This window comes from Paraburkholderia sp. CHISQ3, assembly GCF_030464945.1.
In the GTDB taxonomy this organism is placed as follows: domain Bacteria; phylum Pseudomonadota; class Gammaproteobacteria; order Burkholderiales; family Burkholderiaceae; genus Paraburkholderia; species Paraburkholderia megapolitana.
In genome coordinates this window covers 1-113,563 of sequence record NZ_JALPRG010000001.1, presented here as the reverse complement: position 1 = coordinate 113,563, position 113,563 = coordinate 1, and the positions used below count along the sequence as shown (strand labels likewise).

Genomic DNA, 113,563 nt, shown 5'->3' with positions numbered 1-113,563 from the left:
GTGCGGCACGATAACTTTCTCGTTATGAAATTTCGACTCGAACATCGCGGGTGTCCGGTCATAACTTTGCGGCGCGATATGCAGCACCAGATGATGGCCGTAGAAGTTGAAGTCGATGAAGTTGTCGGTAGAGCGTCCTTCGTGTCCGCCCAGCACGTCGCGATAGAACTGTCGTGATGCTTCGAGATCGGTGACGGGTATGGCGAGATGGAACTGCGTGTGAATCTGTTTCATGTGAGGGCTCCGCAGTAGAAGATCTAGGAAAGCGCGACGCTGTCCGCTGCGCCGACTGGCGCGGCTTGCAGCTGGAAGTTGCAGGAGGGCGCAACTCGCGTGCGTTTGACGTCGGTGGAGCGAATGGACGCAAAAATGTTGCTCCAGAAAAGTCCCCACGAGGTCATGCTCTCCTGGTAACCACGACCAAGGTCCGTCACCGCGTCGCCGCCTTGCTGAATGATTTCCTCGTTGATGAGCTGACGCGTCCGGAGCCGGTGTTCGATATCGTGCTCGCCGATATGCAGGTCCCAGAACTTCCAGTCGATGGACGCGCGGTTCTGCTGGACATACGGATTCTTGATGACGTGTTCGTACAGCTTCGCCAGATAGATCTGGCACACGCATTCGCCGCCCATCCCGCGCAATCCGACCGCATAGGCGTTGCTCGTGTTGTTGCTGACGAGTTTTGTCCGGGTTCCGTCGAGCATGTCGATGTTGTCGGCGAGCGCCAGCGTATCCAGTTCTTCGTTCTGGCTGCACAGGCTTCTCAGAAAGTCGTCGTAGAGCCGCGGATGCGCGCCGGCAGGATCGCCGCGCCCCAGTTCGTCGAACAGGACGTCGGCCATGAAGCTGCGCAGCTTGCCGTCTTTCAGGCGCGCAACCAGGATCGCGATATCCGGAATGTAGTAGACGGTGAAGTAGCGGTACTGGATGAGGATGGCGTTGAGTTGCTCGGGGCTGGCGGTTTCGACGAATGAAAAAAGCTCGCTTGCACGTTCGACAGTCTGTTCCTGCAGGGTGTCCGCCATGCGCCAGAACTGATCCGCATTCTCGGAGCTCCAGCTGATATCGGTTTTATGCACAGTAAATACCTCGCTTCTGATTCCATGCGCGCGGACTTACATTTATTTTCTTGGTAGCGGGCATGGGAGCGTTGTTTGACACAATACGCATCGACGAATCGATACGCTGACAGGGGAAATTAAAATTTGAATTGGAATTGATTGTTCGTTGAGGATTCTCCTTGCCGGTTGATTGAGGGGTGAGAACTTATAAACGGCCAGGGAAAAGAGGAGCAACCAAGGGAAATACGTTGCGCAGCGTGAATCACGCGCTGGGTCGAGCCCACGTGCGAAGGTTGGCGGTACCGTGCGGAACCTTTACGTCTCCTTGTTTTTTGATTGAGGCGATCACGACAGGTGAAGCGGTTTTATGATTCACGCATAAGACCGTTTTAATCGCGTCGACTGATTGCCGCAGTATAGTAATCGTCGAGAGGATTGTTAATTTTAATTTGAACGATGACTGATTGTGTGCGCAAATCAGATCGCTGCATCGCCTTTTTAATGTGGGTAAGTTAATCCGTGAGGCATATTCGGCGGCTACATCGAGTGCCGTGAATAAGCGGCGAGTCGCGGTGATAGCGTGGCATCGTGTGACGCCGGACGATGGTCCTGTTACCGCCGCCGCTCCTCGATCATCCCCTCGATCAACGTCGCTAGTTCATCGGCGGCCGGGTCGCAGATCCCCGACGAGCGATGCAGTTCGAGATCGGCCGGCGGCAGTGGCGGCAATCCTTCGTCTTCGCCAAGCACGCGCCAGTTCGGCGGCAACGTGCAGCGATCGATGATCGTCACCGCGGCACCATGATTCACGGCGATCTTGATGCCGGTCGGGCTCTGGCTCGTATAGACCACGTGACACGGACGATCGAGCGCGGCCAGTGCCTCTAGACCGCGCTGCCGGTAGCAGCAGGTCTCGGGAAACAACGCAAGCGGCACCGGCGCCGTTTTATCCAGCGCGAAGTCCCGATGCGCGGCCCACACCACGTCTTCGCTGCCGAGATGCCGGCCGCCCGTTTGCGTGCCGTGCCGTACGACGAGCGCCAGATCCAGTTCGCCTGCCTGCAGGCGTTCGAGCAGTTCGAGCGACATCCGGCAATGAATATGCGGTCGCACGTCCGGCCGCAGCGCGTAAAACTTCTTCAGCAGATCGGGTAGCCACAATTCCGCATAGTCCTCAGGTAGTCCAAAGCGGATCACGCCGTCGCGTCGGCCCCGATTCAGTGCGGCGATGGCGTCGTTTTGCACCTGAATAATGCGCCGCGCGTGAATCAGGAAATTCTCCCCATCGCGCGATAACGACAGGCGCCGGCTGTTGCGCAGAAACACGTGCGTCTCGAGCCGCTCTTCAAGCGTGCGAATGCGCAGGCTGATAGTGGACTGCGTGCGATGAAGCTGTTTCGCGGCGGCCGTAAAGCCGCCGCTGTCGACCACTGCAACGAATGCGCGCAGCAGTTCGGGGTCGAGCGCACTGAGCCGTGACCAATCGGGTTCGCTCATCGCAGCCATCGGAATTACTCGCTTTCCAGAAGAAATTGGCGAACAAAAGATGAAGCGTCATTAACGGATCGCGATTCGCGATACCTCACACCCTTCATCGATCCGCCATCCATACCGGAACCGGGAGCTAATATCGTGCCAGTCAGTCCTGCCCTTGCCGATGCCGAATGCAGCGATCTCGGCGATATCGTCGACGCCGAGCGTTTTCCGTTGCACGAACCGGACGGTCCGCGCATGCGCGAGCTGATCGAGAGTTGTCGTGCGCGTCTTGCTGAAACGGGTAGCGCCGTGTTGCACGGTTTTCTGCGTCCGGCAGCACTCGCCCAGGCGCGCGACGAAGGTCTCGCACTCGCCCACAAGACCTACTTTTCGAGCCGCCGCGTCAACGCGTATTTCACCGCCGACGATCCTTCGCTCCCGGAAGGCGATCCGCGACGCGTCTTCATGGACCGCACCAGCGGCTTCGTCACACGCGATGTGATTCCCGCCGACGCGATCATTCATCGCATCTATGTCGCACACGCGATGAAGCGTTTCGTTGCTGCATGTCTTGGCGAAGCGCGCATCTGGGAATACGCGGATCCGTATGCGGGGCTCGTACAGAACGTGATGCCGCCGGGCACTCAACAGCCGTGGCACTACGACACGAACGAATTCATCGTGTCGATGATGACGCAGCAGCCGGAGGCCGGCGGCGGTTTCGAATATTGCCCGGGCATCCGCTCGCCGGAGGGAGAGAACTACGGCGAAGTCGGACGTATCGTGCGCGGCGAGACGCGTGCACCGATCAACGTGATCACGCTGCAGCCGGGCGACCTGCAACTGTTCAAGGGACGGTTCTCGCTGCATCGCGTGACGCAGGTGGAGGGTTCGATCGAACGTCATACGGCCATCTTCGCGTACTCGAAGAAGCCAGGCGTGATCGGACGGCTTGAGCGCACCCGCCAGCTCTACGGACGCGTTTCCGAAATGCATCTCGAAGCCGAGCAACGGCTTGTGCGTGCGGACGACCTGGTCGACTGACCTTCACCTTATTAAATAAACCCCCCGCAGACACCATGACCATACTTCGCCCAACTCATCTTCCCGAAGACTGCGAACCGACTGCAGAGGAGATCGCGCAGATCCAGCGCGATCGGCTCGCTGCAGTGCGCCGCGAACTAAAGAAGCGCGACCTGACCGCAGCCGTGTTGTTCGATCCCACTCACATGCGCTATGCGACAGGCTCGCGCAACATGCAGGTCTACTCGATGCGCAATCCGGCGCGCTATGTGTTCGTGCCGGCCGAAGGCAAGGTCGTGCTGTTCGAGTATGCCGGCTGCGATTTTCTGGCCGACGGTCTCGACACCGTCGACGAAGTGCGGCCAGCGACTGCGATTTCCTACTACTTCTGCGACGACATGCTTGGTCGCGTGACCGAGCGCTGGGCCGACGAAATCGATGAACTGGTGCGGCAATCGGGCGGCGGTAAACGTCTTGCAATCGAAAGCGCGACCTCGGCGGCGGCATTCGCGCTGCAGGCACGCGGCTACCAGATCTCCGACGCCCAGGAGCCGCTGGAACGCGCGCGTGCGATCAAGGTACCCAACGAGATCAAGATGATCCGCTCGTCGCTGCGCGCAGCCGAAGAGGGCGTGCGCAAACTCGAGGCGGCACTGGTGCCGGGTATCAGCGAGAACGAGCTGTGGTCGCATCTGCACAAACACATCATCGAGACCGACGGCGACTACGTCGAAACACGTTTGATCAGTTCGGGCCCGCGGACCAACCCGTGGTTCCAGGAAAGCAGCCCACGCAAGATTCAGGCGGGGGAACTCGTCGGTCTCGATACCGATGTGGTGGGACGCTTCGGCTACTACGCCGACTTCTCACGCACGTTCCTGTGCGGCGACGGACCGGCGACAGCCGCGCAGAAGAACCTGTATCGCCTCGCCTACGAGCAGGTGCATTCGAACATGGAGAACGTACGCGCCGGCACGACGTTTCAGGAGTTCATTGCGAAAGCGTGGAAGATCCCCGGGCCGTATCAGGCGCGTCGTTACTTTGCACTCGCACACGGCGTCGGCATGACCGGCGAATATCCGTACATCGTGCATCGCGAGGACAACGAGGCGAAAGGCTATGACGGTGTGATCGAACCGGGCATGACGCTGTGCATCGAGAGCTACATCGGTCACGAAGACGGTGGCGAAGGCGTGAAGCTCGAAGAGCAGGTGTATGTGCGCGACGACGGCCGCGTCGAGTTGTTGTCCGACTATCCGTTCGAAGCGCGTCTGCTTGCTTAACGGCACGCGCGAGCACGTTCCTTTCCTGGAAATCATCATGACCACACTGTTCAGGCGAGCGCTGCTCGCACTGTATCTGCTCGCCATACCGGTTGCGGGTTCGTTTGCCGCTGACCGCACGATATCGATCGGCGTTAACAACTGGGCGGAGAACATCGCCGTCGCGAATCTGTGGAAGGTACTGCTTACACAGAAGGGCTATACGGTGAATCTGCAGTCGGGCGACAAGGCGATCATCTACAGCGGTGTTGCGCAACGCAAACTCGATCTCACCTTCGAGGTCTGGCTGCCTTCCGCCGATGCCGCACCATACGACAGCGTGAAGACGCGTGTGGAGAAGATCGGCCCGTGGTTCGACAAGGCACAGCTCGGGCTCGCGGTGCCGGACTACGTGAAGATCGATAGCGTCGATCAGTTGAACGCGAGCAGCAGTCAGTTTCTCCATGACGGCAAACCGACGATCTTCGGCATCGAACCCGGCAGCGGCTTGATGAAGCTCACCGCAAAAGCGAAGGTCGACTATGCGCTCGATTACGCGGTGCTGCCTTCGTCGGAAGCTGCGATGTTGCTTGCGCTGCAGCGTGCCGGGAAGCGCCAGGAGCCGATCGTCGTTACGCTGTGGAATCCGCACTGGGTGTGGGCGAAGGAGAAGCTGCATTACCTGAAGGACCCGAAGGGGACGTTCGGTACACCGGACGCGATCTATGCGATTGCTGCGTCGAACCTGAGTGCTACGTGGCCGGACGTGTCGCGCTGGTTGCATCAATGGAAGATGGACGACCAGACGCTTGGCGATCTGATGAACGAGATTCGCAGCGCCGGCGATACGCAGCCGGAGAAGGGGGCTGCGTTGTGGGTCGCGAAGAATCCGGGGGTGGTCGGGCAGTGGTTGAAGTAGGTGGGGGAGGTATCAGCGGTGCGGGTCTGCATCGCCAGGGCAATTGTGCAACAGGCTGCTGCACAATTGCGGGCGCGGGCCAAGCCTGCGCCCGCGTCGACATCAGTCAATCAGGCGCTCTTCTCCGCCTCCCCCGGAAACGGTAACACATGAATCCGCTTCCCCGTAGCCGCAAAAATCGCATTCGCCACCGCAGGCCCAACCGGCGCAACCCCGGGCTCCCCGACACCAGTCGGCGCTTCACCCGACTGCACGATATGCACCTCGACCTTCGGCATCTCCGACATCCGCAGCACCTGGTAGGTGTCGAAGTTATTCTGCTCGACCCGACCGTCCTTCAACGTAATCGCACTGTGCAGCGCGGCGCCCAGGCCGAAGCCGATACCACCTTCCATCTGCGCGGTAATGATGTCGGGATTGATCGGCGTGCCGCAATCCACCGCACAGACAACGCGCTCCACTTTCACGTTGCCGTCCTTGTCGACGGAGACTTCCGCGACCTGGGCGACGAACGTCTTGAACGCTTCGGCCACTGCAATGCCGCGGCCACGTCCTTGCGGTAGCGGCGTAGCCGGATTCCAACCGGCTTTCTGCGCCGCGAGTTCAAGCACGGCCCGCATACGTGGTTCTTCCGCAAGCAGATCGCGGCGAAACACGAACGGATCCTTGCCTGCGGCGTGCGCGGCTTCATCGATGAACGCTTCCACTGCGAACGCCGTGTGCGAGCTGCCAACCACGCGCCACCACAACACCGGCACGCCGGTTTGCGTGGTCGTCAGTTCGACGGACACATTCGGAATCGCATAGGCGATGTTCGCAGCACCTTCGACGGACGTTGCGTCGATCCCGTCCTTGATCATGCCGTCGGCGAATGGTGTACCGGCGATGATCGACTGCCCGACGATCCTGTGCCGCCAGCCCACCAGCTTGCCGTCGGCGCTCAGTCCGGCGTCGAGCTTGTGGAAATACATCGGCCGATAGAGACCGCCGTGGATATCGTCCTCGCGCGTCCATTGCAGCTTGACCGGCGTGCCGTTTGCACCGAGCGCTTTCGCGATCGATACAGCCTCGACGATGTAGTCCGACCAGACGTTCGCGCGTCGTCCGAAACTTCCGCCGGCATACAGCGTGTGTATCTTCACCTGCTGCGGGTCGAGCCCCGCCGTGCGTGCGGCGTTGCCCTGGTCGACGGTCTGGAACTGGTCGCCGGCCCAGATCTCGCAGCTGTCCGCGGTGAGCTTGACGACGGCATCGAGCGGTTCCATCGGTGCATGCGCGAGGTAGGGGAACGAGTAGGTGGCCGAGACCTTCTTCGCCGCGCCCGCCAGCGCCTGCGTCGCATCGCCGACTTTCTTCGCGGATGCGCCTGGCTTCTCGGCGAGCTGCCGGTACTCGCTCATGATCGCGTCGGAACTGCGCTTCTCGGCCTTCGTATCGTCCCACTCGACCTTCAGCGCATCGCGGCCCTGTTTCGCCGCCCAGAAGCCCTTCGCAACCACCGCGACACCGCCCGGCACCTGCACGACCGAAACGACACCAGGCACGGCCTTCGCCGCCGATGCATCGAACGATTTAACCGTCGCACCGAATAGCGGCGGCCGTTGCAGCAGCGCGACCAGCATGCCGGGAAACGTTACGTCGAGTGTGAACTGCGCGGTGCCGTTGGTTTTCGGCGGCACGTCGACGCGTGGTAGCTGCTGGCCGATCAGACGAAAATCCTGCGGCGACTTGAGTGTGACCTTGTCCGGCACCGGCAAACGCGCGGCGGCCGACGCAAGCGAGCCATACGTCGCTGTGCGGTTACTGGCGGTGTGATGAACGCTGCCGTCGCGCGTCGTCAGTTCGGCGGCAGGTACCTGCCATTGCGCAGCCGCAGCGGACACCAGCATCGCACGCGCTTTCGCGCCGGCTTCACGCATCTGCATCCACGAGTTGGCCATCGCCGAGCTGCCGCCTGTGCCCTGGATCGTGCCGAACGCGAGATTCGCGTAGCGTTTCGCATCGGCGGGGGCGCTTTCGACGCGCACGTCCTGCCAGTTCGCATCGAGTTCTTCGGCGAGGATCGTCGCGAGGCCGGTGTACGCACCCTGGCCCATTTCGACGTGCTTGGCGATGATCGTGATGCTGTTGTCGGGCGCCACACGCACGAACGCATTCGGTACGAACTCCGCATTCGGCAGCGTGGCGGCGAGTGCGCGGCGACCGGTGCCCACCCACTCGAAGCCAACGATCAAACCCACTGCGGCGACAGTGCCGGTTGCTTTCAGAAAAGTCCGGCGGGACGGGCGCACCACATCCTTGAGATCGAGATCGGTCGTCATGGCTCAGACCTTCAAGGTAGCGGCGGCTTCGTGGATGGCCGCACGAATGCGGTTATAGGTCGCACAGCGGCACAGGTTGCCGCTCATCGCGCTGTCGATATCGGCGTCGGTCGGTGTCGCATTGCGTTCGAGCAAAGCGGTCGCGGACATGATCTGTCCGGACTGACAGTACCCGCACTGCGGCACCTGCAGCTTGACCCACGCGGCCTGGATCGCTTTGGCGGGCGCGCTGGTAATGCCTTCAATCGTCGTGATGCGCTTGCCGGCCACCGCGGCGAGCGGCAGCACGCACGAACGCGTGGCTTCGCCCTCCAGATGGACTGTGCACGCGCCGCATTGCGCCATGCCGCAGCCGAACTTCGTGCCGTGCAGGCCGGCGTCCTCGCGGATCGCCCAGAGTAGTGGGGTGGTGGGATCGGCATCGAGCGTGATGTTCTTGCCGTTCAGGACAAACGATGTGGACATGAACTCTCTCCGTGGGGGAAAGCCCGGACTTGGCGCCGGGTGTACGCGGGAGTGTGAAGGACGGCGCGCCGTTGTGCTTACACAATCCTGCAAAAATATTGAACAATGCTGCAAATCCGGCGGGCGGATGCGGGTGGTCCGCTGGGGATTCAGTATGCTCAATGTCCTCAACCGATTTCAAAGCGTATGGAACAGAATGCCTCGTGGTTCGATGCCTCGGCATCGCGCGAAACGGCCCGCCGCGAACTGGCCGCGCTCATCGGTCGCTTCGCGCCCTGCGACGGCGGCCATCAGACGGCGATTCCCTCGCTGTCGTTCTACCGTTGTTCGGCGCCCGTCGATCTCGGCTGCGGCGTTTCGCACTCGGCATTCGTGTTTGCAGCCCAGGGCGCCAAGCGGGTCGTGGTCGCGGGGCACGCGTATCAGTACGATCACCTGCATTGCCTCGTGACGTCCGTCGACCTGCCGACGATGTCGCAAGTGACCCGGGCGTCCGCCGCCGAGCCCTATCTGTGCATGAAGCTTGCACTCGATCCACAACGCATCGTCGAGCTGGCGGCGCAGTTGCATCTGCCGGAGCCGGAGGCCGTGCCGGCGGAAGAGGGGATCGCGGTAGGTCCGCTGTCGACCCCCGTTTTCGATACCGCGCTGCGGCTCGCCCGATTGCTCGATACTCCTGGCGACATCCCGATCCTCGCGCCGCTCATCGAGAAGGAATTGCTCTACCGGTTGATGACGAGCGAGATGGGGACGCGCTTGCGACACGTGGCCGTGACCGGCAGCCAGACATACCGGATCGCGCGGGCAATCGAATGGATCCAGCATCACTACACCGAGCCGCTACGGGTGGAGACGCTCGCGCAGCAGGTCAACATGAGCGTGTCGTCGCTGCATCATCACTTCAAGAACGTCACGACGTTGAGCCCGCTGCAGTATCAGAAGCAACTTCGGCTGCATGAGGCGCGGCGGTTGTTGCTCAGGCACAGCGGGGATGTCCGCTCGGTGGCGATCAGGGTGGGTTACGACAGTCCTTCGCAGTTCAGCCGCGAATACAGCCGGCTGTTCGGGGCGCCGCCGCTGCGGGATGTCGCGCAATTCAGGCGCGGGAACGGGCCGGCGATGAGCGAGGCGAGTGAGACGACTGAGGTGCGCGAGGCCATCCAGGACGATTCCGTCGACGGAAAGACTGGGGGTATTCCCTCATATTCCGTGTTAACCCTCGATCATTGAAGCCCCCGGCTGTCCTCTCTATGATGAGTCAAACGGTTTGGTAGAACGTTTTACAAAACATAGGAGACACCGTCATGCAGGTCACCCGTCGCCGTTTTATCCAGAGCGCGACAGCCGCGGCCGCGGCGCTATCGGTGCCGGCGATCGGCCGCGCGAGCGCGCCCATCGCGCTGCGCTTCTCATCGACGATGACGGCCGACGGTAACTCCGCGCACTACATCTGGTACCAGCGCTTCGCCGAGAACCTGAAGAAGAGCGTCGGCGAGCAGATCCGCGTCGACTTCTTCGCGAACGGGCAACTGGGCAAGGAAGCCGACGTCGTGCAGCAGGTCAGGCTCGGTTCAATCGACATGATGATTACGGGCAGTTCGATCTGGGCGACCGCGTTGCCCGAACTCGCACTGCTCGATCTCGGCTTTCTGTTCGGCGACTACGCACACGTTGCTCGCGCGGTGGACGGTGGCGTGGCCGGCGTCTACGACAATCTGTTGCAAACGCGCACCGGTTGTTCGGTGATCGGCTGGGGCTCGCACTTCAACGGTCGTAGCGTGTACACGAAGCCCGCGATCAAGAATCTCGCGCAGCTAAAGAACGTCAAGCTGCGCGTGCTGCCGACTCAGGCGTTTGTCGAAACCTTCAAGCTGATGGGCGCGATCCCGACGCCGATTGCGTTCAACGAGGTCTACACGGCGGTGCAGACCGGCGTGGTGGAGGGCTTCGAACACGACGCGGCGAGCGTGCTGTCGAACAAGTTGAACGAGGTTGTGAAGAATAGCTGGCAGACCAACCATCTGTTCAGTCCGTGCATCGTCGTGATCGGTAAGCGCGGTCTCGCGAAAATTCCCACGCCGCTGCAACAACCGTTTCGCGCTGCTGCCAGCGAGGCGAGCCTGTATCAGCGCAAGGAAGCCGTCACCAAGGGCGCCGACGCGCTCGCGACGCTGCAAAAGCAGGGCATGACTTTCTACCCGATGGCGACCGCGGAGCGCGACACCGTGCGCAAGATGATGCGCGATCAGTTGTGGGTGCCGTTCACGCGCACGTATCCGGTGACCGCGCCGGTGCTGGCCGCGATCGACAAGACTCGCGCATAACCACGGGAGTCGGGACATGAACGAATCACTGAGTCAGATGCGTGGCGTTGGTCTGCGTGATGAAGCGAGCGAGGCAAGCGGCACGCACGGCGCAACGTCGGGCACGTGGAGTTTCGGCACAGGCGGTTTCGTAGGCCGGACACTGGCCACGCTGTGCGTTCTGGTCGAGCGACTGTGCGCGGTGGTGCTCGCACTCGACGTGCTAGTCGTCTTCGTCTCGGTGATCCTGCGTTACTTCGTTCATCACCCGGTCGACTGGGCCGAGGAAATCGCGGGCGATCTGATGGTGATGCTGGTGTTTCTCGGCGGGGCGACTGTGCTTGCGCGCGGCCAGCATGTGCATATCGATTTCTTTCGCGGTTTGCTACCCGCTGCGTGGCGGCCAGTGGCCACGCAGACCGGCGGCTGGATCGTCGCCGGAACCGCGGGAGGGCTTGCGTGGTCGGCGTGGCAACTGCTCGGCGATGCGGCAAACGTCACCACACCGATGGGCCTGCCGCAATGGATCGGCGTGTTGCCGGTGCTGCTGGGCGCACTGTTGATGACGGCCGTCGGCATCGCCAACGCCGTGCGCGGTGCAACCCGAGGCACATGGTTCACGCTAGCCGGCTGCTGCGCGATCGTCGCTGCGGTCTACGCCTGGAACACGCTGTTCGACGCGTACGCAATTGCGCCGTGGGTACTGCTGCTCGCAGGCTTTGCCGGCAGCCTCGCGGTCGGTGTACCGATCGCCTTCGTGCTTGCTCTCGCCGCACTGCTGTTCTTCATCAGCGAACCCAGCCTGCCGATGATCATCTATTCGCAGCAGGTGATGGCCGGCATCGACCACTTCGTGCTGCTCGCCATTCCGTTCTTCGTGCTGGCCGGTCTGCTGATGGAAGCGAACGGCATGTCGGCGCGCTTGATCGAATTGCTGGTGCGCATCTTCGGCCGCGTGCGCGGTTCGATGAACCTGATTGCGATTCTTGCCACCGCGTTCTTCTCCGGTGTGTCGGGTTCGAAGCTCGCCGACATCGCGGCGGTCGGCGGGATCGTCGTGCCGGCGGTGCGGCGCACGCGTCAGGACGCAAACGAGACGGCGGCGGTACTCGCGGCATCGGCGGTGATGGCTGAAACAATTCCGCCGTGCATCAACATGATCATCATCGGTTTCGTCGCGAACATCTCGATCGGCGGACTGTTTCTCGCGGGCATCGTGCCTGCCATCGTGATGGCGCTCGCGCTGTCGACGATGGTCGTGATCTTCGGCAAGAAGATCGATCCGCGGACGGCGTTTCCTGCGCGTACGCCGTTGCTGCGGTTACTTGGCGGCGCGCTGGTCGCACTCGTGATGGTCGTGATGATCGGCAAGGGCGTGACCTCGGGTGTTGCTACTTCGACCGAGGTATCGGCGTTTGCGGTGGTGTATGCGCTTGTCGTAGGTGGCCTTGCGTTTCGCGAACTCACGGTGCGCTCCGTTGCGCGTTTGTTTGTGCGTGCTTCATCGATGGCGGCGGGGATTCTCTTTATCGTCGCGGCTGCATCTGGCGTCGCGTATGCGCTGACCGTCATGCAGATCCCCGCGCTGCTGTCGGCCACCATGCTGACGCTCGCGCACGACTACGGCAGCGTCGCGTTTCTCGGTGTGTCGGTGCTGATCATGATCGTGTTCGGCGCGGTGCTCGAAGGTGCGCCCGCGTTGATTATCTTCGGGCCGCTGCTGGTGCCGATCGCCGTACAACTCGGCATCAATCCGCTGCACTTCGGCACGATTGCGGTCACGGCGATGGGGCTCGGCCTGTTCGCCCCACCGTTCGGCCTCGGGCTTTTCGCCACCTGCGCGATGACCGGTACGCGCGGTGAAGACGTGGCGCGCCACATGCTCAAATACCTCGCGTTATTGGCTGTGATGCTCGCGCTACTGGTGCTGGTGCCGTCGATTTCGCTGTGGCTGCCACGGCATTTCAACATGGCCTGATCTGGAAACTTCATACGCAAAGAGACAGACAACCTATGGCAACCGACAGGACCACGGCAACGATTCACGATGTCGCCGCGCTCGCCGGCGTATCGACGAGTTCGGTATCGAACGTGCTCAACGGCCGTACCGACAAACTGAGCGCCCAGACTTGGTCGCGTGTCGAAGACGCGATCCGTACACTGTCGTTCAGCCCGAACCGCGTGGCGCGCCAGCTGAAAACCGGCCACACACCGATGCTCGGGTTATTGGTGCCCTCCACGGCCAATCCGATGTACGGCCAGCTCGCGCTGAACATCGAAGCGGCTGCGCAACGGCGCTTCAACTACCGGCTGCTGCTCGGCAACACGCATCGCGACAAGCAGCAGGAAGCGCGCATGTTCGACGATCTGCTGTCGTTTGGTGTGCGCGCGGTGATCGTGATTTCGTCGCTCGACGACGAGCGTCACCTCGAAAAAGCGGTGTCGCGCGGCCTCGCCGTCGTTAGCTATGACCGCGGCGCGGGCGGCGATACGCATTCGCGCGTCGATCACATGTCGCCCGACAACTATCAGGCTGGCTATCTCGCCGCCGATCACCTGATCAGCCACGGTCACCGCCAGCTCGCGTTTCTGCTGCCGCATGGCAAGACCGTTAGCCGTGGCGAGAAGATCGAGGGCTTTCGCGAACGTGTGTCCTTGTGCCCGGGCGCGTCCTATTCGGCGAGCGTGGTCGAAGGGCAGGTGTCGGAAGCGTTCGGCGACTCCGAACTGGCGGATCTCGGCTTCGCGATGGCGAGCCAGGTCGCCGCGCTGCGACCGATGCCGACCGGCATCGTGACCGTCAACGACATGCTCGCAATCGGCCTGATGTCGGGCCTGACGCGACTCGGGCTGCGCGTGCCGGAAGACGTCTCGGTGATCGGCATGGATGGCCTGCAGGTGTCGGGGTTCGTTAATCCTGGGCTGACGTCGGTGGCGATGCCGCTCGCGGAAATGGCCGATGCGATGGTCGAGCGGGCGATTCAGCGCTCGACCAACCCGGATCTGCCGCCATCCGATTTTCTCTTCCAACCCGTTCTGATCGCGCGCCAGTCGGTTGCTGCGCCCGCTCGCGCCAGAAAGACTGCCACTACGCTATGACCCGGATCTATCTGACGCATACCCCCGATGCGTTGAAAAACTACTACGGTGCCCGCGCGCTTGCGCAACTGCGTGCGCTCGGCGACGTGACGCTCAACCCGCACGGACGCCTGCTCACGCTCGACGAATTCGTCGACGTCGCGGCCGGCCACGACATCGTTGTCGCAAGCCGCGACGCGGCAGCGCCCGCGGCATTCTTCGAGCGGTTGCCGGACCTCGTCGCGATCTGTCGTGTCGCCGTGGATATCCGCAACATCGATGTCGAGGCGGCGAGCCGTCACGGCGTGCTCGTTACGCGCGCGACGCCGGGATTCGATACGTCGGTGGCGGAGTGGATCGTCGGTGCGATGATCGATCTGAGCCGCGGGCTTAGTGCATCGGCGGCAGCCTACTGGCAGCAGCGCACACCCGCGATTGCGATGGGACGCGAGTTGCGGGCCTCGACGCTCGGCATCGTGGGCTATGGTTTTATCGGGCGACGTCTTGCGCGGCTCGCGCGAGCGCTCGATATGTCGGTGCGTGTCTACGATCCGCACGCGACGATCGACGACACGGATGTCGAAGCGGCTTCGTTCGACGATGTGCTCGCGCATAGCGATTACGTCGTCTGCCTCGCGCCCGCGGTGCCCGAGACCGCGAATCTGTTTGGCCGCGCTGCGTTTGCGCGGATGCGGCCTGACGCGTTCTTCATCAATGCGTCGCGTGGTGAACTTGTCGATGACGATGCGCTGATCGACGCATTGGATCGAGGCGTTATCAAGGGCGCTGCCATCGATGTCGGCCGCGCGACCGACCAGATGCCGGCCGCCACGCTCGCGGCTCATCCGAAAGTCGTAGCGACACCGCACGTCGGCGGCCTCACGCCACCCGCAATCGAACATCAAGCCATGGATACCGTCGAACAGGTCCGCGCGCTCGTCGAGGGCCGGCTGCCTGCGCACTCGGTCAATGCGGAGCACGCGACGCGACTCGCGCGCCTGCCTGGCTTTTCTAACACTGCGCAGGGAGCGCGCCAATGAGCACGACGTCTTCGAACCCGATGGCCGGCGCGTGCGACTGTCACGTGCATATCTACGAACTCGAACGCTACCCGCTTGCGGGGACGGCGACGTTTGCTCCACCGCAAGCTTCGTGGACACAGTACGCGGCGGTACAGCGCAGTCTCGGTCTCACGCGCGCGGTTCTGGTCCAGCCGACGGGGTACGGGTTCGACAATCGCTGCCTGCTCGAAGCGCTCACGCTTGCCGATGGCGCCGCGCGCGGCATCGTCGTGATTCGTCCCGATACACCTGCAGCGGAACTGCGGGCAATGCACGATGCCGGCGTACGTGGTGTGCGTTTCATGATGATTCCGGGCGCGGGCGGCCTGCTCGGGTGGAGCGATCTCGAAGGACTTGCCGCGCGGATTGCAGAGTTCGACTGGGTCGTTAACCTGCAACTCGACGGGCGCGAGCTGCCGGACTATGCGGCGAAACTGCGCACACTGCCGTGCAGATTGTCGCTCGATCACACCGGCAAATTTCTCGAACCGGTCACACCGGAACATGCAGCGTTTCGCAGCCTGCTTGAGTTACTCGATGCCGGCAACACGTGGGTGAAGATCTCGGCGCCGTATGAGACGTCGCGCGTCGGTCCACCGCATTACGACGACGTCAGCGCGCTGGCGCAGGCGCTTGCGGCCGCGCATCCCGAGCGTTGCCTGTGGGCGAGCAACTGGCCGCATCCGAACCGTAAGCCCGTCCCCGACGACCGCGCGATGCTCGACCTGCTGTCGCGATGGGCGCCCGATCCAGCGGTGCGGCGGACCATACTCGTCGACAATCCGGCATCGCTATACGGATTCGATACGATCTGATCCGCGCAAAAACTCGCTGTTTTGCGGCGCCCACCGCGGCATGACGATGTGCAGCGCACCATCGACGCGCCCGGCACAATCGGCGATCATACGCGGCGGCCCGCGGCGACCCTGCGGCGCGCAGACTACCCTTATCCAGACGCAGGCCCGCTCACAGGCGGCCCGTCTAGGCACGGAGAACATCATGTCGAAAGTGCGCGTTATGAGCTTCGCGGTTTCCATCGATGGTTACGGCGCCGGGCCGAACCAGGATCTGCAGAATCCACTGGGTGTACGTGGTCCCGAGTTGATGGCGTGGTTCTTTCAGACGCGCGTCTGGCGCAAGATGCAGGGTCTCGACGGTGGAGAAACCGGCATCGATAACGAACTGGCCGAGCAGAGCATGTCCGGCATGGGAGCGTGGATACTCGGGCGCAATATGTTCGGACCCGTTCGCGGCCCGTGGCCCGACGAAAGCTGGAAAGGCTGGTGGGGCGACGAGCCGCCGTATCACACGCCGACTTTCGTGCTGACACATCACGCGCGAGCACCGCTCACGATGCTGGGCGGCACGGAGTTTCGCTTCGTTACCGAAGGAATTCACGCGGCGCTGGAGCAGGCGCGCGCAGCGGCGGGCGAGCGCGATATCCGCATCGGCGGCGGGGCGTCGGTGATCCGGCAGTATCTGCTTGCCGGTCTCATCGACGAAATGCATCTGGCTGTGCAGCCGGTTTTGTTGGGCTCCGGCGAAAGCCTGCTCGGCGGTATCGATATGCATGCGCTCGGTTACGAGTGCAAACGTCACGTTGCGGGTGAACGTGCGATGCATGTGTTTATCGGCAGGCGTGCGTGAATGGGATGATAAGCAGGATCATAAGCAGGGCGATCTAAGCGAGCACATGAGCGGGCACATGAGCGGGCACATGAGCGCGGCACTTGAATTGTGCGCCGCCGCGAAACTAGCCAACGACGCTTCCCACCCACGGCTACACGCGCTGCCGACAGACCACGCCCGTACCGCTCCACCATTTCGCACCCACTTCAGCCCGTCATACGCCTGTTTCATTCACGCACTCAAAGCAGGCCCCGGCGTCCTCCACCGATTCGTCGCTGTTTGGAGCCCCGCTCCTGGAGCGATCGCTTGGCCCGGCCCGCGCAGCGCTATATAAATTTGAAGATCGGAACAGACCGGGCGACGCTGCAGTGCAACCTGCGGAGTACGCCGGGCGGGACGGAAACAAGGAGGGAGACGTTATGGCATCGACGCAAGCGGCACCGGCTCGTTGGGTTGACGGTAAGCGCTACCTGTGGCTTCTCGGCGCCCTGACCATCACGTTGCCGCTGCACGCGGCGCACCTCGCGCTACTGACCGGCTGGCACATCTTCTGGTGGTTCGGTCCGATCTTCGTGTTCGGCATCATCCCGGTGCTCGACTATCTGATCGGCGACGACCCCAGCAATCCTCCCGATGAAGTCGTCCCCACACTAGAGCGCGAGCGCTACTACCGGCGCATCGTCTACCTCGCGACATTGATCGAGTACATCTCGTTCTTCGGGGCCGTGTGGGTCGTCGGCACGCATGCGCTGACCTGGTACGACTACCTTGGTTTTGCGCTGTCGCTCGGTGCGGCCACCGGCGTGTCGATCAATACCGCGCACGAACTCGGCCACAAAACCGATCCGTTCGAGCGCTGGCTCGCGAAGATCACGCTCGCGCCGGTTGCATACGGCCACTTCTTCGTCGAACACAACCGCGGTCATCATGTGCGCGTCGCAACGCCGCCCGATCCAGCCAGCGCGCGCTACGGCGAATCGTTCTGGGGGTTCTTGCCGCGCACGGTGCTCGGTAGCATCGGCTCGGCGTGGCGGCTCGAAAAGCATCGCCTCGAGCGTCTCGGCAAGTCGCCGTGGAGCTGGCGCAACGAGGTGCTGCATTCATGGGCGATGACCGTGGTGCTGTGGGGCGCGATGATCGCGGTGTTCGGCAAACACGTGATTCCGTTTCTGCTGATCCAGGCTGCGTACGGCGCGTCGTTGCTCGAAGTGGTCAACTATCTGGAGCACTACGGGCTCGGTCGCAAGCGTCTTGCGAGCGGGCGCTACGAGCGCTGTATGCCCGAGCACTCGTGGAACAGCAACCGCATCGTGACGAACCTGTTCCTGTATCAGTTGCAGCGTCACGCCGATCATCACGCGAATCCGACGCGCTCGTATCAGGCGCTGCGCCACTTCGACGGTGCGCCGCAACTGCCGTCAGGCTACGCGACGATGATCATGTTCGCGTACGTGCCGCCGCTGTGGTTCAAGGTGATGAACCCGCGCGTCGTCGCGCACTATCACGGCAACATGGAGCAGTCGAATATCAAGCCGTCGATTCGCGAACGTGTGATCGCGCAGTTTGCGCAACCGGCGGGGCAGGGGTGACGACTACGCAAACCCCTGCGGATTCTGCTCCTGCCAGCGCCAGTGATCCGCGCACATCCGCTCGATCCCGAACGCCGCCCGCCAGCCGATAATCCGCTCCGCCGCCGCCGGGTCCGCATAGCACTGCGCAACATCGCCCGGCCGCCGCGCAGCGATCTCGTACGGCACCGGCCGCCCCGACGCTTTCTCGAACGCGCGCACCACGTCGAGCACGCTATACCCCTGGCCCGTACCGAGATTCACGACGAAGCTCGCATCGCGCGCAACCAGCGCATCGAGCGCCAGAAGGTGCCCGCGCGCGAGATCGACCACGTGAATGTAGTCACGCACGCCGGTACCATCCGGCGTGTCGTAGTCGCCGCCGAACACGCGTAGCTTCGCGAGCTTGCCGACCGCGACCTGCGCGACATACGGCATCAGGTTGTTCGGCACGCCCGACGGATCCTCGCCAATCAGGCCGCTTTCGTGCGCACCGACCGGGTTGAAATAGCGCAGCGTCGCGATGCGCCAGCTCGCATCCGATACTTCGAGATCGCGCAGGATCTGCTCGGCGATCAGCTTCGACTGTCCATACGGATTGGTGGCCGATAGCGGGAACGATTCATCGATCGGCGAGCTTTGCGGCACGCCATACACGGTCGCCGACGAACTGAACACAAACTGCCTGACGTTGCGCTCGTTCATGACGGCAAGCAGCACGAGCAGACTGTCGATGTTGTTACGGTAGTACTCGACCGGTTTCGCAACCGATTCCCCCACGGCCTTCAGCGCCGCAAAGTGAATCGCACCGGTAATTGGATGTTTATCGAAGATCGCACGGAGCGCGGTTTCGTCGCGCGCATCGGTTTCGTAGAACGCGACCTGTTTGCCGGTAATCCGTTCGACGCGTGCAAGCGACTCGCGATTGCTGTTCACGAGATTGTCGACCACCACGACGTCAAAACCGCCGTTCAACAACTCGACGCACGTGTGCGAGCCGATAAAACCCGCGCCGCCCGTCACCAGAATCGTGCCCTTCGTGGCCATGCTGTGCTCCATTAGAGTGAGACGCCCGTCAAGTTTCGAATCAGGTCTGTATATCGATCGACGACGGCCCGCTCGTCGAATTCCGCCGCGACTTTCTGCCGGCCGCGTTCGCCCATCTCGCGGCGCGCGGCGCCGCTCATGTCCAGCATCTGTGCCAGTTTTTCTGCCAGGCTCGCTGCGCTCTTTGCTTCGCACAGCAATCCGTTGATTCCGTCCGCTACCACTTCGCGACAACCGGGTACGTCAGTTGCGACGATCGGGCGGCCCATTGCCGCGGCTTCCATCAGCGTACGCGGCACGCCTTCGCGATACGACGGCAGCACGACGCAATCGGCGGCGGCGATGAACGGGCGCACGTCGTGCGCTTCACCGCCGTACTCGATGACGCCCTCGCGCTCCCAGGCAGCCACTTCTTCACGCGAGATCGCGCTCGGGTTGTCGACGCCAACCGGTCCGAGCAACTGGAAGCGCGCATTCGGATAGCGTGCGCGTAGTTGCCGCGCGGCGTCGACATATTCTCCTACGCCTTTATCCCACAGCAAACGGCCAATTAATATGAACGTGACCTGATTGCTTTCGGGCAGCGGCGTCGGCGCGAACTGTTCGAGATCGACGCCTTCGCCATGCAGCAGGCGTGCCCGCTCCGGGTGCACGAGCAGATGCTGATCGGTAAACGCGGCCATGTCGTCGCGATTCAAAAACCAGATTTCGCGAGGAAAGCGGAACGCGAAGCGGTACAGCTTCTTCGCAATCTGCGCAGTGCGGCTCGACTGGATAAAAACATAACCGAGCCCCGTCGTGACCGCGACCGACGCAACGCCCGCGAGCTTCGCCGCAATCGATCCGTAGATATTCGGCTTGATCGTGTAGTGAAACACGACATGCGGCCGGATCGCGCGATAGTGGCGATACAGCGCCCACAGCGTGCGCAGGTCGTCGCGCGGATTCGTACCCTTCGATGCAACCGGCAGATCGACGCAGCGGCAGCCCATCTGCGCGAGCGGTTCGAACGTGCGGTCGCGCGGCGCGATCACGGTGACCTCGACGCCGCGGGCGACGAGCGTGCGGATCAGCCCCTGACGATACGTATAGATGGCCCACGCCGTATTGCAGACGAGGCTGATGCGCAGTGCGGAACCGACAGGAGTGGGTGCGGGGCTGGATTTCATGCAGGGCGACGAAGCCGGGTATCTAAAAGAATGGGAGAGCGATGAACGGGAACGTGATTCACGACTCACGCGACCCTTGCGAGGCGCCCGCGCGCGGCGCGAACAGCATGCGTTTCACCCACTGCAACGTCCGGTAAGGCGTAACGAAATGCAGCAGATTCTTCGCGAGACCGAGCCAGTCGTACGGATTGAGTGCGTTGAAGTAGTGCATCTGCAGCCGCAACGTTGACGCGATCTGCCGACGCCGCTTCGTCGCGCTGATACCGCCTTCGTTCAGCTCGTAGTACAGGCCCAGTTCCGGCAGATTCGCGCAGTCGTAGCGTTCCATCAGCCGCAGGAACAGATCGAGGTCTTCCGCGGCGGGGTAGGCCGCGCGATAGTTACCGACGGCTTGTACTGCGTCGATACGCAGCATCATCGAAGGATGCACGAAGCAGCCGCGCAAAAAACGGATGCGGCGGATTCCAGCTGGTGTGGCGGGCGGCGTCAGCATGAAAAGCGGCGCGCCGGTACGCGTCACCACCTGCGCCCACATGCCGAGCCCTGCCACTTCGGGATGCGTGTCGAGATACTTGCGTTGCTTCGCGAGACGACCAGGCACAGTGAGATCGCCCGCGTCGATGCGCGCCGCGTAGCGGTAGCCGCGCGCGGCCAGCGCATCGATACCCGCCTGCAACGCACGTTCGATGCCGACGTTCTGCGGCATGCGCAGAACGTCGATTGAGAGATTCGACAGCGTTGGGGCGACGATCGGTGGCGTACTGCCGTCGTCGACAATCAGCACGTGCACCAGTGCGTCCTCGCTGAACGACGCGAGCGTGTGCTCGACGTCCGCGTGGCCGTTGTACGCGGGCATTAGCACGGCGACGTCGTCTAGTGCGCCGGAAGGAGACGAGGAAGGCATCATGTGCGCAGCTTGAAGCGAATGTAATAGAGGTTCACGCTGGCAGCCGCAAGATAACCGGCAGCGAGCCCAACCAGCGCGCCATACGCGCCAAGCCGCGGAATCGCGAGCAGGTTCACGACGAACGCCACCGCCAGCGCGAGCAGCCACTTCGACAGCAGCACGAACTTCGCCTGGTACTTCAGCACGATCAGGTTGCCGATCGCCTCGATGCCCGCGGGCACGGACAGCCATACGGCCCAGCGGAAAATATCGATCGCGCCTTCATACGCGGGCCCGAACACCCGACGGATGATGAAACCCGCGAGCAGGTCCAGCACCAGTGCGCCGCCGATCATCAGCACCGCGGTCATACCGGTGAGCCTCCACATGTTGCGCTTAAGCTGCACCGCGTCCTGCACGCGATAGACGAAGGCAGGCGCGATAGTCTGCGCGAGCATCAACGCGAGCGTGATCCAGTTTTCGTTGAGCTGCTGCGCGGCCGAATAGCGACCGAGATCGGCGAACGAAATCGTGCGTTCGAGCATCAACCGGTCGAGCTTCAGAAACAGGTACATGCAGATCAGGCCAATCCAGAACACGGTGCCCGCCGTCGCGAAGTGGCGGAATAGCGACCGGTCGACGCGCCATCCGAGCGAGCCGTGGCGGCGCACGTAATACAGCACGAGCACGATACCGATCGTCGCCGCTTCGAGTGCCCATAGCCAACCGAAGCGTGCGGGACTCGCCGCTGCACGCACCAGTACGAACACCAGGCCCGCTTTCAGCACCGCTGTCGTCATGCTCGTGAGCAACTGCGGCTTGCTGTAAGTCATGCTCTGCAGCCACGCGTTGACCACACCGACGAGCGGTTCGCGAAACAGCATCGTCAGCGCGAGACCCGCGAGCATTGCGCCGACGAGCGGATCGGTGAAGCCCGCGGCGATACCGGCCCACGTCAGCAGTAACGCCCCCGCCGACACCGTCACGCGCAACGCGAACGCGCTGCCCAGCACGGTGCCCAGCTGTTCCTGCGGACGGTGCACGATGGTCGGCACGAGAATTTCGGCGCCGCATACCCACGTGATCGGCGATAGCACGAGCAGCAGCGTGTTCGCGTATTGCCATTTGCCGAACACGTCGGGCCCGAAGTAACGCGCGAGCATCCCGCTGATCGCGATCGCGACGACGATCTGCGTAACCCGCTCGAGCCCGAGCCAGACGATGTTGGCGAGGGCCCGCGCGACGTCCGGATTCGCGAAGCGCCTCACGGCCGGCATCCGGTGCCTGGCCTGCCGCTGGGCTGCTTTGCGCCGGTCCAGGAACAGGCCCGCCTTGCCATGACCGATGGCAACGTTATGAGTGGAGCGCGTCCAGGCATTAGAATAGGCACCTGCATGGCGTAATCTGAAAACCGCAATTATAAGGTTGGATAGAGGTAGACCTCCGATCGCTTCCGGCAAACGCACCACGCGGTGTCTACCGACACCGCCGGCCGCGCCGGTCAAAATTTCCTTTGCACGCAAGTGAGCCTATCCATGATCTCCCAGTCCATTTTCAAGGCGTATGACATCCGCGGTGTGATCGGCAAGACGCTCGACGCCGACACAGCCCGTTCGATTGGTCGTGCATTCGGCAGCGAAGTGCGCGCGCAGGGCGGCGATGCCGTTGTCGTCGCGCGTGACGGCCGGTTGTCCGGGCCTGAGCTGATCGCCGCGTTGTCCGATGGCCTGCGCTCTGCGGGCGTCGATGTGGTGAACGTCGGCATGGTGCCGACGCCGGTCGGTTATTTCGCCGCGAGCGTGCCGCTCGCACTGGCCGGTGGCGAACGCCGCATCGATTCGTGCATTGTCGTGACGGGCAGCCACAATCCGCCCGACTACAACGGCTTCAAGATGGTGTTGCGCGGAGCAGCCATCTACGGCGAGCAGATTCAGGCGCTGTATCAGCGCATCGTCGACGATCGCTTCGAAACCGGCAGCGGCAGCTACGCCGATTACGACATCGCGGATGTGTATCTGGCGCGCATCGTCGGCGACATCAAGCCCGCGCGGCCGATCAAGATTGTCGTGGACACCGGCAACGGTGTCGCCGGTGGTCTCGCTCCGAAACTCTTCAAGGCGCTCGGTTGTGAACTCGTCGAGCTGTTCACCGAGATCGACGGTACGTTCCCGAATCACCATCCGGACCCGGCGCACCCGGAGAATCTTCAGGACGTGATCAAGGCGTTGAAGGAAACCGATGCGGAAATCGGCTTCGCGTTCGATGGCGACGGCGATCGTCTCGGCGTCGTGACGAAGGACGGGCAGATCATCTATCCGGATCGCCAGTTGATGCTGTTTGCCGAAGAAGTTTTATCGCGCAACAAGGGCGCGCAAATTATTTATGACGTGAAGTGCACGCGCAATCTCGCGAAGTGGGTGCGCGACAAGGGCGGTGTGCCGCTGATGTGGAAAACCGGCCACTCGCTCGTGAAAGCGAAGCTGCGCGAAACCGGCGCTCCGCTCGCCGGTGAAATGAGCGGCCACGTGTTCTTCAAGGATCGTTGGTACGGTTTCGACGACGGCCTGTACACGGGCGCACGGCTACTCGAAATTCTCTCGAAGGTGAACGATCCGAGCGCACTGCTGAACAGCCTGCCGAACTCGCATTCCACACCTGAATTGCAACTGAAGCTCGAAGAAGGCGAAAACTTCGAGCTGATCGCGCGTTTGCAAAAGAGCGCGACGTTCACCGGCGCCGATGAAGTCGTGAAGATCGACGGTCTGCGCGTCGAGTATCCGGACGGTTTCGGTCTCGCGCGTTCGTCGAACACGACGCCGGTCGTCGTGATGCGCTTCGAAGCCGATAACGACGCGGCACTTTCGCGCATTCAGGAGGACTTCCGCCGCGTGATTCTCGCGGAAAAACCGGATGCAAAGCTGCCATTTTGATGGCAATAACCGCGGTGGTACCGGGCGTTAAGGTACCGGTCGCGGTTCGACGCGGCGCGGGGGGCACCCCCGGCGCCGCGTTTTTTATGCGTTTTATGCAAGGCTGGTGTCCGCAGCGCGCTAAAATTGCGTCCTTTCAACGCATCTTCGGGCCGGATTGCCGGCGTTCCACTCTTGAGCGTGCAAAAGATACTGATCGTAAGGGTGTCGTCGCTCGGCGACGTCGTGCATAACATGCCCGTCATCGCCGACATTCGCCGGCGGCATCCCGATGCGCAGATCGACTGGCTGGTCGAAGAGAGCTTCGTCTCGCTGGTGCAGCTCGTCGACGGCGTGCACCGCGCGATTCCGGTGTCGCTGCGGCGCTGGCGCAAACGGCTGTTTTCGCCGGCTAACTGGCGCGAGATCCGCGCGTTCCGGCGTGCGCTCGCTGCCGAGCACTACGATCTCGTGATCGACTGCCAGGGGCTCATCAAGACCGCGTGGGTCGCGGGCATGGCGCGCGGCCCGGTGGTCGGCCTCGGCAACCGCACCGATGGCGCGGGCTACGAATGGCCGGTGCGCTTCTTTTACAGCAAGCGCGTGCCGATCGCGCCGCGTACGCACGTGGTCGAGCGGACCCGGCAACTGGTTGCGGCCGCACTCGGCGACCCGCCACCCCAACCCACCGACGATATCGATTTCGGCATCGACACACGCCGCGCCGCGCTCGCGCTGAGCGAGGCCGGGCTGAACCTGCCGGTGCCATACGTCGTATTCGTCCACGCAACGTCGCGCGCCGACAAGCAATGGCCCGACGCCGCGTGGATCGAACTGGGCCAGGCGCTGATACGACGCGGCGCATCGATCGTGCTGCCGTGGGGCAGCGACGCCGAACGCGCGACGAGCGAACGGCTCGCTAAAGAGTTCGGCGCGGCTGCAATCGTGCCGCTGCGACTGTCGCTGCCGGCGGTGGTCGGATTGATCGACGGCGCGGCTGCAACGGTCGGCGTCGACACCGGCCTCGTGCACATTGCCGCCGCACTGAAGCGGCCGACGGTCGAGTTGTACAATTTCGCCACCGCGTGGCGCACCGGCGGCTACTGGTCGCCGAATGTCGTCAATCTCGGCACCGCGGGCCAGCCGCCGACGCTCGATCAGGTGAAGGCGACGCTGTCGGGCTTCGGCCTGCTGTGAGCGACATTCCGGGCGTTAGCGCCGCATGCAACCGCTGCACCCGTTTTCAAGGGCGACCATGAACGAATCCCAGATCATCGAAGTGGCAACCGGCGACTGGCATGGACACAACCTGTCCGTGCCGCGCGAGACGCTGCTGGCCGGCGTCGAACGCGGCAAGGTGCTGTACTTTCCAAATCTGTCCTTCGCGATCGAAGGCGGCGAGCAGGCGTTGCTCGATCCCGCGCTGGCCGATCCGAAGCGCAAGAACATCAGCCTCGAACCGAACGGCGGCGCGCTGCATGGCGTGCTGGGCGACGCGGTGACGCAATCGGCGGTGCGCGCGTTGATCGCGCGTTATCAGATCAATGCGCGCACGCTCGTCGATGGGCTATTCCCTGAATACGACGGCAAGTTGCGCGTTGCGCCGACCAGTTTGCGCTTGCATCAGGTCGAAACGCGGCAGACGTCGTGGCGCAAGGACGATAGCCGCCTGCATGTCGATGCATTTCCTTCGCGGCCGAATTACGGCGAGCGCATCTTGCGCGTCTTCACCAACGTGAACCCGCAGGGCGCGCCGCGTGTGTGGCGTGTCGGCGAGCCGTTCGAAGATATGGCGCAGCGTTTCCTGCCGCGCATCAAGCCGCAGATGCCGGGCTCCGCGTGGCTGCTGAAGCTGCTGCACGTTACCAAATCGCGTCGTAGCGAATACGATCATCTGATGCTGAATCTGCACGACGGCATGAAGGCCGACCTCGATTATCAGAAAGTCTCGCCGCAAGAGACCATGCCGTTTCCGCCGGGTTGCGTGTGGGTCTGCTTCTCGGATCAGACTTCGCATGCGGTGATGTCCGGTCAGTTCATGCTCGAACAAACCTTCTTCCTGCCGGTCAAGGCGATGGCGCAGCCCGAGTGCGCACCGCTTGGCATACTCGAACGTCTGCAGGGCAGGGCTCTCGTTTGAGCGCCGCCGCTCGCGCGAGCCGCGCTTCTTCTGTCTTCGGTCTTCTGTCTGCATGCCTCCGCCCGGAGCGCACATGCTGAGGCCGATCTATAACGCGCTGTGGTGGATCGTTGCGCCGCTTGCGGTGCTGCGTCTGCTGATTCGCTCGCGTCGCGAGCGCGGTTATCGCGAGCATATCGGTGAGCGCTTTGGCTATGCGCCTGGACGTTTGCCGGAAGACGATGCGCCGTTGATCTGGGTGCATGCGGTATCGGTGGGCGAGACGCGCGCCGCGCAACCGCTGATCGATGCATTGCTGCAAGCACGCCCCGACGCGCGCATCCTTCTCACGCACATGACACCGAGTGGCCGCGCTACCGGCGAACAGATCTTCGGCGACCGAGTGCTGCGTAGCTTTCTACCGTACGACATGCCCGGTGCGATCCGGCGCTTCCTGCGCGCGTGGCGTCCCTCACTCGGCCTCGTGATGGAGACCGAGGTGTGGCCTGCGCTGATCGATGAGTGCCGGCGTGCCGATGTGCCGCTCGTGCTGACCAATGCGCGTATGTCCGCCCGCTCGTATCGGCGCGCGGCGAAGTTTGGTCGTGCGACGCGCGAGGTGTTCGGCGGTTTTTCTCGCGTGCTTGCGCAGAGCCCGTCGGATGCGGAGCGGCTCACCGCGCTCGGTGCGCGCAACGTCGCGGTGCTCGGCAATCTGAAGTTCGATATGGCGGCGCCGCCGGAACTCGCGGTGCGCGGCCGCGCATGGCGTGCGGCGATCGGCACACGGCCGGTGTGGGTCGCGGCCAGCACGCGTGAAGGCGAAGAGGAGCTGGTGTTGCAGGCATTTGCCGCGCTCGCGGTGGAAGACGCATTGCTGATTCTCGTGCCGCGTCATCCGCAGCGCTTCGATGAAGTGGCGGCGCTGGTCGCGAAGAAGGGGTTGCGCTGCGAGCGTCGCTCGGCGTGGGCGCCGGACAGCGCGGTGGTGGCCGGACGTACGCCGGACCACCTGCTGCCGGCCGATGTGACGGTGCTGCTCGGCGACTCGATGGGCGAGCTGGCTGCTTACTATGCGGCGTCGGATCTCGCGTTTATCGGTGGAAGCCTGCTGCCGCTCGGCGGGCAGAATCTGATCGAAGCGTGTGCGGTGGGTGTGCCGGTACTGATTGGGCCGCACGTGTTCAACTTCACGCAAGCTACCGCGGATGCAGTGGCAGTCGGTGCGGCCGTGCAGGTGCAGGACCCCGCCGATCTGGCACGCGTGTTGCGCGAGCTGTTCGTCGACCGGCCGCGCCGTACGGCGATGGGTGCGGCGGCATCGGCGTTCGCCGCGCGCCATCGTGGCGCGACTGCGCGCACGGTCGATGTGCTGACGACGCTGCTGCCGGAATGAATCCGGCTCGATCGGTGCTCGGTGCGAGCCCGATCGATGCAGGCCAACGTGCGCTACAGCGCGACAGGTTCGCGATTCAGCGCGCCTTCAATATCGTTTTCCCAAGCCGACCGCGGCAACTCGAATACGAGTTCCACAATATTCGAATCGGGGTCCCGAAGATGCACGCTATACGTCACGCCGCGTTTAATCTTGCGTGAAAGTGCGATGTCGTTCGCTGTCAGAAATTCAATCTGTCTGGTCCAGGCGTCTAGTGTCGGGTATTCGATAGCGAAATGATCGAGGGTACTGCCGCCATGGTGGTCCCAGTCCTCTGCCTGCTGTTCCAGCGCGAGATCGTGGTGGTGCAATTTCTGGTCACGCCTGCCGCTGTAAAACCGGGTTGGAGGTAGGCCACCGGGGTCCGGCCGGCTGGATGACCCTACGTGCACAAAGCCGAGCAGGTCGGCATAAAAGCGATGGGACGCTTCGATATCCCTGACCGCCAGCACGATGTGATTGATGCCGCACGGGGTTTGCGGCCGCTGATCCGAACGGGTTTCGCTAGTCATGATTTCCGGCATACCTCTGCTCCATGAGTGCAACTGAATGTTGAACGGTTATCTATGCGTCGAGCGTAACCGGTAGTCGCAAGCGATGAAATCAATCGATTCAGGCCCTGGTGGTCACGTATACTTACCAGCCATGACGCGGATGCCCCTCAATCTCCTGCCAGCTTTCGTTGCCGTGGCCGAGCTACAAAACGTGCGAGCCGCGGCCGAAAGGCTGCATCTGACGCACAGTGCCTTGAGCCAGCAGATCGCTGCGCTGGAGGCCCGGCTTGGGTTTCAGTTATTCGATAGACATGCGCGCCGCCTGGTGTTGAACCCGGCGGGCGAGGCACTGCTGAAAAAGGTCGTGCCCGCGCTGGACATCATTCACGAGGGGATCGCGGACGCGACCAAAGCATCGTCCGCAGCCGAGACGCATTTGCGGATCGCGATGTCGCCCACTTTCGCAAATCGCTGGTTTTTGCCGCGCATCGAGCGTTGGCGTAGCCGATATCCGCGCATTACGCTTGATATCGATGCGAGCCAGCGCGCAGTCGATATCGCGCGGGAAGGCTTTCATGCGGGTATCCGCAACGCTGCCGGACCGTGGCCCGGTTTGACCGGCGAGCCGTTGTATGACGAACCCACGAGGCTGGTAGTCGTAGCCTCGCCTGAAACAGCCGCTCTTCTGGCGCAACAGCCAGCAGATGCGCTCACGCAAGCTGCCTTGCTCGGTGATCGTGAGTTATGGCAGTGCTGGTTTTCGGCCGCGGGACTGATTGCGCAGCCGGAGCCGGTCATGGCATTCAACGACATCGGGCTGATGCTGCAGGCCGCCGAACAGGGCCTGGGGCTCGCGATCGCCCGAGTGCTCTATGTCAGCGATGCACTCGATGCGGGTCGGCTCGTGAAGATATCGTCTGTTTCGATTACGCACGAACTTGCTTTGCCGCACAGCATGGTCTACCCGGCCAACCTTGAAGATTGGTCTGCGCTGCAGGCATTCCGGGAATGGCTCAAGGCCGAACTTCGCGAGACCTTGCAGCAACCCATGTAAGGCCCGGAGGTTCATCCTCGCGTGCACTCATTGTGAACTGAGCAACCCCTTCTTCTCGATAAACGCAACCACCTGAGCGAGCCCGTCGAGCGACTTCAGATTGCTCATCACGAACGGCCGCTCGCCGCGCATCTTCTTCGCATCCGATGCCATGATGTCGAGATTCGCGCCGACCATCGGTGCGAGATCGGTCTTGTTGATCACGAGCAGATCCGACTTGGTGATGCCCGGGCCGCCCTTGCGCGGAATCTTCTCGCCGCCCGCGACGTCGATCACGTAGATCGTCAGATCGGACAGTTCCGGGCTGAAGGTCGCCGCGAGATTGTCGCCACCCGATTCGATAAACACGATGTCCGCATCGGGGAAACGCGTGAGCATGCGGTCGACGGCTTCGAGATTGATCGATGCGTCTTCGCGGATCGCCGTGTGCGGGCAACCGCCTGTCTCGACGCCCATAATTCGCTCGGCGGGCAGTGCACCGGCTACCGTCAGCAGACGTTGGTCTTCTTTTGTGTAGATGTCGTTGGTGATCGCGACGAGGTCGTAGCGCTCGCGCATCGCTTTGCACAGCATTTCCAGCAGAGTCGTTTTTCCAGAACCGACCGGACCGCCGACACCCACGCGCAGCGGAGGTAGTTTCTTCGTGCGACGTGCGGCATGAGGAGTGTGAGGCGCGTGAACTGCGTGAGGCGTATTCATATTCGATGAACCTGCAATGCTTAAGAACGGAAGAGCCGCGAATACTGCGACTCGTGGCGCGCCGAGAGGATACCGAGCTGCGGCGCGAACGTATTGATGTCGTTGGGCGTGGTGGCGAGTGCGCGTGCGACGGCGTCGTCGATCGCCTCGCGCAGCGCGACGATGATCCGCTGCCCGGCGACCTGGCCGAGCGGCACGGCCTTCAGCGCGGCGGCGGCCTGATTCTCGACCCAGCTGAACGCATAAGCAGCGAGCGTTGCATCGGGCGCCGCGTTTTGCGTGAATGCCGCGTATGCAAACGCGGTGGGCTGTGCGATGGGTATCAACCGATCGAGCGTCGCGCGGCGCGCAGCGTCGCCCCATTCGAGCGATGTGCAGAGCTGCCGCAACGACCAGCCTATCTGCTCGGTCTCGCGACGCAGTTCCGCCGATTCGCGGCTCGCAAGGAAGTCGCTGTTGGCGACAGCGAGTCCGGCTTCGTCATGCGTGCGCCAGCGTTCCATCTGATGCGCGAGGAACGGCAATTCACCGCGCGCGAGCACGTCGCGTAGCCCGCTCGCGATCCAGTCGCGCGCAGTGTCGGCATCGACTACGTGTTGTGCTTCGATCGCTGCTTCGAGTCCCTGTGAATAACTGAAAGCGCCGATCGGCAGTGCGGGCGACGCGAGATGCAGCAGCGCAGTGAGTTCAGCGATGCGCATGGTGCGAGTGGTGGCTGTGGCTATGCCCAGGACCGTCGCCGTGCGCATGATCGTGGCAATGGTCGTGATCGTGGTCGTCCGCGACGGCGTGGTCGCGCGGATGATCGTGACCATGATCATGCCCGTGATGCTCGCCGTACACCTGCTGTGCAAGTGCGTAATCTTCGGCGAAGCTCTCGTCGTGCCCATGCCGATGACCGCCGCCGTAGGCGCCGGCTTCCGGTTGAAACGGCAGCGTCGCATGTTCGACCCGCGCGCCGAGCCGTAACAGCATGTCTTCGAGTACCGGATCGGCTTCGAGCGTCAGTGCATCGATGGCGACTTCGACCGGCGTATGACGATTGCCGAGGTGATAGGCGGCGCGCGTCAGCGTGAGGCGATCCGGCGCGGTGATGCGCAGCACCGCCTGCGGCGCAGCGATGACACGCACGAGCCCGCCGTCCTGAGCAACCAGCACATCACCATCGCGCAAAATCGTGCCACGCGGCAGCAGCACCGCCGCCTCGTCACCGTTATCCAGCGTCGCCGCCAGCCGGCTCTTGCAGCGTTCGTCGTAGGCGAGCGTCAGCGTCGGCGCGCGCTGCACGAGCACAGCGGCGAGCTTGACGTGTGGATCGATGCGTTTATCGAGCGTTCTCATATCAGAAGAGGAAATAACGTTGTGCCATCGGCAGCACGGTAGCGGGCTCGCAAGTCAGCAACTGGCCGTCCGCGATGACCTGGTAGGTTTCCGGATCGACGCTGATCGACGGCTGCCACGCATTGTGGATCATATGCGCCTTTGTCACCGAACGACAGTTGAGCACCGGCACGATCCGCTTTGCGAGCCCGTAGCGACCTGCGATGTCCGCAGCGGCGGCCATCTGCGACACGAAGGTCAGCGACGTGCGCGCGAGCGCACCGCCGCGCGTCGCGAACATCTCGCGGTAGTGCACCGGCTGCGGCGTTGGAATCGATGCATTCGGGTCGCCCATCTGCGCGAGCGCGATCATCCCGCCTTTGAGGATCAACGCCGGTTTGATGCCGAAGAACGCCGGCTCCCAGAACACGAGGTCGGCCCACTTGCCCGGTTCGATCGAACCGACTTCGTGTGCGATGCCGTGCGTGATCGCCGGATTGATCGTGTACTTCGCGACGTAGCGTTTTGCGCGGAAGTTGTCGTTTCTCGAAGAGTCTTCGGGCAGCGCGCCGCGTTGCACCTTCATCTTGTGCGCGGTCTGCCACGTGCGGATGATCACCTCGCCGACGCGGCCCATCGCCTGCGAATCCGAAGAAAGCATAGATAGCGCGCCGAGATCGTGCAGGATGTCCTCGGCGGCGATCGTCTCGCGGCGGATGCGCGATTCGGCAAACGCGATGTCTTCCGCAATCGATGGGTCGAGGTGATGGCAGACCATCAGCATGTCGAGATGTTCGTCGAGCGTGTTGACGGTGTACGGACGTGTCGGATTCGTCGACGACGGCAGCACGTTCGGCTCGCCGCACACCTTGATGATGTCCGGCGCGTGGCCGCCGCCCGCGCCCTCGGTGTGATACGTGTGGATCGTGCGGCCCTTGAACGCGGCAACCGTGGCCTCGACGAAACCCGCTTCGTTGAGTGTGTCGGTGTGGATGGCGACTTGGGTATCGGTGGCTTCGGCAACCGACAGACAGTTGTCGATCGCGGCCGGCGTTGTGCCCCAGTCCTCATGGAGTTTCAGGCCGATCGCACCGGCGGCGATCTGCTCTTCGGCGGGTTCGGGCAGGCTCACGTTGCCCTTGCCGAGAAAGCCGAGATTCATCGGATAACCGTCGGCGGCCTGCAGCATGCGTTCGAGATGCCAGGGCCCAGGTGTGCAGGTCGTCGCGTTGGTACCGGTAGCCGGCCCGGTACCACCACCGATCATCGTCGTCACACCGCTCGCGAGCGCCTCGTCGATCTGCTGCGGGCTGATGAAGTGGATGTGCGTATCGATGCCGCCCGCGGTGACGATCTTCCCTTCGCCAGCAATCACCTCGGTAGCCGCGCCGATCGCAATCGTCACGCCGGGCTGGATGTCCGGGTTACCCGCTTTGCCGATCCCGACCACCCGACCGCCCTTGATACCGATATCCGCCTTCACGATGCCCCAGTGATCGAGTATCACCGCGTTCGTGATGACGGTATCGACGACGTCGGCGGCGACGCGTTGCGACTGACCCATGCCGTCGCGAATCACTTTGCCGCCACCAAACTTCACTTCCTCGCCGTAGATCGTGTAGTCGCGCTCGATTTCGATCAGCAGTTCGGTGTCGGCGAGGCGGACGCGGTCGCCCGTTGTGGGGCCGAACATTTCCGCGTATGCGCGGCGGCCGATGCGTAATGTCATGGTGTGAGTCCGGAGAAAAGCATGAAGATTCGACGGCGTGGAGCGAGCGGAGCGTCACCGCCTCACAGCTTGCCCATCACCTTGCCGTTGAAACCATAGACGACGCGCTCGCCAGCGAGCGCAACGAGTTCGACGGTTCGTGCCTGGCCTGGCTCGAAGCGCACGGCGGTACCGGCTGCGATATTCAGCCGGAAGCCGCGCGCGGCTGCGCGATCGAATGCGAGCGCCGGGTTGACCTCGTAGAAGTGATAGTGCGAGCCGACCTGCACGGGCCGGTCGCCGGTGTTCGACACCGTGACGCTGATGGTTGCGCGCCCAACGTTCAGTTCGTGTTCGCCATCGTCGATGAGCAGTTCGCCGGGAATCATGAGGCGCTCCTTTACGGAATCGGGTGATGGACCGTGACGAGCTTTGTGCCGTCGGGGAACGTGGCTTCGACCTGGATGTCGGGGATCATCTCGGGGATGCCTTCCATGACGTCGTCGCGCGTGAGCAGCGTGGTGCCGTAGTGCATCACCTCCGCGACGGTTTTGCCGTCGCGCGCGGCTTCCATCAGCGCCGCCGAAATGAACGCGACGGCTTCCGGGTAATTGAGCTTCAAGCCGCGCGCGCGGCGCCGCTCGGCGAGCAGGGCGGCGGTGAAGATCAGCAGTTTGTCTTTTTCGCGAGGGGTTAGCTTCATCGGGTCGGGTCAGTCGCAATCTGCGCGGGGAATGGAGGGTGTGCTGAAGATAGCAAGCTGGCTTAACGGGACGCTTACAGGTCGGCAGGCAACGCGGCGCCGAACCACTTCTTCGACATCGTGTTCAGTGTGCCGTCCTGCTTGGCCTGCGCGATCGCTGCATCGACTTTTTGCCGCAGACGCGGCTCGTTCTTGTTCAGACCCACGAAGCACGGCGAATTCTTGATCACGAACTTGGGCTCGGGGCGACGCGGTGGATTCTTCGCGAGGATCGCGGCGGCGACGATGTTGCCTGCGGCGATCAGTTGAACCTGACCGGACACGAACGCGGCGATGGTCGCGTTGTTGTCCTCGAAGCGCTTGATCGTGGCGTTCGGTGCCATTTGCGTTAGAGCGATTTCTTCGAGTGCACCGCGGGTTGCGCCGACGGTCTTGCCGGTCAGATCGGCGGGGCTGGCGACTTTTACGTCGGCGGGGCCGAACACACCCTGGTAGTACGGCGCGTAGGCGGTCGAAAAATCGATGACCTTCTCGCGCTCGGGCGTTTTGCCGAGCGACGAGATGACCAGATCGACCTTGTTGGTCTGCAGATACGGAATGCGGTTTGCGCTATTCACCGGTACGAGTTCGAGCTTCACGTTCAATGACTTCGCGAGTAGCGCGGCCGTGTCGATGTCGTAGCCTTGCGGTTTGAGATCGGGGCCGACTGCGCCGAACGGCGGATAGTCTTCGGGCACGGCGACTTTCAGTACACCGGCTTTCGCGATCGAGTCGAGCGCATCGGCGTGGGCGGCGGGTGCGGTGAACGTGGTGAACGCGAAGAGCGGAGCGAGCAGGAGTGAAGCAAGCGAGGCGCGGCGAGTATGGTGTGTCCGGCGGTTGGACGGTTGATTCGGGTTCATCGACGGGAGGTCTCCAGCGGGCGGATCGCCTGCCGTCGGATGCGGCAGATGCGTGGGGCTGTATTGAGCAAGGCGTATGCCAAGCGAAAGGCGTTGTGGCTCAGCGTTATCGGGTGGGGCGCTGCGAGTGACGTGCACCGCTCGGATGCGTGATGACGGTGTGGAATGCACTACGACGGTGCGTTTTGAGGGCTTGGTCCGACGATGGCCCGGGCTACCTTTCGCGGATCGGGTCGAGGGGGTGTTGGCGGATTACGTTAAGGGTTGCTTCAAACGGGTCGGGCGGTCTGGAAGACCCGATCACGTCGACCACAGCCTCAGCGGCACGGCCTCGACGCCATGCACGACAGGCCGTAGTCGCAACCAGCATTGCGTGAGTGCTTGCTGAAGCGGCTCCATCGATCGCGCGGCTACGCGCACCAGCAGTACGTTCGCGCATACGCAAGTTGCGGCCGCGCGAATCGTATCGTCGAAGGGCAGCGTGGCGGTGAGCGATTCGGCGAGCGCATCATCGCAAGCCGGGCCGATTGCCCACAGCGTGCCGTACGCGGGAAAGCCATCGAGACCTTGAGGCGCGGTGCGCAGCGTATCGGCAGCGGTGACACGCGCGCGTTCGAGCCAGAGCGTCTCGCCATTGGGGCCGACGATGCGCGCATCGCTGCGCAACGTGCCGGCGGACCAGTGCTCCCCCGCAGCCTGCCTGCCCAACTGCATTGCATCCCAACCGATCGCGGTGGCGTTCTCGGCAAGCGTGAGCGTGAAGCCGAGTTCTGCGTGCGCGTGTTCGAACACGATGTTGTTCTGCGGCAGCCAGTCCAGTTTCGCGCCGGCGCCGACGCGGATATCGATGTGCTGCTGCGCGACGCGTCCGTTCGACTTGTACCACTTGGTCGCACCGGGCGTCGCGAGCACGGCGTGGGTACCGGCGGCAAGCGCGATATCGATGTCGAGCCGATCGCCGCCGGCCACTCCGCCTGGCGGATGAACGATCACTGCATGACAAACCTCATCGCCTTCGGGATAGAGCGGCCGTTGCACGCGCAACGGACCGCGATGCAACCGATGCGTCAGTGCCGTGCGTGCCTGCTGCAACGTGAAACCGAGTTCGAGCCGCGCGTGCCATTCGGCGTGCGGGACGGAGTGCGCGGGGTGCAGCGTGGCGTGAGATTCGTGCAGCGACATACGGATCGAGGGGGGCGGGACGCAACGATGCGCCGAGAATAGCACGCGTGTGGACTGGCGACGGCTGGCGGGGAAAGGAGTGTGTCGTGTCCGAACGCGTGCGGCGACCTAACACCAGCGACTCAACTTCAGCGACTCAACCTCGGCGACTCAACCTCGGCGATGCAAGATCAGCGATACAAGATCAGCGGAGCCTCCGCATCGCGATGAGACTCAAACTGCGATGAGTTCGCGCACCCCGTCGGCGTCCATATTTTTCCCTTCCCCGCCTGCGACGATTTCACCGCGACTCATAACCCAGTATTGATCGGCGATAGCTTTAGCGAAGTCGTAGTACTGCTCGACGAGGAGGACGGTGAGTCCCATTTCCTCGACGAGTTGTCGCAGGGTGCGCCCGATATCCTGGATGATGGACGGCTGAATACCTTCGGTGGGTTCATCGAGAATGAGCAATTTCGGCTCGCTCATCAGAGCCCGCCCGATGGCGAGTTGCTGTTGCTGCCCGCCGGACAGATCGCCGCCGCGTCGCGAGCGCATGTCTTTGAGCACGGGAAAGAGCTCATAGATACGCTCGGGAATTTTCGAGGGTGCTTTACGACTAGCGGCCCCGACGAGCAGATTCTCTTCAACGGTAAGCCGCGGAAAGATGTCGCGTCCCTGCGGCACATAGGCAAGACCCTGCGACACGCGGGCATGTGGCGGCAACTTGGCGAGCGGCGCACCGCGCCAGGCGATCGACCCGCTGCGGGCGTTGACGACACCCATGAGACAGCGCAGCAGAGTGGTCTTCCCGACGCCATTGCGCCCGAGCAACACAGTCAGCTTGCCATCGGGAACGGAGAGCTTCACATCGCGAAGAATGTGGCTCCCACCGTAGTATTGATTCAGACCTTCGACTTCAAGCATGACAGTCCTTTACACAAGCGAAAACCAGACACCGAACCAAAGACGAGCGGGGCAACGACGACAAACCAACAGCGACAAACCAACAGCGACAAACCAACAGCGACAAACCAACAGCGACAAACCAGCAAGAGCAGAGCTTCAAAGCTACTGAACGACCCAACCGCGACACACGCAGTGTGGAGTGGGATGAATGACGGCCTTGTCACTATGGTTAAAGGTGCGAGGGATGATCTCGTCTCGGACCACTACCGTATCTGTGCGAGAGTGACACTTAGGCGCGGGCCACGAGAGCCACACACGGAAAGGACTAGATAACGTTTCGAGCGGCTTTCTTTGCCTTCTTTCTTTGCCGCGGCAAAGAAAGAAGGTGCCGCCCCGCACAGGGGCAACGCCTGCGCCGCGAGGCGCTAACGAAGAGCCGCCTGCACAGGCAAAAGAGAGCCGCTAACGAAGAGCCGCCGGCCAGGGAAAAAAACCAACCGCTAAACAAAAAAAGCCGCCGCCAGCCAAGGCAAAAACAATCACCTCCCCAAATACGACTCAATCACAGATTCATCCCTCTTAACACTATCAAGCGTCCCATCAGCAAGAACCCGCCCTTCGGCCATAACAGTAACCCGCCCGGTGTCACCGGCAAGAGCAGCAACAAACTCCATATCATGCTCAACAACCATCATGGAGCAGGACCCACGCAAACGATTCAACAACGCAGCCAGCTCCATAGTCTCATCGTCAGTCATCCCAGCCGCAGGCTCATCAAGCAACAACAAAGCAGGCCGCTGCATAAGCAACATGCCAATTTCAAGCCGCTGCTTCTGCCCATGCGACAACTCACCGGCCAACCGAAGTGCCTCACTCTCCAACCGAATCACAGCAAGCGTCTCCTCAATAAGAGCCTGCGCCGACCGATCAAGCCGCGCGCGCAAGGAAGCCCACCACCCCTTATCCGTCTTCATAGCCAGCTCGAGATTCTCCCAAACCGGATGCTGCTCGAACACAGTCGGCTTCTGAAACTTCCGCCCAATCCCGGCGCGTGCGATAGAAGGCTCATTCATCCGCGTCAGATCGATCGTCTGCCCAAGAAAAACCTTGCCGGAATCCGGCGAAGTCTTCCCGGTAATCACATCCATCATCGTGGTTTTACCCGCGCCATTCGGCCCGATGATGCAACGCAGTTCCCCCACATCGATCGACAGCGACAACGCATTGAGCGCACGAAATCCATCGAAACTAACAGTCACATCCTCGAGATACAGAATCGTGCCGTGCGACACATCGATCTCACCGGGCACGACCGCGTGACCCATGCCGGCCACGCCACTCAACGACCGCTCGGCGGGTTCTTCCGGCAACGCGAGACCAACCACCAACGGGTCCTGAATCATGAGCGGTTCCTCCTGCGTGTCGCGAGTTCGATCAGCCCCATGATGCCGTTCGGCAGCAACAGTGGCACCAGCACGAAGATCAGACCCAGAAAGAACAACCAGTACTCAGGAAAATTCGCCGTAAAAAAGCTTTTCGCACCGTTCACTGCAAACGCACCGATGATCGGCCCGATCAACGTACCGCGCCCGCCCACCGCAACCCAGATCGCCATTTCGATCGAGTTGCCCGGCGACATCTCGCCAGGATTGATGATGCCGACCTGCGGCACATACAGCGCACCAGCGATGCCACACAGCACCGCCGACGCCGTCCACACAAACAGCTTGTAGGCGAGCGGGCTATAGCCGAGAAACATCAGGCGCGTTTCGCCGTCGCGCACCGCGGTGACGACACGCCCGAGCTTCGACGTAACGACCGCGCGCGCGCCAAGAAACGCGAGCACGAGTACGGCAAAGGTGATCAGCAGCAGCGCCGTGCGCGTGCCCGGATGAGTGATCGGAAAACCGCCGATGCGCTTGAAGTCGGTGAAGCCGTTGTTGCCACCAAAGCCCGTTTCGTTGCGATAAAAAAGCAGCATCGCAGCGAACGTAAGCGCCTGCGTGATGATCGACAGATACACACCCTTCACACGCGAGCGGAACGTAAAGAAGCCGAACACCCACGCGACCACGGCAGGCACCGCGACCACCAGCAGCAGCGCATACCAGAGATGTTCGGTGCCTTGCCAGTACCACGGCAGCGCATGCCAGTCGAGGAACACCATGAAGTCCGGCAGGTCGCTGCCGTATTTGCCTTCATGCCCGATCGCACGCATCAGATACATACCAATTGCATAACCGCCGAGCGCAAAAAACAGCGCGTGACCAAGACTCAGAATGCCGCAATAACCCCACACGAGATCGAGCGCGAGCGCCGCAATCGCGTAGCACATGAACTTGCCGGCAAGCGTCATCGCATACGCCGACAGATGGAACGCACTCGATTCAGGCAGTACGAGCGCGGCGAACGGCACACCGAACCCGATGACGATAATCAGCGCGATCAATGCAAGCCACGCGCGACGCGACAGCAGCGCGGGACGCGGTGGCAAGCCGAGCGCGAAGCCGCTCTGCACCGCACGAGCAGCGGCTGCCACCGGTGGCGCAGCAGATGGCGACGAAGAGGAAGCCGAGGTAGAGACAGCAGTCATCTCAAGCCTCCGCGCTGCGGCCCTTCAGGGCGAACATGCCTTGAGGACGCTTCTGGATAAACAGCACGATCAGCACGAGCACCGCGATCTTCGCGAGCACGGCGCCCCAGAACGGTTCGATTGCCTTGCTGACGAGCCCGAGCCCGAACCCGCCGAGCACAGTACCGGCCAGTTGTCCGACACCGCCCAGCACGACCGCCATGAACGAATCGATGATGTAGCTCTGGCCGAGGTCGGGGCCGACATTGCCGATCTGCGAGAGCGCGCAGCCGCCGAGCCCGGCGATGCCCGCGCCGAACGCAAACGCATACGAATCGACACGCGCGGTCTTCACGCCGACGCAGGCGGCCATGCGCCGGTTTTGCGTGACCGCGCGCACGAACAACCCAAGTCGTGTCTTTGTCAGCACAGCCCACGCAATGCCGACAACGATCATCGAGAAAGCCAGAATGGCGAGGCGGTTGTACGGCAGGATCAGATTAGGCAGCACGGTGACGCCGCCGCTCATCCATGACGGGTTGACGACCTGCACGTTCTGCGCGCCGAAGATCATGCGCGTCGCCTGGATCAGGATCAGGCTCACGCCGAAGGTCGTGAGCAGTGTTTCGAGCGGCCGGCCGTACAGATGTTTCAACACGAGTCGTTCCAGCACGATGCCGACAACCGCAGCGGCAACGAACGAAGCAGGCACCGCGAACAGCGGATACCAGTCGAACGCGCCCGGCGCGTGGTGCTGGATAAAGTTCTGCACCGCATAGGTCGCGTAGGCGCCGATCATCAGGAATTCGCCGTGTGCCATGTTGATCACGCCGATCAGGCCATACGTGATCGCAAGCCCGAGAGCTGCGAGCAGCAACACGCTGCCGAGCGACAGCCCCGCGAACAACGTACCGGCGATCTCGCTGCGGCGCTGGATCGAATCGAGTGCATCGATGCCTTGCTGAGCAACTGCACGAATACCCGCATCGCTCTCCGCAAAACTGCCGTCAGGCTTCTTCGCCACGAGCGGTCGCAGCAGTTCGTACATGTCGAGATCATGGCGCGCGGCGACGAGCTTCACCGCTTCGAGCCGTGTCGCGACATCGGGATTGTGCAGGGCGGTCATCGCCCACAGCGTGTCGAGACGCTTCTTCAGCGTCGGATCGGTTTCCTTCGCGCGGGCCGCGTCGATCAGCGGCTTCATCGCGGGGTCGGGGTTTTTCAGCAGTGCGCCGATCGCGGCGCGGCGTGCTTCGACATCAGATGAGTCGAGTTGCAGGCCCGACAGTGCGCCCGTTACCTTCGAGCGCAGCAGGTTGTTCAGCGTGACCGGTTGTGCATCGCCGGCGGCGACGGTCTTACCGGTCGCGGCATCGTGTGCGGTGTCGCCATCGAGGATCAGCACTTCGCCGCCGTCGGTGGCGAGCGCGGTGTCTTCGGACAGCGCTTTCAACAGTGCCAGCGACGCTGCATCGTGAGTGGCGATCAGCTTGTCGATCGCGGCGGACTTCGCGTCGAAGTCGTCGGCGGCGAGCGGTGCGACATCGGCTGGCGTTAGCGCGAATGCGGCGAGCGGCGCGCTGGCGAGAACCGCTATTAGGACGGTACCGACGGATCGGCGCAGCAGCCCTGAAAAAGGAAACGCCATAGTGGCCTTCGGAAATAAAACTGCACTGCAGTCGGTACGGCATCGCTTCACGAGCCGATGCCGTACCGTCGGTTCACTTACGCAACACGCGAGCGCCGCAGGAACGCGGGAATCGAACTGACGACATCCGGCTTGCCCGCATTGCCCGCGATATACGGACTCCACGGTTGCGCACGGATCGTCGTCTTGGTGCGCCACACGACATTGAACTGCCCATCGGCGCGCACTTCGCCGATCATCACCGGCTTGTGCAGATGGTGGTTACCGTCCATCTCAAGCGTGAAGCCCGACGGCGCTGCAACCTTCTGACCGATCATCGCGACGCGCACCTTGTCGACGTCGGTGCTCTTCGCTTTTTCGACGGCCTGCTTCCACATATGAATGCCGACCCAAGTCGCTTCCATCGGATCGTTGGTGACGCGCTTCGTACCGCCCGGCAGATTCTGCGACTTGACCCAGTCGGCCCATTGCTTCTTGAACTTCTCGTTGGTCGGATTGCGCAGCGACATGAAGTAGTTCCATGCGGCGAGGTTGCCGACCAGCGGCTTCGTATCGATGCCGCGCAGTTCCTCTTCGCCAACCGAGAACGCGACGACCGGCACATCGGTTGCCTTTAAGCCCTGGTTGCCGAGTTCCTTATAGAACGGCACGTTCGAATCGCCGTTCACCGTCGAGATCACAGCCGTCTTGCCGCCTTGCGAGAACGTCTTGATGTTCGCGACGATGGTCTGATAGTCGCTGTGGCCGAACGGCGTGTAGACCTCCTGGATGTCCGCGTCCTGAACGCCTTTCGACTTCAGGAACGCACGCAGGATCTTGTTCGTGGTGCGCGGATACACATAGTCGGTGCCGAGCAGGAAGAAGCGCTTGGCGCCGCCGCCTTCGGCGCTCATCAGGTATTCGGTGGCGGGAATCGCCTGCTGGTTCGGCGCCGCGCCGGTATAGAACACGTTGCGCGACATCTCTTCGCCTTCGTACTGCACCGGGTAGAACAGCAGGCCGTTCAGTTCCTCGAACACCGGCAGCACCGACTTGCGCGACACTGAGGTCCAGCAGCCGAACACGACCGCGCACTTGTCCTGGGTGATCAACTGACGTGCCTTCTCGGCGAACAGCGGCCAGTTCGATGCGGGGTCGACGACAACCGGTTCGATCTGGCGTCCGAGCACGCCGCCGCTCGCGTTGATCTCGGCGATGGTCATCAACGCCGTGTCTTTCAGCGACGTCTCCGAGATCGCCATCGTGCCCGACAGGGAGTGCAGGATGCCGACCTTGATCGGGCCGCTACCCGACTGCGCACGCGCGAACGGGCTTTGACCCGCGAGCGCAAGTGCGCCGCTCATGGAGCCGAGCTTCAGCAGACTACGACGTTTCATGTATTTCCCCTTGCCATGGATGGTTGAGTGTTATGGACGTCAGCGACGACCGCGACGGCGGCGGCATGCGTGAAATGTGTGGCGCCGCATGGCTTGCCGGACCGTTACTGCAAGGCATATGCCAGCGTGAGTGGATGGGGTTCAGACGTGCGAGTCGTGCGGCGACGCGGCTGTGCACGGCGCGGTTCGATGCGCGCTGGGCGCGAAACTGGTGCAGCGGAGATTGCGCCGCTTCGTTGCGGCGCGGTGCGCACCGCAACGAAGCGCGTATCGATCGCGATGAATGGCTGCGGTGCATCGCCGCCGCCCCGTTGTGCACGCGCGTGCGTCTGCCTACACTGGAAGACCGACTCTCGACCTTCGCCACTTCAAGGAGAATGAAACATGACCGAGCGTTCCACGCCTTCCGCCAGCACCCCCGATCTGTCCGCATTCTGGATGCCGTTCACCGCCAACCGACAGTTCAAGAGCGCGCCGCGCCTGCTCGTGAGCGCGAAGGGGATGTACTACACGTCGCACGACGGACGGCGGATTCTCGACGGCACGGCGGGGTTGTGGTGCGTCAACGCGGGGCACTGTCGCGACGAGATCGTCGCCGCCGTGCAGGCGCAGGCCGCGGAGATGGACTTCGCACCGACGTTCCAGATGGGCCACCCGAAGGCATTCGAGGCCGCGACGAAGATCGCGAAGCACACGCCCGGCGACCTGAAGCACATCTTCTTCGTGAACTCCGGGTCGGAGGCCGTCGATACCGCGCTGAAAATCGCGCTCGCCTATCACCGTTCGCGTGGCGAAGGCCAGCGCACACGCTTTATCGGACGTGAGCGCGGGTATCACGGGGTGGGTTTCGGCGGGATTTCGGTCGGCGGGATTGCGCCGAACCGGAAGACGTTTTCAGGTGGCTTGCTGCCCGCGGTCGATCATCTACCGCATACGCTGAATATCAAGGAGGCGGCGTTCTCGAAAGGGCAGCCCGCGTGGGGCGCGCATCTGGCGGATGAACTCGAGCGCATCGTCACGCTGCACGATGCATCGACGATCGCTGCGGTGATCGTCGAGCCGGTGGCCGGTTCGACCGGCGTGCTGATTCCGCCGCAGGGCTACCTGCAGCGACTACGCGAGATCTGCACGAAGCACGGCATTCTGCTGATCTTCGATGAAGTGATCACGGGTTGGGGGCGACTCGGTACGCCGTTCGCCGCGCAGTATTTCGGCGTCACGCCCGATCTGCTGACGATGGCCAAGGGCACCAACAATGCCGCGGCACCGCTAGGTGCGGTTGCCGCGAGCGCGCGGATTCACGATTCGATTGTCGATGGGGCGCCCGCGGGCATCGAGTTGTTTCACGGCTATACGTATTCGGGGCACCCGATCGCAGCCGCCGCGGCCTGCGCCACGATCGATCTCTACGAACGCGAGGGGTTATTCGAACGCGCGGCACGCATGGCGCCGGTCTTTGAGCAGGCTATTCATCGGCTGCGCGGCGAGCGTCATGTGATCGACGTGCGCAACCTTGGGCTGGTGGGTGGCGTGGAACTCGCACCGCGCGATGGCGCGCCCGGCGCACGGGCGGCTGAAGTGTTCCTGCGCTGCTACCAGAAGGGTGTGCTGACGCGCTATACCGGCGACATCCTGGCGTTCTCGCCGCCGCTCATCGTCGAGGAAGGGCAGATCGACGAAATCTTCCGCACGGTTGCGGAGGTGTTGCGCGAGACGGAATGAATTAGTACGTCGGAACCGAGGAGTCGACCTGACGCGACCACGCGTCGATGCCGCCCTGCAGATTGAACACGTGCTGGTAGCCGCGCGATTCGAGGAACATCGCGACTTGCGCGCTACGTGCGCCGTGATGGCACACGCAGACGATCTGCGCATCGTCTTCGAGTTCTTCGCTGCGGGCGGGAATCTCGCGCATCGGAATCGACACGCTGCCCGCGATTTGCGCCGTCGTGACTTCCCACGGCTCGCGCACATCCAGCAGGACAGGTGCGGCACGCGACTTGTCGGCGAGCCATTCGGCGAGAGCGGGGGCGGTCAGGTTTTGCATCGATTGATCCGGAGCGGAGAAGGAACGGGCAGAGTGGTGAGATGTGCCGGCCGCGCGATGTCGGACATACGACGCGCGGCCGGCCAAGCCAGATTCGGCTTTAGAACTTGAAGCGCGGTGGCTGCACCGCGTTGGTCAGCGGCTCGACATAGGTTTCGAACACGTCGGCAACGCGGTACTGCTTCTCGTCGATACGCGTGATGATCTGTGCCTTCATCACCGGCGCCGTGCCGACGAATGCGGCCAGACGACCACCTACCTTCAGTTGTTCGAGAATTTCTTGCGGCAGCACCGGCAGACCGCCCGACACGCAGATCACGTCATACGGAGCCGCCGAGGCCCAGCCCAGCGCGCCGTCGCCGGTGGCGACTTCGGCGTTGAGCACACCGTTCGCGGCAAGGTTCTGCTTCGCGAGCTCGGCGAGTTCCGGTTCGATGTCGATGGTCAACACGTGCTGCGCGCGATGCGCGAGCAGTGCGGCCATGTAGCCCGAACCCGCACCGATTTCTAGCACGCTTTCGTGTTTCTTCACCGCGAGTTCCTGCAGCACGCGCGCTTCGACGCGCGGCGCCAGCATGTGCTGACCGGCCGGCAGCGGCACTTCGAAGTCGACAAAGGCGAGATCGCGATGAATGGCGGGAACGAAGTTCTCGCGCTTGACGATCGACAGCAGGTTCAACACGTCCTGGTCGAGCACTTCCCAGGGGCGGATCTGCTGTTCGATCATGTTGAAACGCGCTTGCTCGATATTCATGGTGGGTTCGGCGGTTTTAGGTTGAATGCGGCCCGATCTGGAGGGGCGGCGTGTGGCGGGCGCGGCGGTCTGGCTGGATGGAGCCGGGAAAGCCGGTGGACAGTGGCGCGCAACGGCAGGATTGTACCAAACCGGGCGGACGCCTTGTCGGGTTGCCGACACACGGCCTCGGTGTTTATACCTAGGCGATGGTACTTGCGGAGCACGTGCCGGCCAGGCAAAAATGTAATCGATTACATTTTGGAGTACCGCAGTGGCGACTTCGTCGCGTCTATCGCGCTCCTCGCGTTCAATCTCTTCGGTCGAGGCCTTACGCTCCGGAAAAGCGGATCTGTCCACCGCTGCACCCGAATTCGGCCGCCATTCCATTGCCGGCGTTGCGGAGCAGGCGGGCGTGTCGGTCGCGACAGTGTCGCGCGTACTCAACGGCCACGACAACGTGCGCCCGGCAACACGCGACCGCGTTCTCGCCGCGATCAAGGCGAGCGGCTATCGCGTCAATGAACTCGCGCGCAACCTGCGTACCGCCGAAAGCCACCTGCTGCTCACGATGGTGCCCGACATCGGCAATCCGTTCTATGCGGAGATATTGCGCGGCATCGACAGTGTGGCGCATGAGCATGGTTACTTCATGCTGTTGTGCGACACCGGTGCGGACCTCGGGCGTGAGCGCAGTTACTTCGACCTGCTGCGGCAACATCGCGCGGACGGCGCGATCTGTCTCGATCCGGCTGCGATCCATCAGGCGCTCGCGGAAGACTCGGACACGCTGCCGTGGGTCGCGTGCTGCGAATTCGATACGTCGGTTGGTGTGCCGTACGTCGGTATCGATAACTACACCGCCGCCGGCGACGCGGTGCGACACCTGCTCGCGCGCGGCCATCGGCGTATCGGGCTGATCAATTCCGCCGACAGCTATCTGTATGCGCAGCACCGCGAGCTCGGCTACCTCGGTGCGCTGTGCGCGGCGGGCATCGCGCCCGACCCGCGCTGGCGCATGACCGTTACGAATCTCGACTATGCGGCGGGCGGCGCGGCGGCGGCCGCGTTGATGCAACTGGCCGATCCGCCGGACGCGGTGTTCGCGGTGTCGGACACGCTCGCGATCGGCGTGATCGCCGGGTTGCGCGAAGCAGGCTGGCGCGTGCCCGATGACATCGCGGTGGTCGGCTTCGACGATATCTCGCTGGCCGCGCAGGTCGACCCACCGCTTACGACGATTGCCCAGCCGATGCGCGAACTCGGCGAAACCGCCGCGCGTCTGCTGTTGCAGCGGCTCGCGAATCCGCACGCAAGTGTGCCAGGCGTGCTGCTGCCGCACCGGCTCGTCGTGCGCAAGAGTGCGTGAAACAGATGAGGCCTGAAAGATGAGCCACGAGCGATGAGCGTCGCCGTACGCTTCGACGACATCCGCAAGGACTTCGGTCCGGTGCGGGTATTGCACGGCGTGAGTTTCGATCTCGCGCCGGGTCGCATCTATGGCCTGCTCGGCGAGAACGGCGCGGGCAAGTCGACGCTGATGAAGATCCTTGCTGGTTATGAAACGGCGAGCGCGGGTGCGTTGTTTATCGACGGCCATGCACAGCAGTTCGACGGATCACGCGCTGCGGAAGCCGCGGGGATTGTGCTGATCCACCAGGAGTTCAACCTCGCCGAGCATCTGAGCATCGCGCAGAACATCTACCTCGGTCACGAGAAGCGGCGCGGCTGGTTCGTCGACGATGCGGCGATGCGTGCCGGTGCCGAACAGTTCCTCGCGCAGGTCGGTCTCGCGCGCGACCCCGATACGAAAGTGCGCGACCTGATCGTCGCGGAAAAACAGCTGGTCGAAATTGCTAAAGCGCTGTCGCGGCGCGCGCGTCTCCTGATCATGGACGAACCGACCGCGACGCTAACGCCTGCCGAAACGGGCCGGCTCTTCGCGCTGATGGCGAAGTTGAAGGCCGACGGCGTGACGCTCGTGTACATCTCGCACAAACTCGACGAGGTCGAGCGCATCACCGACGAAGTCATCGTGATGCGCGACGGCCGCTTCGTCGCGCGCAGCGAAACGGCGGGGCTTGCACGCCAGCAGATGGCGAATCTGATGGTCGGGCGCGAGGTGTCGGACATGTTTCCCGACAAGCTCGCCGTTCCCGCTGATGCGCCGCTTGCGTTGAAGGTGGATGGCCTGAGCGTGCCGGGCTGGGTCGATAACCTCAGCTTCGAGGTGCGCGCCGGCGAAGTGCTCGGCTTTGCAGGTCTCGTCGGTGCGGGTCGCACCGAAGCATTCGAAGCGCTGATCGGACTGCGCCGACGCAGCGCGGGTCGTATCGAACTGGCAGGGCGCGCGGCGGACCTGAAGAATCCGCGCGATGCGATGCGCCGCGGCCTCACGTACCTGAGCGAGGACCGCAAGGGCAAGGGGCTGCATGTGAACCTGAACCTGCAGGACAATCTCACGCTGATGACACTCGAGCGTTACGCGCATCCGCTGATCGACCTGAAAGCGGCGCGCAAGACGTTGCTGGATGCGCTCGATGAATTCGGCATTCGTACCGGCGACCCAGGCAGCCGCGCACGCATGCTGTCCGGTGGCAACCAGCAAAAGCTCGCGCTCGCCAAGTTCCTGCAACCTAATCCGAACGTGATCGTGCTCGACGAACCGACGCGCGGCGTCGACGTCGGTGCGAAGCGCGACATCTATTTTCTGATTCACCGGCTCGCGTCGCAGGGGCGCGCGGTGATCGTCATCTCGTCCGAACTGATCGAACTGATCGGGCTCTGCCATCGCGTCGCCGTGATGCGCGCGGGCACGCTGCAGACGACGCTCGGTCTCGACCATCTCACCGAAGAGGAATTGATCGCTCATGCGACCGGCACCCACTGAAGCCGCACCGTCCGGCCGCGCATGGCGGCTCGCGCGGCGTTTGCACGGCCTTGGGCCGTTAGCGGGTCTCATCTTGCTGTGCGTCGCGGGCACGCTGCTCAATCGCGACTTCGCGACGCTCGACAATATGATGAACGTGCTTACGCGCACGTCGTTCATCGGCATCATCGCGGTCGGCATGACGTTCGTGATCATCTCGGGCGGCATCGATCTGTCGGTGGGATCGATGGCGGCGCTGATCGCGGGCAGCATGATCTGGCTGATGAACGCTCTGGCCGGTCATGCGCTTGCGCCGCTCGCGATCGTTCTGATCGGCATCGTGTGTGCACTGGTGCTCGGTGCGTTGTTCGGCTGCGCGCATGGCTTGCTGATCACGAAAGGGCGGATCGAACCGTTCATCGTCACGCTCGGTACGCTCGGCATTTTTCGCGCGGTGTTGACGTGGCTCGCTGATGGCGGTGCATTGACACTCGATAACTCGTTGTCCGATCTGTACGGCCCTGTGTATTACGCGAGCCTGTTTGGCGTTCCGGTGCCGATCTGGGTGTTCCTCGTCGTTGCGGCTGGCGGCGCGCTGATTTTGAATCGCACCGCGTTTGGCCGGCACGTGCAGGCGATCGGTTCGAACGAACAGGTGGCGCGCTATGCGGCGATCAACGTCGATGCGGTGAAGATCGTGACCTACGTACTGCTCGGCATCTGCGTCGGTGTGGCTACCGTGCTGTACGTGCCGCGACTCGGTTCCGCAACGCCGACCACAGGCCTGTTGTGGGAACTCGAAGCTATCGCTGCGGTGGTGGTCGGCGGAACAGCGCTGAAGGGCGGTGAAGGACGCGTGGTCGGGACTGTGATCGGCGCGGTGCTGCTGTCGGTGATCGCGAACATTCTTAACCTGACCAGCATCATCAGTGTGTATCTGAATGCAGCGGTGCAGGGGGCGGTGATTATCGTCGTCGCGTTCCTGCAGCGCGGGCGGCGCTAGCACGTGAGTAGATTCGTCCGTCTGGTGTCATGCAGGTGACGGGTAGGCCGGCGAGAAGACAGAACAACGATAACGCAACAGAAGTAACGCAACAGCACGACGATATTCAACATGATGGGTCGTTTAACAATCAACGGGGCGCGAGACGCCTACGACAGGAGAGTCAACATGAAGCAGGTCATTCGGGCGGTTGGCGTGGGTATGCTGGCGTTGGGGTTGCTGGGTATCGCGGGCGGCGCGCAGGCAGAAGAGAAAGTCACGCTGGGCGTCGCGATCCCAACCGCGGATCACGGCTTCACGGGCGGGATCGTGTGGTGGGCGAACAAGGCGAAGAGCGATCTCGAGAAAGCGCATCCGGATCTGAAGGTCATCGTGAAGACCGCGGCAGGCTCGCCGGAGCAGGCGAACCAGTTGCAGGATCTCGTCACCGTGAACAAGATCAATGCGCTCGTGATCTTCCCGTTCGAATCGGCGTCGCTCACGCAGCCGGTCGCGCAGGTGAAGAAGAAGGGCGTGTACGTGACGGTGGTCGACCGTGGGTTGACCGACACGAGCGCACAGGATGCCTACGTGGCCGGCGACAACACCGCGTTTGGCAAGCTGCCCGCCGAGTATCTGGCGAAGACGCTCAACGGTAAGGGCGACGTGGTCGTGCTGCGCGGTATTCCGACGACGCTCGACAACGAACGTTACGGCGCATTCGAGGCCGTGCTGAAGAACTACCCGAACATGAAGATTCTCGACGCGAAGTACGCGAACTGGAATCGCGACGACGCGTTCAAGGTCACGCAGGATTACCTGACGCGCTTCAAGCACATCGACGCCGTCTGGGCCGCCGACGACGACATGGCGATCGGCGTACTGAAAGCCATCGACCAGGCAAAGCGTACCGATATCAAGGAAGTATTCGGCGGTGCGGGCTCGAAGGTGATGGTGAAGAAGCTGATCGATGGCGACCCGCTGATTCACGCCGACGTGTCGTATTCGCCGAAGTTCATCTACGACGCGATCAAGCTGACCGCTGAAGCGCGACTGAAGGGCGAGAAGCTGCCGTCGACGACGATCATTCCGTCGGTGCTGATCACCAAAGAGAACGCGCAGCAGTTCTACTTCCCGGATTCGCCGTTCTGAACGAAATATGGGTCGACCGATGCGGCGTGTGCCGCATCCATTCCTCGGGGGCGCACCATGAAAACAATCAAAGGGCCGGCGATCTTTCTCGCGCAGTTCATGGGCGACGCGATGCCGTTCGACAGTCTCGCGCATCTGGCGGGCTGGGCCGCGGGTCTCGGCTACAAGGGCATCCAGGTGCCCGCCGATCCGCGTCTCGTCGACCTCGAACTGGCCGCGACGAGCCAGACGTATTGCGACGACATACGCGCGGTGGTCGACAACGAAGGCATCGTGATCACCGAGCTGTCGACGCATCTGCAGGGGCAACTCGTCGCGGTGCATCCCGCTTACGACACGCTATTCGATGGCTTTGCGCCGAAGAGCGTCGGCGGCAATCCAGCGGCGCGCACCGAGTGGGCGATTCGCGAACTGAAGTTTGCCGCGAAGGCGTCGCAACGGCTCGGGCTGTGTACGCACGTGACGTTTTCCGGGGCGCTGGCGTGGCCGTATCTGTACCCGTGGCCGCAGCGGCCGGCGGGGCTTGTCGAAGCCGCGTTCGATGAACTCGCGCGCCGCTGGACGCCGATTCTCGATGCGTTCGAGGACGCAGGCGTCGACGTCTGCTACGAGCTGCATCCGGGCGAAGACCTGCACGACGGCGTGACGTTCGAGCGTTTTCTCGATGCGGTGAAACAGCACCCGCGCGCCAACATCCTGTACGACCCGAGTCACTTCGTCTTGCAGCAGCTCGACTACCTTGCGTTTATCGATCTCTACCATCCGCGTATCAAGGCGTTTCATGTGAAAGACGCGGAGTTCCGGCCGAACGGACGCCAGGGTGTGTATGGCGGGTATAGCGACTGGGTCGAACGCGCGGGCAGGTTCCGTTCGCTCGGCGACGGGCAGATCGATTTCGGCGCGATCTTTTCGAAGCTCGCGCAGTACGATTTTCCGGGCTGGGCGGTGCTTGAGTGGGAATGTGCGTTGAAGCATCCGCAGGATGGTGCGCGTGAAGGTGCCGAATTTATCCGGCGGCACATTATTCGTGTTGCCGAGCGTGCGTTCGATGATTTCGCGGGTAGTGGCGTCGATGCGCAGCAAGTCAAACAACTGCTAGGTCTTTGAACCGGGCAACAAGGGGACGACATGACGCGCAGGCTACGGCTTGGTATGGTAGGTGGCGGACAGGGCGCGTTCATCGGCGCGGTGCATCGGATTGCCGCGCGCATCGACGACCGGTTCGAACTGGTGGCGGGCGCGCTGTCGTCGGATCCGCAACGCGCGCAGAGCAGCGCCGCGGAAGCGGGCATCGCACGCAGTTATACGGACTGGCGCGAGATGGCACGCGCCGAGGCAGCACGCGACGACGGTATCGATGTCGTCGCTATCGTCACGCCGAATCATCTGCATGCGCCGGTAGCGACCGCGTTTCTCGAAGCGGGCATTCACGTGATCTGCGACAAGCCGCTGGCTATCTCGCTCGCAGAGGGCGAAGCGCTGGCCGCGCTCGCGCGCAGCAAACAGCGCTTGTTTGCATTGACGCATACGTATTCGGGCTATCCGCTCGTGCGTCATGCACGTGAGCTGATCGAAGCTGGCGAACTTGGTACCGTGCGCATCGTGCAGGTGGAGTACGCGCAGGACTGGCTCGCCGAACCGATTGAGGCGACGGGTGCGAATCGGCAGGCAGTGTGGCGCACAGACCCGAGCCTCGCGGGGCCGGCCGGGTGCCTCGGTGACATCGGCACGCATGCGTACCACCTTGCGGCGTTCGTCACGGGTATGACACCCTCCACGCTCGCCGCCGAACTGCATACGTTCGTGCCCGGCCGTCGTATCGACGATCACGTACAGGCGATGCTGCGCTATGCGGATGGCGCACGCGGCATGTTGTGGGCGAGCCAGGTGGCGAGCGGTGCGGAGAACGCGCTGCGTTTGCGTGTGTATGGAACGAAGGCGAATCTTGCGTTCGATCAGGAGCAGCCGAACGACTTGTGGTTCACGCCGCTTGGCGGCGCGGCGCAGCGCCTGACGCGTGCGCGGGTGAAAAGCGCGGCGGCCGCGCATGCGACACGCGTGCCGGCGGGGCACCCCGAGGGGTATCTCGAAGCGTTCGCGCAGTTGTATAAGGACGCTGCGCTGCAGATCGAGGCGATCGATAGCGGGCTACCCGTGCCCGCCGAGAGCCGTTTGTTGACCACAGTCGACGATGGCGTGGCGGGATTGAAGTTTATCGACGCGGTGATCTCGAGTCACGGTGCCGGCGGGGCTTGGGTGGCGGTTTAAATTCAGCGAGGAGTATCGATGGACAGAAGAACGTTGATCTCAGGAAGCCTGGCCGGTGCTGCTATCGCGGTCATGACACCGCTGCATGCGCAATCCACGCAATCCGTACAGAATGTCGCGACGCGCTTCGCAGGAACCTTGAGCGCGCACGACATCGATGCGTTCGCCGCGCTCTTCTCCGAGCACTACATCAACCATCAGCTCAGTGCCGCGGCGACGCCGCCCGCCGGCGTCCCCAACAAAACCGCAACGGTGAATTTTTTCCGCGCGCGGTTGACGGGGCTGCCCGATCTGCACGTCAGCATCGAGACGACGGTGATCGAGGGGGACAAGTGCGCCGCAAGCTTTGTCTACGAAGGCACGCACGAGGGAATCTTCTTTGGCGTTGCGCCCACCGGCAAGAAACTCCGATTCACGTCGTGCGATATCTTTCGCGTGGCCGATGGGTTGATCGTCGAGCACTGGGGGATGGGTGACATCGCGGGAGTTCTGGCGCAGCTCAAGGGCTGAGCGCGAGGGCAGGCTGCAGCGTTAGGCGATCGAAGCAACGAACGCCTACTTCCTGCTCTTCCTGATCTGCTCTTCAAAAGCGATATCGAGCTTGCTCGCCTTACGCGGCTTCGCAGGCCCGACCCCATCGACGAACTTCACGAAATCGTCGAGCGGCAACGGTTCGCAAAGCCGTACCTCACCGCCGCTCGAACGGTCCACCAGAAAAAAGACGCCACCCGCGAGACTGATGGCCGCGTATTGCGGATTGCCGCTGCGGGTTTTTAACCGCTCGACGGCATGAATGGCTCGGGTAGTGCGCATAGGAACACCGGAAGTACGGAAGAGAGACGGCTACTTTAACAACTTTGCCAGCAACAACTCACTGGCTCAGATACGTGAACTTGCCGTTGCGAATCACACCCATCACGCTCGCCCGCTGATCGAGCCCGACGTGATCCTTTGCGCTGGTACTGACTACACCATTCGGCACGACCAGTTCATGTGCATGCTCCAGCTCGTCGCGTAGCGCAACACGAAACGCCACCGTACCCGGCTGCGCCGTTTTCAGTGCGCGCGCAACCGCATCCTGTAGCCGCGGATACACACCCGCCGCATCGCCGGCGAACTGCGTGACCGAGCCTGGTCCGTACTGCGCCTCATAGGCATCGACGAAAGCGAGCGCTGCCTTCTTCGCCGGATGATCGGCCGGCAGCGTCCGCGCGACCACGACCGGCTGCGTCGGAAATAGCGTGCCCTCGACATCCTTACCGCCGAGCTTGATGAATTCCGGTGTCGCAATGCCATGCGTCTGATAGATCGGCCCCTTGAAGCCACGCTCGATCAACGTGCGCTCCGGCAACACTGTCGGCGTGCCCGCCCCGGCGATCAGCACCGCATCGGGCTTAGCCGCGAGCAGTTTGAGCACCTGCCCGGTGACGCTTGCATCGGTCCGGTTGAAACGCTCGGTGGCGACCACCTGGATGTGGCGCAGCGTTGCAAACTTCGTGAACTCGTTGAGCCAGCTATCGCCGTAGCTGTCCGCGAAGCCGATGAAGCCCACCGTCTTCACGTTGTGATTGGCCATATAGCGCGTCATCACGTCGGCCATTGCGCTGTCGGTCTGCGCCATCTTGAACGCCCACACGCGCTTGCCTTCCTGCGGCTCGACGACACTGGCTGAGCCGATCAGCGTGATCATCGGCGTCTGGTTTTCGGCGACTGGATCGAGCGCGGCCATCGCGGCCGGCGTGATGTTCGGCCCGACGATCACATCGACATGATCTTCGTTGATCAGCTTGCGGATGTTCTTCACGGCGGTGCCGGGGTCCGAACCGTCGTCGAGGATGATGTACTGCGCGTTCTGGCCGGCAATCGTCTTTGGCCACATCAGCATCGCGTTCTTGCTCGTAATGCCGATCGTTGCGGCCGGGCCGGTGCTCGACAGGTCGATGCCGACTTTCAGGTCCGCGTGCGCGGCACCAGCGATCAGCAGGGCGCCGAGCGCGATGGCGCGGCGCAGGTTCTTCTTGGGGTCCATCGAGGGTCTCCGTGGCGAGAAATGCGATGTGGTCCGGGCGGCGCTTGTGTAGCGCTTCATCTGGTGTTCAGGGTCACGCGCTCAAAGCTCGTACGTTTCGTGTTCGCCTTTCAGCGCCTGTTCGATCAGCTTGCGGTTCAGCCCCGGCGACAGCAGCTCGACAAGCGTATACACATAGCTGCGCAGATACGCGCCATGCTTGAGCGCCACACGCGTCACATTGCTGCCGAACAGATGGCCGACCGGCATCGCCCGCAGATGCCTATCGCGCTCCGCGTTGAACGCGATGTCGGCCATGATCCCAACCCCGAGGCCCAGTTCGACGTAAGTCTTGATCACGTCGGCATCGATGGCTTCGAGCACGATGTCCGGCTGCAGCCCGCGCAGCCGGAACGCCTCGTTGATCTTGGTGCGGCCGGCGAACGCGTTATCGTAGGTGATCAGCGGGTACTGTGTCAGATCGTCGAGCGACAGCAGCTTGCGGTCGAGCAGCGGGTGGTCCGGCTGCATCACGGCCACGTGGTGCCACTGGAAGCACGGCAGCGAGACCAGTTCCTTATAGTTAGCGATGGCCTCGGTGGCGATGGCGAGGTCGGCCTGGTCGTGGATCACCATCTCGGCGACCTGGGTCGGGCTACCTTGCAGAATTGAAAGGTGCACCTTGGGGTAACGCTTCTTGAACTCGGCGATCGCGGTCGGCAGCGAGTAGCGCGCCTGGGTGTGGGTGGCGGCGATCACGAGGTTGCCCTGGTCCTGCGCCGCGAAGTCTTTACCGACGCGCTTGAGGCTTTCCACCTCAAGCAGGATGCGTTCGACCGACTCGAGGATGATCCGGCCCGGTTCGGTCAGCGAGCGCACGCGTTTGCCGTGTCGGGTGAAGATCTCGACGCCCAGCTCGTCTTCCAGCTCGATGATGGCCTTCGAGACGCCCGGCTGGCTTGTATACAGTGCCTTCGCGGCCTCGGTGAGGTTGAAGTTCTGCCGCACGGCCTCGCGGACGAAGCGGAACTGGTGCAGGTTCATTTATAACCCCTACGCATATAAAAAGAATTTTTTAGTCGTTTGAAATATATAGCGAGTTTATTACGATTACCCCAACTTTTCCAATATGGTTATCTGTTTTTGTCATTAGCAAATGAGTGATCGCTCTGAACGATCGCCCGCGCGCGAGGCCAATCAGATATCCAGACGCGGCGTAACCGGAACGCCGCGTGTCACGAGAACTGGGGTCCCCGAATGTATCAATACGATCAGTACGACCAGACCATCGTCGACGAACGCGTCGCGCAGTACCGCGACCAGGTTCGCCGCCGCCTGTCCGGCGAATTGAGCGAAGACGAGTTTCGCCCGCTGCGTCTGCAGAACGGCCTGTACATGCAGCGTCACGCGTACATGCATCGCATCGCGATTCCGTACGGCAACCTGCGCAGCGACCAGATGCGCATGCTTGGCCAGATCGCGCGCGAGCACGACCGTGGCTATGGCCATTTCTCGACACGCTCGAACATCCAGTACAACTGGATCAAGCTCGAAGAAACGCCCGATCTGCTCGCGAAGCTCGCGTCGGTGCAGATGCACGGCATCCAGACGTCGGGCAACTGTATCCGCAACATCACCGCCGACCAGTTCGCGGGCGTCGCGCCCGACGAGGTCGTCGATCCGCTCCCGTGGGCTGAGATCTTGCGCCAATGGTCGACGTTCCACCCGGAATTCGCGTGGTTGCCGCGCAAGTTCAAGATCGCCGTGTCGGGTTCGAAAGAAGACCGCGCGGCCGTGCAGATTCATGACCTCGGCGTCTATCTGAAGAAGAACGCGGACGGCGAAGTGGTCGCGAGCATTCTGGCTGGCGGCGGCATGGGCCGTACGCCGATCATCGGTGCGATCATCCGCGAGGATCTGCCCTGGCAGCATCTGCTTACGTACTGCGAAGCCGTGCTGCGCGTGTACAACCGCTACGGCCGGCGCGACAACATGTACAAGGCGCGCATCAAGATTCTCGTGAAGGCGCTGAGCCCGGAGAAGTTCTCGCAGCAGGTCGAGGAAGAGTGGCAGCACCTGAAGGACGGTCCTTCCACGCTCACGCAGGCTGAAGTCGAGCGCGTGTCGCAGTACTTCGCGCCGCCGCAATACGACAAGCTGCCGGACACCGATGCAACCTTCGAAAAGCATCTGCTCGAGAACCGCGCGTTTGCGCGCTGGGTCGAGCGTAACGTGCGGCCGCACAAGGTGTCGGGCTACGCGGCAGTGACGCTGTCGCTGAAGCCGACCACGATCGCTCCCGGCGACGCCACCGATACGCAGATGGAAGCAGTCGCCGACTGGGCCGATCAGTACTCGCTTGGCGAAATTCGTGTGTCGCACGAACAGAACCTGATTCTCGCGAACGTGAAGAAGCGCGATCTGTTCGAACTGTGGGAAAAGGCCAAGACGCAAGGTTTCGCGACCGCGAATATCGGCTTGCTGACCGACATCATCGCGTGTCCGGGCGGCGATTTCTGCTCGCTCGCGAATGCGAAGTCGATTCCGATTGCGCTCGCCATTCAAGAACGTTTCAACGATCTCGACTTTGTGTACGACCTCGGCGACATATCGCTGAACATCTCGGGTTGCATCAACGCGTGCGGTCACCATCACGTCGGCAACATCGGCGTGCTCGGCGTCGATAAGGACGGCTCCGAGTGGTACCAGGTGACGCTCGGCGGCGAGCAGGGCACGGGCGCGACCGGTGCGCATCTTGGCCGTGTGATCGGCCCGTCGTTCTCGGCGGAAGAGATGCCGGACGTGGTGTCGAAGGTAATCGACACGTTCGTGGAACATCGCCTCGACGGCGAACGTTTCATCGATACGTATCAGCGCATCGGCCTCGCACCGTTCAAGGAACGCGTGTACGCATCGCGTCAACCGGCTCACGCGTAACCCGAGACAAAAGGAATACAGGCAGATGGCTTCGATTATCAAGAACCGCTCGATTGTCTCCGACGACTGGACCATCGTGCGTGCAGCTGAAGACGGCACGTTGCCCGCGCTCGACGCGTTGCCGGCCGGCAAGATCGTGGTGCCGCTCGTGCTGTGGCAGGCCTCGCGCGAGGCGCTGAGCGCGACGCGCAGCGCAACCGAACTCGGCGTGTGGCTCGCGCCGGACAGCGAACCCGCCGACATCGCTAGCGATTTCGACAAGGTCGCGTTGCTCGCCGTCGACTTCCCCGTGTTTAACGATGGCCGCGGCTACAGCATCGGGCGGCTGCTGCGCGAGCGCTACGGATACAAAGGCGAACTGCGCGCGATCGGCGCCGTGCTGCGCGATCAGTTGAGGTTCATGTTCCGCTGCGGCTTCGACGCATACGCAGTGCGCGAGGACAAGGACATTCACGACGCGCTGAAAGCTTTCGACGAATTCACCGTGCAGTACCAGGGCGCGTTCGACAATCCGCTACCGCTGTTCCGGCGGCGCGATGCGGCAGCTTCAAAGGCGGCCGTATGAGCACCGAGCACCCGTCCATCACGCCGGAACTTGCAGCGAAAATCGAGCGGCTCGACACGCTGCTCGATTCGATCGCGGCACGTCATACCAACGTGAAGCTCGCCAGCAGCCTCGCCGCCGAAGACATGCTGCTCACGCACGCGATCCTCTCGCGCGGCGTGGCGATCGGTGTGTTCTCGCTGAACACCGGTCGTCTGCACGCGGAAACGCTGGGCATGATCGATCGTGTGCGCGAACGCTACGGTTACGAGATCGAGCAGTTTCATCCGCAGCAGGATGCCATCGACGAATACGTTGCGCAGAACGGCCTCAACGCGTTCTACGAAAGCATCGATCTGCGCAAGCGCTGCTGCGAGATCCGCAAGGTCGAGCCGCTCAATCGCGCGCTGTCGGATGTGAGCGCGTGGGTGACGGGGCAGCGCCGCGAGCAGTCGGTGACGCGCGCGGAACTACACGAAGAGGAACACGACGGCGCGCGCAACATCGCCAAGTTCAATCCGCTCGCGGACTGGACCGAGGTCGATGTGTGGGCGTATCTGCAGGCATTCGACGTGCCGGTCAATCCGCTGCATGCGCGCGGCTATCCGAGCATCGGCTGCGAGCCCTGTACCCGCGCGATTCGTCCCGGCGAAGATAGCCGGGCGGGGCGCTGGTGGTGGGAGTCGCGCGATACGAAGGAATGCGGGCTGCACATCACGACGATTCCGATTGCGGTGAGCACCGAATCCGCATCCGCGTAATATCGCCCTGTTCGCCGCCGATCCGGCCAGATTACAGATTATTTCCGCGCCGCGGGTGACCCCCGCTGTGCGAACCGACGAAGGACCTGAACATGAGCACGACGCTCGATTCCACTGTGAACGCTCCGCTTGCCAATACCGCGAACCGGATGGATCACCTCGACTGGCTCGAAGCCGAGTCGATTCACATCCTGCGCGAACTGGTCGCCGAATGCAGCAAGCCCGCGCTGCTGTTTTCGGGCGGCAAGGACTCGGTGGTTGTGCTGCATCTCGCGTTGAAGGCCTTCGGTCTCGGTGCGAACCGCAAGACGTCGCTGCCGTTTCCGCTCGTGCATATCGACACCGGTCACAACTACGCTGAAGTGATCGACTTCCGCGATCGCCGTGCAGAGGAAATCGGTGCGGAACTGGTGGTAGGTCACGTCGAAGATTCGATCAAACGCGGCACTGTGCGTCTGCGCCGCGAAACCGATTCGCGCAATGCCGCGCAGGCTGTCACGCTGCTCGAGACGATCGCGCAGCACGGCTATACCGCGATGATCGGCGGTGCGCGCCGCGACGAAGAAAAGGCGCGGGCGAAAGAGCGCATCTTCTCGTTCCGCGACGAATTCGGCCAGTGGGACCCGAAGGCGCAACGCCCCGAACTGTGGAGCCTCTTCAACGCACGCCTGCATCAAGGCGAACACCTGCGCGTGTTCCCGATCTCGAACTGGACCGAACTCGATGTGTGGCAATACATCGCGCGTGAGCAGCTCGAACTGCCGTCGATTTACTACGCGCATCAGCGTGAAATCGTGCGTCGCAATGGTCTGCTCGTGCCGGTCACGCCGCTCACGCCGATCCGCGCGGGCGAGACTAGCGAGAACGCCCTGGTGCGTTTCCGCACGGTCGGCGATATCAGCTGCACATGCCCGGTGGAAAGCGATGCCGACGATCTCGAGAAGATCATCGCCGAAACGGCCGTGACGGAAATCACGGAGCGCGGCGCGACGCGGATGGACGACCAGACGTCGGAAGCCGCGATGGAACAGCGTAAGAAGCAGGGTTATTTTTAAGGCACACAGCAATCATGAGCATTCATCAACCAGAAGACCTCGGCGTGCTGCGTTTCATCACTGCGGGCAGTGTCGACGACGGGAAAAGCACGCTGATCGGCCGTCTGCTGTACGACAGCAAGGCTGTGTTGTCGGATCAACTGTCGGCGTTGTCGCGCGCGAAAAACAAGCGCACCGTCGGCGACGAGATCGACCTGTCGCTGCTGACTGACGGCCTTGAAGCCGAGCGCGAACAGGGCATCACGATCGATGTCGCGTATCGCTACTTCGCGACCGCCAAGCGCAAGTTCATCATCGCCGATACGCCGGGCCACGAGCAGTACACGCGCAACATGGTGACAGGCGCATCGACCGCTCATGCGGCGATCATTCTCGTCGACGCGACGCGCGTCACGTTCGAGAACGGCGTCGCGCAACTGCTGCCGCAGACCAAGCGCCACAGCGCGCTCGTCAAGCTGCTCGGTCTACAACACGCGATCGTCGCGATCAACAAGATGGATCTGGTCGACTACAGCGAAGCGCGTTTCAACGAGATCCGCGATGCGTATGTCGAACTCGCGCGTCATCTGGGTCTTGCCGATGTGCGTTTCGTGCCGGTGTCGGCGCTGAAGGGCGACAACATCGTCACGGCCAGCGAACGCATGCCGTGGTACGCAGGCGAGCCGCTGCTCGACGTGCTCGAAGCCTTGCCCGTCGAACAGCCGACCGGCCAGGCGCTGCGCTTTCCGGTGCAGTGGGTGGCGCGCCAGGACGGCAGCCAGGCTGACGATTTCCGCGGCTATATGGGCCGTGTCGAGTCTGGCGAAGTGAAGCTCGGCGATACGATCGTCGTGCTGCCTGCAAACCGCGAAGCGACGGTGAGCGAAATCATTGCGCCGGTGCCGGGCGGTACCTCGCAGGTGGACCGCGCGTTTGCCGGACAGACGGTGACGATCCGTCTCGCGGAAGATGTCGATGTGTCGCGCGGCGATACGTTCGTGCTGCGGGACTACGCAGTGGCAGGCGCGACTGGCGCGGCACTCGAAGCCGTACCCGAGCCCGCAAAGAAGCTCGAAGCCGACCTCTGCTGGTTCGACGAAGTGCCGCTGTCGACGCAGCGCAAGTACCTGCTGAAGCAGACCACCAACACGGTGTTCGCGCGCATCGGCGCAATCCGCGAAGTACTCGATGTGCATACGCTGTCGCATGCCGTCGATCGCCACGATCTCGCGATGAACGACATCGGCCGCGTGACGGTAACGCTGCAGAAGCCGCTCGTCTGCGACGTGTACGATACGCATCCGGGCACCGGCGCATTCGTGCTGATCGACGAAGCGACGCATCACACGGTTGCAGCCGGCATGATTCGTGCGTTTTCGGCGTAGACGCTGTGCGGCAGTGGGCCGCGTGGTCAGCCAACAGTGCGGATCAAGCGGATTAACCGCACGTACGTGGGATTAGGATAAATGGGTAAGGTGTATCTGATCGGTGCAGGACCAGGCGCTGCGGACCTCATCACGGTGCGCGGCGCACGGCTCATGGGCATCGCGGATGTCGTGCTGCATGACGCGCTCGTCGAACCGGCGATGCTCGATCATGCGCCGGCGCATGCGCGCAGGATCGCGGTCGGCAAGCGTTGCGGTCAGCGCTCGACGGCGCAGCACTTCATCAACAAGCAGATCGTCGATGCAGCGCTCGAGCATGACGTCGTCGTTCGTCTGAAGGGCGGCGATCCGATGCTGTTCGGTCGTGCCGACGAGGAGATGCGTGCGCTCGAAGCCGCGGGCATCGAATACGAAGTGGTGCCGGGCATCACGGCGGCGCTCGCGGGCGCTGCGACGCTGCAGCGTTCGCTGACACTGCGCGGCGTGTCGCGCAGTGTAGCGCTTGCCACCCACAGTCGCGCGCCCGATAGTGCGGCGATTCGCGAACACGTCAATGCAGATTCGCTGGTGTTCTACATGGGCCGCGACAGCGCACCGGAAATCGCCCAGGAACTGATCGACGCCGGCCGTCCTGCTGCAACCCCGGTCGCGATCGTCGAAGCATGCAGCACGTCGCGTGAACGCTCGCTCACGCTGACGCTCGCAGCACTCGCAGCCGGCGATGCACAGTCGTGGCTCGATCCGGCCCAACCGAGCCTGCTGATGATCGGCGCAGCATTCGGCGAGCGCGACGCACAGCAAGCCGAGCCGGAACAGAACGGCGATTTGCTGAACGCCGCCTGAAGCTACGAAAATTGAATCGCATGAAAAAAAACGCGCCGGCAGGCGCGTTTTGCTTTGTATCGATTGAAACGATTGCTGCAGTCGCTTCAGCTACCTACCGGCAATCTGCCGCAAGCAGTAGTCTGCCACCGCATCGAGCACACCGTCATCTTCGCCGGCAGCGGTCGCGCAATGTATCGTCACGCCCGGATGCGCAGCGCGACACGCATCGACGATAACCGGCAGATCGCGCCGCACGTGACCGCCCTGGCCGAAGAAAACCGGCACGACGCTGATCGTCGTGCAGCCAGCGGCAGCTTGTGCGGCAATCGCTGCGGGCAGGTCGGGCGTCATCAGTTCGAGGAAGGCCAGCGAAACCGGACCAGCATTACCGTGTCGGGCTCGCAGCTTCCCGGCCAGCCGCTCGAACGGCTCTGCCCAGCGCGGATCGCGCGCGCCGTGACCAAACAATACGATGCCGTGCGCGCTCATCGCTTCGCTCCTAATGCCGGTCGACCCACTTCAACCCGACGAGACCGAGCACCAGATAGATCAACCCCGGTGTCGCCGCTGTGAGCGGCGCGGGCCACGTGTTCAGCGTACCGATGTGCGAGAACAGCGTGTTGAAGAGCTGGAAGCTCATCCCGAGCATGATCCCGCCGAACACCTTCACGCCGACCACACCCGCCCGCGTATGCAGATAGGCGAACGGCAGCGACAGCACCAGCATCACGAATACCGCGAACGGGTAGAGCAACTTGCGCCACAGCGCGATCTCGTAGCGCTGCGAATCCTGATGGTTCTCGGTCAGATGCTGGATATAGCGGAACAGGTTGAACATCGACATCCGTTCCGGCGATACCAGCAGCACCGACAGGATTTGCGGCGTCAGTTCCGAGCGCAGCGAGTATTCCGGCACTGTGACCTGCTCCGCGCGGTACACCGGGTTCAGCGCGTCGGCGGGTTTGGCGCCGGAGCCTGTTGGCGGGGGAACGTCGATCAGTTGTGTATCGGTCACGTCCTTCAGCAGCCAGTGGCCGGGCGGCTGATACTTGCCGCTCTTCGCAATGCGCACGTTGGAGAGCCGGAATTTTGCATCGAACTCGTAGATGCGCACGTCGCTGATCGTCGCGTCCGGCTGCAGCTTGCCGACGTTGACGAAACGCGTCACCTGCTCGCCGTCCGCGCGCGCAGTGAGTGTGTCCTTCACCCACACGCCCGATTCGAAGTTGCTCGATACCGATGACCCGAGCGCTTCGAGGCGCACGCGCTCCGACAGCTGGTCGGTGTACGGACCGACCACTTCGCCGATCAGGTAGGTGACGATCACGAGCGGAATGCCGATCTTCAGCAGCGAGCGCAATGCCTGGTTGGTCGCGAGACCGGAGACGCGAAAGATCGTGTACTCGGAGTTCGCGGCCATCTGCGCGAACACATAGATCGAGCTGATCAGTGCCGCGACCGGAATGATTTCGTAGAAACGCGAGGGCGTCTGCAGCGCGACGCGCAGCACCGCATACGTAAACTTGTAGTTGCCGTGTCCAACCGAATTCAGTTCGTTGATCAGGTCGAAGAAGAAAAACAGGCCCGAGAACGCGAACAGGATGAAGACGAAGGTGAGATAGATCTGGCGCGCGAAGTACCGTTCATAGATCCGCATCGATCACGCTCCCTGTGACGAACGGCGGAACATCGCCCACGTGAACAGCGGCCGGTTGCGCACGCGCATCCAGAAGATGAACACGACGATCGCGGCGACCACGATATGCAACCCGATCAGCCCGACGACGAACGACATCTTGCCTTGTTCGATCCACGACTGGATGACGTTGAGCAGGTTCGAGTAGGTCAGGTAGATCAGCACGGCCATCACGAGGTTGATCGTGCGACCGCGGCGCGGGTTCTGGTGGGCGAGCGGAATGGCGAGCAGCATCAGGTTGATCGCGATGAGCGGCAGACCGATGCGCCACGCGAGTTCGGCGAGGTTGTCGCGGGTCGGGTCGCGTATCAGATCGAGGGTGGGGGTGCCTGTTGTACTCGGCGTGCTCACGACCGGCTGGCTCTCGATCTTCACACCGTAGCGGTCGAATTCCATGATGCGGAAGTCCGGATGGCCCGGCTCGCCGTCATAGCGCCGACCATTCTCGAGCACGACGAAACGGTCGCCGTTCTTATGCGTTTCCGTGTGGCCTGTCTTCGAGACGACCACGTTGACCTTGCCGCCTTCGGTGCTTGTGACAAACACGTTCTCGACGCGCGCCTGGTCCGGTGTCATCTTCTCGATGAAGAACACGCGGTGACTAACCGCCGATTCGCGGAACTGGCCCGGCGCAAGCAGCGAGACTTCGTCGCGTTGCTGGAAGCGCGCACGGATCAGCTTGTTCTGCTGGTTCGACCAAGGCCAGCCGACGAAAACGAAGAACATGATAAGGATGATGATCGGCGTGGCGAACACGCCCACCGGCTTGATGAACTGGGTGAGGCTCACGCCGGACGCGAGCCACACCACCATTTCGGAGTCGCGGTACCAGCGCGTGAGGACGAACAGGATCGACACGAACAGGGTCGCGACGAGCATGATCGCCAGGTAGCCGATCACAGTGAGGCCGATCAGGACCAGTACGTCGCGCGGATCGATTTCGCCCGAGGCCGCGAAGCCGACGATGCGGATCATCATCGTCGTCAGTACGAGCGTGAGCAGAACCATGAACACGGCACCAGCCGTATACGCGAGTTCGCGCTGGAGGGAGCGTTCGAAGATCATTGTTGATGACGAGAAGGCGTGCTCCAGATGGTACCCGTTGCACCATCCTTGCAGCCGCCGCGGGAAAAATAGCGGATAATTGCGGCTTTCATCCTAAGCCCAGATTTTATCCGAGGACAAGCGCGATGGACTTTAGCATAAAAGCCTGTGATTGGAGCAAAGGCTCGTCAACCGGGTTCCCGACCGGCAAATCGGATTGCATCGTGATCGGTGTGTTCGAATCGCAGACGCTGTCGGGCGCGGCGCTGGAAATCGATGCGGCCACCAAAGGCCTGCTGACACGCATCATCAAGGCCGGCGACATGGACGGCAAGAGCGGTACCACACTGGTTCTGCACGAAGTATCCGGCATCGGCGCATCCCGTGTGCTGCTGGTCGGTCTCGGCAAGCAGGACAAATTCACCCAGAAAGCGTACGGCGATGCAGCACGCGCCGCATGGCGCGCAATTCTCGGCACGAAGATCGTTCAGGTCGCCTTCACGCTGGCTCAGTTGCCGGTGCTCGAGCGCTCGGCCGACTGGGCCGTGCGCGCCGCGATCCTTGCGCTGCGCGAACAGACGTACCGCTTCACGCAGATGAAGAGCAAGCCCGACCACAGCACGCGCGCGCTGAAGCGCGTCGTGTTCAGCGTCGATACCGTCGACGAAAAGGCTGCGAAGGTTGCTGCGAAGCAGGGCGCCGCGCTCGCCAACGGCATGGACCTCACGCGCGATCTCGGCAATCTGCCGGGCAACGTGTGTACGCCGACCTATCTGGCGAACACCGCGAAGAAGCTCGGTAAGGACTGGAAGCTGAAGGTCGACGTACTCGGCCAGAAGCAGCTCGAAGCGCTGAAGATGGGCTCGTTCCTGTCGGTCACGCGTGGCTCCGTCGAACCGCCCCAGTTCATCGTGATGCAGTACCAGGGCGGTGCCGCGAAGGCCGCGCCGATCGTACTGGTCGGCAAGGGCATCACGTTCGACACCGGCGGCATTTCGCTGAAGCCCGGCGAAAGCATGGACGAGATGAAGTACGACATGTGCGGCGCGGGCTCGGTGTTCGGCACGCTGCGCGCGGTCGCCGAAATGGGCCTGAAGATCAACGTGGTCGGCATCATCCCGACCTGCGAGAACATGCCCGCCGGCAACGCCACGAAGCCGGGCGACATCGTTACCAGCATGGCCGGTCTCACGATCGAAGTGCTGAATACCGATGCCGAAGGCCGTCTGATCCTGTGCGACGCGCTGACCTACGCCGAACGTTTCAAGCCGGCGGCGGTGATCGACATCGCAACGCTGACCGGCGCTTGCGTGATCGCGCTTGGTCATCACAACAGCGGCTTGTTCTCGAAGGACGATGCGCTCGCGGGCGAACTGCTCGATGCCTCGAAGGAAGCGTCGGACCCGGCATGGCGCCTGCCGCTCGACGAGGAGTACCACGAACAGCTGAAGTCGAATTTCGCGGATCTCGCGAACATCGGCGGCCGTCCGGGCGGCAGTATCACCGCCGCGTGCTTCCTGTCGCGCTTTACCGAAGCGTATCCGTGGGCCCACCTGGATATCGCCGGTACGGCCTGGAAGAGCGGTGCAGCGAAGGGCGCGACGGGACGGCCGGTGCCGCTTCTCACGCAGTTCCTGATCGACCGCTCGGCTTAATGAAGCAGCGCAACAGCGGGGCGCCTGCCCCGCGGTGGAGCGGGCCATGACGCGGATCGACTTTCATACGAACGTCGGCGACGCGCTGCTGTATGCGTGCCGCCTCGTACGCAAGGCGTATCAGGCCGGCCAGCCGACGGTGGTGCTGGCCGAACCGCCGCGTCTGCGCGCATTCGACGAGCAACTGTGGACGTTTTCACCGCTCGATTTCGTGCCGCACTGCATGGCCGGCGCGGCCGTGGTTGCGCAGACACCGATCGTGCTGACCTCGAACCTCGACGATGCACCGCATCATCAGGTGCTGCTGAATCTGGGGGCGGAGGTGCCGGCGCAGTTTGCGCGCTTCGAGCGCTTGCTGGAGATCGTCGGCAATGCGCCCGACGAACTCGCGGCGGGCCGCGAGCGCTACCGCTTCTACCGCGACCGCGGCTATGCTCTGAACAATCACAAGCAGGGCGGTTGAGTTCCGGTCCGCACATCGTGCGCCGGTCATGCCGGGCAGCCTGAAGCTGGGCCGCCGGCTCACTCGATCTTTCGACGGAGTGCTCTCGTGTCCGATCTTGACGACCATTCGATCCCGCTTCTGACCGACATTCTGGTGCCGGGCAACCCCGCACATGCACGGGCGCCGCAATGGGCGCCGGCCGGACATGCGCCATTCGAGGCCGGCGGCGGGTTTACTACCGAATCGGCGATCGGCCCGCTCAGCGGCGGTGCTACGTCCACTGCGGCGCCGGACGCACCGGTGGCGAGCTTCGTGCCGCCGCCGTCTATGGCGCCCGCGCTGGTCGCCGCCGATCTGCGCGATTCTCACGATCCCCACGGTTACGACCCCGAGGCGCTGGCCGAGCGGCTGCGTGGCCGGTTCGCGAGCTATCTGACTGGCGAAGGGCGCAGCGTGATCGAGACGCGTTGCCGCGATGCGCTGCAGGATCACTCCACCTGGCTCGTGAACCAGATCACGCGCGAAGTGGCGCTTGCGCTCGAAACGGAGCTGACCGGCTGGGTACGCGATGCGGTCAGGGACGAGATGGCGCGACGCGGCGCGGACCACCGCTGAGCGGCTGCCTGCCAAACCGTACTGCGCCACCATACTGGCGAAGGTTATTTCAGCGTCAGGATCCAGCCAGCGAGGCTCGCCGCCTGATCGGGCGTGAGTTGCGTATTGGCCGGCATCGGCACCGGGCCCCAGACGCCCGTGCTGCCTTCAAGGATCTTGTGGGCGAGATAGCTTGCCGCATCGCCACGGTCCGCATATTTTGCGGCCACGTCATGCAGTGCCGGTCCCATGAACGGGCGCTTCACCGAATGACAGCTCATGCAGTTCTGCTGCTGGGCGAGCGCGAGACCGCTGGCCGGTTCCGCATGCGCGGCACCTGCGGTCGCGATTGCGAGGGCAGCCGCCAGAGCGAGTGCCACATACATCGTTGATCTCATTCTGGTTTCTGCCGGTACGGGTGCCCGGTTGGGCGGGTGGTGTGGTGGACGCATTATAAGCAGAGGGGCGCACGGATAACCGTGCGCCCCTCTGCGTTTACGGCACCTGCCTCGCGCCCTTTAACCGGTCACGGCGCCCTTGTGAGCCGGCAGCGCGAGCGCCGCGTACTTCGCCATCACGCCGCGCGTGTAGCGCGGCTTCGGTTGCTGCCATGCGGCGCGGCGGCGTGCGAGTTCGGCGTCGTCGATGTTCAGTTGCAGCAGCAACTGGTGCGCATCGATCGTGATCGAATCGCCTTCCTCGACGAGCGCGATCGTGCCGCCGACAAACGCTTCCGGCGCGACGTGGCCGACCACCATGCCCCATGTGCCGCCGGAGAAGCGCCCGTCGGTGATCAGACCGACCGTTTCGCCGAGCCCCTTGCCGATGATCGCCGAGGTCGGCGCGAGCATTTCCGGCATGCCGGGGCCGCCTTTCGGGCCGAGGTAGCGCAGCACGACGACATCGCCGGCCTTGATCTGGTCCGCGAGAATCGCGGCGAGCGCACTCTGTTCGTCCTCGAATACACGTGCCGGACCCGTGATGACCGGGTTCTTCAGGCCCGTGATCTTCGCCACGGCGCCGTCGGTGGCCAGATTGCCCTTCAGGATGGCGAGGTGGCCTTCCTTGTAGAGCGCCTTGTCGATCGGGAAGATCACCTGCTGGTCCGCGCGCGGCACCGACGGCACGTCCTTCAGCGCTTCGGCCATCGTCTGGCCCGTGATCGTCATGCAGTCGCCGTGCAGCAGGCCCGCGTCGAGCAGCAGCTTGAGCACCTGCGGAATGCCGCCGGCCTTGTGCAGATCGGTGGCGACGTACTGGCCCGACGGCTTCAGGTTGCAGAGCACCGGCACGCGGCGGCGGATGCGTTCGAAGTCGTCGATGGTCCATTCGATTTCGGCGGTGTGCGCGATCGCGAGATAGTGCAGCACGGCGTTCGTCGAACCGCCCGTTGCCATGATCAGCGCGACCGCGTTTTCGATCGATTTCTTCGTGATGATGTCGCGCGGCTTCAGGTCGTTCTTCACCGCCTCGACGAGCACGCGGGCCGATTCGGCTGCGGAATGCACCTTTTCTTCGTCCGGATTGGCCATCGTCGACGAATACAGCAGCGACATGCCGAGCGCCTCGAACGACGAACTCATCGTGTTCGCCGTGTACATGCCGCCGCACGAACCCGACGACGGGCACGCGTTTTTCTCGATGCCTTCGAAATCCTCGTCGCTCATGCGCCCGGCCGTGAACTCGCCGACCGCTTCGAACGACGACACGATCGTCAGATCCTTGCCCTTCCAGTTGCCCGGACGGATCGTGCCGCCGTACACATAGATGCCGGGCACGTTCAGGCGGGCCAGCGCCATCATGCCGCCGGGCATGTTCTTGTCGCAGCCGCCGATCACGACCACGCCATCCATCCACTGGCCCTGCACGCAGGTCTCGATGCAGTCCGAGATCACTTCGCGCGAGACGAGCGAGTACTTCATGCCTTCGGTGCCCATCGACATCCCGTCGGAGATAGTCGGTGTGCCGAAGATCTGCGGATTCGCGTCGGCGTCGCGGATCGCGCCGACCGCCGCGTCGGCGAGACGCTGTAGTCCCGAGTTGCACGGCGTGATGGTCGAATGGCCGTTGGCGATACCGATCATCGGCTTGTCGAAGTCTTCCTTCTGATAGCCGAGCGCGTAATACATCGAGCGGTTCGGCGACCGCGCGACGCCTTGCGTGATGTTCTTCGAACGACGGTTGTACGGCATGGGGAGCTCCATCCAGTTTGTTTTGATCGGTACCCACGAGGCATGGGCGCCGGTGTTCCGCGCAAGAATGCGATGTTCGTAGATGCGTGTCTAATATATTATTAGCGATCTAATAGGTCGTAAAAAATATCGATGTTATTTGCCACCCCCGTTGTCACCCCCGCTGTTACTCCTGACCTGCGGCAGTTGCGCTATTTCATCGCCGTCGCCGAGGAGAAACACTTCGGCCGGGCCGCCGCGCGTCTGTCGATGACGCAGCCGCCGCTGTCTCAGGCGATCCGCGCACTCGAAGAAACGCTCGGCGTCGAGCTGTTCGCCCGCACCAAGCGCTCCGTCGAGCTTACGCCGGTGGGCGCCGATCTGCTGCCCGAAGTGCGCCGGCTACTGGCCGCCGCCGAGAGCCTGCGGCCGTTCGCACAGAGTCTCGCGCGAGGCGAGGCGGGGGTGCTGTCGCTCGCGTTCGTCTCGACCGCCGATTATGGTCTGCTACCGCCGTTGCTGCGCGATTTCGGCGCGCGCCATCCGCGCGTGCGGTTGCAGCTGACCGAAGCGACCAGTGACGTGCAGATCGAGGAACTGGTCGCCGGCCGCATCGATGCGGGGCTCGTCATCGCGCCGCTGCCGCCGCGCCACGCCGCGCAACTATCGTGGCTGCCGATCGTACGCGAGCCGCTGGTCATTGCGATGTCATCGGCGCTGGCGGCGCGTCTCGACGAAACCGCGGGCCGCCTGTCCGCGCCCGATGCGAGTGCCGATGCCGTCGATACAGGATGGCATCCGCAGCCGGTCAGCCTCACCGAAGTCGCCGATGAGCCGCTCGTCGTCTTCCCGCGTCGTTTGGCGCCAGGCTTTTATGACATCATTATGGATTGCTACGGCGTGGCCGGCCTCGCGCCGCGTATCGGCCAGGAGGCGATCCAGATGCAGACGATCGTGAGCCTTGTTTCGGCGGGCATGGGCGTCGCATTGGTGCCGCAGTCACTGCGTAACCTGCGGCGCACCGGCGTTGTGTACCGGCCGCTGCGCGAATCGGTGCCGGCGATCGAAACAGGACTGGTATGGCGTACGGCTGAAGTCAGCCCGGTGCTTGCCGGTTTCATCGAGATCGTGCGGGCCCATGCGGCGGCGGCAGCTCATCCGGTCGCGTAACGGCATAACGGCATAACGGCGTAATGGCATAGCGCGGCAAAACCCAGACAGCACTCCGAAGAACCCGAACCTCCACCACCACACGATGCTCATTCACCCGAATTTCGATCCTGTCGCCATCCATCTAGGGCCGCTCGCCGTGCGCTGGTACGGCCTGATGTACCTCGTCGCGTTCATTGCGGCGATCGTCGTAGGACGGTTGCGCCTGCGCCTGCCGTATGTGGCCGCGCAAGGCTGGACCGCGAAGGACATCGACGACATGCTGTTCTACGGCGTGCTCGGCACGATACTCGGCGGCCGGCTCGGTTATGTGCTGTTCTACAAGGCGAGCTGGTACTTCGCACATCCGCTCGACATCTTCAAGGTGTGGGAAGGCGGCATGTCGTTCCACGGCGGCTTTCTCGGCGTGCTGTTCGCGATGATGCTGTTCGCGTATCAGCGCAAGCGCACGTGGATGCAGGTCACCGATTTCGTCGCGCCGATGGTGCCGACCGGTCTGGCCGCGGGCCGCCTCGGTAACTTCATCAATGGCGAGCTGTGGGGCCGTGTGACCGATCCGTCCGCGCCGTGGGCAATGTTGTTTCCGGGCGCCGCCAACGAAGACGCCGCATGGCTGGCCGCTCATCCGGCGAAGGCTGCGCAGTGGCATCTCGGCGAGGTGTTTGCGCAGTACCACATGCTGCCGCGTCATCCGTCCGAGCTGTATGAGATCGCGCTCGAAGGTATCGCGCTGTTTCTCGTGCTGTGGTTCTTCGCGCGCAAGCCGCGGCCGGTTGGCGCGATTTCCGCGGTGTTTCTGATCGGCTACGGCCTCGCACGTTTCACCATCGAATTCGCCCGCGAGCCGGACGACTTTCTCGGGCTGCTCGCACTGGGGCTGTCGATGGGGCAGTGGCTGTCGCTGCCGATGATCATCGCCGGTGTTGCGATGCTGGTTTGGGCTTATCGGCGCGGCGGCCGGGCGGCGTCGCAGGCGGTTGGGGCGCGCTGAGGGGGCGGCCTGAAAGTTAAAAGTCCCTGTCTTGCATGCAAGACAGGGACTTCGGTCACGCGACGCCACGGCATACCGTGGCGTTTTTCGTCACACACGCGGTTGTGAACGCCGTGTGCGCGACCGGTGACATCACTTCATCTGCACCGACCCCGACACATTCACCGTAACCGTCGACGTCCCAGCCTCGATCGGCACCGGCGCGGAATCGGATTTTGCCTCGAAGCTCGCGGCGCGGGCCATCATCATCATCGGGCGCGGCATCACGCCGTTGCGGCCGATATTGACTTCACGGATCGTATAGCTGCTATAGCCGAACGCCTGCGCTGAGGCGGTAGCCTGCTGGCGGAACGAGGCGATCGCTTCGCCGGCAAGCTTCTGTTCGGCTGCGCGCTGCGCTTCCGGCGACAACGAGAACTGCACCTCGCCGACCTGCATGTTCGATGCAATCTGGCCCGCGAGCTTGGACGCGGCGGCGAAATCGTGCGATTCGAGGATGATCTCCGTGCGGCCGCGCCAGCCGGAGATATGGCCGTTGCGATCGGTCGACGGGCTGATCGAGAACGAGCCCGTGCGCGCCGTCACGCCACTGACGCCTTTCGCCTGACGCAGCGCGGCATCGGCATGCTGGTTCAGCGTGTTGGTGAGCGACGCCGGGTCGCTCGCTTCCTGCTCGTAAAACAGCGTGATGTTCACCACGTCCTGCGGCACATCGGCGCTGGCCTGCGCGTTCAGCGACAACACGCCCGACGGCTGATACGGCGCGACGCCCTGGGCTTGCGCGACGGACGGTACGAGCGACAGCATGAGCGGGGCGGCCGAAGCCAGGGCAAGCGCGAACGCGATGGTAGTTTTTCTGGTCATTGTGTGACTCCTTGCGTGAACAGGGTATGTGCGCAACCGGCTGGTCGCCGCTGCGCACGCTCGCGTGGCGCTTCATGCCCGTGACGGAGACGCGGTCCGGCACGCTGAATGGCACGACGCTTGCGAGTCACTTAGGTGCGAATTCGTACCGACAGGTTCCCGTCATCCGGTAGTTTCGTCATTCAGTTTCGTCGCTCGAGACGGCGGCACGGCCTTACATCAGCCGCTTGAGAATGAAACGCCATTCCTCGCTCGTCACCGGTGTGATCGACAGGCGGTTGCCTTTTGCGAGGACACGCATCTGCGCGAGTTCCGGGTGCTCGCGCAGCGCGGCAAGTGGCACCAACGGGGTCTTCTTCTTGAACACCACGTCGACGAGCACCCAGCGCGGTTCTTCCTGCTTCGACTTGGGATCGTAGTACGGGCTCTTCGGATCAAACTGGGTCGGGTCCGGGTAAGCCGTCGACGACACTTCCGCCAGCCCGGCAATACCGGGTTCCGGGCAGCTCGAGTGATAGAAGAGCACGCCGTCGCCGAGCTGCATCGTGTCGCGCATGAAGTTGCGCGCCTGATAGTTGCGCACGCCCGTCCACGGCAGCGTGTGCTTTGGCGCGTGGGCGAGATCGTCGATGCTTGCTTCGTCCGGTTCGGACTTCATTAGCCAGTAGCGCATATGAATCGAAGGAACGTGAGGGTGGATGGGAGAACCACAACGACAACGACAGCGACCGGACAAACCGCGGCGCAAAGAAAAACGGCACCGGACGAGTGTCCGATGCCGTTCGAATAAGTCCCCGCCATAGCCGCTAGGCCGGCATCCTGAACCGGAGATTCAGAATTGGTCGCAGTTAGCAGCACTTCGGGTACATCAGACAGAGTGACGCGCACACCCGTGCTGCAAATTTCCACAACCGTGCACATGGCATTGGTTCAAGGAATATATGACCTTGGCAAACCAGGCAGGGAAGCTAACAACTGGGCCGGTATGTTCCACCAACCCACTAAACCGTTTGAATCGAGATGCTTGCCAGACTCGGACTACGCTGTGACTACTGCACGCCGTACTGGCCAATGACTGTATCGAGCTGCTCGTTCATCTGGTGCATTGTACGCCGGATTTCTTCGGCGGGAAACGATTCTCCATGACGCACGCTGGCTTGCAGCTTCAGCAGTTCCGATGCGAGCGACAGCGCGGCCATCACCGCAATGCGATCCATGCCGCGCACATTGCTGTGCGTGCGGATTTTTGACATTTCCGCATCGACCCGCGCAACCGCTTCGAGCAACGCAGCTTCGGTTTCCGGCGAGCAGGCGAGACGATAGGTCTGGCCGAGAATCGCGACTTCGATCTGCTTCGTGGTCATGCATTTTCTCCGTGGCGGGCCGCATCGCTGCGGGTCTCTTCTTCCTCGTGCTGCGCGGAGGCGAGCAGATCGAGTTGACTGTCCTGCTCGGATTGACCTTTGGCACGCGGCAGTTTTTCGAGGATCGCGTTGAGCCTGACCTGCGCGTCGTCGATCTTTGCCGACAGCGCGTCGCGTTCGGCTTGCAGCGCGTTGCGCTCTTCGCGCATGTGTTCGAGTTCGGCGCGCGTTGCGTCGCAATCCGAGCGGGCCTGCGCGAGCTGCTCTTCGAGCGCCTGGCGTGCCGCGTAGTGACGCTGGCTGACCGCGATCAGCCGGCCGATGTTCTGTGAGAGTGTTTCGAGTTCGGTGAGCATGTGCTGCGTCCTCTTAAGACGGGACATTTTAGCGCGGAATGCCGCGGGTTCCGATAATTGTCTCGTTTCGAGACGTAACAGTCGTGCTTTTTACAGGTTTTTCGCGGGGTTTTGTCATGTTGTTTGCCGATGTCCGGCGGTTTTTCAGTCGCCGCGGCACCCGACGCACGACCGCAATTGCCGTTTCTTGACGCGACATCGTACGCGCTCCTACACTTGCGGCACTTTGGCGCCCACGCGTTTTTTTCGCATCGTGCGTAGTTAAACGGGAAACAGGAGGAGTTTTCGAAACCTGTTCGACAAGGACTATGAACTCGCCTCTATCTACAACACATCGCGGCGCGGCGTCCGTCACACGAATCTCGCGAGTCTCTCGATTGGCGGGCGGCAGCAGCTCGGTATGCGCTGCGAGCCCTACGCCGTCGATTAGTCCGTTCACCTCCATCATGCTGCACGGATGAACCGCATCGCGACGCGAACCGTTCGACGCATGAGCGCACAACGCGCGGCCGTCATCTGGGCCGTGCTCGCCGCATGCACGGCAGCCGTGTTCGTCGCGTCGCTGTCGCTCGGCAGCGTATCTGTGCCGCCTGCCCGTGTCTTCGCCGCATTGCTGCCTGCGCACGTCGTGCCCGCCGATCTCGGCGTCGAGATCGTGCGCTCGCTGCGGCTGCCGCGCGCGCTTGCCGGGTTCTCGTGCGGCGCGCTGCTCGCGCTCGGCGGTGCGCTGTTGCAGGTGCTGCTGCGCAATCCGCTTGCCGAGCCGTATGTGCTTGGCGTGTCCGGCGGCGCTGCGAGTTTCGCATTGCTGGCGATGAGCGCCGGCTGTGCAGTATGGCTCGTCGATGCAAGTGCATTCGCGGGCGCGTTTGCATCGATCCTGCTTGTGCTCGGTCTCGCCCGTCGCGAACTGTGGCGCGGCGAACCGCAGGACACATCGCCGCGTCTGCTGCTGACCGGTGCCGTGGTCGCGGCGGGCTGGGGCGCGGCGATCACGCTGCTGCTCACCGTCGCGCCGGACAACCGTCTGCGCGGCATGCTGTTCTGGCTGACCGGCGATCTGAACGGCGGCGGCATGCCGTGGACCGCGCTCGCCGCACTCGTCGTCGTACTCCTCGCGATCGTGCCCGCCGCGCCGCAACTTAACGTATTGCTGCGCGGCGACGCGGCCGCGCAGGCGCTCGGCGTTGCCGTCGTGCCGCTGCGCCTGCGCACCTATCTGGTCGCATCGCTTGCCGCGGCTGCTGCCGTGACGACGGGCGGCACGATCGGCTTCGTCGGTCTGGTGGTACCGCATATGGTGCGGCTCGCGTTCGGCAACGATCAGCGGATGTTGCTGCCCGCCGCAGCGTTAGGCGGCGGTCTCGCGGTGATGGGCGCCGACCTGGTCGCGCGCACGGTGATTGCGCCTGCGCAACTGCCGGTCGGTGTGATCACCGCGCTGATCGGCGTGCCGGTGTTTCTCTGGATGCTGTTGCACAGGCGGCGCGGATGACCGGCCACGACACGACATCCAGGAATGCACCGCAGGCAGCGACGCTTGCGATGCAACACGTGACGCTGCGCGCCGGCGAGCGCGTGCTACTCGACGACGTCACGCAGACCTTCGGCCCCGGCGAGCTGTGGTGCATCGCCGGGCCGAACGGTGCAGGCAAGACGACGTTGCTGTCGGTGCTGGCCGGTTTACTGCCGCCCGCTGCCGGGCACGTCGAGATCGATGGCGTTTCGCTCGATCGCTGGGCCGCCGTACCGCTCGCGCAGCGACGCGCGCTGATGCCGCAGAGCCTGCACGACGCGTTCAGCGCGAGCGTGCTCGATATCGTGATGCTGAATCGCTTTCCGCACCTGGCCGGCTGGGGCTGGGAACGCTCGGACGATCTTGCCGCCGCACACTCGGCACTCGCGATGCTCGGCCTCACCGCACTCGCGTCACGCGACGTGCTGTCTTTGTCGGGCGGTGAACGGCAACGGGTGTCGCTTGCCGCCGTGCTGTGCCAGAATGCGCCCCTGCTGCTGCTCGACGAGCCGCTTGCGCATCTCGACCTGCATCATCAGATCGAGTGTCTCGATGTGCTGACAGCGTGGGCGCGCGCGGCCGGGCGCACGGTCGTGTTCTCGTGCCACGACCTGAACCTCGCGCGCCGTTATGCGACGCATGCGTTGCTGCTCGACGGCAATGGCCATGCGCAGGCCGGTGCGGCGCGCGATGTGCTGACGCCCGAACTGGCGAGCCGCGCGTTCGGCTACCCGCTGATATTGATTCGCGAAGGGGAGCACGAAGCGCTGATCCCCGCGGTACAGTCCCGTTATTCGTCCGACAACGCCCGGCCCTCATCGCGGTGATCGGCGCAGACGGTTTTTCTTTCAACCGGACAACATGATCTTTTCACCTCTTGTCTTGCCCGTCGTCGAGCCGCTCGATTCCTCTTTGCGCGACGATCTTCAACGGATCATCGATGCCAAGACCAAGCCGCCCGGCAGTCTGGGCCGCCTGGAGACGCTCGCGCGGCAGATCGGGCTGATCCAGCAGACCACGCAGCCGAGCGTGACCCGCGCGACCATGATCGTCTTCGCGGGCGACCACGGCATTGCTGCCGAGGGCGTGAGCCCCTATCCGCAGGAGGTGACCGCACAGATGGTCGCGAACTTCCTCGCGGGCGGCGCCGCGATCAATGCGCTGAGCCGCGTTGCCGACCTGACGCTCGAGATCGTCAACGCCGGTATCGCAACACCGTTGCCCGACAGCGAAGGGCTCGTCAATATTCCAGTCGCATACGGCACGCGCAACTTCATGCACGAACCCGCGATGACGCGCGACCAGGTCATCGCGGCAGTGCAGGCCGGCATCGAGCGCGTGCGGCACCACGCGGCGCTCGGCACCAACGTGATCGGCTTCGGCGAGATGGGGATTGCGAATACGTCGTCGGCTGCGTGTCTGATGAGCCGGCTGTGCGGCGTATCGATCGACGAGTGTGTCGGTCGCGGAACCGGGCTCGATAACGCCGGACTCGCGAAAAAGCGCAACGTGCTCGCATCGGCGCTTGCGCTTTATCCGGCGTCGATCCATCCACTCGATGTGCTCGCCACGTTCGGCGGTTTCGAGATCGCGATGATGGCGGGCGCATACATGGCCGCGGCGGAAGCGCGCATGGTGACGCTCGTCGACGGCTTCATCGCGACGGCCGCGCTGCTGGTAGCCGATGCGCTGGTGCCGGGCGTGCGCGAGTATTGCGTGTTCGCGCATGCGTCGAACGAAGCGGGGCACCGGCGCATGCTCGATCACTTCGGCGCGATGCCGCTGCTCGCGCTCGATATGCGGCTCGGCGAGGGCACGGGCGCCGCGGTCGCGGTGCCGCTGCTGCGTGCAGCTGTCGCGATCGTCAACGAGATGGCGAGCTTCGAGTCGGCCGGTGTTGCCACCCGCCGGCCCTGAACGCAGCGCTTATCCGAGGCAGGCGTCGATGCATCCGTTGACCGAACTGCGTTACTTCTTCACCGCACTCGGCTACTTCACGCGCGTGCCGGTGCCGCGTTGGGTCGGCTACGAGCCGCATTATCTGAATGCGGCGGCGCGCTATTTTCCGCTTGTTGGTGCGATGGTGGGGGCGCTTGGCGCGCTCGTGTATCTGGCGGCACTGCATCTGTTTCCCGTAGGCGTGGCGGTGCTGCTGTCGATGGTCGCGACGCTCGTCGTCACCGGTGCGTTTCATGAGGACGGGCTGGCGGACTGCTGCGATGGGTTCGGCGGCGGCTATACCCGCGACGATGTGTTGCGCATCATGCAGGACTCGCGTATCGGCGCATTCGGTGCGATCGGTCTCGTGCTTGCGCTCGCGCTGAAATGGCAGACGCTCGCGGCGTTGCCGCCGGCACGCGCCGCGTGGCTGATGATCGCCGCGCACGCGGCGAGCCGCGCCGGTGCGATCAGCTATCTGACGACGCTCGATTACGTACGCGCAGAAGGCAAGGCAAAACCGGTGGCGCAGCGCATGGGCGTGGCGGCTTTCGGCGTGGCTGCCGTGTTCGGTTTGCCATGGCTGTTATGGCCGGACTGGCGCTGCGGCCTTGCGATGCTCGCGGTGCTCGTCGTGCTGCGCGTTTTAATCGGTCGCTACTGGGTACGGCGCATCGGCGGTTATACCGGCGACTGCCTCGGCTTCGCGCAGCAGATCTTCGAACTGGCAATCTATCTGACGGGGCTCGCATGGATCTCGTCCTGATCCGTCATGCGGCCGTTTCCGTTGCTGCGGGCGTGTGCTACGGCCGCACCGACGTGCCGCTCGCGCATGAGCCGGCAATTGCATCGGCAGCCGCTGTCGCGCGTCTGGCTGCGCTGCGCGCGCCGCATCCTCGCGCACTATTCACGAGTCCGCTGACGCGTTGCGCGAGCATCGCGACTTCGCTTGCCGGGCATTTCGACTGCGCCTGCCGTATCGATACGCGTCTCGAAGAGATGAACTTCGGCGCGTGGGAAATGCAGCGCTGGGATGCGATCGAACGCGCGCAACTCGATGCATGGGCCGCCGATTTCGATCATGCGCGGCCGCACGGTGGCGAGAGCGTCGCGCAGTTCGCGGCGCGCGTCGGAGCGTGGCTCGATGACGCGGTAGCTGCGTGCGAAGCGTCGTCGGTTGCCTATGTCGTGACGCACGCCGGCGTCATGCGTGTCGCTACGGCGCTTGCGCTGGAACTGCCGGTCGAGCGCTGCGTGCAGTGGGCGCTTGAGATGGCCGCCGTCGTCTGGCTGCGGCGCGACGAAGCGAACGGGCGCTGGACGCTAGTGCGCTGGAACGCGTAAGCGTTCAGCGCTTGCGGTAGGTATCGGCGTTGCTCAGACGTTGTTATTGCACGCTGCCGGCCGCTCCAGCCGGTCGACGCGAGCGCGCCGTGTCGAGATCCTCGCACAGCTGCGCAGCACCCTGCGCGATACGCGGTGCGGGCCGGTTGATCAGATCGCCGTCGATCGCAAACAGGTTGTTGCGCGCAACCGCTGTCAGCGCCGGCCACGCGCGCCATGTGTCGAGTTGCGACAACGGATGGTCCGGAGCAGTCGCCCCTTGCGACGCCGTGACGATTGCCTCAGGATTCGCCGCGAGCACCGCTTCCGTCGATACGGTCGGCACCAGCGGTTCGAGCTGCGCGAATACATTGCGCCCGCCGCACAGCGCGATCACGTCGCTGATCATGTGCGTACCGTTGAGCGTCATCAGCGGTTTGTCCCACACCTGGTAGAACACACTCACCGGCGGCCGCGTTGCGTAACGCGTGCGTAACTGCGCAATGCGCTGGCGGAATGCAGTTGCGGCTGCATCGGCGGTTTGCTGTGTGTCGAGCAGCACGCCGAGTTTTGTCAACGTGCTCGCGATGTCGTCGAGATGTTTGGGCTCGCTGAAAAAGAGCGGGATGTGCAGCTCGCGCAGCCGCTCGAGTTGAGCTTGTGCATTACCGTGCCGCCATACGACGATCAGGTCCGGCTTCAGCGCGACGATGCGTTCGAGGTCGAGCGCCTTGTTGTCGCCGACGCGTGGCAGTTGCTTCGCTTCGGGCGGGTAGTCGCTGTAGGTGACCGCACCAACGAGCTTCGCGCCGCCGCCCGCGGCATAGAGCAGCTCGGTGACGTGCGGCGCGAGACTGATCACGCGTTGTGCGGGCGCTGCGAGCGTGACGGTTGCGCCGCTGTCGTCGGTAACGGCGATGGCTGCGTGCGCAGCGCGGCTGAATGGCAGCAAGGTCGCGCAGGCAAGAGTGAATACGGCGGCGAGGCGAACGGAGCGGATCATTGCGATGAATGTAGGGAGCAGGGTGGTTGCGGTGCGCTCAACTGTGTCGCGGGCGGCGCGTGATTCAACGGTTGTGCAGCGCATCGATTGCTTCGATGCTCTCCTGCAATGCTTGCTCGAAACGCTGCCAGTCCGCGGGTGTGGCCGGCAGGCCGAAGCGCAGGCTGGCCGGTTGCGTGAACAAGCGTGTCCAGATACCACGCTCGGCGAGCGCACGATGCAACGCAGCGGCACGCACGTCGTCGGTCCATGCGAAGAGCGGAGTGGCTTGCGATACCAGACGATGCGCATGCAGTAGATCGACGAGCCGTGTGCTGTCCGCGGCGAGGCGGTTGCGCATCTGCTGTTGCCATGCGCGATCGGCGAACGCTGCGCTTACGGCGTGACGAGCGGGACCGCTGACCGTCCATGCGCCGAGCACGTCGCGCAATGCGCGAAGCTGCGCCGGCACAGCCAGCACGAAGCCCGCGCGTACGCCCGCGAGGCCGAAGAACTTGCCGGGGGAACGCAGCACGACGAGACCGGGCAGCGCGACGCGATCGGCCAGCGATGCGCGCGGCGCGATATCCGGCATCGCATCGGCGAACGCTTCGTCGACGATCAGCGTGCCGCCGCGTGCCGACAACTGCGCGTGCCAGCGCAGAAGTTTTTTCGCATCGAGATACGCGGCGGTCGGGTTGTTCGGATTGACGACGACCGCGTGGGTGAGCACATCGGGCAGGTTCTCGCACGCTACGTCGAGTGCGCTCACGGCGTAGCCTGCGCGTGCGAACGCCGGCGCGTATTCGCTATACGTGAGCGGCGCGATACCGACGGTTGCGCGCGTCGACGACTCGGGTCGCGATGCGGGCGATGAAGCAGGTAGCGCAGGCAACGCAGACAACAACGCAGGCAACGCGCGGATCGCCGCCTGGCTGCCGGCCACCGGCAACACATGCTCCGCATCCGGTGCGCCGTAATAGCGCGCGGCGCATTCGGCGAAATCGTCACCTTCGTCGGGCAGACGTCGCCATGTATCGGGCGGCACGGGCGGTACGGGATAGCCGTGCGGATTGATACCCGTCGACAGATCGAGCCATGACGCGTACGGAATGCCGTACAGGCGCGCAGCCTCGTGCAGATTGCCGCCGTGTATCACCGCGCCCGGCACGGTAGCTGGGCTCGAAGTAGCAACGCTGATCTCGCTATGCATGAAACGGCACACTCAGTAGCGCCAGCACGATCAACACAGCCAGCCAAAGCGTGACCGTGCGCTCAACCAGTTGCAGCGCGGCCGGAACATGCCTGGCCGCGGCTGGCTCGCCGGCGCCGAGCGTCGGACGTTGCTCGAGCGCGCCGTGATACACAGCCGCCCCACCGATCCGCACATTCAGGCTCCCCGCGCCCGCCGCCATCACAGGCCCCGCGTTCGGGCTGTCCCAGCGCCGCGCCTGATCGCGCCAGCAGCGCCACGCGGTGCGCGTGTCGCCGAGCAGCGCATAGCTCGTGGCCGTCAGGCGCGCGGGAATCCAGTTGAGCACATCGTCGATGCGCGCCGCGGCCCAGCCGTAGCGCAGATAGCGCGGCGTGCGGTAGCCCCACATCGCATCGAGCGTATTGGCGAGACGGAACGCGAGCGCACCGGGGCCGCCCGCAATCGCGAACCAGAACAACGCGCCGAAGATCGCATCGTTGCCGTTTTCGAGCGCCGATTCGACAGCGGCGCGCGCGAGCGCGGCTTCGTCGGCGGTTGCGGTTTCGCGCGACACGATGCGCGAGGTCAGCACGCGCGCCTGCGCCAGATCGCGCCGCGCAAGCGCGGCGGCAATCGGCGCGATGTGGTCGTGCAGGCTGCGCGCGCCGAGCGCGAACCACAGCAGCGCGACATGGACCGTACACGCGAGCGGCAACGGCAACACCGCGACGAGCCACGCGGCGATAGCCACCGGCGGCGCGACTGCGAGCAGCCAGCCGAGCAGCCCCGCGAGCCGGCCGCGCCGGCCGGTGTTCAGACGCGCTTCGAGCGCGCCAGCGAGCTTGCCGAAACCGACCAGCGGATGAGCGGTGCGCGGCTCGCCGGTCCAGCGGTCGATGGCGACGGCAAGCGTCGCGAGCGCGGCGGTCAGCGGGAGGGACAGCATGATCATGGGCGCGCGGTCTTCAATACGAGCGGCAGGCCCGCGACCATCATCGTGACTTCGCTACTCAGCGCAGCGATCCGTTGATTGAGCCGGCCGAGTTCGTCCACATAGAGACGCGTCGCCGCGCCGAGCGGCACGACGCCAAGGCCGATCTCGTTGCTCACGATGATGATCTTGCCTGCCGCGTGGGCGAGCGCGTGTTCGAAGGCGATGAAACGTTGCGCGCTGTCGTCGGGGGCGGGCGTACCGTCGGGTGGACACAGCAGGTTGGCGAGCCACAGCGTCAGGCAATCGATCAGGATGCATTGCCCGGGCGCATCGGTGGCGGCGACGGCGCCGGCCAGATCGAGTGGCGCTTCGAGCAGACGCCAGTGCGCAGGACGGCGCTCGCGATGATGCGCGACCCGCTCGGCGAATTCGGCATCGGCGATGCGTGCGGTGGCGATGTAGGTAACCGGACGGGCGCTGTCGCTCGCGAGTTGTTCGGCGTGCGCGCTCTTGCCCGAGCGGGCGCCGCCGAGCACGAAGGTAAGGTCGGGGGAAATCATCGCGTGATTGTACCGGCTTGGGTTCGCGTTCAGCCTCGTCGTGGGCTCGTGCGATGGGATAATGCGCGGTCTTTCCTGTCCGCCTCATTACCACCTGGTCCACCCCGTGACTGCGCTATCCGACTCCCTTCCGCCCGCCGGTTTGACCGTGCCAACCGTGCCAAGTGGCACGCTGATGATCCAGGGCACGACCTCCGATGCCGGCAAGAGCACGCTCGTCGCGGGTCTGTGCCGGCTCGCCCGTCGCGCGGGTGCGAAGGTCGCGCCGTTCAAGCCGCAGAACATGGCACTGAACAGCGCGGTGACGGTGGACGGCGGCGAGATCGGTCGTGCGCAGGCATTGCAGGCAGTCGCCGCGGGCATCGACGCGCACACCGATCTGAACCCGGTGCTGCTCAAGCCGACCAGCGACCGCGGCGCGCAGGTGATCATCCACGGTAAGGCGCGCATGAATCTCGATGCGCGCGCGTATCACGACTACAAGCCGGTCGCGTTCGATGCGGTGCTCGCGTCGTATCGGCGTCTGCAGGCGCGCTTCGAAACGATTTTCGTCGAAGGCGCGGGCAGTCCCGCCGAGATCAATCTGCGTGATCGCGATATCGCGAACATGGGTTTTGCGGAAGCGGTCGATTGTCCGGTGGTACTGGTGGCTGATATCGACCGCGGCGGGGTGTTCGCGCATCTGACGGGAACGCTTGCCTGCCTGTCGGCCAGCGAACGGGCAAGAGTGCAGGGCTTCGTGATCAATCGTTTTCGCGGCGATATCGGGCTGCTGCAACCGGGGCTCGACTGGCTCGAAGCGCAGACCGGCAAGCCGGTGTTCGGCGTGCTGCCGTATCTGCATGGCCTGACACTCGATGCCGAGGACATGCTGCCGCGCGAATTGCGGGCCGCGCACGCGGGCGCGGGCATGGGCACGGCAAACGGCGTGCTGCGCGTTGTCGTACCGGTGTTGCCGCACATCAGCAATCACACCGATTTCGACGCGTTGCGCGCGCATCCGCAGGTCGATTTCCACTATGTACGCAGCGGCAGCCCGCCGCCGCCCGCCGATCTGATCGTGCTGCCCGGCTCGAAGAACGTGCAGGGCGATCTCGCGTTCCTGCGCGCGCAGGGGTGGGACGCGGTGTTGCAACGGCATCTGCGCTATGGCGGCAAGGTGATCGGTATCTGCGGTGGCATGCAGATGCTGGGGCGCGAAGTGGCCGATCCGCATGGTGTCGAGGGGGCGCCGGGTACGGTGGCCGGGCTCGGCTGGCTCGATTTTTCGACGACGCTGACACGCGAGAAAACGCTCGCCAACGTAACCGGCACGCTCGCGCTGCCGGGCGCGCCGGCTGCGGCCGGCTACGAGATCCACATGGGCGAGACGCAGGGGCCGGCGCTCGCCACGCCGGCATTGCACCTCGCGAGCGTTGCCGGGCCGCGTCCCGACGGCGCGCGTTCTGCCGACGACCAGATTCTCGCCACCTATGTCCACGGCCTGTTCGACACGCCGGCCGCCTGCGCGGCGTTGCTCGCGTGGGCGGGTCTCGGCGCCGCCGAGGAAATCGACTACCCGGCGCTGCGGGAAGCTTCGCTGGACCGGCTCGCCGACACGCTGGACGAGCATCTGGACCTGCCCAGGTTATTCGCGGCGATGCGTGAGCCGACGAATCGGTGAATCGATTAAATCCTGTCAGGAAATAATCTAAGCTCCAGAGCCGGTTTTTCCACCTCACAGGCTCGAATATAGTGCGACCCAACGACGGCACTGCTTGCCGTCCGTTCAACCCATCAAGGAGTCGCCATGCATTCGAACCGTTCCGCTGATGCGGCCGCGCTGCTGCTGCGCGTGGCGCTAGGCGTGCTGTATCTCGCCCACAGCCTGCAAAAGATCTTTGTGTTCACGCTGCCGGGCACCGCGCAGTTTTTCGTCTCTCTGGGCCTGCCGGGCTGGCTGGGCTACGTGACGGCGTTCGTCGAGTTGTTCGGCGGCATCGCCTTGTTGCTTGGTGTTCAGGTGCGCTGGGTCGCGCTGGTGCTGCTGCCGTTCATGCTGGGCGCGATGTCCGCCCACCTGCACAACGGCTGGGGCTTCGCATCGCCGAACGGCGGCTGGGAATATCCGGCGTTCTGGGCGGTGACGCTGGTGGTGCAGTCGTTGCTGGGCAACGGTCTTGGGGCCGTCGGCGCGGTGAAGGCGACGCGTCCCGCCGTCGCCTGAAGTTGCTGGGTCAGCGTGCTGAAGGGGCGGGTGGCCAAGGCTGCCCGCCCCGAATCCGCTTTCCAGGTTCGCTTCCTGGATGCGGCGCTACGGGTACTTCGCAAGGCGCCTCGCCACTCCCTCTTCAATACAACACCATCTGCGTGCAGCGAAACAGCGCAATGGTCTTGCCGTTCGGGTCCAACACCGTCGCATCCCAGACCTGCGTGGTGCGCCCAATATGGACTCCCTTGGCCACCGCCCGGATCGTGCCTTCCCGCGCGGTGCCGAGGAAATTGCTCTTCAGTTCGATGGTCGTGAAACTCTGAGCTTTCTCCGGCAGGTGCGCGAGGCACGCATAGCCGCAGGCGGTATCGGCGAGGGCGACCACGGTCGCCGCGTGCAGGAAGCCGTTCGGCGCCAGCAGGTCGGGGCGTACCGTCAGTTCGGCGCTCAATGAACCTTCTTCAAGCGAAATAGCCCGAAAACCGATCAGCTCGGGGAGCGTGCCGCGCTGGCGTTCCTGCATGCGCTCGAGGGTGTATTCGGGGCGAAGCTTCGTCATGGTCTGGTGTCCTCGTAGAAAGAAATGCACACCGAATGGTCGTTCTTGTTTCGGTGCGGCGGGTTTTGCCGATATTATCAACGGCTGGATCGACTTTTGACGGCAAGAAACGGCAAACCGGCTGGCTGCGCCAGCCATCTTCCGGGGGCATTCATGACGGTAATCGTGGTGGCGAATCCGAAGGGCGGCGTGGGCAAGAGCACGCTGTCGACCAATCTGGCAGGCTATTTCGCCGCCGCGGGCGAGTGGGTTGCGCTCGCGGATCTGGACAAACAGCATTCAGCGCATGCGTGGCTCGAGCTGCGGCCCGCCACGCTCCCGCCGATCGAAATCTGGGAGGTCGACCCCGAGGCGCCGGCCAAACCGCCCAAGGGCCTCGAGCACGCGATCATCGATACGCCTGCCGGCTTGCACGGCAACCGGCTCGGCGTTGCGCTCGATCTGGCCGACAAGGTCATCGTGCCGCTGCAGCCGTCGTTGTTCGATATTCTCGCCACCCAGGAATTTCTCGAACACCTCGCGAAAGAAAAAGCCATCCGGAAGGGCCGCATCGAGGTCGGTGTGGTCGGGATGCGCGTCGATGCGCGCACGCGCTCGGCGGATCAGTTGCATCGTTTTGTCGAGGGACTGAAGCTGCCGGTGCTCGGCTTTGTGCGCGATACGCAGAACTATGTACAGCTGGCGGCGCACGGCCTCACGCTGTGGGACGTGGCGAAGAGCCGGGTCGAGAAGGACCTGGAGCAGTGGCAATCGATCATCGATTGGGCCAGCAAGAAAACCTGACGCTGCCACGCGCGGCACGGTGAAGCGTTCGGGCCACGATCGGCCCGACGCGCAAGGTCATCAGGTCCAGGTTTGCGTCGGCACGTGGTCGCGACTGCCCTTGATCCGGTTGTCGCCATCGACGAATACCAGGTCCGGTTTCCATCCCGCCTTCAGCTCGGCCTCGTCGACCGTGGCAAATGCCGCGATGATGACGAGGTCGCCGAGTTGCGCCCGGCGCGCCGCCGACCCATTCAGCGAAATCATGCCGCTGCCGCGCTCGCCCTTGATCGCGTAGGTCGAAAAACGCTCGCCGTTATTGATGTTCCAGATGTCGATGCGTTCGTTTTCGACGATGTTCGCGGCTTCGAGCAGGTTCTCGTCGATCGCGCACGAGCCTTCGTAGTGCAGTTCGCAGTGCGTGACGACGGCGCGATGGATCTTCGACTTCAGCATGTGGCGTTGCATGGACTGGCGTTCCGTAAGCAAGTAGTCGCGGCCCGGGCGCATGGGGTGCATGCGGCGCGCCGGGCCGGCGGGAGGTTCAGGCGGGTTTTAGATTTCGAGGTTGTCGATCAGGCGCGTCGCACCGAGCTTCGCGGCGGCGAGTACGACGAGCGGCGCATCGGTTTCATGCGCGGCAGGTGCCTGCAGGTTCACGCGTTTGCGCACGGCGATGTAATCGGGCTGCCAGCCGCGCGCGGCGAGCGTGGCCATCGCCTGCTGCTCGATCTTCGCGAAGTCGCGCTCGCCGGCCAGCACCGCGGTGCGCACACCGTTCAGCGCGATGGCCAGTTGCGGCGCTTCGGCGCGCTCGGTGGGCTGCAGATAGCGGTTGCGCGAACTGAGCGCGAGTCCGTCGGCGTCGCGCACGGTTTCCGCGGCAATGATGTCGGTTGGGAGCGCAAACTGGTGGCACATCTGTCGCACGATCATCAACTGCTGGTAATCCTTCTTGCCGAACACCGCGACGCGCGGCTGCACGCACGACATCAGCTTCATCACCACCGTGCACACACCCTGGAAGAAGCCGGGCCGGAATTCGCCTTCGAGAATATCGCCAAGATCCTGCGGCGGATGCACGCGATATTGCTGCGGCTCCGGATACAGATCGCGCTCGGTCGGCGCGAACAGCACGTAGACGTTTTCCTTCTGCAGCTTCTCGACGTCCTCTTCGAACGTGCGCGGGTATTTGTCGAAGTCCTCGTTCGGGCCGAATTGCAGCCGGTTGACGAAGATGCTCGCGACAACCGGGTCGCCGTGCTGGCGCGCAAGACGCATCAGCGAAAGATGGCCTTCGTGCAGGTTACCCATCGTCGGGACGAACGCAGTGCGGTTCTGGCCGCGCAACTGGTCGCGCAATTCGTGGATCGAGCTGATGATTTTCATGATCGGCGGTGCACTCCTCGCACGGGGCGGGGTGGCGGGTCTCCGTAGTTATGCCGGCAGATACGCGAGGCGCACGTAGATCGGCGCAAACGGTTCGGCCTGGGTGATCTCGATCAGCGATTCGCGCGACAGCTCCAGCATCGCGATGAAGTTCACCACGACCACCGGCACACCGCGCGATGTGTCGAACAGATCCGAGAATTCCATGAAGCGCGCATTCTGCAGCCGGCGCAGGATCGTGCTCATGTGCTCGCGCACCGACAGTTCCTCGCGCGAGATGCGGTGATGCTGGACGAGCTTCGCCCGCTTGATCACATCCGCCCATGCCATGCGCAGATCGTCGCTGTTCACGTCCGGAAAGCGCGGCGTCATGCTCTGCTCGATGTACACCTCGGCGCGCAGGAAGTCGCGGCCGAGCTGCGGCAACTGGTCGAGACGCTGCGCCGCGAGCTTCATCTGCTCGTACTCGAGCAGACGGCGCACGAGTTCGGCGCGCGGATCTTCCGCTTCCTCGCCGCTATCGGCCTTTCTGACCGGCAGCAGCATGCGCGACTTGATCTCGATCAGCATCGCGGCCATCAGCAGGTATTCGGATGCCAGTTCGAGGTTCGACTCGCGCAGCTGTTCGACGTAACCGAGGTACTGCACGGTGACGTCGGCCATCGGGATGTCGAGCACGTTGAAGTTCTGCTTGCGGATCAGGTACAGCAGCAGATCGAGCGGGCCTTCGAACGTTTCGAGAAAGACCTCGAGCGCATCCGGCGGGATATACAGGTCTTGCGGGAGCTTGAAGAGCGGTTCGCCGTACAGGCGCGCGAACGCGATACCGTCGACGGTATCGGGTGTCGTATCGGTTACGGGCGCAGCGAGCGCGGCGTCGGACTGATCCTGCGCCGGGCGGGCCTCGTCGGCGGTCGTCACGCTCAGAAGTTCTGGTAGTAGACGTAAGGCGTTTGTTCTACGCGCGAGGCTTGCTGGTGCGCGCGTTCGTCGAGATCGACCGGCTGTTTGTCCCACAGCAGCGAACGGCCACGGCGCTGTTCCGCTTCGAGTGCGGGCTTTTGTTCTTTGAGCTGGTTCAGAAACTGGGTGATGTCCGATTGATACATGGCTCGACGTCCGTGAAAGAGGGGGGCGGCAGCGGGGCGGGAGGTCTGCCCGGCGGCTTTTCGCGCGGTGTGGCGGAATTTTACAGCATGCGAAAGCGCGCGGTCGAATTTGCGGAACATCGGCCGGGGGCGCGCGTCCAAGGCGAGCAGCGCACGCAGGTCAGCGGAGGCCAGGCCCTGCCGATGTGGTCAAATAGCGAGCTTCGGCCACGCTCGCAGCGCCGAATTAACCATTCATATCAACCACGGCCTGGGAGGTCCTGTTTGGCGGGGTGTCCGATCGAACCGTCGTACGTGCACCGCCCTGGCTGGGGGCCCGGTCACGGCAGCCCGCGGCAGCGCGGAGCGGCGTGCCATGCGCCGTGGCCGTTGCGCGCGTGGTTGGCGGGATGCCTGCTGGTCCTCGCATTCATGTTTGCCGCCAGCGACGCACACGCGGCGCGCGCCGCCTACAAGGTCGACATCGAGACCTCGCCGCGCTCGCTGCGCAAGCTGCTCGAAGCGCATCTGGACATCGCACGGTTTGCGAAGCGCGATGACATCAGCGACGACCAGTTCCAGTTTCTCGTCACCGCGACACCGCAGCAGGTGCGCGATCTCACCGCGACGCAGGGCTATTTCTCGCCGGTAGTACGGACGGACGTACGCACCGTCGACGGCAAGAAAAGCGTGAAGATCAGCGTCGATCCCGGCCCGCGCACGACGGTCTCGGCGATCACACTGACGTTTCGCGGCGCCGTGCTGACCGAAGACCCGAGTCAGGAAAACGCCACCCGTTTCGCCTTTTCGCTGCGCGAAGGCGACCCGTTCTCGCAGTCCGGCTGGGACGATGCGAAGAGCGCGTCGCTGAGGGCGCTGCAGGCACGCCGCTACCTGGGGGCGAAAATTGCGCAGTCGGAGGCACGTATCGATCCGCGCACGCACCGCGCAACGCTCAGCGTCCTGTACGACAGCGGCCCGACGTTCACGATGGGCAAGCTCGACGTATCGGGCACACGGCGCTACCCCGAGAAGATCGTCGATAACGTGAATCCGGTGTCGGTCGGCGAGATCTACGATGTGCAGCGCATCAACGAACTGCAGCGCCAGTTGCAGGGCACGCCGTACTACGCGAGCGTCGCCATCGACGTCGACAACGACCCCACGAAACCCGCCGATACGCCGATCCACGTGAAGGTCAGCGAGTATCCGTACAACAGCGTGCGCGGCGGCGTCGGTTATTCGACCGATACCGGTCCGCATGTGCAGGGTTCCTATTCGTACCTCGACACGTTCGGCCATGCGTATCCGTTCTCGATCCAGGGGCGCGTCGACCGCATCCAGCGCTACGGCCAGATCCAGCTGTCGATGCCACCCGGCGAGCGCGCGTGGACCAACAGCGTGCTCGCGTCGTACACGAGCACCGACGTGTCGGACACGACGATCTATAGCGCGCGTGTCGGTGTGCAGCGAACCCGCACGTCGCAGAACATCGACTATTCCTACTCGATCCTCTACTACCAGGACCGGCTCGAGCAGAACAACGGTAACCCGACCACGAGCCACGCGCTCGTACCGTCATGGTCGTGGACGCGCCGCAATACCGACGACCCGCTGTTCCCGCGCTCCGGCAACCTGATTCACGCGGAAGCGGGGTTTGCGGTGAAGGGTGCGGCAACCGAACAGAGCTTCGTCCGCGGCTATGCGCGTGGCCAGCAATACCTGCCGATCGGCAAGACCGACCTCGTGGTGCTGCGCGCGGAACTCGGCGGCGTGTTCACGGGCGGCAGTTCGTCGGGCGTGCCGGCGTCGCTGCTGTTTCGCGCGGGCGGTTCGAACTCGGTGCGTGGGTACAGCTTCCAGAGCATCGGTGACGAGGTCGACGGCTCGACGCTGCCGACCAAATATCTGATGACGGGCAGCGTCGAATACCAGCACTGGTTCAGCCACGACTGGGGCGCCGCGACGTTCTTCGATATCGGCACCGCCACCGATACATGGGCCGAAAAGGTCTTCTTTTCCGGTGTTGGTGTGGGCGCGCGCTGGCGCAGCCCGGTCGGCCCGGTGAACATCGACGTCGCCTACGGCATTCGTAACCGCAGCGTGCGGCCTTACCTGACGCTCGGGATTGCCTTCTGATGACTTCCTCCACTGCATCGCCCATTCGCCTGTACCGAGCATGACCACGGATTCCTCCGCACTCCCGCCACAGCCCGCACCGGACGACGCCTCGCCCGACGGAGCCGGCGCGCCGCCGCCGTCCGGGCGTCCGCGCGGCCGGCGTCTGTGGAAGGTGCTGGCGTGGGCGGTTGGTGTGCTGGTGTTGCTCGCCGCACTCGCGGCCGGTCTGGTGTACGGCGCGCTTGCGACCGAACGTGGTACTGGCTACGTCTGGCGCGCGGCGGTGAAACTGCTGGGCGGCCAGTTGTCCGGCACGCTCGACGGCGGCGCGATCGCCACCGGTGTGCGCTTGCGCCATGTCGAATGGCGTGGCGCCGATGGCACCGACATCAAGGTCGACAGTGTGGCGGGCAAGTGGGCGCTCACGCGAGCGCCGTGGCGTTACTCGATCGACTACCTGCACATCGGCACCATCGACGCGCGACTCGTGCCGTCGGCATCGTCTTCTTCGGAGCCGACGAAGTTGCCGCAGGATCTGCAACTGCCGATGCAGCTCGAGGTGCGCGACCTGCGCGTCGAGCGCTTGTTGCTGCACGAAGGCACATCGACGACCGAGTTCTCACGGCTGCTGTTTCATGGGCGTAGCGACGGCCGGCATCACGAGGCAGCGGTGGAGCGGCTCGACACGCCGTTCGGCGCGGTGACGGCGCATGCGAAGCTCGACGGTGTGCGGCCGTTCCCGCTAACCGGTGAGATCGGTTATGCGGGCAAGGTTAACGAGGAAGCGGTCGAGGTGCGCGGCAACCTGACTGGATCGCTGGAAACGCTCGTCGCTGAACTCGATGCGAGCGGGATGAAGCTCACGGGGCACGCGCATGTGGAGGCGACGCCGTTCGCCGCAGTGCCGTTGCAACGCGCGACGCTGACTTTCGATCATGTGAATCCGCAGGCGTTTGCGCCGGGGGCGCCGCAGGCGGATCTCGCGGTGCGGGCGGAGTTGCAGCCGGCGGATGGGGAAGCGGTTGTTGCTCCGGCGGCGGCCGCCAGCGCAGCAAGCACGGCAAGCACGGCAAGCACGGCAAGCACGGCAAGCACGGCAAGCACGGCAAGCGGCCCGGCTGTCGCCCAGAAAGCACCGACCGCTGCGGCGGCAAACAACGCCGCCCCCGCTTTCGCCGTAGCCGGCACCGTCTCGATCGTCAACGCGAAGCCCGGCGCGATCGACCAGCATCTGCTGCCGCTCATCGATGCGCATGCCGACATCCGCCTCGACGCTGCAAGCCAGCGCCTGTCGAACCTGAACGTACGGCTCGTGAAGAACGCGACCATCACCGGTGGCGGTGCGCTGAAGGGCAAGTACGGCCAGTTCGATCTGAAGGTGGCCAACCTCGATCTGAACGCGCTCGAAGCGACCGTGCGCCCGACGCAGCTGAGCGGCCCGATCGGCATCCGCCTGAACGACGACGTGCAGAGCATCACGCTCGATCTCGCCGACCCGAAGGCCGCACTTCGCGCGCAAGGCAAGATAACGTTCGACCCCGCGCGGATGAGCTTCAACGACGTGAAGGTCAGCGCCGGCAAGGGCCGTATCGATCTGTCCGGCGCGATCAAGCACGACGCGAATTCGACCTACAACCTGAAGGCTGCGCTGACCGATTTCGATCCGTTCGCACTGACTTTGCAGACACCGGCGCGTGCGGCACCGGCCGTTGCGCGATCAGGCGCGAAATCGGGCACGAAACCCGACGCGGAATCCACCGCGAAACCCGCGACGAAGACCGCCACCAACTCCGCAAAACGCAGCGCAACCCCAGCACAGACGGGCAAGATCGAAGCACGCGTCACCGGCACGCTAAACGCAGCGGGCGTACTCGCACCGGGCTTCACGACGAAGGCCGATTTCAAGCTCGGCGACAGCGTCTACGACGGCCTGCCGCTGACCGGCGGTGGCACGCTCCAACTCGCCGGCACGCGACTGTTGCCGAGCCGCGCGAACCTGTCGGTGGCGGGCAACCAGGTGGATCTGCAGGGCAGCTTCGGCGCGCCCGGCGACCGGCTGCGCTTTCGCATCGACGCACCGCAACTCGAGCGGCTCGGCTTCGGCCTCGCGGGTGTCGTGGCCGCGAACGGCGATCTGACCGGTTCATTTGCGCATCCGAACGTCGTGCTCGACTACAACGCGGACAGTGTCGCGTTCGGCACGACCCGGCTCGGTCATGCGCAGGGCCATGCGGAACTGCGCGATGGCGCAAACGGCGCGCTCGTCTTCACCACCGACGCGCGCAATCTCAGCGCGGCCGGTGTCGATCTCGCGACGCTGACCGCACGCCTCGGCGGCACTCGCGCGAATCACACGCTCGAAGCCGCCGCGTCCGGCAAGGTGGAAGGCCGCACCGTCGAACTGACACTTGGCGCGAACGGCCACCTGACCGAAGCACGCGACGGCACGCGCTGGGACGGCACGGTCACGCGCCTGCAGAATCGCGGCACGCCGGCGGTGAATCTCGAAACGCCGCTCACGGTGAGTGCCGGTGCCGGACGGGTGACGTTGGGTGCGACGCGGCTCACGCTCGAAGGTGCGGTGCTCGATCTGAAATCGTTCGCACTCGATCACGGACGCATCCGCTCGGCGGGCACGTTGACAGACGTGTCGCTCGCGCGCTTGCTGGCGCTGCGCGAAGAGATCACTGGCGATGCGTCGCCGGTGAAGACCGACCTCGTATTCGACGGCGACTGGGACTTTGCGCTTGGCGACACGGCGAGCGGCCACGTCCAGTTGAAGCGCCGCGGTGGCGACGTAACGGTCGAAGTGGGGCGCGGCATCGCATCGCTCGGCATTACCGATATCGCCGCGCGTGCCGATTTCAGCGGCGGCAATCGCGTCAATGCAACGGTGCATGCGCAGGCGAGCCGGCTCGGCGTCATCGATGCCGACGCGCACACGGCGCTGGCGCTACGCGATGGCGCACTGACCGTCGATGACGACGCGCCGCTCACCGGCAAGGTCGACGCAGACTTGCCGTCGCTGAAGACGACGGGCGGACTGTTCGGGCCCAGCTATCTGCTCGATGGCCACCTTGCGTTGAAGCTCGCGCTCGGCGGGACGGTGGCGAAACCGAACCTGTCGGGCTCGCTGACCGGCGACGGTCTGTCGGCAACACTCGTCGACCAGGGCGTACAACTGAAGGGTGGCGTGGTCCGCATCGCGCTGTCAGAAAATCTCGTTGATTTCCAGCAGGTCGAATTCCATGGCGCGAGCGGTACGCTGCGCGCGACCGGTCGCGTGCGGCTCGACGGCGCGGAACCCGATCTCACGGCGAGCATCGTTGCCGACAAGCTCGAACTGTTCGCGGCGCCGGACCGCGAGTTGTCGCTGTCGGGCAGCGCGAGCGTCGCGAATGCGGGGCCGCAGGGCGGCATGGCGATCAACGGCAAATTTAACGTCGACCACGCGCTCTTCGATCTGCCCGAAGAAGCCTCGCCGAGTCTCGGCGACGATGTCGTGATCGTGCGTGCGGACGGCACCGTGCGTGGCGAGAAGAAACCCGATGCGGTGGCCGCCACCGACAAGCCCGTCGGCCGTTTTGCGCCGCGCGCGAACATCGACCTCGATCTCGGCAACAACTTCCGCTTCCGCGGGCAGGGCGCGGATCTCGGCCTGCGCGGCACGATCACCGCGATGAGCGCGCCGAACCAGCCGCTGCGCGCGGTCGGCAATGTGCGTGTGACGGAAGGTTCGACCTACACGGCGTTCGGTCGCAAGCTGGCGATCGAAAACGGCTTCTTCACGTTCAACGGACCGGTGTCGAATCCCGGCATCAACATTCTCGCGATGCGCCGCAACCAGCAGGTCGAAGCCGGCGTGCAAGTAACCGGCACGGTCCAGGCGCCGAACGCGAAGCTCGTGTCGGAGCCGAACGTGCCCGACAACGAAAAGCTCTCATGGCTGCTGTTCGGTCACGGCACCGACCAGGGCAACAACCTCGGCCAGCAGAGCACGATGACGACTGCGCTGGCGCTGCTCGGCAGTGTGAGCGGCAAGCGGATCGCGCAGACGTTCGGGCTCGACGAGGTGACGGTGGGGCGCAGCGAAGTCGGATTGACGGACCCGCAGGTCGTGATGGTGTCGAAGGCGATCAGCGAATGGCTCGTGCTCGGCTACGAACAGGGATTGCAGTCGGCGGCGAACGCGATCAAGGCAACTGTCAACCTGACGCGCTTCTGGTCGATCGCCGCGTATGGCGGGACGTTCCAGGGTATCGACCTACTGTACACGCGGCGCTTCGATCGATTTCACTGGTAGTGCCGTTGCAGCCATGAAAAAAAGCGGTGGGCTTTTTAGAGCCCGCCGCTTTTTTACCGCTTTGATCTACGCGACTTACTTCACGCGCATGCCCGGCTTCGCACCGCTGTTGGGTTCGAGCAGGTAAAGACCCGGTTCGGCCTTTTCATCGGTCGCGGAAGCCGCGAGCACCATGCCTTCCGACAGACCGAATTTCATCTTTCGCGGCGCGAGGTTCGCGACCATCACGGTCAGCTTGCCGATCAGTTGCTCCGGCTGATACGCAGACTTGATGCCCGAAAACACGTTGCGCGTCTTTTCTTCGCCGACGTCGAGCGTCAGTTGCAGCAACTTGTCCGATCCTTCAACCGCGCGGCAATCGACGATCTTCGCAATGCGCAGATCGATCTTCGCGAAGTCATCGATCGAGATGACGTCGGGCGTGTCCGTTGCGGCCTGAGCGGCGGTCTTGGCAGACGCAGCGGCTTTTGCCGACGCTTTCGCGCCGGACGCAGCAGCAGGTTCCGCAGCGGTAGTCGTACCCGTCGCTTGCAGCGATTCGCGGTTCGCAGCAAGCAGCGCATCGATCTGCTTCGGATCGACGCGCGTCATCAGATGCTGATACGCGTTGATCGGACGCTGCGACGTGAGCGGCACGTTCGCGTCGGCCCACACCTGCGGCTCGATGCCGAGAAACGCTTCAACCGATTGCGCGAGCTTCGGCAGCACCGGCTTCAGCGCGAGCGACAGCAGACGGAACGCCTCGATGCTGACGCTGCAGGTTTCATGCAGCGCGACCGCGTTTGCCGGGTCCTTCGCCTGATCCCACGGCTTGGCGGTATCCACGTATCCATTGACGCTGTCGGCGAGTTCCATCGTCGTGCGCAGCGCGCGGCCGTAGTCGCGCGCTTCGTAATGCGCGGCGATCTGCGGAATCGCTGCGCGCAGCGTATCGAGCAGCGGATGGCGCATCGCGCTGTCCTGAATGCGACCGTCGAAACGCTTGATCAGGAAGCCCGCCGCACGGCTCGCGATGTTCACGTACTTGCCGACGAGATCGCTGTTCACGCGCGCCTGGAAGTCGCCGAGGTTCAGATCGATGTCTTCCATCGTGCTGTTCAGCTTCGCGGCGTAGTAGTAGCGCAGCCACTCCGGATTCAGGCCCGTGTCGATATAGCTCTTCGCGGTGATGAACGTGCCGCGCGACTTCGACATTTTCGTGCCGTCCACCGTCAGGAAGCCGTGCGCGAACACGTTGGTCGGCGTGCGATGGCCCGAGAACTCGAGCATGGCCGGCCAGAACAGCGTGTGGAAGTACAGGATGTCCTTGCCGATGAAGTGATACTGCTCGGTGGTCGAGTCCTTGCGCACCCATGCGTCGAAATCGATGCCGCGCTGCTCGCACAGGTTCTTGAAGCTCGCGTAGTAGCCGACCGGCGCGTCGAGCCACACGTAGAAGTATTTGCCGGGCGCGCCGGGAATCTCGAAGCCGAAGTACGGCGCATCGCGCGAGATGTCCCAGTCGGCGAGTTTTGCGTCGCCCGCATCGCCGAGCCATTCGCGCATCTTGTTGGTGGCTTCCTGTTGCGCCAGACCGCCGACCCAGCTGCGCAGGAAATTCTCGCAGCGCGGATCGGACAGGCGGAAGAAGTAGTGCGTCGAGACCTTGCGGATCGGCGTCGCGCCCGAGACGACCGAATACGGATTGATCAGGTCGGTCGGTTGATAGGTCGAACCGCAGACCTCGCAGCTATCGCCGTACTGATCCTTCGCGCCGCACTTCGGGCACTCGCCCTTGATGAAGCGATCCGGCAGGAACATTTCCTTGACCGGGTCATACGCCTGTTCGATGTCGCGCGCCTCGATCAGGCCGGCGGCCTGCAACGAGGTGTAGATCGACTCCGACAGCACACGGTTTTCTTCCGAATGCGTCGTGTAGTAATTGTCGTATTGCACGCCGAAGCTGGCGAAATCGCGCGTGTGTTCCTGCCACACGCGGTCGATCAGCTGCTCCGGCGTGATGCCTTCCCACTCTGCGCTCAGCATGATCGGCGTGCCGTGCGTATCGTCGGCGCCGACGTAGTAGACCTCGTGTCCATGCATGCGCAACGTCCGGACCCAGATATCCGTCTGGATATGCTCGACCATATGGCCGATGTGAATCTGCCCGTTCGCATACGGCAACGCGGAGGTGACAAGGATCTGGCGGGGCTTCGACGGCGCGTCGACGGCGCTGGGGCCGGTGGCGGGGGCTGACATGGATATTCCGGGGGCTTGGCGGGGGACGAAACAGCGATTCTAGCAGGGCGGCCGCACAACGCGGGTGGGGCTCGCCGGGTCCTGGTGCGCGTCATGGTCGGTGGAGATTACGACGACACCGTGGGTGGAAAGCACGCGGTAGCCACTACGCACGGTATGCGCGATGTGACAAAACGGCGACTTAGCGCTAGGAATCAGGAAACATCGGCGGGGAAGCGCAGCGGGAGAAGCGACCGGAAAGACCGGGGACCAGCAAAAGCGACAGGCAAAAAAAACCGGGGCGATTCGGCCCCGGAGCAACAACGACAAGAGGAGAATGGTGACGCGGCGGCATCGCCAGCCACGTACCGTAAATACAGACACGGCTAAATCGCAAGAGTTCGAAAAATTTTTCGTTTCGTCCGCGGCGATTTTTCTGCGCTCGTTTCTGCACTCGTTACGGGCCCGATCAGCCGGGCCCACAACCATCATTCCCCTCTTTCGACCAGTTGCTGGCGCGCGTTACTGCGCGTGCTGTGCCGTGGCGCGCAGATAGACTTCGACGCGACGATTTTGTGCGCGACCCGCTTCCGTGTTGTTATCGGCAATCGGATTGGACGCACCGCGGCCATCTGCCGACAGACGACCCCCCGCGACGCCGCGCTGCACGAGGTAGGTCGTGACGCTTGTCGCACGATTCACCGACAGTGTCTGGTTATAGGCCGCCTGACCCGTGCTGTCCGTATAGCCGATCACCTGGGCGATCACTTCAGGATTCTGGTTGAGCGTCTGTGCGACCTGATCGAGCACCGGCGCGAAGCTCGGCTTGATCGTGTACTGGTTGGTGTCGAACGTGACCGAACTCGGGATGTTCAGCTTGAGCGAGCCGTCCGGCTGCTCGGTGATCTGCGTGCCGGTACCGGCGGTGGCGCCGGTCAGCTTGTTGTGGATGGCCTGCCAGTTGTAGCCGGTGATACCGCCGGCCGCCGCGCCTACGCCTGCGCCGATCGCCGCGCCCTTGCCGCCGCCAATCAGCGCACCGATACCGGCGCCGAGACCGGCGCCCACACCGGTACCGACCGCGGTGTTGGTGCCCTGCGGAGTGGCACAGCCGGCAAGCAGCGCGCCGACGAGGGTGAGTACCGACATGCGAGTCATGATTTTTGCATTCATTTTTGATTCCTCTCTTGAGTAAGACGGCTCGACGACGACAGAAGCCGGACCGTCGACACACCACGCAACAGGGTCTTCCGGCAGCAGCACGCGGCAGCCACTACAATGACGGCTTGAGCCTGCAGCGGCAAAGCCTCGAGGCACCCGGGCAGGGCCCTATAGCTTGCTGCTGGCGAAGGGTGCCTGGCAAGCCTGTTTTGCGCAATGGCGACTAACAATTTCTTTCAATTTCCGGCGGCTGGCGGAAGCTTCGATTCCCCCGCGCCGCAAGCGTTCCCACGGAGTTTCAATGAGTATCGATCGGGCATTGGTCGACGCCGCCCTCGCGGCCGTCGCCGACCCCAACACTGGCCGTCCGTTTGCAGCGGCAAAAAATTTCCGCAATGTGGCAATCGATGGTGCGACGGTCAGCGTCGACCTCGTGCTGGGCTATCCGGCCAAACGCCAGTTTGAAGCGCTGAATGCGCTCGTCACCGGGGCACTGCGTGCCGTGCCGGGTGTCGCTGAAGCCCGTGTGACGGTGTCGCAGCAAATCGCGGCGCATACCGTGCAGCGCGGCGTGAAACTGCTGCCGAACGTGAAAAACATCGTAGCGGTTGCGTCGGGCAAGGGCGGCGTCGGCAAGAGCACGACCGCCGTGAACCTGGCGCTTGCGCTGGCGAGTGAGGGCGCGTCGGTCGGCATACTCGATGCAGACATCTACGGTCCGTCGTTACCGATGATGCTCGGCATAGAAGGTCGCCCCGAATCGCCCGACGGCAAATCGATGATTCCGCTCGTTGGCCACGGTATGCAGGCCAATTCGATCGGCTTTCTGATCGAGCAGGACAATCCGATGGTCTGGCGCGGTCCGATGGCGACTTCCGCGCTCGAACAACTGCTGCGGCAGACGAACTGGCAGGATCTCGACTACCTGATCGTCGACATGCCGCCCGGCACCGGCGATATCCAGCTCACGCTGTCGCAGCGCGTGCCCGTCACCGGCGCGGTGATTGTGACGACGCCGCAGGACATCGCGCTGCTCGACGCGAAGAAAGGTCTGAAGATGTTCGAGAAGGTCGGGATTCCGATTCTCGGCATCGTCGAGAACATGAGCACGCATATCTGCTCGAACTGCGGTCATGAAGAGCACGTCTTTGGCGCCGGCGGCGGCGACCGGATGGCGCGCGAATACGGCGTGGAGCTGCTCGGCAGCCTGCCGCTCGATATCGCGATCCGCGAGCAGACCGACTCGGGCCGGCCCACCGTCGCAGCCGACCCGGACGGCCGCATCGCCGGGGTTTATGGGGCGATCGCGCGCAAGGTCGCGATCCACATTGCCGAGCGCGCGCGCGACATGACCTCGAAGTTTCCGAACATCGTGATCCAGAACACCTGAGCGCGCCTTCGGCACGGTCGTCGAAGGCGTCAATCCGGGCCGTCGCTCGCGGTATCATGTGAGCTTCGTCAGGTCCGGCAGACTGGCCGCAGGGGCGGCCGGCGGCCGACAAGAGGATTGCATGAGAAAACGAATCGACGGGCGCACGACACATACGTTCATCGTGATGGCCGCGAGCGGGTTGCTACTGTGCGGTTGCTCGACTTTCCTGCGGCCGCAGGAAAAGCGCGCGGATGCCCAGTTGCTGCCGACCGTGGGAAGCACGGCGCGCGGCACGGTGACCTTTATCGAGCGTTCGGACGGCGTGCAGGTCACCTACAATCTTTCCGGTCTGCCGGCGAACTCCGACCACGCGCTGCAGGTACATGAGCGCGGCGACTGCAACTCCGTCGATGGCTCGGCGGCCGGCCCGGTGTTTTCGCCCGCGGCCGAGCGCCTGAAGGCGGGCGCCCGGGTCGAGGGCGATCTCGGCAACATTCACGCGGATGCGAACGGCGTCGCGGCCGGCTTCATCGTCGCGCCGGATGTGTCGCTCGACGGCATCCGCTCGGTGCTGCAGCGTTCGGTACTGGTCCATCGCGATGCGGGCGATCCTTACGCGTACCCGCAGCACAGCGCGGGTCCTGCGCTTGCGTGCGGTGCCATCCGCCAGTGAGCGCGATCGATGTGCCGAATGTGCCGCGTGGTCCGTGTAGCGCGCCCAGCCGGTGCGCCGGTCCGATGAGCAGCAGCTTTCTCCCGATCGCGTAAAATAACCGCCTTTCGTCCGGCAACCCGCGCCCCACGGGCGCGTCAGCCGGTCCCCACGTCACCGTAGCGACCCGGCACAACCCGCCGGTAGCGACCAACCAGCGTTCAACTCGACTCTATGGCAATCAAATCCGACAAGTGGATCCGGCGCATGGCCGAAGAGCACAAGATGATCGAGCCGTTTGTTCGCGATCAGGTGCGGGTGTCCGAGGATGGCCGCAAGATCGTTAGCTACGGCACCTCGAGCTACGGCTACGACATCCGCTGCGCGGACGAATTCAAGATCTTCACGAACATCAATTCCACGATCGTCGATCCGAAGAACTTTGACGAGAAGTCGTTTGTCGACTTCAAGGGCGATGTCTGCATCATCCCGCCGAACTCGTTCGCGCTCGCCCGCACGGTCGAATATTTCCGTATCCCGCGCAGCGTGCTGACGGTCTGCCTCGGCAAATCGACCTATGCGCGTTGCGGCATCATCGTCAACGTGACGCCGTTCGAACCCGAGTGGGAAGGCTATGTCACGCTCGAATTCTCGAATACGACACCTTTGCCTGCCAAAATCTACGCGAACGAAGGCGTCGCGCAGGTGCTGTTCTTTGAAAGCGACGAAATTTGTGAGGTGTCGTACGCGGACCGCGGCGGCAAATATCAAGGTCAACGTGGCGTGACGTTGCCTAAAACGTGACGCGCGAGCGCATTGACTCACCGGATTGCCGGGTGACCGCTGCGCAACACAAGCAGCGGTCGTTCTTTTTGGAGAATCGCCCATGAAGTTTCGTTTTCCCGTCGTCATCATCGACGAAGATTTCCGTTCCGAGAACATCTCGGGTTCCGGCATCCGGGCGCTCGCGGAAGCGATCGAGAAGGAAGGCGTCGAAGTGCTCGGGCTGACGAGCTACGGCGATCTGACGTCGTTTGCCCAGCAATCGAGCCGCGCGTCGTGCTTCATTCTCTCCATCGACGACGACGAACTGCTGCCGTTCATCGAAAACCCCGGCAACGAAGACGACACGCCCGAACTCGCGTCGGCGATCATCGACCTGCGCGCGTTCGTGACCGAAGTGCGCCGCCGCAACTCGGATATCCCGATCTTCCTGTACGGCGAAACGCGCACGTCGCGGCACATTCCGAACGACATCCTGCGCGAGCTGCACGGCTTCATCCACATGTTCGAGGACACGCCGGAGTTCGTCGCGCGCCATATCATCCGCGAGACCAAGGTGTATCTCGATGCGCTCGCGCCGCCGTTCTTCAAGGAACTCGTCAAGTACGCGGACGAAGGTTCGTATTCGTGGCACTGCCCGGGCCACTCGGGTGGCGTCGCGTTCCTGAAGAATCCGCTCGGCCAGATGTTCCACCAGTTCTTCGGCGAGAACATGCTGCGCGCGGACGTCTGCAATGCCGTCGACGAACTCGGCCAGCTGCTCGATCACACGGGCCCGGTCGCGGCGTCCGAGCGCAACGCGGCGCGCATCTTCAGCGCGGATCATCTGTTCTTCGTCACCAACGGCACGTCGACGTCGAACAAGATCGTCTGGCACGCGACGGTCGCGCCGGGCGACATCGTGCTGGTGGACCGCAACTGCCACAAGTCGATCCTGCACGCGATCACGATGACGGGCGCCATCCCCGTGTTCCTCACGCCGACGCGCAACCACTTCGGCATCATCGGCCCGATTCCGCGCGACGAATTCAAGCCGGAGAACATTCGCAAGAAGATCGAGGCCAATCCGTTCGCGCGCGAGGCGCTCGAGAAGAACCCGAACGCGAAGCCGCGCATCCTGACGATCACCCAAAGCACCTACGACGGCGTGATCTACAACGTCGAGATGATCAAGGACCTGCTCGGCGATCTGCTCGACACGCTGCACTTCGACGAAGCGTGGCTGCCGCACGCGGAATTCCACGAGTTCTATCAGGACATGCACGCCATCGGCGCGGGGCGTCCGCGCACCGGCGCGCTGGTGTTCGCGACGCACTCCACGCACAAGCTGCTCGCCGGTATCTCGCAGGCTTCGCAGATCGTCGTGCAGGACTCGGAGAACAGCACGTTCGACCGCCATCGTTTCAACGAGGCGTATCTGATGCACACGTCGACGAGCCCGCAGTACGCGATCATCGCGTCGTGCGACGTTGCCGCGGCGATGATGGAGCCGCCGGGCGGTACGGCGCTGGTTGAGGAATCGATTGCCGAGGCGCTCGATTTTCGCCGCGCGATGCGCAAGGTCGACAAGGAGTACGGCGACGACTGGTTCTTCGAAGTGTGGGGCCCGGAAGAACTCGCTGACGAAGGCATCGGCTCGCGCGAAGACTGGATATTGCGGCCGAACGAGCGCTGGCACGGCTTCGGTCCGCTCGCCGAAGGCTTCAACATGCTCGACCCGATCAAGGCGACGATCATCACGCCGGGCCTGAACGTGGACGGCGAATTCGGCGCGACCGGCATTCCGGCCGCGATCGTCACGAAGTATCTGGCCGAGCACGGCATCATCGTCGAGAAGACCGGGTTGTATTCGTTCTTCATCATGTTCACGATCGGCATCACGAAGGGTCGCTGGAACTCGATGGTTACCGAGCTGCAGCAGTTCAAGGACGATTACGATAACAACCAGCCGCTGTGGCGCGTGCTGCCCGAATTTGTCGCGCACAATCCCGCGTACGAGCGCATGGGCCTGCGCGATCTGTGCGAGCAGATTCACAGCGTTTACCGTGCAAACGACATCGCGCGTCTGACCACCGAGATGTACCTGTCGAGTATGGAACCCGCGATGAAACCGTCCGAAGCGTTCGCGAAGCTCGCGCACCGCGAGGTCGATCGCGTGCCTATCGACGAACTCGAAGGTCGCGTAACGTCGATCCTGCTCACGCCGTATCCGCCGGGTATTCCGTTGCTGATTCCTGGAGAGCGCTTTAACCGCACGATCGTCAACTATCTGCGCTTTGCGCGCGAGTTCAACGAACGCTTCCCGGGTTTCCATACGGACATTCACGGGCTCGTCGGCGAGACGATCAACGGGCGCGTCGAATACTTCGTCGATTGCGTGCGCGGCTGACAATGGTGAGCCGGAAGTTTGCGTCGATCGTGGGAGCGGCTGCGCTCGCGCTAGCCGCGTTCGTCGTGCCACAGGTCGCGCGTGTTGCACACGCAGAGGTTGCCGCCGCCGATCCGATCGATGCCACGATGCGTACGTGTCTTGCGCGCAGCGATATGTCGTCGACGGCGGGGCAGGTGCAGTGCATGAACACGGCGCGCACCGCGTGGCAGGCTGCGCTCGATATGGCGTATCAGCAGGTGCTCGCGAAGTCGTCGGGCGCGCAGCACAGGCGCTGGGAAACCAGCCAGAAGCGCTGGACGCAGTGGCGCGATGCCGAAGCGAAGATGCAGCGCGCGGTTTTCGAAACGACGCACGGCACGATGTATGTGCTGTTCGAAGCCGACATGCAACTGCAACCGGTGCGCGACCGCGCGCTCGCGTTGCGGCGTGCGGCGCTGCGTGAAGGCAGCGGCGATCCGCTGCCGCGTCTGCGCGCCTGTTCGGCCGATGCGCAATGCGAACACGCGATGTTCGACCTGAACCGCTACTACCGAAGGCTCAACGCGCGGATGCCGCCGGGCGCGCGTGCGACGCTCGTGCAGGCGCAGCGCGCGTGGGTTGCGTTCCGCGATGGGACTACACCGGTGATCGATGCGCATAGCCGGATCGACATCATCGGTGCGCGGATTGCAACGCTCAAGCGGCTGTCGGAAACGGTCGGCAACGACTGAGCTGCGTACGCGGTGTACGCAGCGGTGCGATGCCGTTGTCAGTCGAGCACGAAGGCCGGTTTCCCCGACGGGTGAGCTTCGAGCGACGGTTCACCAAGCAGATCGCGCGCCGCGTCCTCGATCGATGCGGACAGCATGTTCAGCGCGAGATCGTTGTCTTCGGTACCGAACGGATCTTCGATCTGCGAGGCAATCGCTTCGTGCGCCATGAACGTATACGCGACGAACACGCTGAACACCGGCGTGAACAGGCCGATGCTGTCGACAAGGCCGAACGGTAGCGCCGCGCAGAAAAAATAGACGGTGCGGTGGATCATCACCGAGTACGCGAACGGCAGCGGCGTCGAGGCAATGCGCTCGCATCCGCCGATCACCTCCGACACACCATGCAGATTGCGATCGAACGCCAGCACGGCCCACGGGTCGAGCGTGCCTTCGCGCGCGCGACGCTGTACCCATTCTCCGAGCCAGAGCATCAACGTCGCGGGACGGTAACGCGAAGCCATGACGCGTTCGACGAGCGCTGCGGGCAGCCGGGCTGCGAGATCGTTGCGTGGGTCGGTCTTGCGCAACTGGTGCCGCAATGCATGCGGTAGTGCGCCCAGCACGGCGATGAATTCGCGTACCTCGGCTGCGTTAGCGTCTGCGCTGGCATTGCTACGCGTCAGCGTGAGCGCCTCACGCGTCAGCGAGCGCGTGTCGATCTGCAACTGTCCCCACAGTTTGCGGGCTTCCCAATAGCGGTCGTAGCTCGTGTTGTTGCGAAACCCGAGAAACACCGCGAGTGCGATGCCGATCAGCGAGAACGGCGTGGGGCTCAGCTCGAGTCCGACCGCGAGCCGATGCGTATGCGCGACCACAGCAAGCACCGAGATGCAGAAAATCAGAAAGAGACGTGGCAGCAGTTCCGGCAGAACGGAGCCGCGCCACGCGAGCAGCATGCGGAACCAGTGCAGATTCGGGCGGACGATCATGGGCGGGGGAGCAGAGCGAACGGTGAGAGACGATGGGGTCATTATCGCCGATGCGTTAGCGGCCGATGACCGGCTGGCGGTGCGTCGTTTGGGCGCGGTGCGGCCTGCGCTTCGGCCCACGGCAGGCTTGGTTGCGGGGGAGGGCGAAGTGGATTGCACGGCAGCGGCTACAATGGAGTCCAGATCAGTACTGGTACTAGCTATACAGTTATCCCGGTACTGGTGCACCCGCTACCCCACTCACTCACGATGCCCACGCGCACCCCGCCGGCGCGCCTGACCGATGATCCACACACCGTCTTCCGCCGATCCACCGCCCCCACTCGACGCGACGCCTGCTCGCGCGCTCGGCGATTTCATCCGCGCGCATCGCGAGCGCCTGTCGCCGCAGTCGGTCGGTTTGCCGCCGGGGCCGCGCCGCCGCACGCCGGGTCTGCGGCGAGAGGAAGTCGCGCAGCTGTGCGGCGTGAGCCCGACCTGGTACACCTGGATCGAGCAGGGCCGGCCGGTGTCGGCTTCGGCGGATGCGCTCGCGCGGATCGCGGTGGCGTTGCAGCTTTCGCGTGCGGAGCGTGCATATCTGTTCGAACTCGCGGCGCAGCGCGATCCGGCCGAGCCGGACCCGAGCACCGCCGACGCTCCCGACACGTTGCTGCAAACCGTCCAGCTCGTCGACACACCGGCCTATGTGCTCGATCGTCAGTGGAATGCGCTGGCGTGGAATGCGCGCGCGGCGGACCTGTTCGTCGGCTGGCTCGACGGTACGCACGATCGCAACCTTCTACGCTTCACGTTCACCGAGCCGGGCGCGCGCGACCTGATCGTCGACTGGGAGACACGCGCGCGACGGCTCGCCGCCGAGTTTCGTGCCGATTCGATTCGCCATCTGAACGACGCGCCGACGCGCGGCCTGATCGACGCGTTGAGCGCCGCCAGCGATGCGTTCGCGCGTTTCTGGGCGTCGCAGGACGTCGGCGAGCGCGAGGGCGGACGGCGCGAATTCAATCATCCGCGCGACGGTCGCGTCGTCTATGATCAGATCACGTTCAAACCCGCGCATCGCGAAGACCTCAAGCTCGTCGTGCTGGTGCGCGAGGTGTGACGCCCGGCTGAAGTGCCGCAGCGGCTGCGGCAACGGCCCCGGGTGTTAAAATCCTCGACTTCCCCGGTTTATCGCGGGCTAACGTCCGCGCGAACCGCTTCACCGCACGCTCACTGCTCATCACCATGACGTCCCAACTGCACAAAAAAGGCGAAGCCTGGTCGGCTCGCTTCTCGGAGCCGATGTCGGAGCTCGTCAAACGCTATACGTCGTCGGTTTTCTTCGACAAGCGTCTCGCACTCGTCGATATCGAAGGATCGCTGGCGCATGCTTCGATGCTGGCCGCGCAGAAGATCATCGCCGCCGCCGACCTCGCCGCGATCGAGCGCGGCCTGACGCAGATCAAGGGTGAAATCGAGCGGGGCGAGTTCGAGTGGCAACTCGATCTCGAAGACGTGCACCTGAACATCGAAGCGCGCCTCACCGCATTGATCGGCGATGCGGGCAAGCGCCTGCATACCGGCCGCTCGCGCAACGACCAGGTCGCGACCGACATCCGCTTGTGGTTGCGCGGCGAGATCGACCGGATCGTCGGTCTGCTCGGCGAACTGCGTCGTGCGCTGATCGATCTCGCGGAACAGCATGCCGGCACGATCATGCCGGGCTTCACGCATTTGCAGGTCGCGCAGCCGGTCACGTTCGGCCACCATCTGCTCGCGTACGTCGAGATGTTTACGCGCGACACCGGTCGCATGCGCGACTGCCGTGCGCGCCTGAACCGTCTGCCGCTCGGTGCGGCTGCGCTCGCGGGCACCAGCTATCCGATCGATCGTCACGCGGTCGCGAAGACGCTTGGCTTCGACGGCATTTGCACCAACTCGCTCGATGCGGTTTCCGACCGCGACTTTGCCATCGAATTCACCGCTGCCGCTGCGCTCGTGATGACGCACGTGTCGCGTTTCTCGGAAGAACTCGTGCTGTGGATGAGCCCGCGCGTCGGCTTCATCGATCTCGCGGACCGCTTCTGCACCGGCTCGTCGATCATGCCGCAGAAAAAGAACCCGGACGTGCCCGAACTCGCGCGCGGCAAGACGGGGCGCGTGAACGGTCACCTCATCGGCCTGTTGACGCTGATGAAGGGCCAGCCGCTCGCGTACAACAAGGACAATCAGGAAGACAAGGAACCGCTGTTCGACACCGTCGATACAGTCGCCGACACGCTGCGTATCTTTGCCGAGATGGCTGCGGGTATCACGGTGAAGCCGCAGGCCATGCGCGCGGCCGCGTTGCAGGGCTTCTCGACGGCGACCGATCTCGCCGATTATCTGGTCAAGCGCGGTCTTGCGTTCCGCGATGCGCACGAAGCGGTTGCGCACGCGGTGCGGATCTGTGTGGATCGCGGTTGCGATCTCGCCGATCTGACGCTCGACGAAATGCGCAGCGAACTACCGAACGTCGCGCATCTGCTCGGCGACGATGTGTTCGAGTATCTGACGCTGGAAGGGTCGGTGGCGAGCCGCAATCATCCGGGCGGTACGGCGCCGGAACAGGTGCTGGCGGCGGTGAAGGCGGCGCGCGTGGCGCTGGGCTGACGCGTTGCGCTAAAGCATTGCGCGTGAGCGCAAGCGGTTTGCTGCGCGAGCATCGCTCGCGCAGCGTGGTGCAGATTACTCGTCCCGCACGCTATCGTCCTTCTTGAAGGTCAATTCCATCGTGTGCCACGCGTCGGCCTGACCGGGCTTGCCCATCGTTTTGTCGAGGTCGATCAGACTCTCCCGCGATGTGACGATTTGCGCATCGTTCTCCGGTGGATTTTCTCTCGCGACACGTACCTGTGCCCGATCCAGCACATAGCCGTTTTCCTTCGCCATATCGAGCAGATCGCTCGCCGACCGGATGTTCAGGTTTTTTGATTCGGTGTACGCGTGCTGCGAGCCGTACGTCGACAGAGAAAATCTGTCGCCGTCCTTCTGCACGTGAGCAGCATGGGCGAAGGTGTTCGCGAGTTCATTGTCGTTCATGTAGGGCGCCACGTAGGCCATCACGATGCGATCGGCTTCGCCGGGTTTCACGTGCCCATTCTGGACGGCACTCGAGAAGTCCATCGCCGCTGTGACCTCGATGTCCTTGTTGTTGCCAAGTCCGCTTTTCTCGCTCTTCGCGTGGGTTACCGCTTCCGAATCCGTTTCGATACCCTTGACCGCGGCGTTCGGATAGTGTGTCTTCGCGGCCAGCAATTCGTTGCCCTCCGCGTAACCGATTACCACCACATTGCGGACCGCCTCAGCCGATTTCTGCGTTTCGCTGGATGCGGCCCATTTCACGTTTTCGGACGTCGGCTGTGCCGGGCGATCCGGCATGGCGTTGAGACGTCCGAGTTTGCCGTAGCGGTTCGCCATTGCCGCGTACGGTTGCCTCGGCGACCCCGGCAGTGAGGACATCGGACGTGGGGCGCTTGACGACATCCGGCGCAAGCCTGCGCCCGTGCCGGAGATCCCGGCAAGCTGCGGCGGCAGCGGGCTCGTTGGGCTGGTCGGACTCGTAGGGCTCGTCGGCCCACGCGTTCCTGTGTTCTTCGCCGCGTTGGTGGTCGATTCGGCGAAACCGGTTGCGAGGCGACCGGCGAGCTGGCGGACCGAATTGGAACGCATGATGTTTCTCCAAAGAAGCAAGTGTCAGCCGAAGGCTCGGCTCGTGTCGCGCAATACGAAACGAATCGCGCGCCCGGAAACGACAGCAGATGAAAAGAACCCGGAGCCGGCCGCGCCAGGCGGCGCGGCCGTGCATCGCGGTATGGGCTAGCGAGGCGCGGAAGCGGGCTCCGCGGGTTCATCTGTAGCGGGTGCACGGTTTCGCTGCGGTAGCGTTCCGGCGAGTTTGCCGAGCAAGGTGAAGTAGCAGATCACGACGGGGATGAAGCTGAGTCCGTCCATCATCGCATTGGCGTTCATGTTGGCCATTTCGCGTGATTGACCGCGCTTCATGAGTTCTTCGCGAACGGCGGGAATCGCGGACTGTATCAAGCCATACCCAACCGTCGAAGCCCCGACGATCCCCATTCGTTGCGTGACCTGCGAGATCACATGCGCGACCTGCTGTAGGCCCTCACGACCATCATTAAAGGTTCCCATCGCCGCTTCGACTGCGGCGCCAATGTCCGGCGTGGGATTCGCTCCCGGCTTGAAGAGCAGCTTCGACTGCGACTTGCCGTCAGGCCCCTCAATCTCGATCCGGCTATTGGCCTGGAGGGCCTGCATCAGAATCGGAGTGAGGGCACCGGCTAGAAGCGATGTCAATATGGCTACGGCATAGCCGGCGCCCGCTGACAGCCCCGCGTTCGCCGTTACCGCGCCGCGTACCGCATTGAGGCCGCCGAAGGACAGGATGCCAGCCGCGATGTTTCTCCAGGAGTCGACAGCATATTGCGACTTCGCCGCGTCCTGCGCCGTGCGGATCGCCTCGATTTGCGCGGAACGGTTTGGGGCGTCATGCGGCACCATTAGCTCAGCGTCTGCCGGTGCCAACTTCGTGCCGGTGCCCAGGGTCTTCGACATTAGTGCGATTGCAGCGGGCGCCGCTGCTGCAGCCGCCACCGTATTGCCGACGCCCCCCAACCCGGCACCGATCAAGACGGCCTCCATTTGTTTGAGCACCTGCTGGCCGAACTCCGGATTCACCGTGTGCTCGATAGTCGATCCGACGCCTCGGAATGCACCGAATGTGATCGCTGCACCGACGCCGCCACCGGCCGCCACCGGCAGTGCCGCTTTAACATAGTCCCAGAGACGCGCGGGTGAATCCACGTTCTGTGGTAGCGCCTGGTTGGAGAGGTGGTCCATCGCGCTCTCGATATCGCCCCGCTCCCGATTGCTCGACAAGGCACCGGACGACTGCTGCTGCACCGGCTGGAGCGAGCGCACGCTCAGTTGCCGCGAAACGGGCTGCATCTCCACAACGTCACCCGACTGCGCGCCCGGTGCCTCTTCACTCCCGCGCAACGCGGGGGAGTGAAGAGACTCCAGCGAGGCACGTCGTCGCGTTCCGGTCGAGACGCGCGACAGCGACGGATCGCCTTCGGGGCCACTTCGCGGTGGAGCACCCGCCAGCGGTAGGTGCTCCTTCGAAAGCCGGCTCTGTGACGGCGTGCCAGGGCGGCTCGTCGACGCTGCGGCCGTTGTATCGACCGTTGCCGGAAAATGAGTGGACGAAGGGCTGGACGGCGTCGAGCCGATTCCGTTGCCGTGGGCCATGGTGCTCCTCCTGATATGAATGGCGAAAAAAACCGGACCTTCGCATGTCATTCGGGGAGTGCGTGCTGCTCGTGCTACGAACGCTCGAACCTTTCGCAAATGCTTCGACGCATGTGTGTGCGTTCGAAACACCGTGCCGCCGAACCATGGCATCCGTCTATCTATGGGTGCCCATTAGAGCAGTGCAGCGCGGCGCCTGGCGGGACAACACGAAATGACGTCGCGTCACGCGAATGCGCGGGCGCCGATTCATTCCGTGTACATATGAGGTGGGATAGCGGTGCGGCGATCCACTCGCCGCGCAGGGTCAGTTCTTGCGCCGGTACTCGACCGCGAACTTGATCAGCTCCGCCTGTCCTTCGATATCGAGCTTACGTTTGAGGTTGAGCCGGTGCGTCTCCACCGTGCGTACCGATAGCCCATTGCGCTGCGCGATCTGCTTGCTCGACAGGCCGTCGGCGAGAGCGTCGAGAATCTCGCGCTCACGCGGCGTCAGCTGTTCGACCGGCATCTGCATCGCGGACGCCTGGATCATGCGCGCGCCGAGTTCCGTGCTGAAGAACCGCTCGCCGCGCAGCACCGCATCGATCGCGTGGATGATCTCCGTCGCCGGCGAGTCCTTCAGCACGTACCCGCTCGCACCGGCGCGCACTGCCTGCGTCACGTACTGAACGTTGTCGTGCATCGAGAGCATCAGCACGCGGATCGCAGGGAAGCGCTCGTGAAAGACGGCTGCCAGTTCGATACCGTTCATTCCCTTCATGCCGACGTCCATCAAGACGAGATCGGGTTCATGTTGCGCGGCGAGCGCGAGCGCCTCGTCGGCATTGCCCGCTTCGCCGACAACTGTGAAAGTCGGCACAGCATCGAGCCGCGCACGCAAACCATCGCGCACGAGCGGATGATCGTCGACCAGCATCAGACGCGCAGGGGAGGACGAAATGTCGTTCATGTTGAATGTCCTTCAGACCGGTAGACGCTGCGCGTTGTTTGCGAGCGGCACGCGCGCGGTGAGGATCGTATGGCCCGCCTGCGACGCCAGCGACAAGGTGCCGGCGAGCCGCTCGAGCCGCTCGCGCATGTTGCGCAGCCCCACGCCGCCACGCGAACCGGCAAATGCATAGGCGACGTCGAAGCCGCAACCGTTGTCGAACATCGACAGCGTGACTGCATCGGCCGAGATGTCGAGCGAGAGTGTTGCACGCGTGGCCCGCGAGTGACGCACGACGTTGGTCAGCGCTTCCTGCGCGATGCGGAACAGCACGATGTTGATCGCATCCGGCAGCGGCGTTGCGCTCGTCTGGCCAGTCTGCGAAAAACCGATACCCATGCCGGCTTCGTCGCTGAGTTCGCGCGTCAGTTGTTCGAGCGCGGCAGCGAGGCCGAGATCGTCGAGCATCGCGGGCCGCAGTGCGTGCGAGATGCGGCGCACTTCGCGCAGCGTGTCGCCGAGCCGCGTGAGACTCGTCGAGAGTGCCGCTTGCGCCGCCGGTATGCGGACGTCGCTGCGTTCGAGATGCGCCATCGCCGATTCGAGCAGCAATTTGACGGACACCATCATCTGGCTGATGCCATCGTGCAGCTCACGCGAGAGCCGCGCGCGTTCGGTCTCCTGCGACTCGACCACCTGCTGCGCAAGGCGTTTCAGTTTCGCGTCGGCGCTACGGTATTCGCTGACGTTCAGCACCAGAGCGCAGGCTGCGATCACGCCGAGGCCCGCAAGTGCAATCGCACCGATCCACATCATCGTGTGATCGATGTTCGCCGAGGCGCGCTGATCGATCTGCGCGAGTGTCGTGTTGACGTCGTCCAGATAGATGCCGGTGCCGATCATCCATCCCCAGCGCTCGAGCGGCACGACATAGCCGAGCTTCGGCTCGAGCCGGCCCGTCGACGGACGATTCCACACGTAACGCACATAGCCGCCGCCGCGCGCTGCCGCTGCAACTAGCTGCTGGATCGGCAGCGCGCCTTGCGGATCGCGCATGGTCCACAGGTCCCGACCTACCAGGTCCGATTGACGTGGATGCATCAGCGATCGCCCATGCATGTCGTAGACGAAGAAATAGCCGTCCGGGCCGAAGTCCATCTTTTTCAGCACGTCGAGCGCCCGCAGGCGCAGCATCGCGTCGTCGCGCGCATTGTTGTGATCGGTGTCGTAGAGCGGGGCGATCGCGCTGGTTGCGAGCTCGACGTAGTGCTTCAGTTCGATCTGCTTGCTCGACAGGTACGCAGCCTGCGTCGTTGCGTGCTGTGTGTCGGCAAGCACCCGCGCCTGCTCGCGCACGCCGAATTCGATACCGGCGATTGCCGCCAGGAACGGCACGATGGCGAGCAGAAACATCTTCGCTTTGAGGTTCATCGCTGAAAAGGGGTAACAGATTGTCTGCGTAGTACTACGTAGTCGGGTTACGTATTCGTGCGCTTGTCGCGACGGCGGCAACAGCGAATACTACGCCGCCGGGCACGGCATGCTTCCCACTGTGTGTCCCGGCTTGCGTGTCGTCGCAGAGAAACGGCTCGACGATCCGCGCAAATCATCGCACGGCCTGGCGGACGCCGCAGTGTACGGCCCAGGTACCCCGATTCAATAAACCAGAGGAGACAATCATGGAGTCTACCGATCAGTCTGGCCGTTCATGGCTATGGCTCATCTTGCTCGTGCCGTACATCGCGCTGCTGTGGCTGCCGTTCTATAACGACGCGCGTCCTTCATTTGCGGGCTTTCCGTTCTTCTACTGGTATCAGTTCCTCTGGGTGCCGTTGACGTCGCTCCTGATCTACGTCGTCTACCGGAGGATCAAATGAGCGATCTGAATCCTGTCAATCCGGTGGCGATGAGCGTTTTCATCGCGTTCTTCCTGCTGGTCACCGTGGTCGGCTTCTTCGCCGCGCGCTGGAAACGGGGCGACCTGACGCAACTGCACGAATGGGGGCTCGGCGGACGACAGTTCGGCACCGTCATCTCGTGGTTTCT

Annotated in this window: 105 protein-coding genes, 1 other RNA gene and 2 pseudogenes (1 of these 108 cut by a window edge); 54 read left to right on the top strand and 54 right to left on the bottom strand. The window is 63.5% G+C overall.

Annotation, left to right across the window (positions count from 1 at the left end; translation table 11 throughout):
• The 3 genes from M0D65_RS00540 to M0D65_RS00530 all read right to left on the bottom strand — a co-directional run.
• Positions 1-234, bottom strand: the 5' end (the start) of a protein-coding gene (locus tag M0D65_RS00540) for a VOC family protein (RefSeq protein ID WP_091010725.1). It extends 270 nt beyond the left edge of the window; only the first 234 of its 504 coding nucleotides appear in the window; its start codon is at positions 232-234; its stop codon lies beyond the left edge, outside the window.
• A 23-nt stretch (positions 235-257) separates the two neighbouring features.
• Positions 258-1,025: an iron-containing redox enzyme family protein gene (locus M0D65_RS00535; RefSeq protein WP_266250321.1), complete on the bottom strand. Its 768-nt coding sequence runs from the start codon at positions 1,023-1,025 to the stop codon at positions 258-260.
• Between the two features lie 648 nt (positions 1,026-1,673).
• Positions 1,674-2,558, bottom strand: coding sequence for a LysR substrate-binding domain-containing protein (locus M0D65_RS00530; protein WP_266250320.1), 885 nt, complete (start codon positions 2,556-2,558; stop codon positions 1,674-1,676).
• Between the two features lie 135 nt (positions 2,559-2,693).
• Here M0D65_RS00530 and M0D65_RS00525 point away from each other — a divergent pair, with 135 nt between their 5' ends.
• From M0D65_RS00525 to M0D65_RS00515, 3 genes are read left to right on the top strand one after another with little or no spacing between them, the layout of a single operon-like run.
• On the top strand, positions 2,694-3,581 hold the full coding sequence (locus tag M0D65_RS00525) for a hypothetical protein (RefSeq protein WP_266250319.1): 888 nt from the start codon (positions 2,694-2,696) through the stop codon (positions 3,579-3,581).
• Between the two features lie 35 nt (positions 3,582-3,616).
• Positions 3,617-4,843 (top strand): Xaa-Pro peptidase family protein, encoded by a 1,227-nt coding sequence (locus M0D65_RS00520; RefSeq protein WP_266250318.1) that lies wholly within the window; start codon positions 3,617-3,619, stop codon positions 4,841-4,843.
• Between the two features lie 37 nt (positions 4,844-4,880).
• Complete coding sequence (locus M0D65_RS00515) at positions 4,881-5,741, top strand: glycine betaine ABC transporter substrate-binding protein (protein WP_266250317.1); 861 nt, start codon at positions 4,881-4,883, stop codon at positions 5,739-5,741.
• A 110-nt stretch (positions 5,742-5,851) separates the two neighbouring features.
• Here M0D65_RS00515 and M0D65_RS00510 read toward each other — a convergent pair whose 3' ends face one another.
• A complete protein-coding gene (locus M0D65_RS00510; protein ID WP_266250315.1) occupies positions 5,852-8,062 on the bottom strand; it encodes a xanthine dehydrogenase family protein molybdopterin-binding subunit in 2,211 nt (736 codons plus the stop codon).
• A gap of 3 nt (positions 8,063-8,065) precedes the next feature.
• Positions 8,066-8,527 carry a (2Fe-2S)-binding protein gene (locus M0D65_RS00505; RefSeq protein WP_266250313.1) on the bottom strand — a complete coding sequence of 154 codons (462 nt, stop codon included), beginning with the start codon at positions 8,525-8,527 and terminating at the stop codon, positions 8,066-8,068.
• A 186-nt stretch (positions 8,528-8,713) separates the two neighbouring features.
• On the opposite strand from M0D65_RS00505, the pseudogene M0D65_RS00500 reads away from it, so the two are divergent.
• The 8 genes and pseudogenes from M0D65_RS00500 to M0D65_RS00465 all read left to right on the top strand — a co-directional run.
• Positions 8,714-9,655: pseudogene (locus M0D65_RS00500) on the top strand (AraC family transcriptional regulator N-terminal domain-containing protein); the annotation flags it as partial.
• A gap of 176 nt (positions 9,656-9,831) precedes the next feature.
• Positions 9,832-10,851 carry a TRAP transporter substrate-binding protein gene (locus M0D65_RS00495; protein ID WP_266250311.1) on the top strand — a complete coding sequence of 340 codons (1,020 nt, stop codon included), beginning with the start codon at positions 9,832-9,834 and terminating at the stop codon, positions 10,849-10,851.
• 16 nt (positions 10,852-10,867) lie between these two features.
• Positions 10,868-12,808 carry a TRAP transporter large permease subunit gene (locus tag M0D65_RS00490; protein WP_266250309.1) on the top strand — a complete coding sequence of 647 codons (1,941 nt, stop codon included), beginning with the start codon at positions 10,868-10,870 and terminating at the stop codon, positions 12,806-12,808.
• Positions 12,809-12,843: 35 nt separating this feature from the next.
• Positions 12,844-13,929 carry a LacI family DNA-binding transcriptional regulator gene (locus tag M0D65_RS00485; protein ID WP_091010747.1) on the top strand — a complete coding sequence of 362 codons (1,086 nt, stop codon included), beginning with the start codon at positions 12,844-12,846 and terminating at the stop codon, positions 13,927-13,929.
• The gene (locus tag M0D65_RS00480; RefSeq protein WP_266250307.1) at positions 13,926-14,948 is read left to right on the top strand and encodes an NAD(P)-dependent oxidoreductase; all 1,023 of its coding nucleotides are present in this window, start codon (positions 13,926-13,928) and stop codon (positions 14,946-14,948) included. The genes M0D65_RS00485 and M0D65_RS00480 overlap by 4 nt, the downstream gene beginning before the upstream one ends.
• Entirely contained in the window at positions 14,945-15,784 is an 840-nt protein-coding gene (locus M0D65_RS00475; protein ID WP_266250305.1) for an amidohydrolase, read from the top strand. Before M0D65_RS00480 ends, M0D65_RS00475 begins: the two co-directional genes overlap by 4 nt.
• 184 nt (positions 15,785-15,968) lie before the next feature.
• Positions 15,969-16,616 carry a dihydrofolate reductase family protein gene (locus M0D65_RS00470; protein ID WP_266250303.1) on the top strand — a complete coding sequence of 216 codons (648 nt, stop codon included), beginning with the start codon at positions 15,969-15,971 and terminating at the stop codon, positions 16,614-16,616.
• Between the two features lie 401 nt (positions 16,617-17,017).
• The gene (locus M0D65_RS00465) at positions 17,018-18,187 is read left to right on the top strand and encodes an alkane 1-monooxygenase (protein ID WP_266250301.1); all 1,170 of its coding nucleotides are present in this window, start codon (positions 17,018-17,020) and stop codon (positions 18,185-18,187) included.
• A gap of 3 nt (positions 18,188-18,190) precedes the next feature.
• Here M0D65_RS00465 and galE read toward each other — a convergent pair whose 3' ends face one another.
• From galE to M0D65_RS00445, 4 genes are read right to left on the bottom strand one after another with little or no spacing between them, the layout of a single operon-like run.
• Positions 18,191-19,213: a UDP-glucose 4-epimerase GalE gene (gene galE, locus M0D65_RS00460; RefSeq protein ID WP_266250299.1), complete on the bottom strand. Its 1,023-nt coding sequence runs from the start codon at positions 19,211-19,213 to the stop codon at positions 18,191-18,193.
• Between the two features lie 11 nt (positions 19,214-19,224).
• Positions 19,225-20,382: a glycosyltransferase family 4 protein gene (locus tag M0D65_RS00455; RefSeq protein ID WP_266250297.1), complete on the bottom strand. Its 1,158-nt coding sequence runs from the start codon at positions 20,380-20,382 to the stop codon at positions 19,225-19,227.
• A gap of 58 nt (positions 20,383-20,440) precedes the next feature.
• A complete protein-coding gene (locus M0D65_RS00450) occupies positions 20,441-21,286 on the bottom strand; it encodes a glycosyltransferase (RefSeq protein ID WP_266251160.1) in 846 nt (281 codons plus the stop codon).
• A complete protein-coding gene (locus M0D65_RS00445; RefSeq protein ID WP_266250295.1) occupies positions 21,286-22,545 on the bottom strand; it encodes an oligosaccharide flippase family protein in 1,260 nt (419 codons plus the stop codon). The genes M0D65_RS00450 and M0D65_RS00445 overlap by 1 nt, the downstream gene beginning before the upstream one ends.
• A 258-nt stretch (positions 22,546-22,803) precedes the next feature.
• On the opposite strand from M0D65_RS00445, the gene M0D65_RS00440 reads away from it, so the two are divergent.
• The 4 genes from M0D65_RS00440 to waaA all read left to right on the top strand — a co-directional run bounded on the left by M0D65_RS00440 (position 22,804) and on the right by waaA (position 27,692).
• On the top strand, positions 22,804-24,198 hold the full coding sequence (locus M0D65_RS00440; RefSeq protein ID WP_266250293.1) for a phosphomannomutase/phosphoglucomutase: 1,395 nt from the start codon (positions 22,804-22,806) through the stop codon (positions 24,196-24,198).
• A 174-nt stretch (positions 24,199-24,372) separates the two neighbouring features.
• Positions 24,373-25,374, top strand: a complete 1,002-nt coding sequence (gene waaC / locus M0D65_RS00435) for a lipopolysaccharide heptosyltransferase I (RefSeq protein ID WP_308076516.1) — start codon at positions 24,373-24,375, stop codon at positions 25,372-25,374.
• A gap of 58 nt (positions 25,375-25,432) precedes the next feature.
• Positions 25,433-26,317, top strand: a complete 885-nt coding sequence (locus tag M0D65_RS00430) for a Kdo hydroxylase family protein (RefSeq protein ID WP_091010777.1) — start codon at positions 25,433-25,435, stop codon at positions 26,315-26,317.
• A gap of 73 nt (positions 26,318-26,390) precedes the next feature.
• Complete coding sequence (waaA, locus tag M0D65_RS00425) at positions 26,391-27,692, top strand: lipid IV(A) 3-deoxy-D-manno-octulosonic acid transferase (protein ID WP_266250290.1); 1,302 nt, start codon at positions 26,391-26,393, stop codon at positions 27,690-27,692.
• A 53-nt stretch (positions 27,693-27,745) separates the two neighbouring features.
• Here the strand turns inward: waaA and M0D65_RS00420 are convergent, their stop codons facing one another.
• On the bottom strand, positions 27,746-28,255 hold the full coding sequence (locus tag M0D65_RS00420) for a VOC family protein (RefSeq protein WP_266250288.1): 510 nt from the start codon (positions 28,253-28,255) through the stop codon (positions 27,746-27,748).
• Between the two features lie 73 nt (positions 28,256-28,328).
• Between M0D65_RS00420 and M0D65_RS00415 the strand changes: the two genes are divergently transcribed.
• Positions 28,329-29,279, top strand: coding sequence for a LysR substrate-binding domain-containing protein (locus tag M0D65_RS00415; protein WP_266250286.1), 951 nt, complete (start codon positions 28,329-28,331; stop codon positions 29,277-29,279).
• A 27-nt stretch (positions 29,280-29,306) separates the two neighbouring features.
• Here the strand turns inward: M0D65_RS00415 and ureG are convergent, their stop codons facing one another.
• The 13 genes from ureG to urtA form a co-directional block, all read right to left on the bottom strand.
• A complete protein-coding gene (gene ureG / locus M0D65_RS00410; protein ID WP_266250284.1) occupies positions 29,307-29,978 on the bottom strand; it encodes an urease accessory protein UreG in 672 nt (223 codons plus the stop codon).
• A 20-nt stretch (positions 29,979-29,998) separates the two neighbouring features.
• The gene (locus tag M0D65_RS00405; protein ID WP_266250282.1) at positions 29,999-30,679 is read right to left on the bottom strand and encodes an urease accessory protein UreF; all 681 of its coding nucleotides are present in this window, start codon (positions 30,677-30,679) and stop codon (positions 29,999-30,001) included.
• The gene (ureE, locus tag M0D65_RS00400) at positions 30,666-31,319 is read right to left on the bottom strand and encodes an urease accessory protein UreE (protein ID WP_266250280.1); all 654 of its coding nucleotides are present in this window, start codon (positions 31,317-31,319) and stop codon (positions 30,666-30,668) included. The genes M0D65_RS00405 and ureE overlap by 14 nt, the downstream gene beginning before the upstream one ends.
• 1 nt (position 31,320) lies before the next feature.
• Entirely contained in the window at positions 31,321-33,027 is a 1,707-nt protein-coding gene (gene ureC, locus M0D65_RS00395) for an urease subunit alpha (protein WP_266250278.1), read from the bottom strand.
• A gap of 62 nt (positions 33,028-33,089) precedes the next feature.
• On the bottom strand, positions 33,090-33,395 hold the full coding sequence (locus tag M0D65_RS00390) for an urease subunit beta (protein ID WP_266250276.1): 306 nt from the start codon (positions 33,393-33,395) through the stop codon (positions 33,090-33,092).
• An 11-nt stretch (positions 33,396-33,406) separates the two neighbouring features.
• Complete coding sequence (ureA, locus tag M0D65_RS00385; RefSeq protein ID WP_266250274.1) at positions 33,407-33,709, bottom strand: urease subunit gamma; 303 nt, start codon at positions 33,707-33,709, stop codon at positions 33,407-33,409.
• 74 nt (positions 33,710-33,783) lie between these two features.
• Positions 33,784-34,611: a transporter substrate-binding domain-containing protein gene (locus tag M0D65_RS00380; protein ID WP_266250272.1), complete on the bottom strand. Its 828-nt coding sequence runs from the start codon at positions 34,609-34,611 to the stop codon at positions 33,784-33,786.
• A 300-nt stretch (positions 34,612-34,911) separates the two neighbouring features.
• Positions 34,912-35,793, bottom strand: a complete 882-nt coding sequence (locus M0D65_RS00375) for an urease accessory protein UreD (protein ID WP_266250271.1) — start codon at positions 35,791-35,793, stop codon at positions 34,912-34,914.
• A gap of 213 nt (positions 35,794-36,006) precedes the next feature.
• Entirely contained in the window at positions 36,007-36,699 is a 693-nt protein-coding gene (gene urtE / locus M0D65_RS00370; RefSeq protein WP_266250269.1) for an urea ABC transporter ATP-binding subunit UrtE, read from the bottom strand.
• A gap of 521 nt (positions 36,700-37,220) precedes the next feature.
• Positions 37,221-38,084, bottom strand: coding sequence for an urea ABC transporter ATP-binding protein UrtD (urtD, locus tag M0D65_RS00365; RefSeq protein WP_091010796.1), 864 nt, complete (start codon positions 38,082-38,084; stop codon positions 37,221-37,223).
• A complete protein-coding gene (gene urtC, locus M0D65_RS00360) occupies positions 38,081-39,274 on the bottom strand; it encodes an urea ABC transporter permease subunit UrtC (RefSeq protein WP_266250267.1) in 1,194 nt (397 codons plus the stop codon). The genes urtD and urtC overlap by 4 nt, the downstream gene beginning before the upstream one ends.
• Position 39,275: 1 nt before the next feature.
• On the bottom strand, positions 39,276-40,901 hold the full coding sequence (gene urtB / locus M0D65_RS00355; RefSeq protein WP_266250265.1) for an urea ABC transporter permease subunit UrtB: 1,626 nt from the start codon (positions 40,899-40,901) through the stop codon (positions 39,276-39,278).
• A 77-nt stretch (positions 40,902-40,978) separates the two neighbouring features.
• Positions 40,979-42,277: an urea ABC transporter substrate-binding protein gene (gene urtA, locus M0D65_RS00350; RefSeq protein ID WP_266250263.1), complete on the bottom strand. Its 1,299-nt coding sequence runs from the start codon at positions 42,275-42,277 to the stop codon at positions 40,979-40,981.
• Between the two features lie 384 nt (positions 42,278-42,661).
• Here urtA and M0D65_RS00345 point away from each other — a divergent pair, with 384 nt between their 5' ends.
• A complete protein-coding gene (locus M0D65_RS00345) occupies positions 42,662-43,999 on the top strand; it encodes an aspartate aminotransferase family protein (protein ID WP_266250261.1) in 1,338 nt (445 codons plus the stop codon).
• A 1-nt stretch (position 44,000) separates the two neighbouring features.
• Here M0D65_RS00345 and M0D65_RS00340 read toward each other — a convergent pair whose 3' ends face one another.
• Both M0D65_RS00340 and M0D65_RS00335 read right to left on the bottom strand, forming a co-directional pair.
• On the bottom strand, positions 44,001-44,324 hold the full coding sequence (locus tag M0D65_RS00340; protein WP_096720262.1) for a rhodanese-like domain-containing protein: 324 nt from the start codon (positions 44,322-44,324) through the stop codon (positions 44,001-44,003).
• Between the two features lie 100 nt (positions 44,325-44,424).
• A complete protein-coding gene (locus M0D65_RS00335; RefSeq protein WP_266250259.1) occupies positions 44,425-45,078 on the bottom strand; it encodes a protein-L-isoaspartate O-methyltransferase in 654 nt (217 codons plus the stop codon).
• A gap of 331 nt (positions 45,079-45,409) precedes the next feature.
• Here M0D65_RS00335 and M0D65_RS00330 point away from each other — a divergent pair, with 331 nt between their 5' ends.
• From M0D65_RS00330 to M0D65_RS00300, 7 genes are all read left to right on the top strand, one after another.
• Entirely contained in the window at positions 45,410-46,426 is a 1,017-nt protein-coding gene (locus M0D65_RS00330) for a LacI family DNA-binding transcriptional regulator (RefSeq protein ID WP_266251158.1), read from the top strand.
• A gap of 33 nt (positions 46,427-46,459) precedes the next feature.
• Positions 46,460-47,947: a sugar ABC transporter ATP-binding protein gene (locus M0D65_RS00325; protein WP_266250258.1), complete on the top strand. Its 1,488-nt coding sequence runs from the start codon at positions 46,460-46,462 to the stop codon at positions 47,945-47,947.
• Positions 47,928-48,929, top strand: coding sequence for an ABC transporter permease (locus M0D65_RS00320; RefSeq protein ID WP_096720254.1), 1,002 nt, complete (start codon positions 47,928-47,930; stop codon positions 48,927-48,929). Before M0D65_RS00325 ends, M0D65_RS00320 begins: the two co-directional genes overlap by 20 nt.
• 168 nt (positions 48,930-49,097) lie before the next feature.
• Positions 49,098-50,060 (top strand): substrate-binding domain-containing protein, encoded by a 963-nt coding sequence (locus tag M0D65_RS00315; protein WP_266250255.1) that lies wholly within the window; start codon positions 49,098-49,100, stop codon positions 50,058-50,060.
• 57 nt (positions 50,061-50,117) lie between these two features.
• Complete coding sequence (locus M0D65_RS00310) at positions 50,118-51,167, top strand: sugar phosphate isomerase/epimerase (protein ID WP_266250254.1); 1,050 nt, start codon at positions 50,118-50,120, stop codon at positions 51,165-51,167.
• Between the two features lie 21 nt (positions 51,168-51,188).
• Complete coding sequence (locus tag M0D65_RS00305; RefSeq protein ID WP_266250252.1) at positions 51,189-52,328, top strand: Gfo/Idh/MocA family protein; 1,140 nt, start codon at positions 51,189-51,191, stop codon at positions 52,326-52,328.
• An 18-nt stretch (positions 52,329-52,346) separates the two neighbouring features.
• Positions 52,347-52,838 (top strand): ester cyclase, encoded by a 492-nt coding sequence (locus M0D65_RS00300; protein WP_266250250.1) that lies wholly within the window; start codon positions 52,347-52,349, stop codon positions 52,836-52,838.
• Positions 52,839-52,883: 45 nt separating this feature from the next.
• Here M0D65_RS00300 and M0D65_RS00295 read toward each other — a convergent pair whose 3' ends face one another.
• The 3 genes from M0D65_RS00295 to M0D65_RS00285 form a co-directional block, all read right to left on the bottom strand.
• The gene (locus M0D65_RS00295; RefSeq protein WP_091010809.1) at positions 52,884-53,141 is read right to left on the bottom strand and encodes a hypothetical protein; all 258 of its coding nucleotides are present in this window, start codon (positions 53,139-53,141) and stop codon (positions 52,884-52,886) included.
• A 58-nt stretch (positions 53,142-53,199) separates the two neighbouring features.
• A complete protein-coding gene (locus tag M0D65_RS00290; RefSeq protein ID WP_266250248.1) occupies positions 53,200-54,357 on the bottom strand; it encodes an ABC transporter substrate-binding protein in 1,158 nt (385 codons plus the stop codon).
• 81 nt (positions 54,358-54,438) lie between these two features.
• Positions 54,439-55,380 carry a CysB family HTH-type transcriptional regulator gene (locus M0D65_RS00285; protein ID WP_091010811.1) on the bottom strand — a complete coding sequence of 314 codons (942 nt, stop codon included), beginning with the start codon at positions 55,378-55,380 and terminating at the stop codon, positions 54,439-54,441.
• A 213-nt stretch (positions 55,381-55,593) separates the two neighbouring features.
• On the opposite strand from M0D65_RS00285, the gene M0D65_RS00280 reads away from it, so the two are divergent.
• The 6 genes from M0D65_RS00280 (at position 55,594) to cobA (ending at position 61,840) form a co-directional block, all read left to right on the top strand.
• Positions 55,594-57,273 carry a nitrite/sulfite reductase gene (locus M0D65_RS00280; protein ID WP_266250246.1) on the top strand — a complete coding sequence of 560 codons (1,680 nt, stop codon included), beginning with the start codon at positions 55,594-55,596 and terminating at the stop codon, positions 57,271-57,273.
• A gap of 25 nt (positions 57,274-57,298) precedes the next feature.
• Positions 57,299-57,838: a DUF934 domain-containing protein gene (locus M0D65_RS00275; protein ID WP_266250245.1), complete on the top strand. Its 540-nt coding sequence runs from the start codon at positions 57,299-57,301 to the stop codon at positions 57,836-57,838.
• On the top strand, positions 57,835-58,578 hold the full coding sequence (locus M0D65_RS00270) for a phosphoadenylyl-sulfate reductase (RefSeq protein WP_266250243.1): 744 nt from the start codon (positions 57,835-57,837) through the stop codon (positions 58,576-58,578). Before M0D65_RS00275 ends, M0D65_RS00270 begins: the two co-directional genes overlap by 4 nt.
• A gap of 92 nt (positions 58,579-58,670) precedes the next feature.
• Positions 58,671-59,633 carry a sulfate adenylyltransferase subunit CysD gene (gene cysD / locus M0D65_RS00265; RefSeq protein WP_266250242.1) on the top strand — a complete coding sequence of 321 codons (963 nt, stop codon included), beginning with the start codon at positions 58,671-58,673 and terminating at the stop codon, positions 59,631-59,633.
• 11 nt (positions 59,634-59,644) lie between these two features.
• A complete protein-coding gene (locus M0D65_RS00260; RefSeq protein ID WP_266251156.1) occupies positions 59,645-60,997 on the top strand; it encodes a sulfate adenylyltransferase subunit 1 in 1,353 nt (450 codons plus the stop codon).
• An 81-nt stretch (positions 60,998-61,078) separates the two neighbouring features.
• On the top strand, positions 61,079-61,840 hold the full coding sequence (gene cobA / locus M0D65_RS00255) for a uroporphyrinogen-III C-methyltransferase (RefSeq protein WP_266250240.1): 762 nt from the start codon (positions 61,079-61,081) through the stop codon (positions 61,838-61,840).
• 90 nt (positions 61,841-61,930) lie between these two features.
• Here the strand turns inward: cobA and M0D65_RS00250 are convergent, their stop codons facing one another.
• The 3 genes from M0D65_RS00250 to lptF are packed head-to-tail and all read right to left on the bottom strand — an operon-like array spanning position 61,931 to position 64,583.
• Complete coding sequence (locus tag M0D65_RS00250) at positions 61,931-62,311, bottom strand: sirohydrochlorin chelatase (RefSeq protein ID WP_266250238.1); 381 nt, start codon at positions 62,309-62,311, stop codon at positions 61,931-61,933.
• A gap of 10 nt (positions 62,312-62,321) precedes the next feature.
• On the bottom strand, positions 62,322-63,479 hold the full coding sequence (gene lptG, locus M0D65_RS00245; RefSeq protein WP_266250236.1) for an LPS export ABC transporter permease LptG: 1,158 nt from the start codon (positions 63,477-63,479) through the stop codon (positions 62,322-62,324).
• Between the two features lie 3 nt (positions 63,480-63,482).
• Positions 63,483-64,583, bottom strand: a complete 1,101-nt coding sequence (lptF, locus tag M0D65_RS00240; protein WP_266250234.1) for an LPS export ABC transporter permease LptF — start codon at positions 64,581-64,583, stop codon at positions 63,483-63,485.
• Between the two features lie 125 nt (positions 64,584-64,708).
• On the opposite strand from lptF, the gene M0D65_RS00235 reads away from it, so the two are divergent.
• From M0D65_RS00235 to M0D65_RS00225, 3 genes are all read left to right on the top strand, one after another.
• The gene (locus tag M0D65_RS00235) at positions 64,709-66,217 is read left to right on the top strand and encodes a leucyl aminopeptidase (RefSeq protein ID WP_091010821.1); all 1,509 of its coding nucleotides are present in this window, start codon (positions 64,709-64,711) and stop codon (positions 66,215-66,217) included.
• 46 nt (positions 66,218-66,263) lie between these two features.
• Entirely contained in the window at positions 66,264-66,680 is a 417-nt protein-coding gene (locus tag M0D65_RS00230) for a DNA polymerase III subunit chi (protein WP_266250232.1), read from the top strand.
• An 87-nt stretch (positions 66,681-66,767) separates the two neighbouring features.
• Complete coding sequence (locus M0D65_RS00225) at positions 66,768-67,277, top strand: DUF2486 family protein (RefSeq protein WP_266250230.1); 510 nt, start codon at positions 66,768-66,770, stop codon at positions 67,275-67,277.
• Positions 67,278-67,321: 44 nt separating this feature from the next.
• Here the strand turns inward: M0D65_RS00225 and M0D65_RS00220 are convergent, their stop codons facing one another.
• Together M0D65_RS00220 and ilvD are read right to left on the bottom strand one after the other, a co-directional pair.
• Positions 67,322-67,654: a c-type cytochrome gene (locus M0D65_RS00220; RefSeq protein WP_266250228.1), complete on the bottom strand. Its 333-nt coding sequence runs from the start codon at positions 67,652-67,654 to the stop codon at positions 67,322-67,324.
• A 120-nt stretch (positions 67,655-67,774) separates the two neighbouring features.
• The gene (ilvD, locus tag M0D65_RS00215) at positions 67,775-69,448 is read right to left on the bottom strand and encodes a dihydroxy-acid dehydratase (RefSeq protein ID WP_091010825.1); all 1,674 of its coding nucleotides are present in this window, start codon (positions 69,446-69,448) and stop codon (positions 67,775-67,777) included.
• Between the two features lie 132 nt (positions 69,449-69,580).
• Here ilvD and M0D65_RS00210 point away from each other — a divergent pair, with 132 nt between their 5' ends.
• Together M0D65_RS00210 and lgt are read left to right on the top strand one after the other, a co-directional pair.
• Positions 69,581-70,597, top strand: a complete 1,017-nt coding sequence (locus M0D65_RS00210) for a LysR family transcriptional regulator (protein ID WP_266250224.1) — start codon at positions 69,581-69,583, stop codon at positions 70,595-70,597.
• Between the two features lie 85 nt (positions 70,598-70,682).
• Positions 70,683-71,588, top strand: coding sequence for a prolipoprotein diacylglyceryl transferase (gene lgt / locus M0D65_RS00205; protein ID WP_266250222.1), 906 nt, complete (start codon positions 70,683-70,685; stop codon positions 71,586-71,588).
• Positions 71,589-71,720: 132 nt separating this feature from the next.
• Here the strand turns inward: lgt and M0D65_RS00200 are convergent, their stop codons facing one another.
• From M0D65_RS00200 to M0D65_RS00180, 5 genes are all read right to left on the bottom strand, one after another.
• A complete protein-coding gene (locus tag M0D65_RS00200; protein WP_266250220.1) occupies positions 71,721-72,452 on the bottom strand; it encodes an SIMPL domain-containing protein in 732 nt (243 codons plus the stop codon).
• Positions 72,453-72,666: 214 nt separating this feature from the next.
• Positions 72,667-73,125: an EVE domain-containing protein gene (locus M0D65_RS00195; protein ID WP_266250218.1), complete on the bottom strand. Its 459-nt coding sequence runs from the start codon at positions 73,123-73,125 to the stop codon at positions 72,667-72,669.
• A 114-nt stretch (positions 73,126-73,239) separates the two neighbouring features.
• A non-coding RNA gene (ssrS, locus tag M0D65_RS00190) (6S RNA) lies at positions 73,240-73,421 on the bottom strand.
• Between the two features lie 80 nt (positions 73,422-73,501).
• Complete coding sequence (locus tag M0D65_RS00185; RefSeq protein WP_091010830.1) at positions 73,502-73,816, bottom strand: cell division protein ZapA; 315 nt, start codon at positions 73,814-73,816, stop codon at positions 73,502-73,504.
• Entirely contained in the window at positions 73,813-74,172 is a 360-nt protein-coding gene (locus tag M0D65_RS00180) for an ATPase (protein WP_266250215.1), read from the bottom strand. Before M0D65_RS00180 ends, M0D65_RS00185 begins: the two co-directional genes overlap by 4 nt.
• 490 nt (positions 74,173-74,662) lie before the next feature.
• Between M0D65_RS00180 and M0D65_RS00175 the strand changes: the two genes are divergently transcribed.
• From M0D65_RS00175 to cobC, 5 genes are read left to right on the top strand one after another with little or no spacing between them, the layout of a single operon-like run.
• Positions 74,663-75,667: an iron ABC transporter permease gene (locus M0D65_RS00175; protein ID WP_266250214.1), complete on the top strand. Its 1,005-nt coding sequence runs from the start codon at positions 74,663-74,665 to the stop codon at positions 75,665-75,667.
• Entirely contained in the window at positions 75,664-76,515 is an 852-nt protein-coding gene (locus tag M0D65_RS00170) for an ABC transporter ATP-binding protein (RefSeq protein ID WP_266250212.1), read from the top strand. Before M0D65_RS00175 ends, M0D65_RS00170 begins: the two co-directional genes overlap by 4 nt.
• Before the next feature lie 34 nt (positions 76,516-76,549).
• Positions 76,550-77,605 carry a nicotinate-nucleotide--dimethylbenzimidazole phosphoribosyltransferase gene (gene cobT / locus M0D65_RS00165; protein ID WP_091010834.1) on the top strand — a complete coding sequence of 352 codons (1,056 nt, stop codon included), beginning with the start codon at positions 76,550-76,552 and terminating at the stop codon, positions 77,603-77,605.
• A 28-nt stretch (positions 77,606-77,633) separates the two neighbouring features.
• Positions 77,634-78,392: an adenosylcobinamide-GDP ribazoletransferase gene (locus tag M0D65_RS00160; protein WP_266250210.1), complete on the top strand. Its 759-nt coding sequence runs from the start codon at positions 77,634-77,636 to the stop codon at positions 78,390-78,392.
• Positions 78,377-78,970, top strand: coding sequence for an alpha-ribazole phosphatase (cobC, locus tag M0D65_RS00155; RefSeq protein ID WP_266250208.1), 594 nt, complete (start codon positions 78,377-78,379; stop codon positions 78,968-78,970). Before M0D65_RS00160 ends, cobC begins: the two co-directional genes overlap by 16 nt.
• 43 nt (positions 78,971-79,013) lie before the next feature.
• Here the strand turns inward: cobC and M0D65_RS00150 are convergent, their stop codons facing one another.
• The 4 genes from M0D65_RS00150 to cobU form a co-directional block, all read right to left on the bottom strand.
• Positions 79,014-79,952, bottom strand: a complete 939-nt coding sequence (locus M0D65_RS00150; RefSeq protein WP_266250206.1) for a cobalamin-binding protein — start codon at positions 79,950-79,952, stop codon at positions 79,014-79,016.
• A 64-nt stretch (positions 79,953-80,016) separates the two neighbouring features.
• The gene (gene cobD / locus M0D65_RS00145; RefSeq protein WP_266250204.1) at positions 80,017-81,144 is read right to left on the bottom strand and encodes a threonine-phosphate decarboxylase CobD; all 1,128 of its coding nucleotides are present in this window, start codon (positions 81,142-81,144) and stop codon (positions 80,017-80,019) included.
• The gene (gene cbiB, locus M0D65_RS00140; RefSeq protein WP_266250202.1) at positions 81,137-82,078 is read right to left on the bottom strand and encodes an adenosylcobinamide-phosphate synthase CbiB; all 942 of its coding nucleotides are present in this window, start codon (positions 82,076-82,078) and stop codon (positions 81,137-81,139) included. The genes cobD and cbiB overlap by 8 nt, the downstream gene beginning before the upstream one ends.
• A complete protein-coding gene (gene cobU / locus M0D65_RS00135; protein WP_266250200.1) occupies positions 82,075-82,620 on the bottom strand; it encodes a bifunctional adenosylcobinamide kinase/adenosylcobinamide-phosphate guanylyltransferase in 546 nt (181 codons plus the stop codon). Before cobU ends, cbiB begins: the two co-directional genes overlap by 4 nt.
• 175 nt (positions 82,621-82,795) lie before the next feature.
• On the opposite strand from cobU, the gene M0D65_RS00130 reads away from it, so the two are divergent.
• Both M0D65_RS00130 and M0D65_RS00125 read left to right on the top strand, forming a co-directional pair.
• Positions 82,796-84,283, top strand: a complete 1,488-nt coding sequence (locus tag M0D65_RS00130; RefSeq protein WP_266251155.1) for a cobyric acid synthase — start codon at positions 82,796-82,798, stop codon at positions 84,281-84,283.
• A gap of 126 nt (positions 84,284-84,409) precedes the next feature.
• Positions 84,410-84,826 carry a DoxX family protein gene (locus M0D65_RS00125; RefSeq protein WP_266250198.1) on the top strand — a complete coding sequence of 139 codons (417 nt, stop codon included), beginning with the start codon at positions 84,410-84,412 and terminating at the stop codon, positions 84,824-84,826.
• 124 nt (positions 84,827-84,950) lie between these two features.
• On the opposite strand, the gene M0D65_RS00120 is transcribed toward M0D65_RS00125, so the two are convergent.
• Complete coding sequence (locus M0D65_RS00120) at positions 84,951-85,370, bottom strand: PaaI family thioesterase (protein WP_266251153.1); 420 nt, start codon at positions 85,368-85,370, stop codon at positions 84,951-84,953.
• Between the two features lie 153 nt (positions 85,371-85,523).
• Between M0D65_RS00120 and M0D65_RS00115 the strand changes: the two genes are divergently transcribed.
• Positions 85,524-86,153 (top strand): ParA family protein, encoded by a 630-nt coding sequence (locus M0D65_RS00115; protein WP_091010842.1) that lies wholly within the window; start codon positions 85,524-85,526, stop codon positions 86,151-86,153.
• Positions 86,154-86,213: 60 nt separating this feature from the next.
• Here the strand turns inward: M0D65_RS00115 and panD are convergent, their stop codons facing one another.
• From panD to M0D65_RS00095, 4 genes are all read right to left on the bottom strand, one after another.
• The gene (gene panD / locus M0D65_RS00110) at positions 86,214-86,600 is read right to left on the bottom strand and encodes an aspartate 1-decarboxylase (RefSeq protein WP_266250195.1); all 387 of its coding nucleotides are present in this window, start codon (positions 86,598-86,600) and stop codon (positions 86,214-86,216) included.
• A gap of 87 nt (positions 86,601-86,687) precedes the next feature.
• Positions 86,688-87,521 (bottom strand): pantoate--beta-alanine ligase, encoded by an 834-nt coding sequence (gene panC, locus M0D65_RS00105; protein ID WP_266250193.1) that lies wholly within the window; start codon positions 87,519-87,521, stop codon positions 86,688-86,690.
• Between the two features lie 48 nt (positions 87,522-87,569).
• Positions 87,570-88,448, bottom strand: coding sequence for a ScpA family protein (locus M0D65_RS00100; protein ID WP_308076538.1), 879 nt, complete (start codon positions 88,446-88,448; stop codon positions 87,570-87,572).
• Complete coding sequence (locus M0D65_RS00095) at positions 88,445-88,630, bottom strand: DUF3460 family protein (RefSeq protein ID WP_091010846.1); 186 nt, start codon at positions 88,628-88,630, stop codon at positions 88,445-88,447. The genes M0D65_RS00100 and M0D65_RS00095 overlap by 4 nt, the downstream gene beginning before the upstream one ends.
• A 411-nt stretch (positions 88,631-89,041) precedes the next feature.
• Here M0D65_RS00095 and M0D65_RS00090 point away from each other — a divergent pair, with 411 nt between their 5' ends.
• Together M0D65_RS00090 and M0D65_RS00085 are read left to right on the top strand one after the other, a co-directional pair.
• Positions 89,042-90,748, top strand: a complete 1,707-nt coding sequence (locus tag M0D65_RS00090) for an autotransporter assembly complex family protein (protein ID WP_091010944.1) — start codon at positions 89,042-89,044, stop codon at positions 90,746-90,748.
• 40 nt (positions 90,749-90,788) lie between these two features.
• Complete coding sequence (locus M0D65_RS00085) at positions 90,789-95,033, top strand: translocation/assembly module TamB domain-containing protein (protein WP_266250187.1); 4,245 nt, start codon at positions 90,789-90,791, stop codon at positions 95,031-95,033.
• A 75-nt stretch (positions 95,034-95,108) separates the two neighbouring features.
• Here M0D65_RS00085 and metG read toward each other — a convergent pair whose 3' ends face one another.
• Together metG and M0D65_RS00075 are read right to left on the bottom strand one after the other, a co-directional pair.
• Positions 95,109-97,271: a methionine--tRNA ligase gene (gene metG, locus M0D65_RS00080; RefSeq protein WP_266250185.1), complete on the bottom strand. Its 2,163-nt coding sequence runs from the start codon at positions 97,269-97,271 to the stop codon at positions 95,109-95,111.
• Positions 97,272-97,772: 501 nt separating this feature from the next.
• A complete protein-coding gene (locus M0D65_RS00075; protein WP_091010849.1) occupies positions 97,773-98,423 on the bottom strand; it encodes an OmpA family protein in 651 nt (216 codons plus the stop codon).
• A 289-nt stretch (positions 98,424-98,712) separates the two neighbouring features.
• Here M0D65_RS00075 and apbC point away from each other — a divergent pair, with 289 nt between their 5' ends.
• The 5 genes from apbC (at position 98,713) to M0D65_RS00050 (ending at position 104,320) form a co-directional block, all read left to right on the top strand.
• Positions 98,713-99,801: an iron-sulfur cluster carrier protein ApbC gene (gene apbC, locus M0D65_RS00070; RefSeq protein WP_266250182.1), complete on the top strand. Its 1,089-nt coding sequence runs from the start codon at positions 98,713-98,715 to the stop codon at positions 99,799-99,801.
• Between the two features lie 121 nt (positions 99,802-99,922).
• Positions 99,923-100,456, top strand: a complete 534-nt coding sequence (locus M0D65_RS00065) for a superoxide dismutase family protein (RefSeq protein ID WP_266250180.1) — start codon at positions 99,923-99,925, stop codon at positions 100,454-100,456.
• A gap of 213 nt (positions 100,457-100,669) precedes the next feature.
• Entirely contained in the window at positions 100,670-101,239 is a 570-nt protein-coding gene (gene dcd, locus M0D65_RS00060) for a dCTP deaminase (RefSeq protein WP_091010852.1), read from the top strand.
• Positions 101,240-101,321: 82 nt separating this feature from the next.
• Positions 101,322-103,607, top strand: coding sequence for an arginine/lysine/ornithine decarboxylase (locus M0D65_RS00055; RefSeq protein WP_091010853.1), 2,286 nt, complete (start codon positions 101,322-101,324; stop codon positions 103,605-103,607).
• A gap of 2 nt (positions 103,608-103,609) precedes the next feature.
• Entirely contained in the window at positions 103,610-104,320 is a 711-nt protein-coding gene (locus M0D65_RS00050; RefSeq protein ID WP_266250178.1) for a lysozyme inhibitor LprI family protein, read from the top strand.
• A gap of 38 nt (positions 104,321-104,358) precedes the next feature.
• Here M0D65_RS00050 and M0D65_RS00045 read toward each other — a convergent pair whose 3' ends face one another.
• A complete protein-coding gene (locus M0D65_RS00045) occupies positions 104,359-105,294 on the bottom strand; it encodes a bestrophin family protein (protein WP_266250177.1) in 936 nt (311 codons plus the stop codon).
• 286 nt (positions 105,295-105,580) lie between these two features.
• On the opposite strand from M0D65_RS00045, the gene M0D65_RS00040 reads away from it, so the two are divergent.
• Positions 105,581-106,396 carry a helix-turn-helix transcriptional regulator gene (locus tag M0D65_RS00040; protein WP_266251152.1) on the top strand — a complete coding sequence of 272 codons (816 nt, stop codon included), beginning with the start codon at positions 105,581-105,583 and terminating at the stop codon, positions 106,394-106,396.
• A gap of 125 nt (positions 106,397-106,521) precedes the next feature.
• Positions 106,522-107,928: an argininosuccinate lyase gene (argH, locus tag M0D65_RS00035; RefSeq protein ID WP_266250175.1), complete on the top strand. Its 1,407-nt coding sequence runs from the start codon at positions 106,522-106,524 to the stop codon at positions 107,926-107,928.
• Positions 107,929-108,003: 75 nt separating this feature from the next.
• Here argH and M0D65_RS00030 read toward each other — a convergent pair whose 3' ends face one another.
• The 4 genes from M0D65_RS00030 to M0D65_RS00015 form a co-directional block, all read right to left on the bottom strand.
• Complete coding sequence (locus M0D65_RS00030; protein ID WP_266250173.1) at positions 108,004-108,987, bottom strand: class I SAM-dependent methyltransferase; 984 nt, start codon at positions 108,985-108,987, stop codon at positions 108,004-108,006.
• Between the two features lie 147 nt (positions 108,988-109,134).
• Positions 109,135-110,586: a hypothetical protein gene (locus M0D65_RS00025; RefSeq protein ID WP_143098048.1), complete on the bottom strand. Its 1,452-nt coding sequence runs from the start codon at positions 110,584-110,586 to the stop codon at positions 109,135-109,137.
• Positions 110,587-110,893: 307 nt separating this feature from the next.
• On the bottom strand, positions 110,894-111,538 hold the full coding sequence (locus tag M0D65_RS00020; RefSeq protein WP_096720143.1) for a response regulator transcription factor: 645 nt from the start codon (positions 111,536-111,538) through the stop codon (positions 110,894-110,896).
• 12 nt (positions 111,539-111,550) lie between these two features.
• Positions 111,551-112,948 (bottom strand): cache domain-containing protein, encoded by a 1,398-nt coding sequence (locus M0D65_RS00015; RefSeq protein WP_266250166.1) that lies wholly within the window; start codon positions 112,946-112,948, stop codon positions 111,551-111,553.
• A 248-nt stretch (positions 112,949-113,196) separates the two neighbouring features.
• Here M0D65_RS00015 and M0D65_RS00010 point away from each other — a divergent pair, with 248 nt between their 5' ends.
• Positions 113,197-113,394 carry a DUF3311 domain-containing protein gene (locus tag M0D65_RS00010; RefSeq protein WP_091010861.1) on the top strand — a complete coding sequence of 66 codons (198 nt, stop codon included), beginning with the start codon at positions 113,197-113,199 and terminating at the stop codon, positions 113,392-113,394.
• A pseudogene (locus tag M0D65_RS00005) lies at positions 113,391-113,563 on the top strand (sodium:solute symporter); the annotation flags it as partial. The gene M0D65_RS00010 and the pseudogene M0D65_RS00005, both read left to right, overlap by 4 nt.

What these genes read in the sequence shown, in the direction of transcription:
- M0D65_RS00535 (WP_266250321.1), bottom strand. Translation starts at nt 1,025, where the DNA reads ATGGCGGACACCCTGCAGGAACAGACTGTCGAACGTGCAAGCGAGCTT.
- M0D65_RS00530 (WP_266250320.1), bottom strand. Translation starts at nt 2,558, where the DNA reads ATGAGCGAACCCGATTGGTCACGGCTCAGTGCGCTCGACCCCGAACTG.
- M0D65_RS00520 (WP_266250318.1), top strand. Translation starts at nt 3,617, where the DNA reads ATGACCATACTTCGCCCAACTCATCTTCCCGAAGACTGCGAACCGACT.
- M0D65_RS00515 (WP_266250317.1), top strand. Translation starts at nt 4,881, where the DNA reads ATGACCACACTGTTCAGGCGAGCGCTGCTCGCACTGTATCTGCTCGCC.
- M0D65_RS00510 (WP_266250315.1), bottom strand. Translation starts at nt 8,062, where the DNA reads ATGACGACCGATCTCGATCTCAAGGATGTGGTGCGCCCGTCCCGCCGG.
- M0D65_RS00505 (WP_266250313.1), bottom strand. Translation starts at nt 8,527, where the DNA reads ATGTCCACATCGTTTGTCCTGAACGGCAAGAACATCACGCTCGATGCC.
- M0D65_RS00495 (WP_266250311.1), top strand. Translation starts at nt 9,832, where the DNA reads ATGCAGGTCACCCGTCGCCGTTTTATCCAGAGCGCGACAGCCGCGGCC.
- M0D65_RS00490 (WP_266250309.1), top strand. Translation starts at nt 10,868, where the DNA reads ATGAACGAATCACTGAGTCAGATGCGTGGCGTTGGTCTGCGTGATGAA.
- M0D65_RS00485 (WP_091010747.1), top strand. Translation starts at nt 12,844, where the DNA reads ATGGCAACCGACAGGACCACGGCAACGATTCACGATGTCGCCGCGCTC.
- M0D65_RS00480 (WP_266250307.1), top strand. Translation starts at nt 13,926, where the DNA reads ATGACCCGGATCTATCTGACGCATACCCCCGATGCGTTGAAAAACTAC.
- M0D65_RS00475 (WP_266250305.1), top strand. Translation starts at nt 14,945, where the DNA reads ATGAGCACGACGTCTTCGAACCCGATGGCCGGCGCGTGCGACTGTCAC.
- M0D65_RS00470 (WP_266250303.1), top strand. Translation starts at nt 15,969, where the DNA reads ATGTCGAAAGTGCGCGTTATGAGCTTCGCGGTTTCCATCGATGGTTAC.
- M0D65_RS00465 (WP_266250301.1), top strand. Translation starts at nt 17,018, where the DNA reads ATGGCATCGACGCAAGCGGCACCGGCTCGTTGGGTTGACGGTAAGCGC.
- galE (WP_266250299.1), bottom strand. Translation starts at nt 19,213, where the DNA reads ATGGCCACGAAGGGCACGATTCTGGTGACGGGCGGCGCGGGTTTTATC.
- M0D65_RS00455 (WP_266250297.1), bottom strand. Translation starts at nt 20,382, where the DNA reads ATGAAATCCAGCCCCGCACCCACTCCTGTCGGTTCCGCACTGCGCATC.
- M0D65_RS00450 (WP_266251160.1), bottom strand. Translation starts at nt 21,286, where the DNA reads ATGCCTTCCTCGTCTCCTTCCGGCGCACTAGACGACGTCGCCGTGCTA.
- M0D65_RS00445 (WP_266250295.1), bottom strand. Translation starts at nt 22,545, where the DNA reads ATGCCGGCCGTGAGGCGCTTCGCGAATCCGGACGTCGCGCGGGCCCTC.
- M0D65_RS00440 (WP_266250293.1), top strand. Translation starts at nt 22,804, where the DNA reads ATGATCTCCCAGTCCATTTTCAAGGCGTATGACATCCGCGGTGTGATC.
- M0D65_RS00430 (WP_091010777.1), top strand. Translation starts at nt 25,433, where the DNA reads ATGAACGAATCCCAGATCATCGAAGTGGCAACCGGCGACTGGCATGGA.
- waaA (WP_266250290.1), top strand. Translation starts at nt 26,391, where the DNA reads ATGCTGAGGCCGATCTATAACGCGCTGTGGTGGATCGTTGCGCCGCTT.
- M0D65_RS00420 (WP_266250288.1), bottom strand. Translation starts at nt 28,255, where the DNA reads ATGCCGGAAATCATGACTAGCGAAACCCGTTCGGATCAGCGGCCGCAA.
- M0D65_RS00415 (WP_266250286.1), top strand. Translation starts at nt 28,329, where the DNA reads ATGAAATCAATCGATTCAGGCCCTGGTGGTCACGTATACTTACCAGCC.
- ureG (WP_266250284.1), bottom strand. Translation starts at nt 29,978, where the DNA reads ATGAATACGCCTCACGCAGTTCACGCGCCTCACACTCCTCATGCCGCA.
- M0D65_RS00405 (WP_266250282.1), bottom strand. Translation starts at nt 30,679, where the DNA reads ATGCGCATCGCTGAACTCACTGCGCTGCTGCATCTCGCGTCGCCCGCA.
- ureE (WP_266250280.1), bottom strand. Translation starts at nt 31,319, where the DNA reads ATGAGAACGCTCGATAAACGCATCGATCCACACGTCAAGCTCGCCGCT.
- ureC (WP_266250278.1), bottom strand. Translation starts at nt 33,027, where the DNA reads ATGACATTACGCATCGGCCGCCGCGCATACGCGGAAATGTTCGGCCCC.
- M0D65_RS00390 (WP_266250276.1), bottom strand. Translation starts at nt 33,395, where the DNA reads ATGATTCCCGGCGAACTGCTCATCGACGATGGCGAACACGAACTGAAC.
- ureA (WP_266250274.1), bottom strand. Translation starts at nt 33,709, where the DNA reads ATGAAGCTAACCCCTCGCGAAAAAGACAAACTGCTGATCTTCACCGCC.
- M0D65_RS00380 (WP_266250272.1), bottom strand. Translation starts at nt 34,611, where the DNA reads ATGAACCCGAATCAACCGTCCAACCGCCGGACACACCATACTCGCCGC.
- M0D65_RS00375 (WP_266250271.1), bottom strand. Translation starts at nt 35,793, where the DNA reads ATGTCGCTGCACGAATCTCACGCCACGCTGCACCCCGCGCACTCCGTC.
- urtE (WP_266250269.1), bottom strand. Translation starts at nt 36,699, where the DNA reads ATGCTTGAAGTCGAAGGTCTGAATCAATACTACGGTGGGAGCCACATT.
- urtD (WP_091010796.1), bottom strand. Translation starts at nt 38,084, where the DNA reads ATGATTCAGGACCCGTTGGTGGTTGGTCTCGCGTTGCCGGAAGAACCC.
- urtC (WP_266250267.1), bottom strand. Translation starts at nt 39,274, where the DNA reads ATGACTGCTGTCTCTACCTCGGCTTCCTCTTCGTCGCCATCTGCTGCG.
- urtB (WP_266250265.1), bottom strand. Translation starts at nt 40,901, where the DNA reads ATGGCGTTTCCTTTTTCAGGGCTGCTGCGCCGATCCGTCGGTACCGTC.
- urtA (WP_266250263.1), bottom strand. Translation starts at nt 42,277, where the DNA reads ATGAAACGTCGTAGTCTGCTGAAGCTCGGCTCCATGAGCGGCGCACTT.
- M0D65_RS00345 (WP_266250261.1), top strand. Translation starts at nt 42,662, where the DNA reads ATGACCGAGCGTTCCACGCCTTCCGCCAGCACCCCCGATCTGTCCGCA.
- M0D65_RS00340 (WP_096720262.1), bottom strand. Translation starts at nt 44,324, where the DNA reads ATGCAAAACCTGACCGCCCCCGCTCTCGCCGAATGGCTCGCCGACAAG.
- M0D65_RS00335 (WP_266250259.1), bottom strand. Translation starts at nt 45,078, where the DNA reads ATGAATATCGAGCAAGCGCGTTTCAACATGATCGAACAGCAGATCCGC.
- M0D65_RS00325 (WP_266250258.1), top strand. Translation starts at nt 46,460, where the DNA reads ATGAGCGTCGCCGTACGCTTCGACGACATCCGCAAGGACTTCGGTCCG.
- M0D65_RS00320 (WP_096720254.1), top strand. Translation starts at nt 47,928, where the DNA reads ATGCGACCGGCACCCACTGAAGCCGCACCGTCCGGCCGCGCATGGCGG.
- M0D65_RS00315 (WP_266250255.1), top strand. Translation starts at nt 49,098, where the DNA reads ATGAAGCAGGTCATTCGGGCGGTTGGCGTGGGTATGCTGGCGTTGGGG.
- M0D65_RS00310 (WP_266250254.1), top strand. Translation starts at nt 50,118, where the DNA reads ATGAAAACAATCAAAGGGCCGGCGATCTTTCTCGCGCAGTTCATGGGC.
- M0D65_RS00305 (WP_266250252.1), top strand. Translation starts at nt 51,189, where the DNA reads ATGACGCGCAGGCTACGGCTTGGTATGGTAGGTGGCGGACAGGGCGCG.
- M0D65_RS00300 (WP_266250250.1), top strand. Translation starts at nt 52,347, where the DNA reads ATGGACAGAAGAACGTTGATCTCAGGAAGCCTGGCCGGTGCTGCTATC.
- M0D65_RS00295 (WP_091010809.1), bottom strand. Translation starts at nt 53,141, where the DNA reads ATGCGCACTACCCGAGCCATTCATGCCGTCGAGCGGTTAAAAACCCGC.
- M0D65_RS00290 (WP_266250248.1), bottom strand. Translation starts at nt 54,357, where the DNA reads ATGGACCCCAAGAAGAACCTGCGCCGCGCCATCGCGCTCGGCGCCCTG.
- M0D65_RS00285 (WP_091010811.1), bottom strand. Translation starts at nt 55,380, where the DNA reads ATGAACCTGCACCAGTTCCGCTTCGTCCGCGAGGCCGTGCGGCAGAAC.
- M0D65_RS00280 (WP_266250246.1), top strand. Translation starts at nt 55,594, where the DNA reads ATGTATCAATACGATCAGTACGACCAGACCATCGTCGACGAACGCGTC.
- M0D65_RS00275 (WP_266250245.1), top strand. Translation starts at nt 57,299, where the DNA reads ATGGCTTCGATTATCAAGAACCGCTCGATTGTCTCCGACGACTGGACC.
- M0D65_RS00270 (WP_266250243.1), top strand. Translation starts at nt 57,835, where the DNA reads ATGAGCACCGAGCACCCGTCCATCACGCCGGAACTTGCAGCGAAAATC.
- cysD (WP_266250242.1), top strand. Translation starts at nt 58,671, where the DNA reads ATGAGCACGACGCTCGATTCCACTGTGAACGCTCCGCTTGCCAATACC.
- cobA (WP_266250240.1), top strand. Translation starts at nt 61,079, where the DNA reads ATGGGTAAGGTGTATCTGATCGGTGCAGGACCAGGCGCTGCGGACCTC.
- M0D65_RS00250 (WP_266250238.1), bottom strand. Translation starts at nt 62,311, where the DNA reads ATGAGCGCGCACGGCATCGTATTGTTTGGTCACGGCGCGCGCGATCCG.
- lptG (WP_266250236.1), bottom strand. Translation starts at nt 63,479, where the DNA reads ATGCGGATCTATGAACGGTACTTCGCGCGCCAGATCTATCTCACCTTC.
- lptF (WP_266250234.1), bottom strand. Translation starts at nt 64,583, where the DNA reads ATGATCTTCGAACGCTCCCTCCAGCGCGAACTCGCGTATACGGCTGGT.
- M0D65_RS00235 (WP_091010821.1), top strand. Translation starts at nt 64,709, where the DNA reads ATGGACTTTAGCATAAAAGCCTGTGATTGGAGCAAAGGCTCGTCAACC.
- M0D65_RS00230 (WP_266250232.1), top strand. Translation starts at nt 66,264, where the DNA reads ATGACGCGGATCGACTTTCATACGAACGTCGGCGACGCGCTGCTGTAT.
- M0D65_RS00220 (WP_266250228.1), bottom strand. Translation starts at nt 67,654, where the DNA reads ATGAGATCAACGATGTATGTGGCACTCGCTCTGGCGGCTGCCCTCGCA.
- ilvD (WP_091010825.1), bottom strand. Translation starts at nt 69,448, where the DNA reads ATGCCGTACAACCGTCGTTCGAAGAACATCACGCAAGGCGTCGCGCGG.
- M0D65_RS00210 (WP_266250224.1), top strand. Translation starts at nt 69,581, where the DNA reads ATGTTATTTGCCACCCCCGTTGTCACCCCCGCTGTTACTCCTGACCTG.
- lgt (WP_266250222.1), top strand. Translation starts at nt 70,683, where the DNA reads ATGCTCATTCACCCGAATTTCGATCCTGTCGCCATCCATCTAGGGCCG.
- M0D65_RS00200 (WP_266250220.1), bottom strand. Translation starts at nt 72,452, where the DNA reads ATGACCAGAAAAACTACCATCGCGTTCGCGCTTGCCCTGGCTTCGGCC.
- M0D65_RS00195 (WP_266250218.1), bottom strand. Translation starts at nt 73,125, where the DNA reads ATGCGCTACTGGCTAATGAAGTCCGAACCGGACGAAGCAAGCATCGAC.
- M0D65_RS00185 (WP_091010830.1), bottom strand. Translation starts at nt 73,816, where the DNA reads ATGACCACGAAGCAGATCGAAGTCGCGATTCTCGGCCAGACCTATCGT.
- M0D65_RS00180 (WP_266250215.1), bottom strand. Translation starts at nt 74,172, where the DNA reads ATGCTCACCGAACTCGAAACACTCTCACAGAACATCGGCCGGCTGATC.
- M0D65_RS00175 (WP_266250214.1), top strand. Translation starts at nt 74,663, where the DNA reads ATGAGCGCACAACGCGCGGCCGTCATCTGGGCCGTGCTCGCCGCATGC.
- M0D65_RS00170 (WP_266250212.1), top strand. Translation starts at nt 75,664, where the DNA reads ATGACCGGCCACGACACGACATCCAGGAATGCACCGCAGGCAGCGACG.
- cobT (WP_091010834.1), top strand. Translation starts at nt 76,550, where the DNA reads ATGATCTTTTCACCTCTTGTCTTGCCCGTCGTCGAGCCGCTCGATTCC.
- M0D65_RS00160 (WP_266250210.1), top strand. Translation starts at nt 77,634, where the DNA reads ATGCATCCGTTGACCGAACTGCGTTACTTCTTCACCGCACTCGGCTAC.
- cobC (WP_266250208.1), top strand. Translation starts at nt 78,377, where the DNA reads ATGGATCTCGTCCTGATCCGTCATGCGGCCGTTTCCGTTGCTGCGGGC.
- M0D65_RS00150 (WP_266250206.1), bottom strand. Translation starts at nt 79,952, where the DNA reads ATGATCCGCTCCGTTCGCCTCGCCGCCGTATTCACTCTTGCCTGCGCG.
- cobD (WP_266250204.1), bottom strand. Translation starts at nt 81,144, where the DNA reads ATGCATAGCGAGATCAGCGTTGCTACTTCGAGCCCAGCTACCGTGCCG.
- cbiB (WP_266250202.1), bottom strand. Translation starts at nt 82,078, where the DNA reads ATGATCATGCTGTCCCTCCCGCTGACCGCCGCGCTCGCGACGCTTGCC.
- cobU (WP_266250200.1), bottom strand. Translation starts at nt 82,620, where the DNA reads ATGATTTCCCCCGACCTTACCTTCGTGCTCGGCGGCGCCCGCTCGGGC.
- M0D65_RS00130 (WP_266251155.1), top strand. Translation starts at nt 82,796, where the DNA reads ATGATCCAGGGCACGACCTCCGATGCCGGCAAGAGCACGCTCGTCGCG.
- M0D65_RS00125 (WP_266250198.1), top strand. Translation starts at nt 84,410, where the DNA reads ATGCATTCGAACCGTTCCGCTGATGCGGCCGCGCTGCTGCTGCGCGTG.
- M0D65_RS00120 (WP_266251153.1), bottom strand. Translation starts at nt 85,370, where the DNA reads ATGACGAAGCTTCGCCCCGAATACACCCTCGAGCGCATGCAGGAACGC.
- M0D65_RS00115 (WP_091010842.1), top strand. Translation starts at nt 85,524, where the DNA reads ATGACGGTAATCGTGGTGGCGAATCCGAAGGGCGGCGTGGGCAAGAGC.
- panD (WP_266250195.1), bottom strand. Translation starts at nt 86,600, where the DNA reads ATGCAACGCCACATGCTGAAGTCGAAGATCCATCGCGCCGTCGTCACG.
- panC (WP_266250193.1), bottom strand. Translation starts at nt 87,521, where the DNA reads ATGAAAATCATCAGCTCGATCCACGAATTGCGCGACCAGTTGCGCGGC.
- M0D65_RS00095 (WP_091010846.1), bottom strand. Translation starts at nt 88,630, where the DNA reads ATGTATCAATCGGACATCACCCAGTTTCTGAACCAGCTCAAAGAACAA.
- M0D65_RS00090 (WP_091010944.1), top strand. Translation starts at nt 89,042, where the DNA reads ATGTTTGCCGCCAGCGACGCACACGCGGCGCGCGCCGCCTACAAGGTC.
- M0D65_RS00085 (WP_266250187.1), top strand. Translation starts at nt 90,789, where the DNA reads ATGACCACGGATTCCTCCGCACTCCCGCCACAGCCCGCACCGGACGAC.
- metG (WP_266250185.1), bottom strand. Translation starts at nt 97,271, where the DNA reads ATGTCAGCCCCCGCCACCGGCCCCAGCGCCGTCGACGCGCCGTCGAAG.
- M0D65_RS00075 (WP_091010849.1), bottom strand. Translation starts at nt 98,423, where the DNA reads ATGAATGCAAAAATCATGACTCGCATGTCGGTACTCACCCTCGTCGGC.
- apbC (WP_266250182.1), top strand. Translation starts at nt 98,713, where the DNA reads ATGAGTATCGATCGGGCATTGGTCGACGCCGCCCTCGCGGCCGTCGCC.
- M0D65_RS00065 (WP_266250180.1), top strand. Translation starts at nt 99,923, where the DNA reads ATGAGAAAACGAATCGACGGGCGCACGACACATACGTTCATCGTGATG.
- dcd (WP_091010852.1), top strand. Translation starts at nt 100,670, where the DNA reads ATGGCAATCAAATCCGACAAGTGGATCCGGCGCATGGCCGAAGAGCAC.
- M0D65_RS00055 (WP_091010853.1), top strand. Translation starts at nt 101,322, where the DNA reads ATGAAGTTTCGTTTTCCCGTCGTCATCATCGACGAAGATTTCCGTTCC.
- M0D65_RS00050 (WP_266250178.1), top strand. Translation starts at nt 103,610, where the DNA reads ATGGTGAGCCGGAAGTTTGCGTCGATCGTGGGAGCGGCTGCGCTCGCG.
- M0D65_RS00045 (WP_266250177.1), bottom strand. Translation starts at nt 105,294, where the DNA reads ATGATCGTCCGCCCGAATCTGCACTGGTTCCGCATGCTGCTCGCGTGG.
- argH (WP_266250175.1), top strand. Translation starts at nt 106,522, where the DNA reads ATGACGTCCCAACTGCACAAAAAAGGCGAAGCCTGGTCGGCTCGCTTC.
- M0D65_RS00030 (WP_266250173.1), bottom strand. Translation starts at nt 108,987, where the DNA reads ATGCGTTCCAATTCGGTCCGCCAGCTCGCCGGTCGCCTCGCAACCGGT.
- M0D65_RS00025 (WP_143098048.1), bottom strand. Translation starts at nt 110,586, where the DNA reads ATGGCCCACGGCAACGGAATCGGCTCGACGCCGTCCAGCCCTTCGTCC.
- M0D65_RS00020 (WP_096720143.1), bottom strand. Translation starts at nt 111,538, where the DNA reads ATGAACGACATTTCGTCCTCCCCTGCGCGTCTGATGCTGGTCGACGAT.
- M0D65_RS00015 (WP_266250166.1), bottom strand. Translation starts at nt 112,948, where the DNA reads ATGAACCTCAAAGCGAAGATGTTTCTGCTCGCCATCGTGCCGTTCCTG.
- M0D65_RS00010 (WP_091010861.1), top strand. Translation starts at nt 113,197, where the DNA reads ATGGAGTCTACCGATCAGTCTGGCCGTTCATGGCTATGGCTCATCTTG.